This is a genomic window from Streptomyces sp. Y1 (assembly GCF_041053115.1).
GTDB lineage: Bacteria > Actinomycetota > Actinomycetes > Streptomycetales > Streptomycetaceae > Kitasatospora > Kitasatospora rubellomurina.
Genome location: NZ_CP163445.1, coordinates 1,648,278 through 1,763,620 on the forward strand (window position 1 = coordinate 1,648,278; position 115,343 = coordinate 1,763,620).

A 115,343-nucleotide genomic window follows, 5' to 3' on the forward strand; every position below is an offset into this window, starting at 1 on the left:
CAGACCGTCCTCGACTTCGCCACCGCGCACGGCCTGGCCCGCTACACCTACTGGTCCGTCAACCGCGACCGGCAGTGCCCGGGCCCGGTGGACCCGGGGCTGTCCGGCTCCTGTTCCTCCGTGGCGCAGAGCGACTGGGACTTCACCAAGTTCACCGTGAGGTTCGCCGGTGCGACCCCGCCCACCACGCCCCCGACCACGCCGCCCACCACTCCCCCGACCAGCCCGGCCCCGGGCACCTGCACCGCCCCGGCGTGGAGCGCGAGCACCACGTACACCGGGGGCGCCAAGGTCTCGTACAACGGGCACAACTACCACGCCAAGTGGTGGACCCTGAACGAAGTGCCCAGCGCCAGCGGCCAGTGGGGTGTCTGGGCCGACGACGGACCCTGCTGAGGGCAGCGGGCTGAGGCTACGACGCGAACGGCTGCCGGTCCGGCGCGCACACCGCCCCGCGCTCCGGCAGCCGGCCGCCGATCAGGTACCGCTCCTCGTACCCCGCCGCGCAGGCGCTCGGGTTGCCGAGCACGGTGTGCCCGTAGCCGTCGACGGTCAGCAGCCGCCCGCGCGCCAGGGTGTCGGCCAGCGCCCGGGAGCCCTCGTACGGCCAGACCGGGTCCCCGGTGAGGGCGACGACCAGGATCGGCGCGGAGGTCGGGCGGTCCCACGGGCCGGTGTAGCGGTCCGGGGAGGCCGGCCAGGTGGCGCAGCGCTGGGTCTGCCAGAGCCAGTACGGGCCGGTGGCGCCGGCGCGGGCCTCGGCGAGGGCGGCCAGGGCCGGGTAGTCGGCGCCGGCCGGCGGGTTGTCGGTGTCCGCGCACAGTACGCCCAGGGTCTGCGCCTGGCGGAGGTCCCCGCCGGTCGGCGCCGCCGAGGGTGCGTCGGGGGCGGTCCACAGCTGCTGGAGGTAAGCGCCGAGGCCCGGCCAGCCGGTGCCGTCCACGCCCGGGACGGGCGCCACCGCGTACAGCAGTCGCTGCGCGGCCGTCAGCGCGGCGGCGCGGCCGACCGCCGCGTCTCCCAGGGCGACCGGCCCGTGCCCCAGCCGGTCGAGCAACCGGGTGAACTTGGCGCGGGTCGCGGGCCCGTCGCCCGCCGCGAAGGCGCAGGCCTGCGGGCCGGCCCCGCCGCACCGGTCGAGGAAGGCGTCCAGCGTACGGGCGGCGGCGCGGTCGCTGCCGGTGCGCAGGAACGGCGCGAGGTCGCGGTCCTGCGGGGTGCGGCCGGTGGACCAGGCCGCCGGGTCGACGGCGCTGTCCAGCACCATCGCCCGGACGCGTTGCGGGAACAGGTTGGCGTACGTGGCGCCCAGGTAGCTCCCGTACGAGGTGCCCAGGTAGCTGAGTCTGCGGTCGCCCACCGCCTGGCGGAGCAGGTCGAGGTCGCGGGCGACGTCGGCGGTCGACAGGTGCGCCCGCAGCCCGTCCCGGTCGTTCGCGGCGCACTGCCGGGCGAAGTCCGCGTACGCGCTCGCCCAGGCCGACTGCTGCTCGGCACCTTCCGGGAAGCCCTGCGGGAGCCGGTCGAGCAGTCTCTGCTCGGCGGCCTGGTCCGGGAAGCAGGGCAGGGTGGTGGAGCGGCCGACGCCGCGCGGGTCGAAGCTGACGACGTCGAAGCGGGCGCGGACCTGTTCGGGCAGGGCCGGGTAGACGGCGGGCAGCGCCATGGTGCCGGGGATGCCGGGGCCGCCCGGGTTGTAGAACAGCGTGCCGATCCGGTGGGCCCGGTCGGTGGCGGGGCGGCGGATGACGGCCAGGTCGACGGTGCGGCCGCGCGGGTCGCGGTGGTCGAGGGGCACGGCCGCGGTCGCGCACTCGAAGCCGGGGGCGCAGGACTGCCAGGCCAGCCGGGGTACGGGCGCGGACGGCGCGGCAGCGGCAGCGGACGGGTTCAGACCGGGCAGTAGCAGCGCGGCAGCCGCGACGGCAGCGGTACGGAACCTGGCGGCGGTACGGAACCTGGTAGCGGTACGGAACCTGGTGGCGAGACGGGCTCGGGGCACGGGCAGCTCTTTCGTTCGGGTCCTGATCGGACACCGCCGAGCCTGCCGTGACCCGCTGTCAGCACACTGTCGACCGCTGACAGATCACTGACACGTGGGCGTACGGGACGGGCGGGCGCCGTGCGAAGCGCCCGCCCGTCCGGTACGTCACTCCGCGAACCGCCCGCGCAGGTCGGTGAGGATCCGCACCGCGTCCGGGAGGCCGGCGGCCTCGCAGCGGGCGATGGCGGCGGTGAGCCGGGCGACCGCCGCCTTGGTGCGTCCGAGGTCGCCGCCCTCGATCACGGCGGCCAGCCGGACGGCCTCCGCGCGCGGAGCCTCGGCCTGGTCGCCGCCCTTCTCGTACGCCGGGATGGCCAGTTCGAGCTCGGCCAGCGCCTCCTCGTGCCGGTCGACGATGGCCAGGCAGCGGCCGCGCTCGTAGTGCGAGGCGCCGCGCAGGTACCAGTCGGTGTGCTCCTGGCCGAGCCGGGCGGCGGTTTCGGCGACGGCGTCGGCCTCGGCGATCCGGGCGAGCGCCGCGTCCAGCCCGTCCGGGCCCTGCTCGCGGACCGTCAGCTTGGCCAACTCGCGCAGGGTGCCCGCCAGTTGGTCGACCTGCGGGGAGCACTCGTGGGCCTGCCTGGCGCGGGCGAGGGCCGCCTCGGCGGCGTCCCAGCGGCCCGCGTGGGCGAGGGTGACGGTGGCCTCGCAGGCGACCATGGTGTGGGTCTCCTGGTCCTCCCAGCCGGCCACCACGTCGGCCAGCCGCAGGTACTCCTCCGCCGCGTCCCGGTACTCCTCGAGGTCGGCCAGGCCCCGGGCGAGGTCCAGCCGGGCCTGGGCGAGCAGCCGCACGTCCAGGCCGGCCGCGCCCGCGTCGAGCAGCACCGACTCGAGGACGGCCACCGCGTCGCCGGTGCGGTCGGTGGCGCGCAGCACGTCGGCGAGCTGCAGCCGCACCTGGGCGGCCTCCTCGACGGCCCCGCCGCGCTGGCGGTCGAAGCGGGCCGCCGCCTCGGACAGCGCCCGGACGGCGCCGCCCGCGTCGCCGGTCTGCATGCACGCGTGGCCGAGCATCATGTACGTCGGCGCGTACGGGTAGGAGTCGTCGCCCCAGCGGGAGACCTCGGCCAGCGCCCGGTGGAACACCTCGGCGGCCTGCGCCCACTCACCGGACTGCAGCAGCACCTGGCCGAGCAGGCCGAGCACCCGCGGGGTGTGCCAGGGCAGTTCGGCGTCGTCCAACCGGGCCAGCACGTCGCGCAGTTCGGCCACCGCCTCGGCCAGCCGGCCCTGCCGGGCGGCCGCGTCGGCGGTGTACTGGCGGGAGGTGGCGGACCGGCGGGCGGAGCCGAGCTCGGCGGCCGTCTCGCGGTAGCGGCCGACCGCCTCCTCGAAGCGCGCGGTCGTCTCGGCGGAGGGCTCGGGCAGCGCCTCGACCAGGTCGTGGTGGGCGGCGTAGGCGCGGGACTGCAGCACGATCAGGTAGTCGTCGTCGGTCATGCCGCCCTCGACGGCGTTCCCGGCGGCGGCGCGCAGTTCCTCGGCCCGGCGCAGCGCGTCGTCGAGGGCCGGCCAGTCGGGGCCGGGCTTGTCCCCGGCCGAAGCCTCGCCCTCACCCGAAGCCTCGCCCGCAGCCTCATCCGAAGCCTCGCCCCCACCCGAAGCCCCATCCGAAGCCCCACCCGAAGCCTCGTCCTCGTCGAGGCCGACGACCAGGACGCGGGCGCGGATCATCAGCGCCCGGCCGGGCAGCCCGGCCTGCTCGAAGAGTTCGGCGGCGGCCAGCATGCCGGTGCGGGCCTCGGCGTACTCGTCCCGCTCCAGCGCCAGGTGGGCCTGCTGCTCGACGAGTTCGGCGTGCAGCCGGGCCCGGCTGCCGAGCCGGGGGTCCTCGGGGTGGGTGAAGCCCTCCGCCGCGACCCGTTCGGCGATCCGCTGCCAGAGCCGGTCGCCGTCCGGGTGGCCGAGCAGGTCCAGCTCGCGGGCGCGCAGCACCAGGTCGGTGAAGTCCTCGGGCTCGGGCTCGGCCTCGCGGCGCGGGGCGGGTGCGACGGCCGGGGCGGCGGCCACCTCGGGCGCGGCGGTGGCGCGCACGCCGAGCGCCAGCGGCTCGGCGAGCAGCGGCTCGGCGGCCAGCCGGGCGCGCCGGGCGTCGCCGACCGCGTCGGTGCCGTTGCGGGCGTCGAAGCGGGCGGCCAGGGCCTCGGCCTCGGTGCGCACGTGGGCCAGCAGGGTGTCGACCGTCCAGGCGCTGCCGGCCGGCCCGCTGACCGCGAGCTCGCCGTGGCCGGCCCCGGCCAGGGCGGCGACCAGGACCTCGACGCCGACCAGGAAGGCCAGCCGGGACTCGGGCTCGCCGGTGTACGCGAACAGGTCGCGGTTCTCGGCGAGCAGTTCCAGGCCGCGCGGCTCGTTGCCGGTCAGCGCGCAGAACTCGAGGTGCCGGCCGATCGCCGCCTGCATCGCGACCTTGCCGCGGGCGTAGCGGTAGCCGGACAGGTGGCAGGAGCGGGCCTCGTCGAGGCGGCCCTGGCGCACCAGCGGCAGCAGGGCGACGGCCTGGCTGAGGTACGGCTCCTGCTCGCAGCCGCTGCGGCCGTCCAGCACCGGGACCAGCACGTCCAGCGCACGGGCGTCGTCGCCGGCGGCGATGAAGTGCAGGGCGGCGGCGCGGGTCTCGCAGGCGTGGCAGTCGCTCATCTCGGAGCGCGGGCGGGCCGCCCACAGCTCGTACGCGTCCTGGACGCCGACGCCGGTCTGCGCGGCCAGGTGGTAGCGCTGGGCGTAGTAGGGCTGGAGGTCGAAGTCGGCGCCGCGGTAGCGGTCGCGCAGCTCGGTGTGCCAGCGCTCGATCGCGGCCAGCGGGACGTCCGGGTTCTCCTTGAGCGCGTCGGCGACCCACTTGAAGCGCCAGAACACCTGGTGCCGGGCCCACTCGCTGAAGCCGTCCGGATCCTGGTCCCAGAGCTTGAGCACCCGGGCGAAGACCACCGGGGTCTTGGTGCGCTCGCCGTCGAACTCGTAGGCCTCCATCAGCTCCAGCAGGGCCATCGAGCGGATCTCGGTGTCCTCGAACTGGTCGGCGGCCTCGGCGAGTTCCTCGGCGGTGACGGTCCGGGTGCGGCCGTACGGGCGGGCGTCGTTCTCGCGCAGCGCGGCCATCACCGCGTCGGGGGTGTCCAGCATCACGCCTCCTTCGAACCGTCGTTGCCGCCGTTGCCGCGGTTGTCGTCGTTGCCGCCGTTGCCGCCGCCCGCCCGGTGGGCCTCGTGGCCGAGCATGGCGTGGTCGAGCAGGCTGATGAACGAGCGGTTGAGCAGCGCGGACTCGCTGGCCTTGAGCGGGCGGCGGGTCATCAGCACGGCCTGCGCGTACAGCGCCTCGACGGCGGTGACGGCCAGTTCGCGGTCGGTGACGGTGGCGGCGCGGCGCACCAGCGGGTTGAGGTGGTTGAGCACCAGCTGGGCGCGCGGCACCTCGGCGCGCAGCGAGCCGAGGATGTCCGCCCACAGGCCGTCCGCCTCGTCGGCGAGTTGGGCGCGGGTGCGCTCGTGCCGGGCCTCGCGGTTGTCGAGCAGCAGGGCGGGCGCGTTGGTCGGGTGGAAGCTGCGCAGGGCGACGTCGCAGTCGAAGCGGCCGACGACCTCGCGGGCGATCGCCAGGAAGGCGTTCGCGGCCAGTTCGGCGGCGGGGTCGACGGTGTCCAGGTGCGCGGTGACGGTGCCCGGGTCGAGGTCGGCGACGGAGACGCCGGGGCGGATCTCGGGCAGCCGGTGCACGAGGTCGCGGTCGTAGGTGTAGCCGCCGTTGACCACGCCGAGGCCGGCCGCGCCGGCGATCGGGGCGACCTGGCGGAACTCCTCGACGGTGCGGGTGACCAGGACGACCCGGTGGGCGCGGGCGAACTCGTCCAGGGTGACGTTGCCGTCGGTGGTCTCGAACGGCAGCCAGGGCAGCATCATCCGCAGCAACTCGTCGTCGTAGCGGGCGAGTTCCTTGACGGCCAGGTGGTGCACGGAGAGGAAGCGGTGCAGCAGCGCCGGGTCGCTCGCGGACAGGCCGGTGAGCCAGTCGCGGATCCGGGCGCCGAGCGCGTCGCGGACGGCGGCCAGCGTCTCGTCGGCGTACAGGCCCTCGCGGGAGGCGGTCGGGCGCAGCCCGTCGGTGTCCACCACGCAGCGGACGAAGAACGCCCAGTCCGGGAGCAGTTCGGGCGCCTGGTCGGAGAGCAGCATGCCCTTGAGGTGCACCCGGTGGCCGTTGCGGCGCGAGGGCGGGGCGGCGTCGGGCAGGACGTAGGCGACGCCGCGCAGGCCGACCAGCGGCAGGTCGAGGTCGATGGTGTCCAGCGGGGTGAAGTCGAAGGTGCCGCGGCAGTACTCGGTGAGGGCGTCGCGCCGGGCGAGCGGGGAGCCGTGGCGCTCGGCCCACGGCGGCGTCCGGTTGATCCGGTGCTCGGTGCCGGCCGCGTCGAGGACGGTGACGTCGTGGCGCAGCAGGCTGCCGAAGTCGCGGGCGAGCGAGACGACCCGGGCGGGGGCGGTCCACTCGGCGGCGTCGGCGCGCGGGGCGAGGGTGACGGTGGTGCCCGGCTCCGGCTTGGCGGAGGAGGGCAGGGTGCGGATGGTGTAGCTGCCGTCCGAGAGGCCGCGCCACTCGATGACGGGGGCGTCGGGGCGGCCGGCGTGCCGGGTGACGACGGTGATCTCGTCGGCGACCACGAAGCAGGCGAGCAGGCCGATGCCGAACTGGCCGATGAAGTCGCCACGTGCCTGGGCCAGGCCGTCGCCGTCGAGGCGGCCCTCGGCGTCGCGCTTGGAGCTGCGGCCGATGGTGGCGAGGAAGGTGTGGACGTCCTGCTCGGTCAGGCCGATGCCGGTGTCGGTGACGGACAGCTCGTCGTCGGCGCGGACGGTGATGGCCGCGGGCGCCTGCGGGTCGAGGGCGCGGCGGGCGGAGATCGCGTCCACCGCGTTCTGCAGCAGCTCGCGCAGGTAGACGCGGGGGCTGGAGTAGAGGTGGTGGGAGAGCAGGTCCACCAGGCCGCGCAGGTCCACCTGGAAGGTGTGCGCACTCGTCGGGTTGTCGGTTGGGGACACCGGAGGCTCTTTCGGTCGCGGGAAGGGGTGTCGGAGTTCGGGGGCGCCTTGACGTGGCGGCGCCGGATGGGCGCGCGGCCGGCGTCAGTACGCGGCGGCGCAGCGGTCGCGGTGCCGGGTGAAGGCCTTCACCGGGTCCCCCGACAGGTAGTGCCAGGGCGCCTCGGTGACCATGCCGTCCAGTGCGTCGAACAGCAGGCGGGCGGTCTTGGGCTGGTCGGCCATCGAGAAGGCCATCGCGAAGGTGTTGAAGCTGCCCTGCCAGCCGCGGGCCGGGACGAAGTCCGGGTGCAGCACCGAGCGGAACGCGGCCTCCTGGAGCGAGGCCACCACGGCCGGGCTGGACAGGTAGTCCTGGTCCTCCCCGTCCGACAGGCTCAGCCAGTGCTCCAGGTGTGCCAGCGCGACCAGCTCGCCGAGCGGGCTGCCCTCGGGGGCGGCCAGCATCGCGGTGCGGGCGAAGGCGTGCATCTCCTCGTGCGAGCCGCCCCACTTCTGGCACAGCTGCTGCAGCCGCTGGCGGTGCGAGGCCGGGTGGCCCGGGGAGCGCCGCACGGCGGCCTCGAAGCGGCAGGTGGCGACGTCCGGGCCGAGGGAGATGCCGCGGGCGCTGATCTGCAGGAAGTACCAGGGGGCGAGCCAGGTCGGCTCCCGCTCGGCGACCTCCAGCAGCTGCGCCTCGGCGACGTCCAGCCGCTGGTGGAAGGTCTTCCACTGCTCCTCGGAGACGTACTTGGCCTGCGCCTTGGAGCGGGCCTCCCAGCCCCAGTTGACGTGCCGTGCGCCGGAGAGCAGCAGCGCCAGCGTGTCGTCGGGGGCGTCGGCGAGCGCCCGGACCGTCCACTCCTCGACCCCGGACTGCTCGGCGACCATCGCGGTGAGCCGCGTCAGCTCGGTGCCGTCCGCATCGCCGGTGTGGTCGGCCAGCGCGGGGCGCAGGGCGGCCCAGTCGCCGGCGGCGGCCTGCCGCACCAGCAGGCGCGCGTGCTCGTCCCCGAGCACCGGGTCGAGCCGCGGCCGTCCGGCGGCCGCGGGCCCCTCGACGGCCCGCCGGCCGAACAACCCGCGCCACCCCGCCCGGTCCTGCGCTCCGTCCTCGCCGGAACGGCGTCGGAACAGCGCCATGTGCGGCCCCCCTCGAACTTGATCGGCCTTCATCGGCATCGTCGGCATCTTGCGCATGTCTCGCATGGCCGCACGGCGGCCACTCCAGACTGAGTACATATCACGGGCGGCTGACAACCGTTTGCCCAGCCCAGGGCCGTCGCCCGGGGTCCCGTGCCGGAACGGGCGGCACCGCCGGACGGCCGGCCCATCGGCCCACTCCAGGGGCCCGTCCGAGCCCGCCCGGGCCCGTCCGGCCGTGGCATCTTGCTGCCTGACAGATTTCTGCCACCGGGCCGCGTCGCCACCGCCCGCGAGGATCCGTCACTCTTGGGGGCGCACACGCCGTCCGCGTCCGGACGAACGCCCGGCGGGGCGTCCGGTGGACCCGGTGGACGGAGCCCCCGCCCGCCCCGGAAGCAGTGCGGGGCGGGTCCGTACAACGGGCCCCGCCATCGACCCGGACCGACCGCACCCGGATCGACCACACCCGGGTGCCGAACGCCCGTCCGTCCGGGGCTCCGGACGGACGGGCATCGGGTTCACGCGCAACGGCCGCGCGTCGGGACTGCGGGTCGGGACTACGGGTCTGGACTGCGCCTCAGGGCTGCGTCTCAGGACTGCGGGTCCGGACTGCGTCTCAGGACTGCGGGTCCGGACTGCGCCTCAGGACTGCCCGCCGAGCCCCGCGTCCGGCGCCTTGCCCGCCTGCGCCTGCTCGATCCGCTGCACCAGCATCACCGCGAACCGCCGCGTCGCCGCGGCGTCCACCGGGCCGCCCTCGGTGGTCACGCTGGCCACCACGGTGCCCGAGCGCACCACGATGCCGACGCCCTCGCCGTCGGCCAGCTGCCCCTGGAAGGCCTGGCCCTCGCTGCCGACCGCCGGGGCGTCGATCTTCTTGAACGGCCCGGCGGTGTACGAGGCGTAGGACTCCTGCAGCCGCGCCTTGGCCGCGTCCCGGCTGGGCAGGGTGTCCACGAAGAAGCGGGCGACGACGTCGCCCTTGGAGAACCGGACCGACCCGCTGAGCGGCTTGCCCGTGCAGGGCGCCGCGGCGGTGCAGGTGGTCGCGTGGTCGGCGGTGTCGATCTTCCGCTTCTCCTCCTCCCACCCGGCCATCGTCCTGGCGTCCGGCAGCACCTGCCCGACGACCTTGTCGTCCAGCAGCACCGCCTCCAGGTCCGCGCTGGGGGTCGCCAGCGGGGCGGCGGCGGCCCCGCCGTTCGCGCCGCCCGTCGCCGCGGGCGCCGACGCCGTCCCCGGCGCGGCCGGGGCGGAGCTCGCACCGGCGGGGGCGGAGGCGGACGCGGCGGCAGGAGCGGTTCCGGCCGCGGGCGCACCCGAGGCCCCGCTCGAGGAGCCCTTCGACCCTCCCGACGAACAGCCGGCCAGCACCGCCGTCAACACCCCGGCCGCCGCCACCGCGGCGGCCGCCCGCCGTGCACCCATCCCCATCGCCCGCTCCCTCCGGCTGTCAGTGAGCCATCAAGATAGCGACCGCTCCGGGCGCGAACGACGGCGGGGCGGCGACCGCTTCCGGTCGCCGCCCCGCCGTACGGGATCGTCCGGGGTTCACCCGGGATCGATCGGGTCCGATCAGACCGCCGGGTGCGGGAAGGTCGGGTACTCGACGCCCGAGATGTACCGGACGACCCGGACGACCTGGCAGGAGTAGCCGAACTCGTTGTCGTACCACAGGTACAGGATCGCGTTGTCGCCGTCGACCTTGGTGGCGCCGGCGTCGACGATCGAGGCGTGGCGCGAGCCGATGAAGTCGCTGGAGACGGCGTCGGGCGAGTCGATGAAGTCGATCTGGCGCTTCAGCGGGGAGGTCAGCGAGACGTCCCGCAGGTAGTCCAGCACCTCCTCGCGGTTGGTCTCGCGCTTCAGCTGCAGGTTGAGGATGGCGATCGAGACGTCCGGCACGGGGACGCGGATCGAGCTGCCGCTGATCTTCGCCTTCAGGTCCGGCAGGGCCTTGGCGACGGCCGAGGCGGCGCCGGTCTCGGTGATCACCATGTTGAGCGGTGCCGAGCGGCCGCGGCGGTCGGCCTTGTGGTAGTTGTCCAGCAGGTTCTGGTCGTTGGTGAACGAGTGGACGGTCTCCACGTGGCCGCGCAGCACGCCGTACTCGTCCTCCATCGCCTTCAGCGGCGGGACGATCGCGTTGGTGGTGCAGGAGGCGCAGGAGATGATCTGCTCGTCCGGCTTGATGGTGTCGTGGTTGACGCCGTGGACGATGTTCGGGACGTCGCCCTTGCCCGGGGCGGTCAGCACGACCTTGGCGATGCCGGGGCGCAGGTGCTTCGACAGGCCCTCGCGGTCGCGCCAGCGGCCGGTGTTGTCGATCAGGATCGCGTCCTTGATCCCGTACTCCGTGTAGTCGACCTCGCTGGGGTCGTTGGAGTAGATCACCGTGATCTCGTTGCCGTTGGCGATGATCTTGTTGTTCGCCTCGTCGACGACGATGGTGCCCTGGAACTGGCCGTGGATGGAGTCGCGGCGCAGCAGCGAGGCGCGCTTCACCAGGTCGTCGCCGCCGCCGTTGCGGACCACGATCGCCTTCAGGCGCAGGCCGTTGCCGGAGGCCTTCTCGATCAGCAGGCGGGCGACCAGGCGGCCGATCCGGCCGAAGCCGTAGAGGACGACGTCCTGGCCGTCCCGGCGCTCCAGCTTGTTCTCGCCGGTCGCGCCGATCACGGCCTTGGCGGTGAACTCCTCGACCGACAGGCCGCGGGAGTCGGCCCGGTAGGTCGCGGCCAGCATGCCGATGTCGATCTGCGAGGGGCCGAGGTCCAGGGCGGTCAGCGCCTGCAGGAACGGGAACGTCTCGGTGACCGAGAGCTCCTCACCGGCGATCTGGCGGGCGAAGCGGTGCGTCTTCAGGATGCTGACCACCGACTTGTTCACCAGCGACCGGCTGTGCAGCAGGACGGTGACGTCCTTCTCGCGGTGCAGGCGCCCGATGATCGGGATCATCGACTCCGCGATCTCCTCGCGGTTCTTCCAGTCCGTGAACACGTCGTCGTTGACAGTCACAAGTCCATCTTTCGAGCTGAGGGTGTTGCCCACATGGTAGCTTCGCCCGCCTCCGGCACTTCCGCCGGTCCCGGCCCACCCCGCTCCCCGACCTGCCCGGACCCCCTCCGAGGTACGATGCGCGGGCAACCTGACGGGGTCGCCGGGAGACCGGGCGACGGGGACGGGAGTCGAGCACATGGCGGACGCGGAGGGCCACCCGAGCCCCGAGGAAATGGACCTGCGGGCCGTGCTGACCGCCCTGTCCGACCCGCTGCGCTACCAGATCGTCCAGGAGTTCCTGGAGCTCCCCGACGCCACCGAGCGGGCCTGCGTCTCCTTCGGTTTCAGCGTGTCGAAGTCCACACTCAGCCACCACTTCCGGGTCCTGCGCGAGGCCGGCCTGGTCCAGCAGATCAACCGCGGCAACAGCCGCAAGGCCCACCTGCGCCGCGCCGACCTCGACGCCCGCTTCCCCGGCCTCCTCGACCTCGTCCGCCACAACCCCGCCCCCTTCGCCCCGGGCTCCGCCGCCGCCCTCGCGACCGCCGCCGAGTAGCCGTCCGTCACGGCCGTACCGGCGGGGGGCGGGTGGTGAACGGTGGCTCCGCGGTGAGGAGTTGCCGCCGGTACCGCGCGGTGGGGTAATGGAGGCGGACCGTCCGCGAGTGATCCGGGAGTTGGAAATGAGCGGTGGCCCCGAACCGATCAGTGCCGAGGGCCTGCGGGTGGCGCAGGAGGAGCTGGCGCGGTTGCGCGCCGAGCGGGAGAAGGCGGCCGGGACGCTGCGCGGCGAGGACGACGCGGTGGGCGACCGGGCGGACGAGGCGGACGAGTTGCGGCGGGCCGCCGAGGTGGCCCGGCTGGACGCCCGGATCGCCGAGGTGGAGGGCCGGCTGGAGGAGGCCGCGGTGGCCGGGGCGCCGGCCACCGACGTGGTGGGCGTGGGCTCGACGGTGTCGCTGCGGTTCGCGGACGGCGAGGAGGAGGTCGTCGAGGTCTCCGAGCTGGCCGAGGTCGGCGAGCGGACCCTGGTGACCTGGGACAGCCCGCTCGGCAAGGCGCTGATCGGCTGCCACACGGGCGAGACGGTGGCCTACGACACCCCGGTCGGCGCGGCCAGCGCGACGGTGCTGTCGATCGGCGGCAGCTCCACGCGTTAGAGCGCCAGCTTGAAGCCCTCGTGGCTGCGCGCGTAGCCGAGCGAGGCGTAGAAGCGGTGCGCGGCCTCGCGCTGCTTGTTGCTGGTGAGTTGGACGAGGGCGCAGCCGCGGACACGGGCCCGGGCGGCGGCGGACTCCATCAGGATGCGGCCCAGGCCTCCGCCGCGGCGGTCGGCGCGGATCCGGACGGCCTCGACGAGGGCGCGTTCGGCGCCGCCCTTGCCGAGGCCGGGAACGTACGTCGCCTGCAGGCAGCCGATGACGGTGCCGTCCTCCTCGACCAGGACGAGCATCTCGTTGCGCGGATCGGCCTCGATGGACGCGAAGGCGCGCTCGTGCGCCTCGCCGACCACGATGCCCGCCGGGTCCACCACCCGGTCCTCGTCGGCGAGCAGGGCGAGCACCGCGGGCAGCTCGGCGCGGGTCGCGGGTCGCAGGGTCACGGCGGTCATGGCGGTCACGTCGGTCACGTCGGTCACGTCGGTCACGGCCCGCACCCTAGCCGACGCCCGGGAGCCGGCCCCCGGCACCGCCCGCCGGACCCACCGGGCGCCCCGACGCGGGAGGATGCCTCCGTACAGACCTCACCGACGAGCAGGAGCCGAGGACGATGGGCCGAGTGACCGTACCGCGCAGGGTGCTGCGCCTGCGCCAGGGCGTGCCCTCGCACCGCCCCGACACGCTGGCCGCCGAGGAGCCGATGGAGATCCGGGTCGGCGGCCGCCCGCTGACGGTGACCATGCGCACGCCCGGCAGCGACTTCGACCTGGCGGCCGGGTTCCTGGTCAGCGAGGGCGTGCTGCACGCCGCCCACCAGCTGGCCGGCATCCGCTACTGCGCGGGCGCCACCGCGGACGGCGGCAACACCTACAACGTGGTGGACGTGGTGCTGGCCGCCGGCGTGCCCGCCCCGGACGCCTCGCTGGAGCGCAACTTCTACACCACCTCCTCCTGCGGCCTGTGCGGCAAGGCCAGCCTGGACGCGGTGCGCACCACCGCGCCGTGGAGCGTCGCCGAGGACGGGCTGCGCGTCACCCCCGCCCTGCTCGCCGCCCTGCCGGAGCGGCTGCGCGCCGCCCAGAAGGTGTTCGACAGCACCGGCGGACTGCACGCGGCCGGCCTGTTCGACGCGGACGGGCGGCTGCTGTGCCTGCGCGAGGACGTGGGCCGGCACAACGCGGTGGACAAGGTGATCGGCCACGCCCTGCGCGAGGGCCTGCTGCCGGCCCGCGGCACGGTGCTGATGGTCAGCGGCCGGGCCTCCTTCGAGCTGGTCCAGAAGGCCGTGATGGCGGGGATCCCGCTGCTCGCCGCCGTCTCCGCGCCGTCCTCGCTGGCCGTGGACCTGGCCGAGGAGAGCGGGCTGACCCTGGTCGGCTTCCTGCGCGGCGAGTCGATGAACGTCTACACCCGGACGGACCGGATCGACACACGGGCGACCGACGCGGAAGGCTAGTCGCTCGGCTGCGGGGTCCAGCGGTGCAGGCCCTTGCGGTCGTAGTAGCGGGTCATCGCGAAGCCGAAGGCGAGGGCGAGCACGATGCCGACCGCGATCATGATCCAGCCCCGGGCCAGCCCGGCGTCGGCCCGGGCGTCGAAGAACAGGATCGCCCGGATGCCGTCGCTGAGCTGGCGCATCGGCTCGAACAGTCCGAGGAAGCGGTAGAAGCCGGGCACCGCCTGGAGCGGCACGGTCGCGCCCGAGGACGGCAGGGCGAGCGCGATGAAGACGAACATCGACACCAGCTGGCCGATGCCGCCGAAGGCCGCGTTGATCGCCTGCACGCCCAGGCCCACGGCGAGGCTGGCGCAGTAGGCGAAGAGCCAGAGCATCGCCGGGTGCGGGGCGTCCATGCCGAGGATGCCGACCGTGCAGAGCATCACCAGGCTCGTGGTGACCAGCATGATCCCGGCCGTCATGATCATCTTGAGCAGCAGGGTCTGGGTGCGGCTGATCGGGACGGTCGGGCGGCGGGTGTGCCAGGGGCCGATCTCGCTGTCGGCGTAGCCGAGCGCGCCGTCGACTCCGCTGTGGATCATGTTGCCGCCGATGAAGGCGGTCAGCACGGCCAGCAGCGCGTAGTAGAAGGCGCTCAGGCCGAGGCCGCTGTGGCTGCCGATCGGGTGGCCGATCCGGGTGGTGACGGCGAACGGGTCGGCGAGCAGCAGCCGGGCGGTGGCGCCGGTGTCCGGGCCGGTGGCGGTGGCGGATGCGGGCGGGAGCGCGGCGAGCAGTTCCTTGCCGGTGACCTGCGAGGCCTGGTGGGCGGCGTTCTGGGCGATCTGGGCGGCGATCGAGGACCCGAGGCTGCCGAGGCCGGGGTTGGTGAGGACGGTCAGGGTGGGCCGGTCGGTGGCCTGACCGGTCGCCAGCCTGGTGACGGCGGCGGTGAAGTCCTTCGGGACGACCAGGGCGCTGTAGACCTTGCCGGAGGCCAGCTGGTCGTCGAGTCCGGCGGCGTCGACCTGCTTCCAGTCGACGGTCCCGCCGGGGCTGCCGGCCAGCACGGCGCCGGTCAGCAGGGCGCCGACGCTCTGGGTGCGGCCGGGCGGCGGCGGGCCCTGGTCCTCGTTCACCAGGGCGATCGGGAGCCGGTGCAGGTGCCCGGTCGGGTTGACGATGCCGCCCATGTAGAGCAGCGAGAGGAGGGCGGCCAGCAGGCCGCACAGGACGGTCGGGAGGAGCCACAGCTTGGGCCGGCGGGCGAGCTGGAAGGCCCGTGCCTGCCGGGCGGGCCCCTGGGAGTCTGCGGTCGCCATGCCACCCCTCGGGTTCGGGCACGCCTGGGCGCCGTGCCGCTGCGGTACGGCGGGAAGTCGTTCCGTGGCGGCCCGGCGGCCAAACTCCCCGTCACCCGGGCGGCGGTCGGCGGTCGGCGGTCGGGAGCGGCGGGGTTCAGGCGTCGGCGGGGTTCAGGCGTCGGCGGGGTTCAGGAGTCGACGGGGGTCGGGGCCCAGCCCTTGCCGTCGTAGAAGTAGCCCGGCGCGCCCGTCTTCGCGACCGTGCGGAACACCTGCCCGTCGTCGGGGACCCGCAGCGTGCCCTGGCGGCCGTCGCTGTTCCACTCCACTTCCAGGTACCAGGAGACGTCCTGGGAGCGGGTCCCGGCGTCGATCCTCAGCACCTGCAGGTCGGTGTCGGACACGTGGAAGGGGAAGTCGGACGGCCCCACCTTGCCGTTGTCCTTCTCGCCGGCCACCGCCACCGTCCGGGGCGCCGAGGCGTCCAGGTCGACGGTGAAGAACGCCGGGTCGAGGCCGCCGCCGCAGCCCGAGGCGGGGGTGTAGACGTTCCCCTTCGGCGCCGGCTGGCTGCTCACCACGTGCACGTACACGGCCTGCAGCGCGACGGCCTTGGCGCTCGTGCCCTGCGCGGTCAGCTGGAGCCGCAGGTGCCCGGCGGGGACGCCGCCCTGGGAGGCCGCCCACGCCTCCGTCGCGGCCTGGCTCCTCGGCGGCTGGGCCACCTTGCCGGGCGCGCGCGGGGAGAGGAACCACTGGCCGCAGGGGGTGCCCCAGTTGTTGCTCAGGACGTTGACGTGGAAGGGCGGCGGCGGTGCGGCCAGGGTGGGGGTGGGGGTCGGCGCGGGGGTCGGCGTGGACGCGGAGGCGGGGGCCGAGGCGGTGACCGGCGCCGCGGCCGGCGTGCTCGTGGGCGCGGGCGCGTCGGCGGACGCGCTCGCCGTGACGGCGGCCGTCGCGGCCGCCGGCCGGCCGCTGCCGCGCATCAGGAACGGCACGGCGGCGGCCAGCACCACCACGGCGGTCGCACCGGCCAGCACCCGGGCCCGCGACCAGCGGGGGCGGTGCGGCTCGGTGACCGTCCCGCCGTCTCCCCCGGCCGCCGCCTCCGGAACGGGCGCCGCCTCCACAGCAGGCGCCGCCTCCGGAGCGGGCACGGGCTCGGGAACGGGCACAGGCTCGGGAACGGGCTCCGGAGCGGGCACGGGAGCCGCCACCGCCCCCGGCTCCCGGCGCCGCGCCGCGTCGGCCAGGATCCAGCGCCGGTGCAGCTCGACGAGCTCGCGCCGGTCCGCCCCGCACGCCCGGGCGAACCGCTCCACCGGCGCGTACTCGGTCGGCACGGCGGCGCCGTTGCAGTAGCGGTGCAGGGTGGAGGTGCTGACGTGCAGCCGGGTCGCCAGGGCGCCGTAACTGCGCCCCGAACGGTCCTTCAGTTCGCGCAGCATCGCCGCGAACGCGTCGGTCTCCACGCCCATCCCCTGCCTCCCCCGCAGCCCGGGCGGCCGTCCGGCCCGCCGGCCGAACCCGCAGCTCACGGTACCGGTTGCCGCTCCGTCGCCGCGGCGACGGAGCAGGGCCCGGAGGGTTCTACGGGCGGAGGCGGCCGCGGGGTTCACCCCGGCTCCTCCGGAGGGGGTCAGGAGGCCGGCACGTCGGCGCGGGCCGCCGAGTCCGCCGCGTCCGCGACGCTGCCGCGGTAGAGGCCGAGCTTGACCTTGCCGACCTTCGCGGCGGGGCTGAGCGGGAAGTTCAGCGTCTGGGCGTTGGCCATGTGGTCGCCGTCCGGCAGCACGTTCAGCTGGTCGACGGCGACCGGCCCGGGGACGAGATCGAGCACCGCGTACGCCGTCTGCCCGGCGCCGAGCGCGTAGGCGGGCGGGCCGCCGAGGCCGCCGGGCACCAGCGGCTTGACGTTCCCGCTGCGGTCGGCCGCGTGCGAGTCGCCGAGGTCGACCCGCGGGTAGTAGCTCAGGCCACAGGCCTTCGGGCCCTGGTTGCGCACCTCGATCACCCGCTGGCCGGCCGCCTCGGGCCGGGCGGTCACCCTGACCGTCAGCTTCGCGCTCTCGCAGGGGTGGCTGTAGGCGTACGGGTCGTCCGTTCCGCCGCCACCGGCGGGGGCGGCGGTCGGCTGCTTGGGCTTGCCGGTCGGCACCGGCGCGGGGGCGGCGCCGTTCGCGCCCGCACCGGACACCGCCCCGGGCGTGGACGCCACCGCCGGCGCCACCGGGGCCGCCGCGGCACCGGTGGCGGGCGCGGTGGCGGACCTGGTCGGCCGTGCGTCGGCCGTCCCCTGGTCTCCCCCGGGCCCGCAGGCCGTCAGCCCGAGGACGGCGCCGAGGGCGAGGGCGGCGGGCAGGACGAAAGTACGACGAGAAGACATGGCGGATCCCCCGTGGGACAGAGAAAGGAGAGGTGACCGCCGGGCGGGGCGGCGACGCCATCTCGGCCCGGCTGTCAGCACTCTGACGCGCCGCCCGTCCCGCCCGCCAGAGCCACCGGCCCAGCCGGGACGCTGGAACGGTTCCACCCCCTCCGACCTGCGGTTTCCCGCCGCCCTGGAACGCCGCGCCGGGACGCCTCGCCCGCCCGCGACGGCTCCGCCGAGAGGAGCGGACGCCTCCGTTCGACCCCTCCGGCACCACCCGGACCACCGGACGCGCGACCACCCCGCAGCCACATCTGCGCAGCTGCGCAGGCTTGTGGAGGGTGGTGCGGAACCCCTACGGTGTTCCCCGCCGTGGTGCTCGGGAAGTCCGGTGGCCGCCTCTCAGGGGGCCGAATCCGGCGCGGCCCTCGCCACTGTGAACGGGAAGTGCCTCCGACGTGCCCGCAGCGATGCGCGCAGTCACCGGCGCCGTAGAGGCGCACGGGAAGACGAGCCGGAGGCACGCTCCGCCCTGCCCGCACGCGGGTCGGGTGGTCCACCCGCAGCCAGGAGACCGGCCACGGCGCGCACGACCCCCGGGGACCCGGGGGCGCCCCCACGAGGAGCTGGAGAGGCCTGCCCGTCATGACCATCACCGATGAGTCACCGTCGTCAACCCTGTCCCTGCCGCCGCGCTGGTCGCGCGGGGACACCGTCCGGACGGCGAGCCTGCTCGGCGTCATCATCGCGATGCACGCGGTCGCCTTCGGCATGCTGTTCCTGCTGATCGCGCCGGCCCACTACAGCATCGGCACCCAGACCTTCGGCGTCGGCCTCGGCATCACCGCCTACACGCTCGGCATGCGGCACGCCTTCGACGCCGACCACATCGCCGCGATCGACAACACCACCCGCAAGCTGATGGCGGACGGCCAGCGGCCGGTCTCGGTCGGCTTCTGGTTCGCCCTCGGCCACTCCAGCATGGTCATGCTGATGGCCGCGATGGTCGCCTGCGGCGCCCAGGTCGTCGGCACCCTGATGGACGACCAGTCCGCGACGCACCAGTGGCTGGGCCTGATCGGCACCAGCGTCTCCGGCACCTTCCTCTACCTGATCGCCGCGCTCAACCTGGTCGCCCTCGTCGGCATCCGCAAGGTCTACAAGTCGATGCGCGCCGGGGAGTACGACGAGAAGAAGCTGGAGAAGCACCTCGACGAGCGCGGCTTCATGAACCGCATCCTCGGCCGCCTCACCAAGTCCATCCGCCGCCCCGGCCAGATGTTCCCGATCGGCGCGCTGTTCGGCCTCGGCTTCGACACCGCCTCCGAGGTCACCCTGATGGCCATGGCCGGCTCCGGCGCCGCCTCCGGCCTGCCCTGGTACGCGATCATCTGCCTGCCGCTGCTGTTCGCCTGCGGCATGAGCCTGTTCGACACCCTCGACGGCACGTTCATGAACTTCGCGTACCACTGGGCGTTCTCCAACCCGGTCCGCAAGGTCTACTACAACCTCACCATCACCGGGCTGTCCATCGCGGTGGCGTTCATCATCGGCACCATCGAGCTGGTGAGCGTGCTGCACGAGAAGCTCGACCTCACCGACCCGGTCACCGGCTGGATCTCCGACATCAGCCTGGACAACGTCGGCTACGTCCTGGTCGGCCTGTTCGTGGTCGTCTGGGCCTGTGCCCTCGCCTACTGGCGCTTCGGCAACGTCGAACAGCGCTGGGCCGCCCGGGTCGAGAAGGCCGGGGCCTGAGCCGGTAGCCGCAGCGGTGCCGCCGGGGGGCGGCACCGCTGCCACCCGGAACGCCGGGGCCCCGGCCCGGGCGGCTGACTGCCGCCCGGGCCGGGGCCTGCGTGTGTCCGAGCCTCGTGTCTCCGCCGAGGGCTACGGTGTGCGCTCGGGCTGGAGGTTCCAGGTGACGTTGCCCTGGGCGTTGGGGCAGTCCCAGACGTCGAGCCAGGTGCCCTGCTCGGTGTGCCAGGCGTTCAGCTCGATGCAGCGGCCGGTGTCGAGGTTGCCCCCGGTGACGGTCGCGTTGTTGACGATGCGGCCGTCCGTGCGGACGGTCCACTTCTGGGTGGGCGAGCCGTCGCAACGGGCGAGCCGGACGAGGGCGCCGTTGCCGGTGGCCCCGTCCGCGGTGGTGGCGCAGAAGGCGCCGGACCGGATGGTGCCGTCGGCGCCGATGTTGTACCGCTGGTTGGGCGTGTTCCAGCAGCTGCCGAGGGCCAGCTGGGCGCCGTCCCGGGCGCCGCCCCAGGCGTCCATGCACATCGACGGGGCCAGGTTGGAGTGGACGGAGGTGCTGGCGTCGGCGTAACCGATCATGCTGGGGGTGCCGAAGCCGTCGACCTTGCCCTTGGTGCCGGTGCTGCTCCGGCCCGGGTAGACGGTGATCGCGTTGTTGTTGTCGACCGTCCAGATGTCCGGGTAGCCGTCCGCGCTGATGTCCCCGGCGCCGATGCGCGGGTAGTTCGCGGCGTTCACGCCCCAACCGATCTTCACGCCCGCGTCGGGCTTGGTGAGGGCGGTGAAGTCGACGGTGCCGTCCGCCTTCCAGCCGAGCGGGTAGGCGAAGACGTCACCGGTGGTGCGGTTGCGGGCCCACAGCGTGGTCTGGTTGACCTGGCCCGGGTTGGCCTTGTCGGTGCTGGTGGTGAGGCCGTTGGCCGCACCGGGGTCGAGCAGTTCCAGGTCGGCCCAGCTGCCGGAGGCGGTGGGGATCAGCGTGGCGCTGTTGATGTTGTCCGCCAGGCCGTCCGGCGTGTAGAGGAACAGGTTGTCGTTCTCCAGGGTCAGCAGCGAGGTCTGGGTGGAGATGATCTGCTGGCCGGTGGTGGTGCCGGGTTTGGCGGCGGTGGCCTCGCCCTCGGGGGTGCCGAAGGCGATCACCTGGGAGACGCCGCTCCAGTCGGCCGCGCGGTAGCCGGCGCAGGCCGCGCCGGTGCCGTAGGTCTTGCAGGACGCCGGGCGGTTGAGCGCGATCGGCGTGAGGGTGTCCAGGCGCCCGGTCCCGTCGTTCGGGATCAGGAACATGTTGTTCTTCAGGATCGCCGACTTGTCCGAGGCCTTGGCCGGGTTGTCGAAGTGCGCGACGATCTCGTCCACGGGCTGGCCGGGGGCGAAGGTGCCGTGGTGGCTGATCTGGAAGTCGGCCCAGGTGGTGCCGTAGTCCCGGGCGCCGGGCGCGGCCGCACCGGGCGCCGCCAGCGAGGTCGACGGGTCGGCGGTGCCGCCGATGACCCGCAGGTCGCCGTTCTTGTCGGTGACGACGATGTCCGGCTTCTGGTCGTTGTCCACGTCGCCGAACACCGGCTGGGTGCCGGGCTTCCACGGCGCGTAGAAGTTGTAGACGGCGGCCTGGCTGTAGTTGCCCGCGACGTCCATCGCCCAGGCGTACAGCGAGTTGGTGCCCCAGTTGCGCGGCTGGAAGCCGTACGGCTGACCGGGCTTGACGGTGTCGGAGCGGTTGCAGCCCCAGCCGACGACCGGCGTCGGGTCGGTGGAGACGCGGATGCAGGCGATGCCGGAGGCCCACAGGTTCGGGCCGGGCACCGGGTCGTCGGCGTTGAGGGTGAAGGTGCCCCAGTCGCCCGCGTACTTGGCCGGGTTCGGGTTGGGGGTGCCGGACGGCGGGAAGTCGGTCGAGCTGATGCTGATGCGCGGGTTGGTCTTGTCGACGCGGAAGTAGCACCAGGCGCTGTTCGGCGAGGTGAGCAGGTTGTCGGTCGAGCGGGCCACCCAGCCGTACTGGTGGCCGTCGGTCAGCGAGCCGACCGAGATCGACGGGCCCGGGTTGTTGTACGACCCGCCCCAGGCACCCTGTTCCAGGGCGAAGTTGGGGTCCTGGTCGTCCCACATCTTGTAGCCGGTGTAGAGCGGCTGACCGGCCGGGGAGTAGCTGCTGGCGGTCAGGTAGATGTTCTGGTTGTTGCCGACCCAGCCGGGGTTGTCCCAGGGGTGGGCGCCGCCGCTGTTGCACTCGGCCGTGGCACCGGTGTCGGCCCAGCCGGGGCCGGGGCTGGTGTGCGCGTACCAGACCGTGGGCGTGATGTCGTAGTTGGTGGTGATGTTGGGGTTGCTCGAAATCCGGTGGCGGAAGGTCATGTTCCACTCGGAGTCGCTCGGGGCGATGCCGAGGGTCCACCAGGGCCAGTGGCCGGCGGCCGCCTGGTTGACCGTGCCGCTGACGTCGACGGCCAGCGGGCCGGTGCCGGTGATCGGCTGGCCGCCGACGTAGCTGCAGCCGTCCATCACCACGTTGCCGTTGTCACCGCACGGCTGCTGGTACCAGTTGGTGTTGCCGTCGATCGGCTTCGGGACGGAGTAGACGCCGAGGTTGGTCGGCGTGCCCGGGCTGGACGCGCTGGAGACCTGGAAGTTGAGGGTGGAGGTGTACAGCGTCGGCGGGGACTCGGCGCCGCTCGGGACGGTGTAGATCGCCGGGTTGATGGTGAACTGGAAGTAGGCGCGCTGACGGCCCAGGCTGCCGCAGTCCTGGCTCGGGTCCGAGCTGTGGAAGCCGCAGTAGCCCGTCGCCAGGTCGGACTTGAGGTTGAGGTTCTTCGCGTCCTTGTGGTTCTCCTGGACCTCGACCGAGCTCTGGACGGAGTTGCTGACCGCGATCAGGGTCGGGTCCAGGAACCACGGGCCGGTGCCGGAGCCCAGAGCGGCGGGGTCCGGAGTCAGCTCGATGGCCTCGCTGGTCGCCTTGGTGCCGATCGGCGCGACCTTGGCGCCGTCGCCCGGCGCCTCGGCCGTCGACGGGGCTCCCTGGGCGGCGGCCTCCTCGGCGGCGGGGGCCGAGACCGCCTTGCCCGCCTTGGGCGGGGTGGCGGAGGCCGGCTTCGAGGAGTCCCACTGCATCGGGGCGGGCGACTGGAAGCGGACCTTGGCCTTGTCGTCCTTGACGCTGATCGCGCCCTTGTCGTCGGAGGCGACGGTGAGCCCGTTCGCCGTGACGGGGAAGCGCAGCGTCTTCAGCGCCGGGTTGGCCGCCGCCTCGGGCGTGCGGACCACGACCACGTCGCGCCAGCCGCCGGCCGTCAGCGCGGTCAGCTGCAGGTCGACGCCGGGCAGCACGTCGGAGTAGGTGGCGGTGGCGCCGTTGAGCACCGGCTTCGGCAGCGCGAACGGGGCGCCGACCGCGAGCTTCTTGCCGTCCTCGGTGACGACGGTGGCCATCGGGCCGGTGCCCCCGCCGGAGAAGGACACGTTGGTGCCGAGCACCGCGGGGGTGACCGTGCCGTCCGCGCCCGCCTTCAGGGTCGGGTCGAGGTCGGCCCACTTGCCGTCGCGCTTGGTGCGCACCGGCTGGGCGTTGTCGGTGGTGCTCAGCGTGCCGTTCGGATTCGCGACGGTCTTCGAGGCCTCGGCGGTCATCGCGTCGACGACGACCGGCTTGCCCGTCGACTTCGCCTTGGCGATCGCGTCGAGCATGGCCTGCTGCTGGTCCGTCAGCTTCGGCCCCGGCTTGGGCGGGGTGAGCGGCGGCAGCGACGCCGGCCCGTGCTGCGCCGGCCCTGACGGAGAGTCAGCGGCCATGGCGGCCGGGGCGGACAGCAGAGCGAGACCGAGCACACCGGTCACACCGAACGAAGTCAGTCGAATCAGTCGTTTGGGTGCCGATCGCACCGATCGTGACGGTCTCGCCGAATGAGGCGTCATTGGCTTGTCGGACATGTCAGTTCGCTTTTCCCTCCCTGACACCGCGCCACGGTCGACACGGTGTTTCGGAGGGGAACGATGGGGCCCGAAAGGGGAGTTGGTCAAACGCGAAGGCGTCTTGACGGGACATGTCCGGAATGGTTCCCACCCGATCGGTCAAGACTTCGCAAACAAGCGCGGTGCGTGGCGGAACTGCCTGTTCCGCCGCTCTCGGGCTCGCCTATGTTCTGCCTCAACCTTGGGAAAACTGTGCCCATTTGAAGGTTACTCACTTTCACCACTCGTCACGGAGAGGAACCACCGTGGGTGTTCGGCATGCCCGGAACGGGACATCGGACCATCCTCTTCCCGGACGACAAGGTCTGCGGATAAGGACCCCGCGCACGAGGAGCCCGGAAGGCGTACGCGCCTCCAGGCTCCTCGGCCGTTCACAGCACGGGCGATCCCCATGATCGCTAAGCTTCCGAGGATGGCGACGGCCGGGGAGGGTGGCGTGCGGGACGGGTGGATCAGGGTGCCGGTCGGGGACGACGCCGAGCGGTGGGCGACGCGCGGCGGGTGCCGGCGGGTGCTGCTGATCGTGCACAACGTGACCTCGGCGACCCGGCTGCTCGACGTGGTCGGGCTGTTCCGGGACGACCTGCGGGTGCAGCTGCTCGCCACCTGCCCGGGGACCTCGCCGTTCCGCTCCGGGACGGCCGAGCTGCTGGCGGCGCTCGGGGTGCCCGTCCTGCCCTGGGAGCAGGCGCTGGAGCTCGGGGCGGAGCTGGTGGTCTCGGCCAGCTTCGGGGGCCAACTCGAAGCGGTGAAAGGCAAGTTGGCCGTACTGTCGCACGGCGTTGGCTACAATAAGAGGCTGGCCACACCGGACACCGGACACCGGACACCGGACACCGGACACCGGACACCGGACACCGGACACCGGACACCGGACACCGGACCGGGCCGCTCCGCTGTTCGGCCTCTCCCCCGAGTGGGCGCTCGCCCCGGACGGCTCCCCCGTCGCCGACGCGCTGGTGCTCTCCCACCCCGTCCAGCTGGACCGGTTCCGCGCCTCCTGCCCCGAGGCGGCCGGGACGGCGGTGCTCGGCGGTGATCCGTGCTTCGACCGGATCCTGGCCGCCCGCCCGCGCCGGAAGGCGTTCCGCCGGGCGCTGGGGGTGCGCCCGGGCCAGCGCCTGGTGCTGCTGAACTCGACCTGGAACCCCACCTCCCTGTTCGGCGGCGGCGGAGGCGACGGCGGCGGCGACAGCGAGCAGGACGACGTCCTGGCGCTGCTGCTGCGCGCCCTGCCCGAGCTGCCGGTGGACGAGTACCGGGTCGCCGCCGTCCTGCACCCCAACGTCTGGCACGGCCACGGCCCCGGGCAGGTCCGGCTCTGGCTGGACGGCGCCGCCCGGGCGGGCCTGACCCTGGTCGATCCGGTGGCGGACTGGCGGCAGGCCCTGATCGCCGCCGACGCCGTGGTGGGCGACTTCGGCTCGGTCAGCTACTACGCCGCCGCGCTCGGCACCCCGGTGCTGGTCGCCGCGCCCGGCCCGACCGTCATCGAACCGTCCTCGCAGGTCGCCGAGTTCGTCCGCGAGGCGCCGCGCCTGGACCCGTACGGGCCGCTGCGGCCGCAGCTGGACGCCGCCCTGCGCGGCGGCCGAGTGCCGCCCGGCCCGGCGCAGTTGACCAGTTCCTGCCCCGGCGGGTCGGCCGCGCGCCTGCGGGCCCTGTTCTACGGGCTGATCGGCATCCCGGAGCCGGCCGCGCCCGCGCTGCTGGACCCGCTGCCGCTGCCCGCCCACCGGCCGGGTCTCGTCACCGCGCCGCTGCGGGTGCTCACCGAGGTGGGCGGCGGCGCGGTGACGCTGCGCCGGTTCGCCGCCGCCCGGTACGAGCCGGACGGCCCCGGCGACGGGCACCTGGCCGTGCACGAGGACACCCTGGACCCCGGCGCACTGGCCCTGGCCGACCTGATCGTCCAGCACACGCCGCCGGGCCTGGCCGAGGACCCGCGCCTGGGCACGCCCCGCCAGTGGGCGGCCGAGGCTCTGTCCCGGCACCGCTCCTGCGCGCTGGCCGTCCTGGTGACCGGGCCGGAGACCGGCACGGTGGTCGACCGGGCGGGCGGCGCCTGGGAGTTGAGCACCGCCGGTCTCGACCCGGCCGCGGCCGCCTCGGCCTGGCTGGCCCGGCGGGCGGCCCACGGCGAGCCGCCCGCCGAGCTGGCGGTCCGCGTCGGCGGCGCCGTCCACCGGGTGGTGGTCAGGCGGTCTTGATCGTGCCGCCGTCGATGACGTGGTCGGCGCCGTGGATGTTGGCGGCGCGCTCGGACAGCAGGAAGGCGACCAGGTCGGCGACCTCCTCGGGTTCGGTGAAGCGCCCCGAGGCGACGCCGAACTGCCCGGGCAGGGCCTCCAGCAGGTCGCCGTGGCCCACCCCGGACGCGGCGGCCACCTTGCCGCCGAGGCGGTCCGGGTCGGTCCACTGCGGACTGACCGTCAGGCCCGGGGAGACGGTGTTCACCCGGACCCCGCGCGGCGCCAGCTCCTCGCTGAGCCGCTTGCCGAACTGGGTCAGCGCGGCCTTGGCCTCCGCGTAGCCGACCGGCGCGCCGGCGGGCATGCGGGCGTTGATCGAGGAGATGTTCACGATCGCGCCCCGGCGCTCCAGGAGGCTCGGCAGCGCCGCCTTGGTGGTCCACATCGCGCTGAACAGGTTGAGGTCGAAGATCGTCTGCCACTGCTCGTCGTCGCCGTCCAGGAACCCGCCGATGGACATGCTGTCCGGGTCGCCCGCGCCGACGTTGTTGACGAGGAAGTCGATCCCGCCGACCGCGGCGCTCGCCTGCTCGACGACCGACCGCGCCCCGTCGCGGGTGCTCAGGTCGACGGACACCGCCGCGGCGGCGACCTCCGCCAGCTCGGGGGTGACGGTACGGGCCGCTCCCACCACCCGGACGCCCTCCGCGGCGAGGGTCCGCGCGATCGCGAGGCCGATGCCGCGACTCGCGCCGGTGACCAGCGCGGCCCTTCCGTTGATGCCGAGGTCCATGAGCTGCCCTTCTCGAATGACGGATTCTTGAACTTGAGGTCTAAAATTCGGGCGCGAAAAAGGGCCGCCGCAGCGGCCCGCGCGCCTCAGAGGCCGGCCAGGGCCGTGTCGATGATCCGGTACAGGACCGGCCGCTCGAAGGTCTTGGCCATCACGCGCAGCCCCGCGGAGGTGTTCTGGAGGAACTGCGCCTGCGCCCGGGCGTCGACGCTCCGGTCGACGTCACCGTCCAGCTTCCCCCGTTCGATGCGGGCGGCGAGCAGCTCGATCATGCGCTCCTCGATGCGGTGCGCCGCACGCGTGGCCTCCTCGTCCCGCCCGCCGAGTTCCTCGACGGTGTTCTGGGCCAGGCACCCGCGACGGACGGGCCCGTCCAGGTCCACGTCCACGAGCAGGACGAGGAACGCGCGGATGCGCTCCCTGGCGGTGCCCGGCCGCGAGAGCACCTCCTCGGTCAGCTCCGCGCCCATCCGGCCGTAGAGGTCCAGCGCCCTGCCGAACAGCTCCCGCTTGGAACCGAAGGAGTGGTACAGGCTGCCCTTGGCCACCCCGGTCGCCTCGGCGAGGTCGGCCGGGGACGTGCCGGCGTAGCCCTTGGTCCAGAACGTCTCCATCGCCCGTGCGACGACCACGTCCGGTTCGAAGTTCTTCGGCCTGCCCATGCCGTGACCGTAGCGAGTAGTTGACCTTGAGGTCAACTACTCGATCCGCGCGCGCGGTCCCTGCCGCCGGTCGGCTCGGTCCGCCCCGCCGGCGGGCTCAGTCCGTCCCGTCCGCCGCCAGGGTGCGCAGCACCGCCAGCGGCGCGAGGTGGAAGGTGGCGCCCTGGCGCTCCAGCAGGGTGCCGGCCTCGTCGAGCAGCGGCCGGGCGAGGGTGCCGTGGCCCTGCTCGATCAGCGCCTGGGCGAGGTCGGTGAGCGCCCGGGCAGTGTTGTAGCCCTCGCCGGTGCCCCGGAAGTACGCCACCGCCTCCTCCAGCGCGGCCCGCGCCCGGTCGAAGCGGCCGAGGCCGCGCAGTGCCCGTCCCCGGTGACGGCCGAGCAGGGCGCGGGCGCGCGGCAGGTCGGCGTGGCCGGTGTCCTCGGCGCCGATGCCGGCGAGCAGGGCGAGCGCGCGGTCGAAGCAGTCCAGGGCCTCGGCGTGGCGCCACTGCCGCAGCCGCAGCAGGCCGAGCGATTCGACGGCGGTGGCCCGGCCGCGCAGGTGTCCGTCCTTCTCCTCCGCGTCCGCGGCCAGTTGCAGGTGCCGCTCGGCCTCCTGGTACTCCTGCAACTCGACGAGGGCGAGCGCGAGTTGGCCGTGCATCCGGCCGGCCGTGCGGGGCGGTGTGCCGGGCGCGGCGGCGGCCCGGGCGCCGGCGCGCAGGGCGGGCAGCAGTTCGTCGTGCCGGCCGGCCTTGAGCTGGACGGCCCACAGCGCCTCGACGAGCTGGCAGACCAGCTCGGGCGCGGCGAACTCCTCGGCGGCGCGGACGGCTTCGACCAGGTTGGGCAGCTCGGCGCCGAGCGCCGCGAGCGCCCGCGCCTCGTCCGGGTAGCCGTCCGGGCCGAGCTCCGCGTACAGCGGGCCGAGGTGCCAGCGCTGGGGCAGGGCAGCGTAGTCGGCGGCGACGGCGAGGCGCAGCAGGGTGTCGACGGCGCGGGTGACGGCGGCGGCGCAGGCGGCGAGCCCGTCCTCGCGGACGGCCAGGGCCTCGGCGTGGCGGCGGACGACGGGGCGGTAGTGGTGCCGGCCGTCGACGGTGGTCTCCAGCAGCCCGGCGTCGGCGAGTTCGGCGAGGGCGGCGGCCGCGTCCGGCTCGGCGAGGCCGGTGGCGGCCGCGGCGGTGCGCGCGGTCAGGCCGGGCCAGGGGCGCAGGGCGCAGCGGCGGTAGGCGAGGGCGGCGTCGGGCGACAGCTGCCGGTAGCGGTCCTCGGCGGCGGCCTCGGCCGGGTCGGCGGGCCGTGCGCCCGGCGTGGGCCCGGCCGCGGGGGCTTCGGCCAGGCTCGGCGCGGCGGCCCGCAAGGCGAACGGGTAGCCGGCGCAGCGTTCCAGGACGCCGGGCAGGGCGGCCTTGGCGGCGGTGACGGCGGGCTTGCCCGCGAGCTCGGTGAGCAGGCGGCGGGCGTCCTTGTCGGCGAGTGGGCCGACCGGGACGGTCACGGCGTCGAGCCCGGCGAGCGGGCGGCGGGCGGTGATCACGGTGAAGACGCCGGCGGCGGCGGTGAGCAACGGCCGTACCTGGGCGGCGGAGTGGGCGTGGTCGAGGACGACCAGGAGGCGGCGGGTGGCGAGCAGGGCGCTGAACAGGTCGGCGCGGTCCTCGACGGTGGCGGGCACGTGCTCGGCGGGCACGCCGAGGCGGTGCAGGAAGCGGCGCAGCACGGTCGCCGGGTCGGCGGCGCCCTGCGGGCCGGCGGCGCGCAGGTCGGCGTACAGCTGGCCGTCCGGGAAGCGGGCGGCCTCCCGGCTGCCCCAGTGGATGGCGACGGCGCTGGTGCCGATGCCGTCCGGTCCGTGCAGCAGGGCCTGCCGGGGGCGGCCGTCCGGCTTGCGGCCGCCCTCCTTGTCGAGGGCGGCGAGCGGGCCCTTGCGGTCGGTGAAGTAGCGGGTGGAGGCGGGCAGCAGGCGCGGGACGGCGTCCGCGCGCCCGGGGTCGTCGGACGGCACACCGCTCATCCAGGCGGCGAGGGCCCGGGCCTGCGCCGGGTCGTTGCGGGCGCCCTCGACGAGCAGCCGGGCGACGGCCTCGCGCTCGCCGGCCCCGCTCGGCGCGACGATCTGGCGCCCGGTCGCCCGCTGCACCAGCCCGCCGAACGCCTCCCAGGCCCACTTCCCGGCCTCTCCCGCCATCGACGAACTGACCGCCCCCAACACCCCCGAGACCGCCGAGATCGACAGCGGATCGACCATGCCCCAACCCCCAGCACCACGCGCGGCAGGCCCCGGCCCTCCGCCTACGTCTCCTGACCCCGCCAACGGTAGCGTCTACGCTCAGCTGCGCGTTCGGCTTCGCCGGGAACGGCCGCCCGGGTGTGGGATGCTCTGCCGCGATCCGGACGCGTGCCGGTCATGTGGCCGGTGAGGTGGCCGGTCATACGGTCTGTCATTCGGTCTGTCAACGGGGGACGATCTTGCGAAGTGGGCTGCAACTGGCCGGGCGGTACCTGCTCCAGGACCAGCTGGGACGCGGCGGCATGGGCGAGGTGTGGCTGGGCCGGGACGAGCGGCTGCGCCGGCCGGTGGCGGTGAAGATCCTGCCGCTGGCCGCCGAGGCCGAGCGCGACGCCGTCGCCCGGTTCCGCCGGGAGGCGGAGATCGCCGCGAACCTCAACCACCCGGGCATCACCACGGTGTTCGACATCGACGAGCACGTCGAGGAGACCGGCCGCGCGCTGCTCTTCCTGGTCATGGAACTCATGCAGGGCCGCGACCTGCACGCGGAGATCGCCCGGCACCCGGGCGGCCTCCCGATCGAGCGGGTGACGGAGCTCGGCCGGCAGGTCCTGGAGGCCCTGGGCGCCGCCCACGAGCAGGGCGTGACGCACCGGGACATCAAGCCCGCCAACCTCTTCCTGCTGGCCGACGGCCGGGTCAAGGTCTGCGACTTCGGCATCGCCCGCCTCGCCGACGCCACCCGGATCTCCTCCACCGGCAGCATCGCCGGGACACCGCTCTACATGGCCCCGGAGCAGATCCAGGGCGGGCGCACCGACCAGCGCACCGACCTGTACGCCTTCGGCTGCGTGCTGTACGAACTGCTCACCGGCACGGCCTGGGTGGACACCGGCTCCGGGGTCGCCGCGCTGCTGTACCAGCACCTCAGCCGGCTGCCCGTGCCACCGAGCAGCAGACGCCCGGAGGTTCCGGAGCACCTCGACCGGCTGGTGCTGGGCCTGCTCGCCAAGGATCCGGCCGACCGGCCGGCGACCGCGGCGGCGGCCCTGGCGCTGCTGGGCGGGCCGGACACGTCGGGCGCGCCGAACGCCGAGCAGCCGCCCGTCGACGCCCCGCCCGTGGACCCCACTCCCCCGCCCGTCGACCCGACGCCGCCCGTCGACCCGACGCCGCCGGTCGACCCGACGCCACCCCCCACCGCGCCGGCCACGGCGGCGGACCCCGCCCCGCCGCGCCGCAGCGGCTGGCGGAGCACCGCGCTCATCGCTGCCGTGATGGTGCTGGCCACGGGCGCCACGATCGCCTACGAGGTCAGCCAGGGCTCCGGCTACCCCGACGTCAACTCGCCGCACAAGGACGAGACCCCGTCCGGGGCCCTCTTGACGCCGGGCGGGACGGCCAGGATCCCCTTCATCTACGACACCTCCGTGACGTCGGGCCGCGCCACCTGGGAGCGCGTCACCCTGGGTGTCGCCGTCACGTCCGTCACCCGCGACTCGGCGCCGAACACCCCGGCCGGCTTCGACGCCTACTGCGTCCGCTTCCGGCTGACCAACCTCGGCGGCAAGGACATGCCCGCCCAACTGCCGGTCGACGGCTGGGACCACGGCGCCGGCCCCGCCAACCAGTTCACCGGCGGCGTGCTGAGCCTCGTGTCCGACCAGATCGTCCGGGGCAGACCGGCCCTCCTGCTGGAGGGGGTGCTCGCGGACGGCAGCCTCACCAGCGAGGAGCACGCCACCGGCCCGCACCCGCCGACCTCCGCCGTCGAGTCCCCCGGCTGCCGGCCCCACGCCCCGGGAAAGCTCGCCCCCGGCCAGTCCGGCGACCAGGGCACGATCGTCCACGTCCCCACCGGGAGCACCCTGGTCGGCGCCCGCTGGACCGAGCCGACCACCGTGGTCGACAAGGACAGGGGCACATACACCGTCCAGTGGAACGCCTCGCCGACGTAGCGGCTCGGCGGGGCTGGACGGGACGGATGGCGAGGTTCCGGCCAAGGTTGCGCGCCATTCACCCCAGCTGACGGATTCACGGGATCGTCAGCTGGGCTTCGTGCTACAACCTTCGACGGGCCGCAACTCCCGTTGCCCGCCCGCCTGGTACCGCATGTCCGGTAGTCCCCGCGCCACACCTCACCTTGGGAGAGCCATGTCTTCCGCACGCATCCGCCCCGTCCGCCTGTTACTCGCCGCCCTGGCCGCCGCCGCCCTGCTGTTCTCGGGCGCGGTCACCGCGACCCCCGCGAGCGCCACCGCCAGCAGCCTCGACGGCGCCTGGGCCTGCAGCGTCCCGACCGGGTACGTCTACGACCAGGTGCAGATGAACCGCAACTGCAGCGGCGGCGGCAGCTGGGGCTCGCCGCAGTTCCACCTGCGGACCCCCGTCGACGGCCTGACGGCCTGCGTGAGTTCGCCCGGCTTCACCTACGACTACATCAGCTGGGGCTCCGCCTGCAGCCAGATCGCCGGGGTCCAGTCCAACCAGTACCACCTGCGCACGCCGTACAGCGGCCTCTGGTCCTGTGACGTCCCCGCCAAGTTCACGTACAGCGCGACCACCCAGAACCTCGACTGCGCCATCGTCCAGGGCGTCCCGACCACCAAGTTCCAGCTGCTCGGCTGAGCCCTCCGCGTCGAAGGAAGGGAGCAGGAAGTCGGCCCGGCCGACTTCCTGCTCCACCCGGGGGCGCGCACGCCGCGTCGAAGCTCGCCCCCTTCGCACTCCAGACGAGCAGCGCGTCGTCGAGCCCACCGCTGTTGAACAGTTGCACGCAGCAGAGCCTCATCAACTCGGTGTCTCCCTCACCCTGCGCCCGCCGCTCACGCTCGGTGTGCTCCGCGAGCAACGCGCGAACCTCGTCGAGCCGCGCACCACCGGGACGCAGCCCGAACCGCCGCAGGCTCTCGTCCTCGTCCATCCGTGGCCTCCCTCGATCGTCCGGCACCGACCTATCGTCCCGGAAGCCTCCCCACCTCGGAGGGGCGGTTGCGGTTGAGTCTCCGTTCGCCGTTTCCCTCCCAGGCGCGACCGGCAGCTGTCACATTGGACCGTGACTCGCTGGTCGGACTTGGGAGTTGGGATGAGCTCGGGGGACGGCACCGACCTGGTCGGAGCGGTGGTCGCGGCGTTGGCGCAGGCGGCGTCGAGCGCCGCAGGTGCGGCGGGGACCGCGCTCGGCACGGAGGCGACGAGCTGGGTGCTGCAGGGGCTCGGGCGGTTGCCGCGGTGGGCCCAGGCGGCGCAGCGGGTGGAGTCGGCGCCGGAGGACGATGCGGCGAGGCAGCAACTGGCGGATGCCGTGGGTGAGTTGCTCAGCCTGCAGCCGGAGTTGGCGGAGCGCCTGGCGGAGCGGCTCGCGGCGGGATTGCTGCCGACCGCATCGCCGCTGCCGCCCGCGCCACCGGCCGTCACGGTCGGCGAGGGTGCGCACATCGGCGGTGCGGGGCAGACTGCGGTGGGAGGTTCGGGGCACACCCTCGTCGGCGGGGACGTGCACAACAACGTGGTCAACAAGCGGGGCAGCACCGGCGTCGTCGTCGCGACGCTGATCGTGGTGGCAGCCCTGATCGCGCTCGGCATCCACTTCCTCGGCGGGTCCGGGTCCGACGCGTTCGCCGCACGTCTGCCCGACTCGGTGGAAGGTGACGCGCTCAGGGCTAGTTCCGCGAGCGATTGGGAGGCGACTCGGGCCGACCTCGTCAAGGGCGGCCTGGAGAACCCGCAGACAGCGGCCTACGGCATCGTTCCGGAGGTCTCCACCAGCATGGCGCTGGGCGGCGACGACCACGCGCCTCGCTGGGTCGTCTACCTCGGGGACGCGACGTCGACCTTCCAGCGGACGTTCGCCGAGTCGCAGAAGGAGCTGAGGAAGTTCGCCGCACACCCGGAGCAGGTCCCGACGTCACTCCCCGGAACGATGTACTGCTACACCCCCGAAACGAAGAACCCCAACGACGCGAGCGACCTCCGCATGCGGAGTTGCTCGTGGCTCGACGACAAGCACGCGATCATCGTCTACGGCCGGGGGAATGACACGAATCTCATGGCCGGCGTCATCGAGCGGATCTACCACGGCACCGAGCACTGAGGGGCTAGGCCCGCCACGACGAGTAGTCAACCGCCGGACGGAATGACGGATCCCATCCATTGCGTGCGGTAAATCAGCCTGATAGCTTCGAATGTGCTCGGCGGGGGGGTGCTTTCCCCTGCCGGGGACTGCACGACTTCTCGCGCCACTCCACCTGAGCAAGGGGAAGCATGCGTAAGTCAACAAGAGCCTTCGGCATCACCGCGATGGCGATCTGCGCCGGAATCATGGCCGCCTCCCCGGCGGCCGCGGACTGCGTCTCCATTTCGGGCACCTGCCCGAACAACGGCGGTTGGTACACCTCGTCCAACGTCCGGTACGTCTCCGGGTTCCTGAACTACATCGGGGCCTCCTTCAACTCGTTCCCGGACGGAATGCAGTTCTACATCATCGACTCCCACGGCACCTCACACGGCGTCATCAACGCCTCCAGCAGCTTCCAGTACCTGTCCTGGGGCGACGTGTGGGTCGGCGAGTCCTTCCAGAACCGGTACGGCAACGCCGGCTACGACTGGGCGGGCTACTCCTTCTCCGGGCAGGAAACGTACTGAGCCGCGGATGAAGAACCGTTCCTGCAGGCAGGCGGCGGCCCTCGCGGTTGCCGCCCTGTCCCTCGCCGCCTGCGGCACCGGCCCTGACCACGCCCGGGGGCCGAACCAGCCGGCCGTCGACGCCGCCGGTGCCGCCAGGGAGTTCACGGCCGAGGAGAAGAACCTCGCCCTCGCGCCGGGGCACTCCTGGCCCGCCGATCCCACGCCGAAATCCGTCGCCGACGACGGGCACGGCATCGTCTACCAGCCCGGGTACGGAACCACCCGCGCGGACCTCTTCTGGTTCTGCACCTGGGAACGGCGTTTCGTCGATCCCGGCACCTCCGACGCCGACCGGCAGGCGACGCTGAACACGATGCTGACCGTCCGCTCGACGTATTTCTACAAGAACTCGCTCGAACCGGCCGACAAGAAGTTCTTCGACGGAATCCTCGACAGCGCCGGCCTGGGCGACAATTCGAAAGTGCAGAACGACATTCGGAACTGCCCGGCGGACAGTCAATGATCCGTCGCCGTGCGCGAATTATCGCCGCGGTCTCGGTGGCCGCCCTCGTCGCCGTCGCATTCTCCGCCTGGCAGTTCCTCGGCCCCGCCGGCGATCCGCGGCCGTCGAGGGCGGCCGGCGGCTCCGGGCCGGCCGCGGCTCCCCCGCGGACGGTCGCGGTGACCAGGGGCGACCTGACCGAGGTCGTCACCCTGCACGCGGTCGTCAACGCGCTGCCCCAGTTCTCCGTCCTCGCGGCGGCACCCGGGCCGCTCGCGCGGACGGACGTCGGCCCGGGCCAGGCGGTCGCCGCGGGCCGGCCGTTGTTCACCAGCGGGGGCGTCGGCGTGGCCGCGCCGGCGGCCGGGACGTTCGTCAAGTGGCTGGTGGCCGAAGGGGCTCCGGTGAGTGCCGGGGTGCCGGTGGCCGTCGTGGCGTACCCGGGCTTCGCCGAGACGGCGTCGGTGCCGCCCGATGCCGCGTACCGGTTGCTGGACGGCCGGATCTCGGCGCGCGCCATGATCACCGGCGGGCCCGGGCCGTTCGACTGCGCGCTGGTCCAGGCGTACGCGGACGCCCCCGGCAACAGCAACGCCACCGGGGCCGGCCCGGCCGGCGTGCCGGTCGTCTGCGCGATCCCGCCCGAAGTCCCGGCGCTGGCAGGCCTGTCCGGGACGGTCGCGGTCAAGAGCGCGACGGCGAAGGACGTGCTCCTGCTGCCGGTGGAGGCCGTGGCCGGGGCCGCCGCCCACGGGGAGGTCAGCCGGGTCGACCCGCGCTCGGGCAGGGCGGAGGTCGTCAAGGTCGGCCTCGGGATCAGCAACGGGACCCTGATCCAGATCACCGAGGGCCTGGCCCAGGGCGACGTGGTGCTGGGCACGGCCCCGCCGCTGGATGCGCGGCTGCCGTGAGCGCACTGGTCGCCGAGGGCATCACGAAGACCGTCCGGCTGCCGTCCGGGGAGGAACTGGCGCTGCTGCGGGGCGTCGAGCTGAGCGTCGAAGCCGGGGAGTCGGTGGCCGTCCTCGGGCGCTCCGGCAGCGGCAAGAGCACGCTGCTCGCCGTCCTGGGCCTGCTCACCACGGCCGACCGGGGCAGGCTGTCGATCAACGGCCGGGACGCCTCGCGGCTCGGCGACCGGCAGCGCGCGGCGTTCCGCAACCGCGAGTTGGGGTTCGTCTTCCAGAACTACTCGCTGCTCGGCCACCTGTCGGCCGCGGAGAACGTCGCGCTTCCGCTGCGGCAGGGCGGCCCGTCCCTCTCCGGGCGCGAGGTCCGGGCCCGGACGGCGCACGCCCTGGAGGCGGTCGGCCTGGCCCACCGGGCCGCGAGCCGGCCGCGGCAGCTGTCCGGGGGCGAGCAGCAGCGGGTCGCGCTGGCCCGGGCCATGGTCCGCGGGCCCGGCATCATCCTGGCGGACGAGCCGACCGGGGCCCTGGACGCGGACACCGCCGACGAGGTGTTCCGGATGCTGGTCGAGACGTCCGAGCAGCGGGGCGGCGCGCTGGTCGTCGTCACCCACGACACCGCGGTCGCGCGCCGGCTCTCGCGCTCCGTGCGCCTGGTGGAGGGAAGGCTGGTTCCCGATGTGGCGCGCACGCCTGCTGGCTGACGCCGGCCGCGACCTGCGGGCCCACAGGCTCCGCACCTTCCTCAGCGCCCTCGGCCTGTTCGTCGGGGTGCTCGCCGTCGTCGCCGTCACGGCGATCGGCGCCGTCGTCGAGGACGTGTTCGTCGCCAACGCCGAGCAGCACGACGGCCGCCGGGCCACGGTGGGCGTGAGCCTGCCGCTGTCGGCCGTGAACGCGACGGTGCCCGGGATCGTCGACGTGCTGGAGCACCGGGTCCGCGCGGCCGGGGGCGACTACGCCCTCGTCGCGGCGGTGCAGGCCCAGGTGTCCGCCGACGCCGCCGCGACCCGCGCGACGGCGGCCGACGGGTTCCGGCCGCAGCGGATCTCGCTCGTGGCCGGCGACCTGGCCGCGATCAGGCGGCTGCCGGTGCTGGACGGCCGCTGGGCCGACTGGCGCCGGCCCTCCCTGCCGGGCGGGATCGTGGTGAACCAGGCGGGCCGCGACGCCTACGGAGGGGTGGGAACGGAGCTCTCGGTCCAGCCGAGCCCGCTCTTCGCGCCCTATCCGCAGCGGATCGTCGCGGTGATCGCCGACGGGCTGTCCGCGCCCGAGCTGTACCTGCCGCTCGCCACGGCCGCGTACCTGCAGCCCGGGGTCCTCCCGGCGGACACCACGGTCACCGTGCAGGTCCACGCCGCCCGCACCGGTGAGGCGGTGCTGCGGCAGGACCTGGGCGACGTCCTCGCCGACCTCGGGGTCGACGGCTCCGGGATCGAGATCCGCCGCCTGGACACCGTCGACGGCCTGCTGTCCTCCGTGCGGCGGACCCGGACCATGTTCGGGCTGGTGGCGGCCGTCCTGCTGGCGATCGCGGCGCTCGGGCTGCTGAACATCGGCCTGGCCACCGTCCGGGAACGGCACCGGGAACTCACGATCAGGCGCGCCCTCGGCTCCACCCGGGCGCGCATGTTCGCCCTGGTGCTGCTCTCGTCGCTGGCCGCGGGCCTGCTGGCCGCGCTCGCCGCGATCGGCGTCGGCGCCGCGACCGTGGCCGTCGTGATCCCGCGCTTCCTCGACCCCGCCGAGGCGATCAGCCCGCCGGGTTTCCCGGTCGGATCCGCGCTCCTCGGCCTGGCCGCCGCCCTGGCCGCGAGCCTGGCCGGCGGCCTCGCCCCGGCGATCGCCGCGGCCCGCGTCGACATGGCGCACGTCCTGCGCGAGTAGTCCCGGCCCCGCTGCTCCCCGCCCGGCCCGGCCGGGCGAACGGCCACCGGGACGTTACGGCGCCGGCTGCTCGCTGAGGGTGAACGTCCACAGCTGGGCGATCGCGTGACTCTCGGGCGCCACCGTGACCGGGCCCTTGCCGCCCTCCGGCGCCGTCCAGCACCAGTCCTGACCGTCCATTCGGATGCGGAACCGATCACCGGATGCCGGCTGGATCGTCCACGCGCCCTCGGGCCGCGCGATCGACGCCATCACCTCGCCGTCCCGGACGCGGACGTACGGGTACACGTCCTGGATCGACAGCCGGACACGACCGTCACCGTCCTCCGGCGACACCTCCCACTCCGCTCCGGTCAGGTTGCCGCGCGGCGTCACTTCGACCCGCTGGAACGCGATGCGGATCAGGCCGTTCACCCCCGCGGCCTCGCCGTTCACGGCACTGCGGATGACGTACACACCCGGGTCGAGAGCCATCAGGACAGTCTCCGTTCGTCGACAGGATTGTCGGGCCAACGAGTACCACCAACCTCCGCGGGCAGCCTCGCGAAGCGCCCGGCATTCGCCCCGAACGGGGAATATGACGCATCGTCACATGATCGCGCAGGGCGAAGCCGCGACGGGCCCGGCCAACGCGATGTCGGGTTTCCGCCAGCGCCGCTCCCGCCGCTCGGGGAGGGTCGAGTCGTTCGTCCGACACCCGCGAAAGGCACCGCTCATGCACGTCGTCCCCGGCCTCAAGGTCCTCTACTTCGGAACCCCGGTGGTGCTGATCAGCTCACGCAACGAGGACGGCACCGCGAACCTCGCGCCGATGTCCTCGGCCTGGTGGCTGGGCCAGTCCTGCATGCTGGGCCTCGGCAACAACGCCCAGACCACCGCGAACCTGCGACGGGAGGGCGAGTGCGTGCTCAACCTGCCGTCGTCGGCGATGGTCGACGCCGTCGACCGGATCGCGCTCACCACCGGGAAGCCGGCCATCGTGGACTACAAGGTGAAGCAGGGCTACCGCTACGAGCCGGACAAGTTCGCGGCGGCCCAACTGACCGAGCAGCCCTCGGACTTGGTCCGGGCACCCCGGGTCGCGGAGTGCCCGGTCCAGCTGGAGTGCCGGGTCGTCTCGGAGCATCCCTTCGGCGTCCCCGAGCCGCACGCCACCGCCTTCCAGGTCGAGGTCCTTCGCGCCCACGTGGAGGAGAAGCTGATCATCCCCGGCACGCACTACGTGGACCCGCTCGGCTGGGACCCGCTGATCATGAAGTTCTGCGAGTTCTTCGGCGGCGGCGCCAACGTCCACCCGTCCCGCCTCGCCGAGGGCTGGAACATGCCCCACCAACTCCCCTCGGCCACCGCCTGAGCAGGCACCCGGCGCAGATCCGCCGCGGCGGGGACTACACGGAACGGCCGTGGTCCGAGGCGGGTTCCGCGAGCGCCGTGGCGGGGACGGGATCGCCCGTCGAGCCGTGATCGGCGAACGGCGACGGCTGACGGGCCGGCGTCGGGCCGGCCCCGCCGCCGCGTGGTTCAGGGGTCAGGACGTGCCGGTGGTCGAGAGGGCGCCCAGGACGAATTTGTGCGTCCGTGCGGCTGCTTCGTCGATCGGGACGTGCTTGCCGTCCGGCGGGAAGAAGTCGACGACGCCGATCGCTCCGTAGTTGGCCCAGAAGCAGGTCGTCATGGGGAAGGTGTCGCTGACGTTCTGCTGGCACTTCACCACCGAGTCCTTGGTGGTGAAGGACTTGGGCTCGCCGACCGGCTTCCGGCCGTAGCCCTGGGCCAGGTGCATGGTGTGGGCGAAGACCTTGTCCAGCGAGGCGGCGGGGTCCGCGACCTTCTCGTACAGAGTCGTCCGGGTGGTGAGGTTCGGCACGGTCGCCCGCATCCCGCCCTTGCTGAGGGTGATGCGCGTCGCGCCGAAGCAGGAGACCATGCCGGACTCGGAGTCCATCTTGATTTCCGGCAGGTCGTCGTCGCCGGCGACCAGCATGTCCAGGTCGTTGCCGAAGTGGAATCCCCCGTTGCCCCTGTCGCAGGTCATACCGTCCAGCGCGGGCACCCTGATCGACTCGTACCGCGCTCCGGTGTCGGCAGCGAGCTTCTCCGCCTGCGGTGGAGCATCCTTCTTGTCCCCACCGCCCGACCCGCAGCCCGCGGCGAGCACGCCGACGGTTGTGACGGCGGCGAGAATCCCCCAGGTGTTCTTCATGGCCGATCTCCCCCGGTAAATGATCATGAAGGCATCCTAGGGGACTCCCGGGATGCCCCTGGGCGGTCGCTCGCAGACGGCCGTCAACGCCGGGCCTCGTCGGCGTCGTGGGCGGCGGCGTCGTGGGCGGCGGCGTCGTGGGCGCCCTGGGCGTCGCGTTCGGCGAACACTTCCCGGGCGGTGGCCAGGGCGTTGAGCGCGGCAGGGAACCCGGCGTAGGCGACGATCTGGATGATCGTCTCCACGGCCTCGGCGCGGGTGCCGCCGACGTTGAGCAGCCCGTGCAGGTGGACGCGCAGCTGGGGTGCGGCGCTGCCCAGGGCGGCCAGCGCCGCGACCGTGGCCACCTCGCGCAGCTTGAGGTCCAGCCCGGTGCGCGGGTAGACGTCGCCGAAGGAGAACTCCACCAGCAGCCGGCCGAAGTCCGGGGCGATCCCCGCCAGGGAGTCGACGACCTGCTGTCCGGCGTGCCCGTCGATCCGCTCCAGGGCCTCCAGCCCCGCGGCGTACCGCTGGTCCGAGGTGCGCTGCGGGTCGACCTGCGACGGCGCGGGGGTCGTGTCCAGGTCGGGGCGGGCGGCGAAGGCGGCCCTGGCGACGGCCAGGGCGTTGAGCGCGGCCGGGAACCCGGCGTAGATCGCGGTGTGCGTGATGGTCTCGACGATCTCGGTCGTGGTCACGCCGACGTGGAGGGCGGCGTCGATGTGGAACCGCAGCTGCGGCGCGGCGGTGCCCTTGGCCGTCAGCGCGGCGATGTTGGCGATCTGCCGCTGCGTCAGGGTCAGCCCGGGCCGGGTGTAGATGTCGCCGTACCCGAACTCGGCGGTCAGCCGGGCGAAGTCCGGGGCGATGTCGGCCAGGGAGTCCAGCACCCGCTCCCCGGCCGGTCCGGCCACGGTGCGCAGCACGGCGAGGCCCTTGGCCAAGCGGTTCTCGTCGGCGGACGAGGCAGTGGACGGGGCGGTGGACGGGGCGGTGGTGTCGGTGAGGGTCACGGTGGTCGTTCCTGTCGGGTCGGGGCGACGAGCTTCACATTACGAAACGTTCCGTAACGTGAGCCGAAGCTATGTCACCCGCATCGGACTGTCAAAACGGAACGTTCCGTCACGTCTGGGCTACGATGAAGCCATGACCGCCGAGCCCAACCCCGACCGCCGCAGCCAACGCGCCCGCCGCGCCATCCTGGACGCCACCTTCGAGCTCGCGGTGGCCAACGGCTACGCCAAGCTCACGATCGAAGCCATCGCCGCCCGGGCGAAGGTCGGCAAGCCCACCATCTACCGCTGGTGGCCCTCGAAGGGCGCGGTCGCCCTGGACGCGCTCAACGAACGGATCGGCCACACCACCGACTTCCCCGACACCGGCGACATCGCCGCCGACCTCGCCCACCAGATCACCGCCGTGGCCGCGATGTTCCTCGGCGACGTCGGGGCGGTCTACCGCGGCATCATCGGCGAAGCCCAGCACGACCCCGCCCTGAACGCCGCCGTGCGCGCCACCATCATCGAACCCCGCGCCCAGCAGTGCGCCGCCCGCCTGGACGCCGCCGTCGCCGCCGGCCAGCTCCGCGCCGACCTCCCGACCCGCAGCATGGTCGACCTGTTCTACGGCCCGCTCTACTACCGCTTCCTCCTCGGCGACCCGGCCGGCGTGCCCCGGACCCCGGACCTCGTCCCCAAGATCATCAACGGCCTCCGGCCCGCCTGACCGGCAGGGAGACGAAAACGTGAGGGCGCCATCGCCGCACGGCCTCTAAACTCCGGCCGTGAGTCCCCTACTTCTGGTGTTCGGATCCGCCACCGGCACGCTCGCGGGCTGCCTTGCGCGGGAGACCCACCGGGTGCACGTGATACGCAACCGCGGCGTCCGGACCGCCGGTTGGGTCGACCGCATCCGCACCGACACGGACGGGGACGGCGATCTCCAGCACTTCCCCGTGGTCCGCTTCGAACTCCCGGACGGCACGGAGATCGAGGCGGGAAGCGCCACCGGGATGCCGCGCTCCTGCTCGCTCGCCCCGGGCGACCCGGTGGAAATCGCCTACCACCCCCGCCGGCCCGAGAACATCGTCATCATCGGCTTCGACTGGCCCGCCAACCCCTGGGTCTTCGGCCTGTGCACCCTGCTGTTGGGCGGCTTCTCGGCAACCATGCTCTGGGACGGCTTCCACATGCCCTGACCCCGGTGGCCCTTCGCTCGGTGGAGCGAAGGGCCACCGGGGTCAGGGCATGTGGTGGTCGAACTCGCCGGCTTCGATCGTGTCAGCACGCGACCATGAACACCTGCGGTCAGAGCACCAGCTCAGACCGAGACCTCCTTCGGCGCATAGCGCAGCAGCACCACATCGCCCACTGTCCGGGCGTCGAGCAGCTTCATCCGGTGGGTGCTGCCACCAGGAAACTCGGCCGGGTGGACGAAGCGCGGTGCGCCGGCCTCACCGACCAGCAGCGGGGCCACGGCCAAGTGGATCTCGTCGGCCAGGCCGAGGCTCAGGAACTGGGTGTGGATCTGGCCGCCGCCCTCGACCATCAGGCGCTCCACACCACGGGCCGCCAGGTCTTCGAGCATGAGTCCGAAGTCCACCGTGTCGCCGGTGGAGACCACGTCGGCCAGGCCATCAAGGGTGTCGCACAGCTTCAGCGCCCCGGCGTCGGTCGTGTAGACGACTTTCTTGTCGCCGAAATGCCAGAACTTGAGGTCGCGGTCGAGGTCGCCGCTGGCTGTGACGGTGACCTTGAGCGGGTACTCCGGCTTCCCGGCCGCGATCCGAGCAGCCCGGCGCTCGTCACTGTTGACCAGCAGGCGCGGGTTGTCGATGCGCAGGGTGTTGCCGCCGATCAGGATGGCGTCCGACTCGGCCCGCACCTGGTCCACCCGGTCGAAGTCGTCCGCGTTCGACAGCAGCAGGCGCTGCTGCGAGGTGTCATCGATGTAGCCGTCGATCGAGGTGGCAACGCTCAGCAGGACGAAAGGGCGCTCGGCCATCATGGCTCCATTTCTCGCAGAGGGGACGGGCGATGCCGCCGGGACGATCACACTTCATGCAGGAGGACGCTGTCGAGGGCCTCGCGGAACCGGGTCACCGCCGCCACCGCTGACCACCGCTGCAACTGGCTGTCGAGCGAGGCCAGTTCCGCGAAAATCCGGGCAGATCCTGTGCTGATCCCAATGGACAGGGCCTCGACTGCGGTCAAGGCCGCCTGCTCGGGACCGATGGCGTGGAGCTGGGCTCCCGCCGACCGAGCCAAGTACACGCCACGGTCGCGGCGGAACGAGGCCGACAGCGCCCGAATCGCCCGATCGAACCCGGTGGCAGCGGCCTTGTACTGGCCCATGACGAGCAGGGACCTCGCCCGCTGGGCTTCGACGTAGCCCACGTCGAGCCAGTGCCCACGGCGGACTTCGGTGTCACTGGGCCGGGTCACCAGCTCCAGGGCCAGATCGTAGCCCCGCTGGCTGGCCAACCCGTCGCCCAGCAGGGCGTGCCCGTGCGCTCCGAAGACCGCGCCGAGGGCACCGAGCCTGCTGCCGGGCGTTGCCAGGCGCTGAGCCGACTCCGCCAGATCCACGGCCTCCTGGGGGTCCTTCATGTCACCGGCCAGCTGGGCCTTGCGGGCCGTGATGTAGACGGTCAGGTCGTGATCTGCAGCCGCCCCCGACCAGTCAACGGCTCGGTCAGCCCAATACTGAGCGGCCCGGTGGTCGCCGCTGTCCTGGTACAGCCAGCTGCAGAACTCGGCGTACTCGGCCTGGAGCTGCATCAAATCCTGGCGGTCGCGGCCGGAAGCGTCCCGGCGCAGCTGCTGGATCAGACGGACATGGTCCTGGGCTGTGGCGACGACGTTCCAGGGGCCGAGCACATTGTCGCAACCGACCAGCGACTTACGCAGTTGGCGCATGTTCTGCACCGGATTGACGTCAGGCGAGAGCACGACTGGCTTCGGCGGGGCAGTGGGGCCGGCGAAGGCGGACACCATCGCGGTACCAGCGGTTGCCGTAGCGGTGCGCAGTATGGCGCGGCGTGGCATGGTCACGAAGATGATCCTTCCGTCCGAGGTGCGGCAGCCCACTCTGACCTCGTCGCCCATCATGGCCATGGACGAGCCAACAGCAGCAGCCCCCTGCCCAGCATCGCCGGAGCCGAGACGTGCGGCGCCGGCATCCCCGAAGCCAGGCAGCTGCGTCAGTGGATTCCGGCCTTCGACTCGCGGGCGTGGCATCGGGCGCGCGGCAGGAAGCAGTTGATCCGACGTGGCAAAGAGTTTCCTCAACTCGACGGTGCTGATCTTCAGCAGCCGGGCCAGCTTCACCCACATCCACGGTTGCGGCTCGCCCCGGCCGCGCTCCCACCTCACCACCGTCGAACGGTGTACTCCCAGCTCATCAGCCAGGGTCTCCTGGGTGTAGCCGGCATCCTTTCGCCGCTGAGCGAGCTGTTCCCGCTTGACCGCCATCGGCTCCCGCCCTGTGCTTCGCCAAATCGCCTGCCCTGGCAACGCGCCAGGTCACGCCCAGGCATGCGCCTTGGATGCGACATCAATGCGCCAATTCTGCTCTGGCTCGCGCCGCTTGGACGCGGTTCTGTAGAGACCTACCGGATGAGGTCGGCCGAAGCATCCGGACTCCGCAATGACACGGGCCAGCGTCTGGGTCGACATCTTGGTTTCCGTCAACTGTCACCCCCAAGTCGCGATCTCGAACAGGTTGAACAGGATCGGGAGCCCACGCGGTACCCCCAGAGCGTAACCGAAGATTCACCGAGTGCACCGACGCGCTCGGGGCTCCCACCCATAGGTTCCTCCCCGGACTTCGGGGAGGTGCACCATCCGCAGCAGCACCATTGGAAGGAGCAGGAGTATGCCCGACACCATTCAGGTCGACCACCTGACGCGGCGCCTGGACCACTCGGTCCCGGACGGTGACTTCGTGCCGGAGGTGGGTGTCGAGTGCCTGACGCGGCGCCTGGACCACTCGGTTCCGGACGACGACTTCGCGCCGAAGGGAACCGAGATCTGATCTCGGTCCTGAACTAATGCCGCCTGGTTGGCGGTATGGCGGGTCGGCTCGACCGAACGGCCGAGCCGACCCGCCGCAGTCTCCGCCATCTGCACATCACAGCCAAGGAGAGTCCACCGTGCAGACCACCATTGCCACCCGCGTAGAGTCCGGCTCCTTCTTCGATCTCGGCCGGAAGGACCCGGCGCTGACCCGCCTGCGGGATGACGGCGCCGAGTGGGCCCTGCCGTTCGTCCTGATGGAACGCCTCGTGAATTCCGACACCCCCTACGCCGATTACGCCCGTGCCCTACGCGCCGACAGTGTGCAGGTGTTCGGGGCCGGCTTCGACTGGTTCGACGCCGAGTTGCCCGGACGGATCGCCGACGAGATCAACCTGGCGGACTACGAGATCGTCGAGCACACCGCCGAGCGCCGCGCGGCACTGACCCAGGCGTTGGAGCGGTTGGCCTCGGTCCACCCCGAAGGATTCGACCGCGTGCGGGAGTTCGTTCGGGGACTCCTGTGGGTGGGCCTCAAGTCCGGTGTCCGCGCCTCCTCGCTGACCAGTTCCAGTGACCCGGCGCTGCCCTACGTCATCGTGTTCTCCGAGAAGGCCAGGCACCACATTCCACCGAACACCGTCAGTCCGGAGCCGTCTCACCTCTTCCTGGCAGAGAACATCCTGCACGAGGGAGTCCACCAGTCGGTCAGCTTCCACGTCCTCCAGAACCAGGTCTTCGCCGCCGGGTACTCCTCCAAGACCTCCCCCAAGATCGAGATCGCGTGGCGTGCCGCACAGGGGGTGGCCCGCAACCAGTTCTGGGAGATCGACCGGGCGTTCCACGCAACCTGCGTGTACAACCAGCTGCTGCGGTTCCGCCGGACCGAACTGGGCCGGGACGACCTGACGTCCAACGAGCGTGCGAGCTTCGAGAGTGCCTACGCCGAGGGCGTCCCGGCCGTGCGCTACCTCATGGACCAGCTCGAACTCCAGCGTGAACACTTCACCGTGCACGGCCGGGAGTTGCTGGCCGACCTGCGCCACCAGACTGACCGGCTCTGACGCCGACCATGACCGGATCGGGAACCGAACTAGGGAGGGGTGAGTGCTCCAGCACCTCATCACACATGGCGCGGACCTACGCATGGTCCCCACCGACCAAGACCAGCTGGCCGCGGAAGTCAGGAAGATCCGAGAGGAGCTGCAGACGCTGCCCGCAGGCACGGACGCCGCCCGGACGCGGATCCTGGCGCGGTGGGCCGGCATCGGCCTGCTGAGCCTCGGCAACTACCACGACGCGCGCACGTTCCTACGGCAGGCGCTCGACCTGGCCGCAGCCAGTGGCAATACCCGGGCCGTCATCGCCACCGAACTCAACCTCGGCGACGCGCATCGCTACGCCGGTGACGCGGAGATCGCTGACGTGCACTACCGCAAGGCCCTGGACGCCGCCAAGATCCGACACCCGGAACTCGTCGACTTCGCCCTCCAGCACTTCGGCAAGCACCTCATGGAACAAGGCGACCTTGCGTCTGCACGCGCTCACCTGCGGGAGGCGCGGCGCCTGCGGATCGTCAAGGGTGACACCGAGCTGATCGAGTCCACCCAGGCCGCACTCGACCACGTCGAGCTGCTGATCGGACAGGCAACCGCCGGCGCGAACTTGCCGGCGGCCAGTGACGCAGAAGTGACACAGTGGAGCAGACGATGGACCTCGTGGCTCCAATCCCGCACCACAGCCCGAATGCGGGACCGGTGGGCTGAGGAGTTCACCACCGTGCAGGAAGCTGTGCGCTCGCTCGGCGCACACGAGCGTGTTCGGCCGCGCCACCTCCGTGATCAGGCGTTTCCCGTCAAGCTGATCGCCGCCATGACGCAGGAGGCCGAGAAGGCGCTGGCTGCAGACGGGTACCTTCACAACGGCAAGTGGAACGCGGCAGTCGGCGACGCAGCGAACCGCTTCGCCGGGCACGTCGATCTCGCCGAGGTCGTGGCGCGATCCACCGGCCTGGAGGTCGAACAACCGCACAACGGCGTGTACATCGGCTACCTGGAGGAGGGGCAGTTCCTCGACTTCCACGTTGACGAGTACGGCTTCGGTGAGGCCAACCTGGTCCTGTGCCTCAAGCACGAGCGCCTGCCGGCGACTCCCGCCGTGAGCACCACAGTCTTCATCGGTGCGGACGGCTATCTTGAATGCGATCTCGCAGCAGGAGACTGCGTCGTATTCGATGGCGCGATCACGCCGCACGGCAGGACGCCCCTCAACGCCGGAGAGCGTGTCATCCTGATCAGCTTCGGCTTCCGTGCGCGTGATCCGGCTACGCGTTCAGCCACGTTGCTCCCGCCGGCCCCACGCTGAGGGCGGCGAGCGCTGATCAACCACCTCGGTGGCCCTTCGCTCGTGGAGCGAAGGGCCACCGAGGTCAGGGGGTGTGGTGGTCGAACTCGCCGGCCTTGGTGGCGAGGAGGAAGGTGGCGAGGGCGGTGGGGGTGGTGCGGACCACGGCCTCGCGTGCGTCGGACTCGCGGAGTTCGACGTGTGGGCGGGCGGCGCGTACCTCGACGCAGTTGTCAGTTGCGCCGGAGTAGGTGGACTTCTGCCATGCGGAGTCAGTCATGGTCGGGCCCGATGTAGTCGGCGAGGTAGCCGAGGATCGGGTTCCACTGGGCGATGCGGACCTCGCCGAGGACGCCCGCCGCGCTGTACGGATCGCCGGCGACGAGTTGCTGCACCTCGGGTTCGTCGGCCGCGCGGAAGATGAGCAGGCCGCCGGTGTCGCTGGTCAGCGGGCCGGAGAGGACGAGCTTGCCGTTCTTCTGGAGTTCCGTCAGGTACGCGCGGTGCCTGGGACGGATCTCGAGGTGGCGCTTGTCGGTGGTGAAGACGTACTCGACTGCGTAGTAGGCCATGGCGTCCGCCGCGCTCCTCGTTCGATGGGTGTGGAACGGAACACCAACTGTGCCAGGACACCCCGCCCAAGGCGAGAGCGGTCAGTTGACCTGACCGGCGGGCCGCACGACGAGGTGGTTGACGTCGACGCCCTCGGGCTGGTTGACGGCGAACAGGATCGTGTCGGCGACCTGCTCGGCGGTCAGCGTCGGCGCCTCCGCGGGCGATCCACCGCGCTCGTCCCAGAACGGGGTGTCGACAACTCCCGGGGCGACGACGGTGACGCCGATGCGGTCCTTGGCCACCAGGAGTCGGACGTTCTCGGCCAGCGCGTGCGCGGCCCACTTGGTCACGGAGTACAGGTTGCCGGGCGTGTTCCTGGTGCCCGCGACCGAACCGACGATCACGATCCGCCCCTTGGACTCCCTCAGGTGCGGCAGCGTCTCGCGCACCAGCAGAGCCGGGCCGAGGACGTTGGTGAGGACCATGGCACGCATGGCGGTCGGGTCGTGGTCCTCCAGCGTGCCCGGCAGGGAGTACCCGGCGTTCGCGATCACCGTGTCCAAACGGCCCCACTGGTCAGTGACTTGGCGTACGGCAGTGGCGACGTGGTTCTCGTCGGCGGCGTCACCGGCGATGGTCAGGAGGCGGTCGCCCGCTCCGGTGGAGGTGGCGAACACGGCGAGGCGATCGGCGTCGCGACCGGTGATCGCCACCCGGTGGCCCTGCTTGAGCAGTGCACGGGCAGTGGCCGCACCGATCCCGCTCGAACCGCCGGTGATCAACGTGACGGGTTCCATGGCACGGCCTCCTGGGTGACGGCGGAAATTGGCGGACGCAGGCTACCCGATCATGATGGCCCTTCGCTCTGGAGCGAAGGGCCACCGGAATTAGCTGGCGTGGTGGTCGAACTCGCCCGCCTTGGCGCCGAGGAGGAACCCGGCGAACTTGGCGGGCGCGATCCGGACTATGACCTCGCCGTCGTCGGACTCGCGCAGTTCAACCAGCTCGTTGACAGATCGGGCTTCGACGCACTCGTTGTTCGCAGCGCTGAAGCTGGACTTCTGCCAGTCTGTCTCAGGCATAGCTGGCTTTCACTACTTTCATGATGGATCGAATGAAGTCTCGCGATTCCTCTTCGGAGAGTGCCGTCGAGTCCAGGCGCGAGAAGATGGCTCGGTGCTTGGCGAGGTCTGCCGGGGAGTCGAAGAACAGCGCACCCTGGGACACGTCCATCTGAATGGTGTCCAACTCGGGGACGGCTCCTTCGGCAAAGGTCAGGTTCTCACCGGCGCCCGGAAACGTATCGACGGCGAACGGGACAGCTCGGACTGAGATGCCGGTCCGTTCAGAGTCTTCGAGGAGTGCTCCAAGCTGATCCGCAAGTACCTTGGGGCCTCCGAACTGCATCCGCAATGCGGCCTCGTGAATGAACGCTCGCAGCGGCGTCTCGCCGGAGCGAACGATCTCTTGCCTTCGGATGCGGAAGGATGTTCTGACCCCGAGCTCATCTGCGGACAGCGGCGGAAAGACCCGCGCGAACACAGCAGACGCATAGGCGTCGGTTTGGAGCAGACCCGGCATGTAGGTGGTCGTGCAGATGCTCAGTCGAACCGCGTGGCCTTCGAGCTCCGCGACCTCAAGGAAGTCCGTTGTCAGCGTTCCGCGATACTCCTCCCACCAGCCCTTCCGGCGATCCGACGCCATGTTGGCGAGTGCGTCGATCAACGGCTGGTTGAGGCTGTTGCAGGCCGAGGCGACCATTCGGAGACGTTCAGGACTCACGCCGATCTTCGCGGTCTCCATCTGAGTCATCTGGCCAGGACTGATCCCGAGCCTCTGGGCGAGCTGGCTGCCGCCAAGGCCGGCCTGCTCTCGCAATCTCCGCAACTCGGAACCCAGCCGACGTTGGCGGAGAGTCGGGTTGGCTCGAACAGCCATGGTGTCCTCTCTGCTGGCGATGGGGCCAGTCTGCCGCGCTGGCGGGACGCGGGTCCAACCACGGTAGAGGGAACTTTTCCGTCCGCGCCTAAAATTTCGAGCCCTGTGCGCTATGGTCGATCTCACGTCGATCCGATGGATCGTCAGCAACGGCTGCCTATCCGCCGGTTCGTCTCATCCCCCTCACATCACCGCCTCACGGAGGCTTCCATGTGCAACCGCAACACGCCCTCGCTCGCCATCTCCCGGCAGGCCCTCCGCCACGCCCTGACCCGCTTCGGCTGGGACTCCGAGGTCATCTTCAACGCCGAACTCGCCCTGGTCGAGCTGATCGTGAACGCGTGGCGCCACGGCGACACCCCCGCGCCCGTCGTCCACTTCTCCCTCGTCACCCGCACCCTCCGGGTCTGCGTCTCCGACGAGAGCGACGCCCTCCCCACCCCCCGCACCCCCGGTGACCTCGCCGAGGCCGGGCGGGGCCTCCAGCTGATCGAGGGCCTCACCCACCGCTGGGGCGTCGAGCCCCAGAAGCGCGGCAAGATCGTTTGGTACGAGCTGGACTTCGTCGCGTGAGCCCCGGCACTGTAACTTTCCTCATCGGCGCCGCCTTCGCCGTCCTCCTCACCCTGGCCTTCGCCACCGTCGCCCTCGGCGTCATCACGGCCCTCCGGATGCCGAAGCCCGACGACGAGCAGGACCGCCACATCCGCGTCTGACCACGCTGCCAACGCCGAGCCGGGTGCCCAACTCGGCTCGGCGGCACGGCAATCCGACCTCCGGTCCGGACTCCGACGAGCAGTCACGTTGATATCCGTCGGATTGCGTTGACTCTTGACGGCATCTGTTTGATTTGGTTCGCTTTCCACCGCCCTGCGCAGGGGAGCCAGTTCCTGAACCACCGTCCGTCCCTCCGGACCCAGGAGACACGATGCGCAAGTCGTGGGCCGCGTTACTCGCGGCTTCACTGGCGGCAGCACCCCTCGCCGCCGCCCCGCTCACCAGCACCCCCGCCGCCGCGGCAGACTCCCCCGGCGCCGCAGCCGCACCCGCCCCCACCCCGCCCATGGGCTGGAACGACTGGAACGCCTTCGGCTGCGACGTCGACGAGCAGTTGGTCGAGCAGACCGCCGACAAACTGGTCTCGACCGGCCTCGCCGCCGCCGGCTACCAGTACGTCAACATCGACGACTGCTGGATGGCCAAGTCCCGCGACGCCCAGGGCCGGCTCGTCCCCGACCCGGTCAAGTTCCCGCACGGCATCACGGGCGTCGCCGACTACATCCACGCCAAGGGCCTCAAGCTCGGCATCTACGAGAGCGCCGGCACCCTGACCTGTGCCGGCTACCCCGGCAGCCTCGACCACGAGCAGCAGGACGCGGCCTCCTTCGCCTCCTGGGGTGTCGACTACCTCAAGTACGACAACTGCTACAACCAGGGCATACCGTCCCAGCAGCGCTACCGCGCGATGGGCGACGCGCTCGCCAAGGCCGGCCGCCCGATCGTCTACAGCCTCTGCAACTGGGGCCTGGAAAGCGTGTGGACCTGGGGCCGTACGGTCGGCCAACTCTGGCGCACCACGGGCGACATCGACCCCTCCTTCGGCCGGATGCTGGAGATCTTCCACGCGAACGCCAAGCTCGCCGACGCCGCCGGCCCGGGCGGCTGGAACGACCCGGACATGCTGGAAGTCGGCAACGGCATGACGGCCACCGAGAACCGCGCCCACTTCTCGCTCTGGGCGGAGATGGCGGCCCCGCTCATCGCCGGCACCGATCTGCGCAAGGCGAGCGCGGACACCCTCGCCGTCTACGGCAACACCGAGGTCATCGCCGTCGACCAGGACCGGCTCGGCAAGCAGGGCCGCCCGGTGAGCATGGCCGGGGGCCTGGACGTCCTGGCCAAGCCGCTCGCCGACGGCAGCGTCGCCGTCACGCTGTTCAACGAGAACCCGCAGCCCGCCGCGATCTCGACCACCGCCGCCGCGGTCGGCCTGCCGAGCGCCAAGGGGTACCTGCTGCGGGACCTCTGGCAGCACAGCACCGGGGAGACCGCCGGCACGATCAGCGCCACCGTGCCCGGCCACGGCGCCGTGATGTACAAGGTCACCCCGACCGACCACCCGGGCGGGCAGCACCCGGACCTCGCCCTCGACACCAAGGTGCCCGACCTCGCCCCCGGCGGCTCGGCCACCGTCACCACGACCCTCGTCAACAACGGCGCCCAGTCCGCGAACGACGTCCAGCTCGGGCTGGACGCCCCGGCCGGCTGGACGGTCGAGCCGCTGTCCCCGACCCGGATCGGGCACGTGCCGCCCGGGGGCCGGGCGCAGGCCACCTTCCGCGTGACCGTCCCGGCGAAGCTGCCGACGCCGATCACCCGGGCCACCCTCACCGGCACGGTCAGCGCGAAGGGGCCGGGCGGCCCGCAGAGCGTGACCGCGCCCACGCCGGTCGTGCTGGCCGCGCCCGTGCAGGCGCCGTACCGGACCTTCTCCGACACCACCGCCGTCTTCGGCGCGCAGGACGGGACCTTCGCCATCGACGGCGCGGGCGCCGACCTCTACTACGACGTCGACGAGTACAGCGCCGTCTACCGGCCGGGCGCCGAGCACGACGGCTCCACCACGGTCGTGAAGCTCACCTCGCAGGCGCCGACCAGCGAGTGGGCCAAGGCCGGGATCATGGTCCGCAACGACATCACCAAGCCCGCCCAGTCCCCCGGGTACCTCATCCTGGCCGAGGCCCCCGGCAAGGGCTACGTGCTGCAGTGGGACAGCGACGGCGACGGCAAGCTGGACTCCAACAGCGCGCCGGCGAACCAGGGTTCGGGTTCGGCGACGTACCCGAGCTGGCTGAAGCTGGTCCGCGAGGGCTCGACGTACACCGGCTACTCCTCCACCGACGGGACCACCTGGACGCAGGTCGGCCGGGCCACCCTCCCGGGCGCGGCGGCGAGCCAGGACGTCGGGGTGTTCACCAGCTCGCACAGCGCGGGCACCAGCGGCGAGGCCGACTTCACGGGCTTCACCCAGAGCTGAGCAGGCCGCACGCGGGGCCCCGGCCGGTCGGGAGTCGACCGGCCGGGGCCCCGCGCCGGGCCTACCGCAGGTGCCGGGCGTTCAGGTGCCGGGCGTTCAGGTGTCGGACGAAGAACCCGGCCGCGTCCTCGCCCGCGAACCGCGGAACGCCGGTGTGGCCGCCCATGTTGGCGTGCAGGGTCTTCTCCTTGCTGCCGAAGGCGTCGAACAGCTCCAGGGACGCCTGCCGGTCGTTCCCCTCGTCGTCCCACTGCAGCAGCACGTGCAGCGGAATGCTGACCTGCCGCGCCTCCTCGACGATGGCGCGCGGGACCAGGCTCCCGGCGAAGAGGCCGGCGGCCACGATGCGCGGTTCGACCACCGCCAGGCGGACCCCGATGGAGATCACTCCCCCCGAGTACCCGACCGGCCCGCCGATCTCCGGCAGCGCCAGCACGGCGTCCAGGGTGGCCCGCGCCTCCGGGACGGCCAGCTCGACCAGCGGGAGGACGAGGGCGTCGACGATCTCGGCGCCGACCGGCTCGCCGGCCTGCATCGCCCGCCGCAGGTCGGCGCGGCCCTGTTCGAGGACGGCCAGTCGGGGCCGGTCACCACCGCCCGGGAGCTCGACGGTGACCGCGGCGAAGCCGTCCGCCGCCGCCCGCCGGGCCCGCTCCACGAGCCGGGGGTACATCGCGCGCAGGCCGAGCGGGGGGAGGCCGAGCAGGATCAGCGGCACCGGCTGGGACGCGGAGGCGGATGCGGGCGTCCACAGGATGCCGGGGATCTCGCCGAGGGTGAATTCGCGTTCGAGGACGCCGTCGTCGAGGCGTCGCTCAGAAGTGATGTGCATGGTCGTGCCTTTCGGGAGTGCTCTGAAAGCGGCGCTCCCGGACGACGACCTATCGCCCGACCGTGACCCCGGAGGGGAGCACCCATGTCGATACTGCGTTCACGGGTACCACCTCCTCGTTCTCTCCCACGGTCACCGGCACCGTAGCAGCGGTCGCCGTGCTCCGCCAAGCCCGGCGCCGCCCGGAGCGTTCTCCGGACGGCGCGCGGACGTGCCCCGCCGCGGCGCTAGTTGGCGAGGCTGAAGTCCCCGCCGACCGGGGCGGCGAGCTTGTCGACACCGGTCAGCGCGGTGAGCGAGGTGACCGGGGTGGTGCTGTTGTCGGTGGTGCCGTTGCCGAGCTGCCCGGAGCCGTTGTTGCCCCAGGAGCGGACGGTGTTGTCGCCGAGCAGCGCGACGGTGTGCTCGCGGCCGCCCGCGACCAGCTGGACGCCGGTGATGCCGGGCACCGGGACGGGGGTGATGCGGTAGTCCGTCGTCCCGTCGCCGATCTGGCCGGAGGTGTTCTGGCCCCAGGCCTTCAGCTTGTTGTCGCTGTCGGTGACGGCCATGCTGTGGTTGCAGCCCGCCGCGATCTGGGAGACGCCGCCGAGCCAGATGCCCTGGGTGTCGACCGGGGTGTAGCGGCTGATGGTGCTGTTGTCGCCGAGCTGCCCGGTGGCGTTGTAGCCCCAGGCCTTCACCGCGTTGCCGCTGGTCGGCTTGCTCGGCCCGCTCGGCGGCCCGACCAGGGCGATGTTGTGGTTGCAGCCCGCCGCGATCCGGGTGACACCGGTCAGGTTGCTGACCTGGAAGGCGACGTTGCGGCTGGCCGAAGTGCCGTCGCCCAGCTGGCCGTTGATGTTGTAGCCCCAGGCCCAGACGGTGCCGTCCTCGCGCAGCGCGATGCTGTGGTTGAGCCCGGCGGCGATCGCGATCACCTTGTTGAGGCCTTCGACCCGCACCGGCACGCTGCTGTCCGTGTTGGTGCCGTTGCCGAGCTGCCCGTAGTTGTTGTGGCCCCAGGCGACGACGGTCTGGTCGGCGAGCAGGGCGAGGCTGTGCGCGCCGCCGCCCGCGATGTCGGTGACGTTGCTCAGGTTCACCACCTGGCCGGGCGCGTTGTGGCTGAACACCGAGCCGTCGCCGAGCTGCCCGAAGGTGTTGGCGCCCCAGGACTGGACGGTGCGGTCGGTCAGCAGCGCGAGGCCGTGGCCGTTGGTGGGGCCGGCGCCGCCGGCGGCGACCTTGACCACCTCGGCGCTGGTCAGCCCGAGCACGCTCGTCGAGGTCGTCCGGAAGTCGGTCCAGGTGCCGTCGCCGAGCTGGCCGGAGCGGTTGTTGCCCCAGGCCTTGAGCCGCTTCTCCTGGGCGTGCGCGCTGCCGGCCGGTAGCGCGGCCAGCCCGAGCGCGGTCAGTGCGGCGACGGCGGCGGCGAGCGCCGGGCGCAGCCGACCTCGGTGTGCGGTACGGGAGTTGGTCATGTGCTGCCTTCCTGATCGGCGGGGCGGGGAGGTCACCGCGCCAGGCTGAAGCTGCCGTTGGAGGGGGCGGCCACCATGGAGACGGCGCCGGACTTGGCCAGCACCTGCACCGGGGTGGCCTTGTCCTTGGTGGTGCCGTCGCCGAGCTGGCCCTTGTCGTTCAGGCCCCAGGCCTGGACGGTGCCGTCCGAGAGCACGGCCAGGTTGTGCGAGGCGCCGGAGGCGATGCCGATGGCCCCGGTGACGCCGGGGATCGGCACGCTGGTGTTGCGCTGGGTCTGGGTGCCGTCGCCGACCTGGCCCTTGTCGTTCAGGCCCCAGCCGCGCAGGGTCTTGTCCTGAAGGAGGGCGATGCTGTGCGAGGCGCCGGCGGAGAGCGCGGTGACGTTCTTGAGCTCCAGGACCGGCACCGGGTAAGGCTTGTTGACGATGCTGTCGTCGCCCAACTGCCCCTTGTCGTTGAGGCCCCAGGACATCACCGAGCCGTCCGCGAGCAGCGCGAAGGCGTGCGAGGCACCGGCGGCGATGCCCTTGACGGTGGTCAGCTCGGGGATCTGCATGGCGGTGGTGCGGGTGGTCGGGGTCGGCGTGGGCACGGTGGCGGTCGAGCTCGACGGCTTCGCGGTGACGCCGAGCTGGCCCTTGTCGTTGTTGCCCCAGGTCTTGACGGTGCCGTCCGCGAGCAGGGCCATGCTGAACGCGTCACCGGCCGCGATCGCCTTGACGCTGTCCAGCCCGGCCACCGTTACCGGCAGGTTGGCGTTGGTGTTGGTGCCGTCGCCCAGCTGGCCCTTGTCGTTCAGACCCCAGGCCTGGACGGTGCCGTCCTTCAGCAGGGCGAGCGCGTGCGCGCCGCCGGCCGCGACCGCCTGGACGCCGCCCAGCCCGGCCACCAGCGCCGGCACCGCCCACTCGTCGGTGGTGCTGGTGGTGCCGTTGCCGAGCTGGCCCTTGTCGTTCTTGCCCCAGGCCTCGACGGTGCCGTTGGCCAGCAGGGCGAGGCCGAAGCCGGTCACGGTGGCGCCGGTGCCGCCGGTGCCACCGGCAGCGACCGAGTTGAGCTCGGCGCCGGACAGCCCGACGACCGAGGTCGGGGTGAGCCGCTGGGTCTTGGTGCCGTCGCCCAGCTGGCCGTTGGCGTTCTGCCCCCAGGAGCGCAGCCGCAGGTCGTACGCGGAGGCGGCGGAGGTGGGCAGCGCGACGGAGCCGAGCAGGGCCAGGCTCGCGACCAGGGCGGGTACGGCGGCCGCGGGCAGGCGGCGGAACTTGCGGTGCAGCGGGTGCATCTCTTCCTCACGTTCGAAGGGCGGCGGGGCACGGGGATGCCCGGCGACGGCACGGGATGCCGCCACTCGGGGTGGTGACGGGGTGGGTCGGGTGACGGGTGGGTCAGAGGCAGGGGCGCGCCGGGGCCGCCCGGCGGACGGGCTCGCCGACGATCAGGCCGGGCGGCGGCAGCGGCCGGTGGTGCGGCGCGACGTGGGCGGCGTCGTCGCCGACGCAGGGCGGCACCGGTCGCACGACGGCCGGGGCGGTCGCCGCGGCCGGGGCGGCGCCGAGCAGCGGCAGGGAGCAGGCGAGCAACAGCAGGCCTCGCGCGGCGGAGCGGGAAAGCGGTGACATGACGTCCCTCGGGATCCGGGCACGCGGCATCCTGGCCGCACGGCCGTAGCTGGGAGTGGAGATCGGATCGCCGGAAAGCCTCCCCAAGGAACAGAACGGTCGTGCGGTTCCGAACGGCTTTCCACACAGTCGGCCCAGCCGGATCGTTCGCCTTCGCTCCATCGGACGGTCAGTGGTTGCGGTCCGTGACGGAGGCCCGAAGCATGGAGCGCCGGGGCTGGTTCACCGTCAGCTCACCATGGCGCAAGTGCCCGACGAATCCGCCGACTTCAGTGGGAGAGACCGTGCTGCGAACACAGCTCGCCAGACTTCTAGCCGTCACCCTCGGTGCCGCCCTCGCCGTGGCGGCGCCCGCTCCGGCGGGGGCCGAGGACACCCAGCCGGCCGTCGTGGTGAACGGAACGTTCTCCTCGCCGACCGTGCCGGCCGGCCAGACCTGGGCCTCGGGCGTCGACGGCTGGAGCGGCGCGGCCGGCGTCGCCTCCGCCGCCTACGCCGCCCACCCGCGAGGCTTCCAGGCGGCCACGCTCGGCTGGAACGGCAACGCGGTCTCGCTCAGCACCCGGGTCCGCGGTGTCCGGGCCGGCGCCACGGTGACCCTCAGCTGGGACGACTCCCCCTACGCCTGCGCCGCCCAGGGCGCCGCCAGGCGGACGTACACCGTGACAGTCGCCGGACAGGGCAACAGTCCGGGCAGCTTCGGCTCCAACATCCCCAATGGCAGCACGAATTGGTTCCTCGGCCGCACCTACTCCTTCACCGCCGCCGAGGACGCGCCGCAGATCACCTTCACCCCGACCAACACCGACAACCCCGGCTGCGGCGTGTTCTTCACCAACGTCGACGCCAAGCAGACCGCCCCGCCGCAGCAGCCGCCCGCGCAGGACCCGTGCGCGGGCGACGCGGCGAGCACCCCGCAGTGCAAGGACGTCGCGGACAACAAGGACCAGATCAGCAAGTGCAAGGCCTCCGACCGGGACTGCCTGGCGACCGTCGCCGGTGACGGCAAGGCGGAGAAGGACGGCATCGCCGACGAGAAGCAGACGCTGACGGACTTCAACAAGGTCCCCCGCGACCAGAAGCCGAACGACGCGGCCACCGGGCTGTGCGCCCTGCCGAACGCGCTGACGGACGTCCCGCCCGGCAACGCGGTCGTCCCGCCGAGCGACTGGTGGTACTGCTGATGCGGCGCCGGCTGCTGCGCCGGGTCGGCTGCTCGGTGGCGACGGCCGGACTGGCCCTCGCCGCCGCCCCGCCCGCGCACGCCGCCGACACGGTGGCCGTCCCGGTCCTCAACGGCACCTTCGCGCAGCCCGTCGCCCCCGACAACGGCACGGCCGCCGGGCACGCCGACTGGTCGCCGGAGAACAACGGCGTGGTCTTCGGCAAGGCACTCGCCCAGCACCCGCAGGGCTACCAGGCGGCGTCGCTGAACTGGAACGGCTCCCCGCTGGTCCTGCGCACCCGGCTGTGGGGCGTGAAGGCGGGTTCGCACGTCACCCTCAGCTGGGACGACAGCCCGGGCGTGGACCGGCGCTGCACGGCCGAGCAGCTCAAGGACGGCCAGACGTACAACGTCGCGCTGATCGCCCCCGGGCCGGTGCCGGACCCGCAGATCACCACCAAGGGCACCGACACCGTCGGCACCGCCAACTGGACCACCGGGCGCAGCTTCGGCTTCGACGCCCCCGAGGACAACCCGATGGTCTCGTTCGAGTCCGCCGAGCGGCGCGACTCCCTCTCCTGCGGCCCGCTGATCACCAACGTCACCGCCGCGCAGACGCCCGCGCCCGTCGACCAGAAGGTCCGCAAGGAGCAACTGCCGCCGCCCAAGGGCTACAAGGGCAACGAGCCGCTGGAGCCGGGCGTCGTGGTGGACGACTGCGAGGGCGCGGCCGCCAACTGCACCTTCACCGTGGACAAGGGCTCCTCCTACCAGTACTACGGCCAGACCCGGATCGTCGGCGAGGTGTACCTCAACTGCAGCCGCAACGCGATCGTGGACGACCGGAAGATCACCGTCACCGAGCCGCCGTACGACAGCCTGACGCAGTACTACGCGCTGAAGGGCACCCCGCTGGTGCCCAGCCGCTCCGACATCTCGCAGAGCCGGCCCAACCTGGCCGGCCAGGCCGCCGCCGGGTTCAGCGCGGCGGGCGGCAACCCGGCGGCCGTCTCGACCACCAACCCGCTCACCTGGAGCCGGACGAGCACCAAGGGCCTCAACCCCACCATCCAGCCGGGCGAGGTGAGTTGGATCGAGGTGCAGCCGGCCCGCGAGCGGGTGGCGGGCACCTTCACCAACGCCCGCAACAAGTACCGGCTCGACGCGGTCTTCGACGTCCCGGCGACCTCCCTGCCGGACCGCTACTTCCAGCGCACCGGCCCGTTCACCGACGTCGAGCTGCAGCGCTGCGCCGCCGCCCGGCCGACCGCCGGCACGCCGGACAACGGGGCGAACCCGGGCAACCGGCTGGTCTCCGTCGACGCGCCGCCGGCCGGGGTGCGGGCGCGGTCGGTAGCGCTCAACCCGTAGGCAGCGCGCACGGCGTGGCCGCCTGCCCGAGGATCCGGGCAGGCGGCCTAGGCACGTCCGGCGGCTACCGGTCCAGCGCCGCCCAGCTCCCCTCGGGCGTCAGCCGGTACTGCTCGACGGGCCGGGCGCCGTCCGTGCGCGGGGGCGCCTCGATCGGCTCGCTCGGAAGGGACCGCCCCGGCGGGCGCATCGACAGGCACTTGTCCGTCGCGCTGAAGGTCTGCGCGACGACGGTGCTGACGTTGACGGTCGACGGGCTGTCGACGATCACGTTCTTGATCAGCTTCGCGGCGCCGTCGACGCTCAGCTCGCCCACCGTGCGGGTCATCGCGTTCAGCGTGCCGAACTGCAGCTCGTCGCCGGACTTCACGGTGAACTTGACCTGGGTGGTCTCGGTCACGACCTGCCGCCACTCGTGCGACCAGGTGGCCTTGAAGGCGGACTGGAAGCTGGCCTGGGCGCTGAGCTTGAGCGCCGCGGAGCCCGCCACGTTGCCGCTCACGTTCACGCTCCCGCCGTTGCTGATCTCCGAGTTCGGGCCCTTGTCCTTGGGCGGCGTGTGGTCGGTGTGGTTGACGGTGGTGGTGTTGCTGCCGGCGATGCTGCCGCCGACCGTGGTGGTGTTGTCGATGGTGCCGGTGAGTGTGACGCTCCCGGAGATCTCCCCCGAGATGTTGTCCTTGGTGCTGTTCTCCAGCACCACCGTGCGCTCGACGGTGATCGGCTTGTTGGTGCAGTTGATCGCCGCGTTGCCGACCGAGACCACGCCCGTGGTGAGCTCCCGGGACAGTCCGGGGATGACGCGGAACGAGCAGCCGTAGTCCTGCCCGCAGCCGTGCGCGAGGGCCGGGGCGTCCGGCAGCGGGGTGTCGCCGTCGAAGGCCTGCGCCTGGGGCTGGTCGTCGGGGGCGGGCTCCGCCGCGAAGGCCTGCCCGGTGCACAGGGCCACGGCGATCAGGGCCGCCGGCAGGGCCCGCACCGCCCGCGTCCGGCGCTTCACCGCGGCCTCCAGGTGCCCTCGGCGGTGCGGACGAAGACGGCGTCCGGCACCCGGTCGGACTCCACCGGCGGGAGTTCGATCAGGCCCGCCCCGGCCCGGCCCGGGGGCCGCAGCGAGAGGCACTTGTCCGGGACGGAGAAGGTCTGCGCCACGATCGAGCTGGCGGTGACGATGGACGGGCTGTCCACCGTGACGTTCTTGATCAGCTTGCCGGTGTTGTTCACCGTCAGCTCACCGGCGGCCCGCGACATGGCGCTCACCATCCCGAACTGGATCTCGTCGCCCGGGCTGACGGAGAAGGACACCTTGGTCGTCTCGGTCGCCTGGGCCTGCCACTGCCGCGAGAAGGCGGCCTTGAAGGCGGACTGGAAGGTGGCCGAGACGCCGAGGTGCAGCGCGTTCGAGCCGGTCACCGTCGCCGTGACCCCGGCGGCGTTGGTGGTCTGGTCCTGGGTGGTCGGGCCCTTGTCCTTGCTCGGGCCCCACTGGGTGATGCCGTTGGTCATGGTGGGCGCCACGCTCGCCTGGCCGGAGACCGTGACCGTGACGTCGATCCCGCCCTGGATGCTCGCGCTGCCGGAGATCTCACCGCCGATGTTGTCGGTGCTGGTGCTCACCAGGGTGACGGTGCGGTTGACGTCCATGTCGCCGTTGGTGCAGTTGATCGCCGCGTTGCCCACCGACACCACGCCGCTGGTGAACTCGCGCGGCGCCCGGTCGTACAGCCGGAAGCGGCAGGCCGAGGGCTGGTCGCACTGGCTGGTGACGTCCTTGGTGGAGGCGAGCGGCTTGTCCCCGTCCAGGGCCTGCGCGGCCGGGGGCGGCGGCGCGCCGCTGTCGGCGGCGGCGCTGCTCGGCACGGCGGACGGGACCAGGACGGCTATCGCCACGCCGGGGACCAGCAGGGTGAACCGGGCGGCGCGCCGCCACGGTGGCGGGCAGGCGGAAACGACCACGGATGCTCTCCTCGTTCGTCGGACCGGCGGTACCTCCCATCCTGGGCGAGGGTCGCATCGCAGGCGAACGGTCGGCCGGTTCCCGTCCGCCATTCGATGGCACGTCACGCCCGGGCGCCCGGCGTCAGGGGGTGACGCGCAGCACGAACTTGCCCGTGGAGTCGCGGCGTTCGAGGACCTCACGGCCCTCGGTGTGCGGTGTGCGGTGTGCGGCATGATCGTGACGTCCATGCTTGCTCGTCACATCCTGGCCCACCGACAGAACGAGGACGCCCGATGACCACGACCGCCTTCCCGTCCGGAACCGCCCTGGTGCTGGTGGACCTCCAGCACTGGATCGTCAGCCGCCCGGTCGCCCCGCACTCCGGCGCCGCGGTGGTGCGCGCCGCCGCCCGGCTGAAGGCGGCCTTCGAGGCGGCCGGGCGGCCGGTGGTGCTGGTGCGGCACGCCCGGCTGGACGGCACCGACGGCGGACCGGACTCGCATTTCAACCGCTTCGCCGAGGAGGTGGCGGCCCGGCCCGGCAACGAGGTGGTCACCAAGTACACGATCTCCGCCTTCGCCGGCACCGACCTGGACGCGCTGCTGCGCCGGCTCGGCGCGACCGCCCTGGTGGTCGCGGGCATCGCCACCGAGTACGGCGTCGGGGAGACCGTCCGCGGCGCCGTCGCCCTCGGCCACCCGGTCACCGTCGTCGAGGACGCCGTGTCCGCACTCTCCGCCCCTGCCCACACGGCCGCCCTGGCGGCGCTGCGCGGCCTGGGCGTCACGGTCACCTCCACCGACGAGCTGATCGGCCCCGCGGACTGACCGTCAGCCCCCGCCAACTACGGACCGGATCCCGGCACTTCTGCCGCGTATAGTCGTGCCGAGACGCATCCACCCCCGGGCCGGAGGTTCCCCTTGACCGCTTCGCACTCCGACCAGGTCATCGCCGGCCAGGCCATGTACAACCCGTCTACGCTGCGGCTGTACGACTTCGCGGCCTTCCAGCTCAACTGCCGGTTCCTGTTCCGCGTCCCGGTGTCCGAGGTGGTCGGCCTGTTCGACCGCAACGTGTCCGCGAAGCACCTGGACCTCGGGGTGGGGACGGGCTACTTCCTGGACCACTGCCGGACCCATCCGGGGCAGGCCATCACCCTGGCCGACCTCAACGAGCACTCGCTGAACCACGCGGCGGCCCGGCTGGCCCGCTTCGACGTCACGACCGTCCAGGCCAACGCCCTGGAGCCGCTGCCGCTGCCCGGGCGGGAGTTCGGCTCGGCGTCGATGAACTTCCTGCTGCACTGCGTGCCCGGCGACATGCGCGAGAAGGCCGTGGTGTTCGACAACGTCGCGGCCTGCGTGAAGCCCGGCGGGCGGCTGTTCGGCGCCACCGTGCTGACCGGGGGCGTGCCGGTGAACCCGCTCGCCAAGGTCATGCTGGGGGCGTGGAACAAGCGCGGCATCATGCACAACGCCGCGGACTCGCTCGACGACCTGCGCGACGCGCTGGCCGCCCGCTTCCCGCAGCACAAGCTCACCGTGCGCGGCTGCGCCGCCCTCTTCGAGGCCGAGGTGCCGTAGCCCCGCAGCGAGCACGACGGGCCCGAACTCCTCATTGGCCGGGAGGAGTTCGGGCCCGCTGTCGTACCTCAGGTGCGGCGCGGCACCGGGATGACGTAGCGGCTGAACACCAGGTCGCGCAGGACGTCGTCGCCGCCCTCCACGATGGAGATGTAGCGCATGTCCCGCATCAGCTTGCCGATCGGCGACTCGTCGGTGTAGCCGAGCCCGCCGAACATCTCCGAGCCGACGCTCGCCACGTCCCAACCCGCCTGCCCGCAGAACATCTTGGCCGTCAGCGCGGACTTGAGGGTGCCCTGCCGGTGCCACAGGTCGGCGGCGTTCGGGTTCGCCATGACGGCGTCGTAGTCCCGGGCGGCGCGCAGCAGATGGCTCTTCATGACGTCGATCTGCATCTCCATCTGCCCGAGCTTGGCCGCGAACACCGGGTTCTCCAGCAGCGTGCCGTCGCGCAGCGGCTTGGTCTTGGCGTAGGTCATGCAGAGGTCGCGGATGCGACGGGCGATGCCGAGCCCGGTGGTGGCGATCAGGATCCGGCTGGCGTTCAGGCCGATCTCCAGCAGCCGCAGGCCGGAGCCCTCCAGGCGGTTGGCCACGGGCACCCGGCAGCCCTTCAGGCTGACCTGGTAGCTGTACGAGGCGCGCACGCCGATGACGTTCCAGCGCTTCACGACCTCGATGCCGGGCGTGTCGCGCGGCACGAGCACGGCGTGGTGCACCTCCGGGTCCTCCGCCGAGCGGCCGACGACCACCAGGAAGTCGGCGAAGTCGGAGTTGGTGGAGATGAACTTCTCGCCGGTGATGACGAGTTCGTCCCCGTCCACGGCCACCAGGGTGTCGATCTTGCCGAGCTCGCTGCCCGCAACCCGCTCGCTTCCCGGCGTCGCGCAGAACGAGCCCCGCTCGACCATCGGCGCCAGGTACCGCTTCTTCAGCTCCTCGGAGCCGTACAGCTGCACCATGCTGGTGCCCAGCACCGAGATGAACAGCGTGAACGCCACCCCGGCGTCCCCGTAGGCGAGTTCGTTGACGATCTCGACGCCGTCCGCCAGGCTCAGGCCCCGGCCGCCCAGCTCCTCGGGCAGCCACCAGTTCGCCAGCCCGGTCTCCCGGAACTTCTCGTACACGTCCGCGGGCTTGTCCTGGAACGTGTCGAACTCGGCGTGCCGGCCGTCCAGGTGCTCCTTGACGAACGCGCGGACGGCCTTCAGGTCTTCGGGCTTCATGCTCTCACTTTCGGGTCGGTCGGCCTGCGGGGCCGTCATTCGGAGATCGCGCGCTGCACGAGCGCCTCGATGTCGAGGTCGTCGATCTCGTCGAAGTCGTCCCCGTCGTCGAACGCGTCGTCCGGCAGGTCGGCGGTGTCCTCGTCCGCCTCCGGCTCGGGGAACAGCAGCTCCCGCACGCGCTCCGCCAGCGCGGCGGGCGTCGGGTAGTTGTAGATCACCGTGGCCGGCACGTGCACGCCGGTGTCCGCCTTGACCTGGTTGCGGAACTCGACACCGCTGAGCGAGTCGAACCCGATCTCCTGGAAGGACATGTCGGCGTCGATGTCGTCGACGGACGCGTAGCCGAGGACGGCCACCGCCGTCTCCAGCAGCAGCGCCACCAGCTCCTCGCGCTGTGCCTCGGGCGCGAGGCCGGCCAGCCGGCGCGCCATCGGGGACAGGCCGTCCTCCTCCTCGACGGGCTCGTCCGCGGGCCGCTCCGCCGCGACCTGCTCCGCGCCGGCGCCGGGCCGCAGCACGGTGCGCAGCAGCTCGGGCACGGTGTCCTGGCGCAGCGCGGTGCGGTCGACCTGCACCGGTAGCTGCAGCGCGTCCTCGGAGGCGAGCGCGGCGTCGAACAGGGCGGCGCCCCGGTCGGCCGTCAGCGGCGTCATGCCGTGGCGGCGGAAGCGGGCCAGGTCGGCCTCGCCGAGGGTGCCGGCCATGCCGATCTCCCACGGGCCCCAGGCGAGGGCGAGCGCGGGCAGGCCGGCGGCCGTGCGGTGTTCGGCGAGGGCGTCGAGGAAGGCGTTGGCGGCCGCGTAGTTGGCCTGGCCGGCGTTGCCGACCACGCCGACGACGGAGGAGAACAGCACGAAGGCCGACAGGCCGAGGTCCTTGGTCAGCTCGTGCAGGTGCCAGGCGGCGTCGACCTTGGGCGCGAACACCCGGTCGATCCGGTCCGGCGTCATGGTCTCCACGGCGCCGTCCGCGAGCACGCCCGCCATGTGCACCACGGCGGTGAGCGGCGCCTCGGCCGGGATCAGCGCCAGCTGCCCGGCCAGCGCCGCCCGGTCCGCGACGTCGCACGCGGCCTGGCTGACCTCGGCGCCCAACGCGGTGAGCTCGGCGGCGAGTTCGGCGGCGCCGGAGCGGCTGAGCAGCAGCAGCCTGCGCACGCCGTGCTCGGTGACCAGGTGCCGGGCGAACAGCGCGCCGAGGCCGCCGGTGGCGCCGGTGAGCAGCACCGTGCCGTTCGGGTCCCAGGCCGGCCGGGCGCCGGTCGCGGCGACCGCCGGGACGAGGCGCGGGGCGTAGACCCGGCCCTGGCGGACCACCAGCTGCGGTGCGCTCGGGTCCAGGGTCTCCAGCGCGCGCCGCGACTCCTCGCTGTCGTCGGTGTCGACCAGGACGAAGCCCTCGCCGTACTCGACCTGGGCGGCGCGCACCAAACCCCGGACGGCCGCGAGGGCCAGGTCCGGCGTCTCGCCGGGCAGCGCGGCCACGGCGCCCCGGGTCACCACGGCCAGCGGGCGCTCCTGCGGCTCGGCGAGCCGGCGCTGCACCAGCTCCAGCGCCGCGTGGGCGCTCGCCCGCACGGACGCGGGGACGTCGCCGCCGGTGCTCGCCTCGACGTGCACCAGGTCGACCGGGCCGGGGGTGCCCGGCTCGACGGGCGCCCAGCGCACCGCGAACAGCGAGTCGGCGACGGCGCCCCGGGCCAGCTGCGCCGCCGAGGCGGGCATCAGGGCCAGCGAGTCGACGGTCAGCACCGGCGTGCCGTCCGCCGCGGTGATCGTGACCGACACCTCGGTGGCGCCGAGCCGGGCGACCCGCACCCGCAGCCGGCCGGTGCCGCGCGCGTGCGGGGTGACGCCGGACCAGGCGTACGGGAGGAAGGTGCGCTGCGCGTCGTCCGAGGGGTCGTCCGATCCGAGCAGTGCCAGCAGCGGGTGCAGGGCGGCGTCGAACAGGGCCGGGTGCACGGCGAAGCCCCCGGCGGCGTGCGGCACCTGCTCGGGCAGCTCGACCTCGCCGTAGGCCTCGTCCCCGTCCCGCCACAGGGCGCGCAGGCCCTGGAAGGCGGGGCCGTAGCCGAAGCCCCGGCCGGCCAGCTCCGGGTAGAAGCCGGCCAGGTCCACCGCGGCGGCGCCCTGCGGCGGCCGGACGTCCGGCGCGGCCGCCCGAGAAACCGCCTGCGGGACGGCGAAGCCGGCCGCGTGCCTGGTCCAGGAGCCGGCGCCGGCCGAGGCCGGGCGGGAGTAGACGGCCACCGGGCGGCGGCCGGACGGCTCCGCCTCGCCGACCAGCACCTGCACCCGGACGGCGCCGGCGGCGAAGGTCAGCGGGGCGTGCAGGGTCAGTTCCTCGACGGACCGGCAGCCGGTGCCCTCCAGGGCGCGCAGCACCAGGTCCACCACGGCCGCGCCGGGGAACACGGCGCTGCCGAAGATCGCGTGGTCGGCCAGCCAGGCGTCGGCGGCGAGGTCGATCCGGCCGTTGTAGGCGACCTGCTCGCCGGTGGCGAGCTCGGTGGCGGCGGCGAGGAAGGGGTGCGCGACGGCCGCCAGGCCGGCGCTCTCGACGTCGCCCCGCGGCCGTTCGGGCTGCGCCCAGTAGCGCTGGCGGTCGAAGGCGTAGCCGGGCAGGTCGACGGGCCGGCCGGGGCGGCCGAGGGCGGCCAGGTGGGCCGGCCAGTCGACGGGCACCCCGGCGACGTGCAGCCGGGCCAGGGCCTCGGCGGCCGAGCGGGTCTCGGAGCGGCCCTTGCGGGCGAGCGGCACGGCCGTCAGGCCGGCGTCGGCGAGCTGTTCGGCGGCCATGGCGGCGAGCACGCCGTCCGGGCCGACCTCGACCAGTGCCCCGGCCCCGGCCTTCACGGCGGCGGCCACGCCGTCCGCGAAGCGCACGGCCTCGCGCACGTGGCGCACCCAGTACTCGGGCTGCTCCAGCTCGCCGGGCTCGGCGACGGCGCCGGTCACGTTGGACACCACCGCGAGGCGCGGCGGCGCGTAGGCGACGGACTCGGCGACGCGCCGGAACCCGTCCAGCATCGGGTCCATCAGCGGGGAGTGGAAGGCGTGCGAGACGCGCAGCCGGGTGGTCTTGCGGCCGTCCGCGGCCAGCTCGGCGGCGATGGCGGTGACGACCTCCTCGACGCCGGAGATCACCACGGCGGCCGGGCCGTTGACGGCGGCGACGGAGGCGTCCCGCTCGTGCCCGGCGAGCGCGGCGCGGACCTCGTCCTCGTCGGCCTGGACGGCCACCATGGCGCCGCCGCGCGGCAGTTCGCCCATCAGGCGGGCCCGGGCGGCGACCAGGCGGGCGGCGTCGGCGAGCGAGAACACGCCGGCCACGTGGGCGGCGGCGAGCTCGCCGATGGAGTGGCCGACGACGATCGCGGGCTGGACGCCGAGCGAGGTGAGCAGCCGGTAGGCGGCGACCTCGAAGGCGAACAGCGCGGGCTGGGTCATCGCGGTCTCGTCGAGCAGCGCGGCCGTCGCGCTGCCGGGCTCGGCTCCGACGACCTCGTCGATCGGGTGCTCCAGCAGCGGGTCCAGCGCGGCGCAGACCTCGCGCCAGGCGGCGGCGAACTCCGGGAACGCGGCGACGAGTTCGCGGCTCATGCCGAGGCGCTGGCTGCCCTGCCCGGAGAACAGGACGCCGACGACGGGCGGGGCCGAGGTGTGGCCGGTGGTCACCGCGGGGTCGCGCCGGCCGTCCGCCAACGCCCGGAGCCCGGCGAGGAGTTCGGCCCGGTCGGCGCCGACGATCGCGGCCCGGTGGTCGAGCGCGGTGCGCCGGGTGGCCAGCGAGAGCGCGACGTCGGCCGGGTCGGCGTCGGCGGCCGGGTCGGCGTCGGAGACGGCCCCGGCGACGGCCTCGGCGAGCTTGCGGGCCTGGCCGGCGAGGGCCTTGGCGCTGTGCGCGGAGACCGTCCAGACGAGTTCGCCCTTGGCGGGCTCGGCGGGCTCGGCGGACGGGGCGGCCGCCTCGACCGGGTCGCCCTGCTCGATGATGACGTGCGCGTTGGTGCCGCTGATCCCGAAGGAGGAGACGGCGGCGCGGCGCGGACGCTCGGCCGCGGGCCAGTCGCGCTGCTCGGCGAGCAGACGCACCTGCCCGGCCGTCCAGTCCACCTTGCTGGTGGGCTGCTCGGCGTGCAGGGTCCGGGGCAGCACCCCGTGCCGCATGGCCTGCACCATCTTGATCACGCCCGCGACGCCGGCGGCGGCCTGGGTGTGCCCGATGTTGGACTTCAACGAGCCCAGCCACAGCGGCTGTTCGCGCTCCTGCCCGTACGTCGCCAGCAGGGCCTGGGCCTCGATCGGGTCGCCGAGGCCGGTGCCGGTGCCGTGCGCCTCGACGGCGTCGACCTCGGCCGGGGTCAGGCCGGCCGAGGCCAGCGCCTGGCGGATGACCCGCTCCTGGGAGGGGCCGTTGGGGGCGGTGAGCCCGTTGCTGGCGCCGTCCTGGTTGACGGCGCTGCCGCGCAGCACGGCCAGCACCCGGCGGCCGTTGCGGCGGGCGTCCGAGAGGCGTTCGAGGACCAGCACGCCGACGCCCTCGGACCAGCCGGTTCCGTCCGCGTCCTCGGCGAAGGCCTTGCAGCGGCCGTCGCCGGCCAGGCCGCCCTGGCGGGCGAACTCGACGAACATGCCGGGGGTGGACATCACGGTGACGCCGCCCGCGAGGGCCAGCGAGCAGTCGCCGGAGCGCAGCGCCTGGGCGGCCAGGTGCAGGGCGACCAGGGAGGAGGAGCAGGCGGTGTCGACGGTGACGGCCGGGCCCTCCAGGCCGAGGGTGTAGGCGACCCGGCCGGAGACGACGCTGCCGGAGCCGCCGGTCAGCGCGTAGCCGGCGAGGTTGCCGGAGACGTCCTGCAGGCGCGGCAGGTAGTCCTGGGCCATCGCGCCGAGGAAGACGGCGGTGTCGGTGCGGCGCAGCCGGGCCGGGTCCTGGCCGGCGCTCTCCAGCGCCTCCCAGACGGTCTCCAGGGCGAGCCGCTGCTGCGGGTCCATGGCGAGGGCCTCGCGCGGGCTGATCCGGAAGAAGCCGGCGTCGAAGTGGGCGGCGCCGTCCAGGAATCCGCCGGCGGCGGCGAAGTCGGCATCCGCGTCGACCTGCCAGCCACGGTCCTCGGGGAAGCCGGTGATGGCGTCGGCGCCGTCCGCGACGAGGCGCCACAGGTCCTCGGGGGTGGCGACGCCGCCGGGCAGGCGGCAGCTCATGCCGACGATCGCGATCGGCTCGTCGAGCGCGACGGCGGGCGCGACGGCGGGCGCGACGGGCAGCGCCGGGGCCTCGTCCGGTCCGGCGACCAGCTGGCGGATGCGGCGGACCACGGCGGCCGGGGTCGGGTGGTCGTAGGCGAGCGAGACGGGCAGCTGGAGGCCGGTCGCGGCGTTGAGCCGGTCGCGCAGCTGCACGGCCGTCACCGAGTCGAAGCCGAGCTCCTTGAAGGTGTCGTCGGCGCCGATCCGCGCGGTGTCGGCGTGGCCGAGCAGGACGGCGGCCTCACCGCGCACCAGGGTCCACAGCTCGGCCTCGGAGGGGCCGGTGGGGTCAGGAGTCTCGACCATCGCGGCGGGAGCGGTCGAAGGCGATTCGGAAGCCGCCACCGTGACGGCGCCGTCGACCCAGTAGGTCTCCCGCTGGAAGGCGTACGTCGGCAGCGGCACCCGGCGGGCGCCGGTGAACACGTCGTCCCAGGCCAGGTCGAGGCCGCGGGTGTACAGCTCGGCCATGGACAGCCGCAGCCGGTGCACCTCCTCCTCGTTCCGGCGCAGCGTGGGCTGCACGACGGCGCTGCCGGCGGTGGCGGCGATGTGCATGGCCAGCACCGGGTGCGGGCTGACCTCGACGAACACGCCGTAGCCGTCCGCGGTGAGGGCCTGGACGGTGTCGGCGAAGCGCACCGGCTCGCGCAGGTTGCGGTACCAGTACTCGGCGTCCAGGGTGGCCGGGTCGACCCGGCCGGCGGTGACGGTGGAGTAGAAGGCGACGCCGCTGTCGGTGGTGGCGGCGCCGGCCACGCCGGCCAGCACCTCGTCGCGGATCGTCTCGACGTGCGCGGAGTGCGAGGCGTAGTCGACCGGGACGATCCGCGCCCGCCGGCCCTGCGCCTCGCAGGCGGCGACGGCCGCGCGCACGCCGTCCGGGTCGCCCGAAATGACGGCCGTGCCCGGGGAGTTGACGGCCGCGACGGAGACGCCGGGCTGGTCGACCTCCTCGGCGGGGACGTCCAGGATGGCCATCAGGCCGTGCCCGGACAGCTTCTCGGTGATGACCTTGGCGCGGGCGACGATCAGCCGCACGCCGTCCTCCAGGCTGAGGATGCCGGCCGCGGTGGCGGCGGCGATCTCGCCCTGGGAGTGGCCGATGACGGCGTCCGGCTCGACGCCCGCGGCGCGCCACACCTCGGCGAGCGAGACCATGACGGCGAACAGCGCGGGCTGCACGACGTCCATCCGCTGGAGGGCGTCCTCGTCGCCGAGCACCTCGCGCAGCGACCAGCCGCCGTAGTGGCGCAGCAGGCGCTCGCACTCGTCCATCCGGGCGGCGAAGACCGGGTGTGCCGCCCACAGGCCCTCGGCCATGCCGATCCAGTGGGCGCCCTGGCCGGAGAACACCCAGACCAGGCCGCCGCCCCCGGCGGCGGTGCCGGTGACGACGCGGGCGGAGGGGCGGCCCTCGGCGAGCGCGGCCAGGCCGTCGAGCAGTTCCGCGCGATCGGCGGCGAGGACGACGCCGCGGCTCTTCAGCGCGGAGCGGGTGGTGGCCGTGGAGTGGCCGACGTCCAGCGGGCGCAGGTCGGCGTCCTCGCGGACCCGGTCGAGCAGGCGCCGGGCCTGGGCGCGCAGCGCCTGCGGGGTGTGCGCGGACAGCATCACGGGGACGGCCGCGCCGGGCTCGGGGGCTTCCCGTTCCGGGGTGGGCTGTGGCTCGGGGGCCGCGACGACGAGGTGGCAGTTGGTGCCGCCGATGCCGAAGGAGCTGACACCGGCCAGGCGCGGGCCCTCGGGCCACGGCCGGGCCTCGGCGTTCACCCGCAGCTTCCACTGCTCCAGCGGGATGCCCGGGTTGGGGCTCTCGTAGTTGAGGCTGGCGGGCAGCACGCCGTGCCGCACCGACAGGGCGACCTTGATCAGGCCGAGCACGCCGGCGGCCGGTTCGAGGTGGCCGATGTTGGTCTTCACCGAGCCGACCAGCAGCGGCCGTTCGGCGTCGCGGCCGTCCCCGTACACGGCGGCCAGGGCGCTCGCCTCGACCGGGTCGCCGGCCCGGGTGCCGGTGCCGTGCAGCTCGACGTAGCCCACCTCGGCGGGGGCGACGCCGGCGGCGCGGCAGGCCGCGCGCAGCAGGGCGCTCTGGGCCTCGGCGCTGGGTACGGTCAGGTCGCCGGCGCCGTCGTGGTTGACGGCTCCGCCGAGCAGCACGCAGTACACGTCGTCACCGTCGGCGACGGCGTCGGCGAGGCGCTTGAGGACGACCACGCCGGCGCCCTCGCCGCGGACGAAGCCGTTGGCGCGGGCGTCGAAGGTGTAGCTGCGGCAGTCCGGCGACAGCGCCCCGGCGCGGGCGAACGCGATCGTGGTCTCCGGCGCCAGGTTGAGGTGCACGCCGCCCGCCAGGGCGAGCCGGGCGGCGCCCGAGCGCAGGCTCTCGCAGGCCATCTGGACGGCGACCAGCGAGGAGGACTGGACGGTGTCGACCGTCAGGCTCGGCCCGTGCAGGCCGAGTTGGTGCGAGACCCGGTTGGCGATCAGGCCCCGGCTCAGGCCGGCGACGGAGTGGTGGGACAGCGCGTCGGCGCCGCGGCGGTGCACCAGCGAGGCGTAGTCGTCGCCGGTGGCGCCGAGGAAGACGGCGGTGGCGCTGCCGTGCAGGCTGTCCGGCGGGAGGTAGGCGTCCTCCAGGGCGTCCCAGCTCAGTTCGAGCACCATGCGCTGGCGCGGGTCCATCGCCGCGGCCTCGCGCGGGGAGATCCCGAAGAACCCGGCGTCGAAGTCGCCGGCACCCGCCACGAACCCGGCCCGGGGGTGGCGCGCCAGCTCGGCGACGCCCTCCGGCCAGCGGCCGGCGGGCGGTTCCGCGATGGCATCCTCCCCCTCGGCCAGCATCCGCCAGAAGGACCGCAGGTCCCCGGCGCCGGGCACCCGGCACGACATCCCGATGACGGCGATCGCCTCGCGGCCCGCCCCCGTGAGCCCGTCCCCGAACTCGTTTTCGCCCATTAGAGCTCCCGACCCTCGCTACCCCTGTTGACAACTCGATCGGGTGACGGGCCCCTCAGATACGTTTTCGGGGCGCCAATTCGGACGAGTTTCCGGCCGAACCCGCCCCGGAAGGTTTCGGACGTGCCCACGACACGCCCGTGGGCGGCTTCGGCCCGGTCCAGCGCAGTGGCACCCGGCCGCGAGCCGGACCACCCCCGCTCGGCCCGCCACCAGGTGAACACCCGCGCATCATCTGCTCCGTTGAGCAGTTCCACCACCGTTCCCCACCATCCACCCCCCACCCGCCTGCGGCGGGTTCCCGCCCCCGGCCTCGCCGTGTGCCGCCCCGCCGGGCGGCACACGGCACTGATCGGGCCCTCCACCTCCGCTCGTACCTCGAATCCGGCAGGGCCAGACAGCCGCACCATGGAGCACGTGGCGGAGCTCGCCGACAGCCGAAGAGAAGGACAAGTCTGATCATGCCCAGCGCACCCGTGATCCTGAGCGGCACTCCCGGTTCGTTCGCCCGGGACGTCTTCCACGAGCGGCACCCGAAGCTCGTCCAGCAGGTGCTCGACGCACTGCCGTACGGGCCGAGCGTGCAGGCCGCGATGGCGGACCTCCTCGCCGAGAGCACCGACGGTGTGCTGCAGCCGCCCAGCACCAGCGCCCACGACCACCAGCAGTGGCTGGAGTGGGGTGAGGGCCTGTTCGGGCGACCGTGGGGCGAGGCACCGTTCCTGTGGGCCGAGAGCTACTTCTACCGCAGGCTGCTCGAAGCCACCGGCTACTTCCGGCCCGGGACTTGGCAGGGCATCGACCCGTTCGCCCCGTTCAAGACCGCCGAACTGGCCGGCTCTGCCGTCGACGCCGAACTGGCGGCCCTCGGCGAGTTGCCCGCCCTGTCGGCCGAGAAGCGAGCCGACGCGCTGCTCTCGTCAGCGCTCTGGGGCAACCGGGCAGACCTCAGCTTCCAGATCACTGCTTCGGCAACGGACACCCAGCCCTCGGCCCTGATCACGGACGACAGCCCTCTGCTGTGGTCCACCCTGGCGGCTGCGACCGAGCCGAAGGTCTGCGTCATCGCGGACAACGCCGGGCGAGAACTGCTGCCGGACCTCGTCCTGGTCGACCACCTCCTCACGAACGGGTTGGCCGCCGAGGCCGCCCTGTACGTCAAGCCCTCCCCCTACTACGTGTCGGACGCAACCACCGCGGACGTCCTCGCCACCACCGAGCGCCTTCGCACCGCGCCCGAGCAAGAGGCCGCAGGGATCGGACTCCGGCTCTGGGACGCGATGAACAACGGCACACTCGCGATCCGCACGCACCCGTTCTTCTGCGCGCCGCTTCCGTTCCACGACATGCCCGCCGACCTCAGGGCCGAACTCTCCGACGCCACGATGACGATCCTCAAAGGCGACCTCAACTACCGCCGCCTCGTCGGGGACCAACTCTGGGACGCCACGACCCCCTTCGCCGAGCGAGCCGACCACTTCCCGTCCCCGATAGCGGCCCTCCGCACGTTGAAGTCGGACGTCATCGTCGGCCTCGACGGACCGGCAGTCGCCGAACTGGACGCCACAGGGGAGCCATGGCGCACCAGCGGCAAGTACGGCCTCATCCAGGTCCACACGCAGGCGTAGTCCTTGCGCTATCGGGCGAAGAGCAACCGTGACGATCTCAAGGACGAGCGACCAAAGCCCCACTTCACTCTTATGAGGCATCGCCCGCGGCGGATCGCCCCGGCGAAGCTCCGCCCGTGTCGTGGGGCGCAGCAACACCCCGGGCTACGGGCTGAGCCGGTTCGGCCCACGGAACAGGAAGGTCGCCTCGCGGATCGAGGCCAGGCCGAGCATGACCATCAGTACGCGGCCGAGGCCCATGCCGAGGCCCCCGTGCGGCGGGCACCCGTACCGGAAGGCGTTCAGGTAGTCCCGCATCGGCTCCGGGCTCATGCCCTTCTCGGCGGCCTGCTCCACCAGCACGTCGTAGCGGTGCTCGCGCTGCGCGCCGGTGGTGATCTCCAGGCCCTTCCACAGCAGGTCGAAGCTCAGGGTCACGCTCGGGTCCTCGGCGGGCCGCATGTGGTAGAAGGGCCGGATGCCGACCGGGTAGTGCGTGATGAACACGAAGTCGTGCCCGGTGGCCTCCTTGATGTGGGCCGAGATCCGCCGCTCACCCTCCGGGTCCAGGTCGTCCTTGACGCCTTCGGGGTCCCAGCCGCCCCTGCGCAGGACCTCCTGCGCCTCGGCCATGGTGATGCGGGGAAAGGGCGTCGTGGGCACCCTGACCTCGACGCCGAAGTGCTCGGCGATCGCCTCGCCGTGCAGGTCGGCGACCTTGCCGATGGCGTGGGCGAGCATCCGTTCCTCGAACGCCATGACATCCTCGACCCCGTCGATCCAGGCCAGTTCCACGTCGACGCCGGTGAACTCGGTGGCGTGCCGGGAGGTGAACGACGGTTCGGCGCGGAAGACCGGCCCGATCTCGAAGACCTTCTCGATGCCGGCGGCGATCGCCATCTGCTTGAAGAACTGCGGCGACTGTGCCAGGTAGGCGCTACGGCCGAAGTAGCCGAGCTCGAAGACCTCCGCGCCGGACTCCGAGGCCGTGCCCATGAGCTTGGGGGTGTGCATCTCGGTGGCACCCTGCGCGTAGGCGTACTCGCGCATGCCCTGTTCCAGGGTGGTCTGTACGGCGAACACCAGCTGGGCGGCGGGGCGGCGGCGCACGTCCAGGAAGCGCCAGTCCAACCGCTGCTCCGGGCCCGTGCGGTCGTCGATCGGCAGCGGCGTGGCCGCCGGGTTCAGGACCTCGACCACCTCGGGAACGATCTCCAGGCCGCCGAGCTTGACCTGGGCCGCGTCGACGACGCGGCCGGTGATCCTCACGGCGGACTCGGGCGTGAGGGCTTCGAGCTGGGCCTCCAGTGGCCCGCCGTCTCGCTTGTGGGTCACCTGCACCATGCCGATGCTGTCCCGCACGATGACGAACTGCATCGCGCGCTGGAGGCGGAGGGTGTTCACCCATCCGCAGACGGAAACGGTACGGCCGACGTGTTCTCGCAGGTCGGAGACACGTACGCGGCTGTGGATCATTGCGGTCCTCCGAAGGACATCGTCATGATCCCTTGGGAGTGCGGGCGAGAAGGGCAACTCGCGGTACCACCGCATTTTCGCCACCACCGAAATGGCGGCCTCGTTCAGGCCCGGTGACGGGGGCCGGCCGGCGGGGCATTGGACCACCAGGCGGGGGCCGTTCCTCCCCGCGCTCAGGAGGGTCTTCACCTCGGGGCGCGGGACCGCCTTCCCAGCTTCCGGCGGCTCTCTCTGCTCGCGTGATCCCTGGCTACTCGTCTCCGTCGACGCGTTGCCCAGCAGGATACGGAGCGTGAGGCGGCGGTGGCAACCGGAAACTCCACCAGGCTGTGAGTCCGGCCAGAGGAAGGTCGCCTCGATCCGCAGGAGCCGGCGGCGCGGAAGCGGCGCCTCGGGCGGGGTGGCCGTCCGCCGAGTGCGCCGACCTCACCGGCCCGAGCACCGTCGCCGCCCTGGCCAGTCAGGTCGAGTCCGAACTCGGGCCGGTCGACATCCTCGTCAACAACGCCGGCGCCTACCCCCGTATCCCGGGGGACCAGCTCAGCGAGGACGAGTGGGCGCGTGCCATCGAGTCCAACCTGACGATCCACTACCGCGCTTGCCGGGCCGTCACCTCTGGCATGGCCGATCGCCGATGGGGCCGGATCGTCAACATCGGCAGCATCAATGCCCGCGCCGGCCGGCCCGGACTCACCGCCCACAGCACCGCCAAGGCCGGACTCCTCGGCCTCACCAGGTCGCTGGCCAGGGAACTTGGACCGGCCGGGATCTGCGTGAACACTGTCGTACCGGGGCCATCCAGGTCGAGGCGGAGAACGATCTGCCCGCCCACCACCGAGCCCGACCCGAGGACCAGATCCGCCGCCAGTGCGTCCAGCCCCGAGGCCGCCCCGAGGACGTCGCCGCTGCCGTCGCCTTCCTCGCCGGCCCCAGCGCGTCCTTCACCACCGGCCAGTCGTTGCACGTCGACGGCGGCTGGATCCTCCACTGACCCTGCGCACAGCCGAGACCACCAAGAAGGAAGAGACCACCATGCAGCACCGCGTCCGCGCCGTCCTCCTCACCCCGGACGGCACCATGCTGCTGATCAAGCGCATCCGCCCCGGCATCGACCCGTACTGGGTGATCGTCGGCGGCAAGATCGAGCCCACCGACGCCGGCCCGGAGGAGGCTCTGCTGCGCGAGGTCCGCGAGGAGATCGCGGGCGAGGCCGAGATCGTCGGCCTCCTCCACACCATCGAGGGCGACGACGAGCGCCAGGACTTCTATCTCGCCACCATCGAGGAGTGGAGCTTCGAGGACCGCACCGGCCCCGAGTTCAGCCAGGAAGGCCGGGGCGAGTACCTCCTCGAAGAGATCCCCCTCACCACCGACGCCCTCGACGCGGTCAACCTCCTACCCAAGGACTTCGCGGCCGTCCTGCGCGAGGCCGTCGAGCGCGGGAAACTCCTCGCCGCCAGGTAGTCACAGAGGCTGGATGCCCACAAAAGCCTCACACGGCGTCAAGTGCCGTGTTACGTTCCGTACTCCAACAGAAAAAGGTGACCCCGGCGGTGCTGGAACACCCCCGGGGTCCGGCACCAGGAGCTGAACCTCCGATGCGCGTACATCGTACCGAACACGTACGGAACTTCACCGTGCTACCCAACGCCATGTTGCAGTACCGACAGCTGTCCTACACCGCCCGCGGCCTGCTCGCGGACCTCCTCTCCCGCCCCGATGGCTGGCGGGAGGACGGCCGGCACATGGCCGACTCCAGCCCGCAGGGGCGCGGCGCGATCCGCAAGGCGCTGAGGGAGCTGACCGACGCGGGTTTCTACCGCGTCGAGAAGATCCGCCTGCCGGACGGCACTATCCGCACCGAGACCCACGTGTACGACACACCATGGTTCGCACCGGCTGCCACCCGTCCGGCGCCCGGTGCAGCGGCAACCGGCCGCGCTGACAGCCCTGTTGTAAAGAACCGGCACCAAGAAACCACCCTCCCCGCCAGTCCGGCCGATGACGCCGAGCCCGAGCAACGGGAGGAGGTCCGAGAAGCAGTGGCCACTCTGCTCCGCGTGATCCGCCCCGAACCCCGCCTGCGCCTGGGCCAGGCCGAAGCGCGCGAACTCGCGCCCCTGGTCGCCCAATGGCTCGCCCGCGGCAGTTCTCCGGCCGACCTGGCCCACGCCCTGCTGCCCGGCCTGCCCACCCCGATGCACTCGGCGACCGCCGTGCTCCGCCACCGCCTGGAGCACAAGATGCCGCCAGCCCGGCCCGCCGCACAGCCACCGGCCCGGTACGCCGAGTGCGCCAAGTGCCACGACCCCGTGCCCCGACCGGGCATCTGCCGCCCATGCGCGGGCGTGACACCCCGAACCCTCGCGGTCGGCACGGGGGCGGATGTGGCAGCCGCAGGTGCCGCCCGAGTCCGAACCGCCCTGCGCTCCGCCATCACCGGCACTCGGCCCGCACACGTCGCCGCCTGAAACACGCAGCCCCGGCGGCACGCGGCCAGGCCCGGGGCGGGCACCCGCCGGCAGGCGAGTGGGGGGTGGACGGTGGGGAACGGCGGTGGACCTACCCAACAGAGCAGCTGATGCGCGGGTGTTCACCCCGCAAAAGGCGGCTGCCGCGCAAACCATGCGGTTTGTGCGGCAGCGGTGGACGGTCGTCAGCCCCGAGCATGCCCGCTTGTCAGGCGGGCACACCGGGAAAGCTCCAAGATCCCCGACAGAGTCAAGCTGATGCGATGCGCTGACGGGCCTCGGCCGCATGCCCCCTTCTCACATGCATGCTGCTGCCCGTCTCGTAGCGCCAGTCCACGCACCGGCGAGCTGGGCGCGGAGGTGGGCCTGGCGGGCCTGGTGGTGCTGCCGCTCCAGCCGCCAGGCGCAGAGGTGGCAGGCCGCGAGTGTGACGGTCTCGCCTTCGACGGTGAGTGTGCCCAACTCGGCGACTTGGGTGACTTCCTCGCACTTGAAGCAGAACCCGGTCGTCCAGGCGAAGCGGAGTCGGAACTCGGCGGGCGGGTTCCGGTCACGTCGGAGTCTCATGTCCTGTCGCTCCAGCTCGACCGAGGTACGGGGAGAGGGCTGGAAGAGGTGACGTCGCGGCGGTGGATCTCGCGCTCGATGACGAAGGCGACCTCGGGCCACGGCAGGGCCATCGGTGAGGTGAGGCTCCAGAATCCGTGGCTCGCCCGGACCAGGGCGCTGACCCCGAGCGGTGCGGCGTCGGCGGGAACGCCGGCAAGGATACGACGGAGTATCCCGCCGGCCCCTCGTGCCGCAGGGGCGATGCCGTTACCGACGAGCAGCGTCGCGGTTCGAACGGCATCGAGCACGTTGGCGTCCATACCGGCTGTCCCGAAGCGGCCGAAGGCCAGCTCCCGCCACGGGCGACGGGTACGAGCCCAGGCCAGGCGCTCAAGGCCGGAGCCCAGGTCCACCGCCATGCAGCTGGGATCCGCAGCATTCCAGAGCAGGACGATGTCACCGATGGGAAGGTCCAGGTGCCGGAAGTGCACTGTGAGGCCGCGGACTTCGCGGCGTTGCCAGATGGCGTTGCGGCCATGGATGGTGAGGTGTCTGGCGTGGAGCCCGATGCCGGACAGCACTGTGAGCCAGTGATCGAGGATTTCGGTGAACTCGGCTATCCGAGTGACGGGTTCGATGCGCGATATGTTGACGAACGAGGTGAGGAACCCCTCCCTCAGAGCGCCGACATGGTCCCGCTCACCGGTCAGTCGGACAACCGGCTGGGGAAGGTAGCCACGGCGGAAGACGTACGGCTTGCCGTCTTTGAGGAGGGGGTCGAGCGCCTGGACGGCGGAGATCGTCAGCTCGGTGTCCCAGCCCCACCGCATGGGCAGCGGCCTCGCACGGGCGACGCCCGCCGCACGGAAGCCACTCTCCAACTGCTGTAGCAGACCAGCCCACTGGAGCGGTTGACTGGCCGGACGGTACGGCGTACCCCGGTCGCGGTGGCGGATCTCGAAGCGGCCATCGGCACCGTGCTCGAGGTCCCACTGCGTGCCGAGCCCGAGGCGCTCGTTCAAGAGATCGAGTGGCCTCGGCGGTGAGTCCGCGGTCAGCACGGCCTGGTCGCCAGAGCGCGGAAGTGCCGCTCGGGGTCGAACCGGCTCAGGCCTATGTCCTGTACGGTCGGCGCGTCCAGTTCCAGGCACCGCTCGATCGCTGTCGTAAGCGCCAAGGCCACGTCCTCGTCGTCGTGGTCAGGAACGACCCTGGCAACGGCTCCGGTGCTCTCACACAGAGCTGCCTCCGCACAGGTGCCGTCTCGCCAGCAGAGCGCGGCGACGGGCGTACCGGCACGCAGGGACTCCCCGAAAACGGCCGCGCCGGCCTCCACGTAGCTTCGTGAGCAGGTGTAGACGTAGACCGAGGCATCGGAAAACGCAGCCGTCTTGGCCGCCCCTCCGACTTCACCGACCCAGCTGACGTGATCAGCCGCGAAGAGTGCCTGGTGACGTCGCACGTAGTCGTTGTCGAAGACCGGTCCGACGATGCGTATCCGCCGACCAAGCAGTTGGGCCGCGCGCACCGCGAGGTGCGGCGACTTCTCCTCGTCGATCCGGCCGAGCCAGACGAGGTCGCGGCCGTGCCGGGCGGGAGGTTCGGCTTCACCGAGCCCGAGGTGGACCGCGTGCTCCAGCGCTGGTGCGTGGGTGGCGTACAGCCCCGCCATCTCGGGCGAGTAGCAGTAAAGCCGCGAGCGGTTCGCGTCGAAGGCGTCGGCGGCGTGCCGGAAGACCGGCGAGTGCTGGAAGGTCGCGACGTCGCAGTCGAGATCGGCCCAGACCCGGCGCCACCCGGGGAGCGACGGGTACTCGTGTCCGACCACGAGCAGGTCGTAGCCGGTGGAACGCAGGTCACGAGTCTGCCGGGTACCCGGCTGGAGGTCCTCCAGGCGGACCGGGCGCAACGCCCAGTTGTCTGCGAGGTCGGTCCTCCAGCCGGGGCCGAGGAGGTGTACGTCGGCACCTGCGGCTCGGGCGCCTTCCGCCACTGCCCAGAGCCAGCGTTCGATCCCGCCGTAGCCGACGGGCGGGAAGGTGTAGCTGCTGGGGAAGTCGCAGATGCCGACTAACACTTATGCCTCCGTTGTTCCGTCCGCCGAGATCCGGCGGAATCCGAGGTAGGGCACCAGGGCCTCGGGCAGGACGATGGAGCCGTCCTGCTGCTGGCACTGTTCGAGAAGGGCGGCCAGGGTGCGGCCGATGGGCAGTCCGGAGCCGTTGAGGGTGGCTACGGGCTTGGTCTTGCCGTGCTCGTCCCGGGTGCGGATGCCTGCGCGGCGAGCCTGGAAGGCGCCGCAGTCCGAGACGGAGGAGATCTCGCGGTAGGTCTGCTGGCTGGGCAGCCAGACCTCGATGTCGTAGGTGATCTGGGCGGAGAAGCCGAGGTCGCCGGCGGCGAGCTGGACGACCCGGTAGGCCAGTCCCAGCTCCTTGAGGCAGGCTTCGGCATGGCTGAGCATCTTCTCCAGCTCGGCCTGGGAGTCCTCGGGGTCGCAGATGCGGACCATCTCGACCTTGGAGAACTGGTGCTGGCGCAGAATGCCGCGGGTGTCGCGGCCATAGGAGCCAGCCTCCGAGCGGAAGCACGGGGTGTGCGCGGTGAGGGCCAGGGGGAGTTCGGCAGGCGGGATGATCTCGTCCGCGTAGAGGTTGGTAAGCGGGACCTCGGCTGTCGGGATCAGGAAGAGCTCGCGTTCCCCCATACCCGTGGCGAAGAGGTCCTCCTCGAACTTCGGGAGCTGGCCGGTGCCGGTCATGGTCTGCCGGGTGACGAGGTACGGGACGGCGTGCTCGACGTAGCCGTGCCGCTTGGTGTGCAGGTCCAGGAAGAGCGTCGCCAGGGCACGCTCGATGGCGGCGCCGGCACCGCGCGAGACGCTGAACCGGGAGCCGGAGAGCTTGCTGGCACGGGCGAAATCGAGGATGCCAAGGGCCTCGCCGAGGTCCACATGGTCCTTCGGCTCGAAGGAGAAGGACGGCGGCGTGCCGAAGCGACGGATCTCGACGGCGTGCTCGTCCGAGTCGCCCTCGGGGGTGCTGTCGAGCGGCAGGTTGGGAATGGTCAGTAGGAAGTCGCGCAACTCCTGCTGCACCTGCTCCTGCTCCACCTCGGCCGACCGGATCTCTTCCTTGAGCTCGCGGGCTCGGTCCTTCAGCATCTCGGTGTCACCGCCCTGGCGGGCCGCCTGCTGGACCTCCTGGGCGACCCGCTTCGACTCGGCCCGCAGCTCGTCCACGCGAGTGATGAGCTGGGATCGGCTGGACTGAAGAGACTCCAACGCAGAGAGATCCAGGGTGTAGCCGCGGCGGACGAGGCGGCGGACCGCCTCGGAGCCCATCTCGATGAGGGCGCGGGGATCATGCATGGGAGTTCGTCTCCTCCAGCTGGACAGATGGTCCATCGAAGGTAGCAAGCGTGCACTGGTCTTCTGGCCGCGATGACCATCCGCCCGCTGCGGCGGTCTCCTGTTCCTCCGCATCCAGGATTTCGAGCAGGGCCTTGATCAGGTTTTCGAGTTCGCCGTCCTCGATCCTGACCAGGTACAGGCAGGGCACCTCGTCGAAGAAGATCGGCATGGCCCGCCCGGGGGCGTCGCGCGAGGTCCGTCTGTGCCACCGCAACAGGGAGGCCAGCAGGCCGTGCGCGACGACAGTCCGAGGCGACGGCAGTTGGAGTGCGCTCCGGAGGCCGGCAAGCATTCTGCGGATGGCTTCGCGTTGGGACTCGGCGGCCCCGGGCGGGTTCTCCCATGGTCCGGCGGCGACGAGCCAGCGTGCGTACTCCGTGAAGAGGCCGCCTTCGAAGTGCCCGTAGTCGACTTCGTTGAGGGCGGGCTCGACCCTGACGGGCTGATCGGCATCGCCCATCAGCAGCCGGGCCGTCTCACCCGTCCGGGCGAACCCTGAGGCGAGCCAGATCTTCGGTTGAACGCCAGCGAGCACGCTGCTACCGGTCCGGCAGGCGACGCGTCCCGCCGGATCCAGTGAAAGATCGACAGTCGGGTCGCCGTTGACCCGGTGAGCCGCGCTGTAGTGGGTACTGGAATGGCGCAGGAGGTAGGTGGTCACGTCCGGCCGTCCTTCTCCGGCACCGTAGTGAGATCGAGGTCGCCCGCCAGCCCTGCGATCACCCGCTCCATCACGGAGGCGCGACGGTCCCCCACCTCGCGGTAGTAGAGGAGTCCGTCCACGCAAAGTGCGAGGCTCCAGTGCCGTAGCCGCCGCGGATCGAGGCCGGCGGTGGTGACGGCGATCTCGAAGCGGTCCCGGGTGTCGGCGCCCAGGTTGTAGTAGACGGTCCAGAACGCCCAGTCGAAGACCTCGTCGCCGACCATCGGCAGGGGGTCCGCCAGGACCGGCGCCCGTCGGTCGTCGAAGAGGACGTTCTCGCGGTAGACGTCCGCGTGCAGGACCGATGCCCGTGCCGCCTCTGGGTGCAGTCCGGTGACCAAGCGCTCGCCGAGCCTCGCCCAGTCGACCTCCCACTGGGGGCGTTGCGCCGCCAGGCGTCGGTGCACTCGCGGGACCAACTCGCATTCGAGGAAGTCGTGGAGGCTGGGAAGTGCTGCGGCGGCAGTGTTCGTGCCCCGGCCGAGGCGATGTAGTTGCCGCAGAGCGGCGGCCACCGCCTCGTACTCGTGCGTTTCCGGCCTGACGGATCCGCCGGGTACGGCTGCCACCATCTCGAGGGCGGCGACGCCGAGGTCGTCCGCGTGCTCGAGCACCCTGACGGCCGGCCCGGCAGACCAGATCCCCAGTGCGATCATCTCGTTGCGGTAGCGGTTGTGGTCGGGCCATGCCTTCAACAGGACCTCGCGCCCGCTGGTTCGCTCGCGCGCCACCATCAACAGGGAGGCGTGGCCAGCGTCGTGGTAGCTGTCGAGGGTCAACTGCCAGCGGCGTGCGGCTTCGTTGAAGACCTCAGGGGCGCGGGCCAACCACCCGTGCACCCCCGGACCGTAGTGCTCCCGGAGCCGCTGCCAAGCGCTGCGCGGGGGCAGGAGAGTGGGCGATCCGGTGTGCATCAGCTGAGCCGGACGCCGTGGTGGACCAGCTCGGCGGTGAGCTCCGGGAAGCCCCCGAGGGCCAGGGCGACCTGGGCCTGCACCTTCTCGATCTCCGGGTCCTCGGCCGCGAGCCGGACCAGGACCTTCCAGGGCTGGTCGAGCCGCTGGCCGGTCGCACTGACCAGGTGCACCTCAGCGTAGCTGCCGGTCTCGTCGTACAGGCGCTGGGCGAGCCGGGTGGCCGCGAGGTTGTAGAGCTTCCCGACGTGGTAGACGGGGTTTTTGCCGCTGGCCCCTTCCAGGTTCATCGGGCGGAGCGGGGTGATGAGGCCGTTTACCCGGTTTCCGCGGCCGACGACGCCTTCGTCACCCGACTCGATGGAGCTGCCGGTGTAGGTCAGGTAGAGCTCGTCCTTCTCGGGGACATCGCGGGCGTTGAGGAGGAAGGTGATCTCGACGCCGGGGAGGTGCTGCTTGGCGAACCGGGCGCACTCGGCCAGGATCTCCTCCTTGTTGGCGAGGTACGCGGCCCGGTCGGGCACGTGCTCGGACTTCTGCGGGACGCACAGGATGGCCTCGGCCTTGGCACCGTCGAAGTGCCCCATCAGCTTCACGTCGGAGCCGCACCAGGGGTTCGCCAGGGTGAACTCGCCTTCGCCGGAAAGGTGGTTGACGAGCGCGTGGGCGAACTGCTCGAACGGGGCCATCGGGGCCCAGCCGGTGCCGAGCGAGGTGTCGTTGGCGATCAGGGTGTGGCGCTCGCGCAGGTCGTCCACCGATCGGGGGGCGAACCAGCGCGAACGGTCGGTGCCGCTGTCGTCGGTGACCACTGCGCCGGGGCTGGGGTTGCTGGTGATGTTGAAGACCAGGTCGAGGTGGCCGGCGAGCTCGGGCAGCCGGTCGTGGAAGAAGGCCATGACGGCCTGCTCGACCAACTCCCGCACCGGGATGTCCTCGCCGCCGCAGGCGTACGCGGCCCGACCGTTGACCAGTACCTTCACCGGAGCCGTCATCCGGCCGGCGCCGTAGCGGACCTCGCAGGAGCCGCCGAGCAGGGCGAGCTTGTCGAAGTTGTGGTGGAGCACGGCGCCGAAGCGGTCGAGCGTGTAGCGGCTGTACGCGCGGGAGAGCTCCTCGGCCAGGTGGTCGGCGAGGGTGTCGGGGTGACCGAGTCCCTTGCGCTCCAGCAGGACGAGGTCGCTGGGGAGTGGACGCCCGGTCTCGATGGTGATGCTGCTGTTCTGCACGGTCGTGCTGACTCGCGGCATTGCGATCTCCTCTTCCGTCTGTCCGACTACGGTGGGGCAGGCACGCGCCTTCGTCGCGCGCTGATGTGCCGAACACCTGCACCCCAGACCCGTAGCGGTGTGTAATGGGCGCTGAGCGCTCGGAGACATTCAGCCCTGCCGGTGAGCCGCCCGACCAGTACCGGCAATCCGACAGCGACCGCTGTCCACAAGAGACGCCCTGGGGGATCACATGCCGCGACCACTCAAGCCTCTGGACCCCACTCGCTCCGCGGCCCACTGGTTCGGCGCAGAACTTCAGTACTGGCGGAAGCTCAGGGGGCTGAGCCAGGACAGGCTTGGGCAGTTGGTCCACTTGAGTGGGGACCTGATCAGCAAGATCGAGCGGGCGGAACGGCCCTGCAAGCTTCACCACGCCCAGGCGTTAGACGCGGTCCTGGAAACCGGCGGAGTGCTCGCGCGAAGCGTCGTGCTGGCCGAGGCTGAATTGGACAACCGCTCAGGGGTAATGGACAAACAGCGCAATGGGGCCGTCAAGCCTCCCCGAGGGAAGGTGCGCGGGGGCACGCTGGAAATGCCACCGCCAGCCTTCGAGTGGAATGAGTCCGACCCCGTGGAACGACGCAACTTCCTTGCCGTGACGAGTGCAGCTATTGCCGGCAGCCCTCTGGCCCAGCTCCTGACCTCCACCTCGGCCACCGCAGTACCCGCAGTGGTTCGGCCCGCCGACGTCGAGCAGATCCGCACCGCAGCGACCACACTGCGCAGCTGGGACAACCTCTACGGCGGCGCCGGCGTCGTCCGTGACACGGCGCTCGCCCAACTGCGCTGGGCCGCCGGTCTCCTGAACAGTCGCTGCCCCACTCCGCTGCGCGCTGAACTGTTCGGAGCCGTCAGCCGTCTGGCGACTGTGGTCGGCGCATCGGCCTTCGATGCCTTCGCCCACGAAGACGCCCACCGGCTCTTTGCCTTCGCCACGTCGTGCGCCGAGGAAGTGGACAATTGGCCTCTACGCGCCATCTCGTACAATCTCCGCTCCCGCCAGGCCATCTGGCGTGGAGACCCCGACGCCGGTCTCACCTTCGCCGAGCTCGGCCTGGCCCGCGCCGACCGGCTCTCCCCCGCGGAGCAGTCCATGCTCCACAACGCCCGCGCGCGGGCCCTGGCAAAAATGGGCCGAGCCCAGCAGACCCTGGCCGCGATCGGGGCGTCCGACGACTCGTTCACCTCGATCACCCCGGCCGCCGAGGGGCCGTGGATGGCGTACTACGACGGCGCCCAACACCACGGCGACACCGGCCACGCCCTGTTCGACCTCGCCCTCGCCGGCCATCCGCCGCAGGAAGCCCTCCGGCGACTCCAGGCAGCGGTCGACGGCCACGACGACGGATTCGCCAGATCTCGCGCGTTCTCCCGAACCAAGCTCGCCACGCTCCAGATGGCTGCCGGTGACCCTGAGCAGGCGTTGGCCGAGGGCCGGAGCGCCCTCGCGGAGGTCAGCGACCTCCGCTCGCTGCGTGCCAACCACGAGCTGGCTGAACTCGGTCGGGTCGCCCATCGCCACCGCAGCCTCGGCGACATTCGGGACCTGCGGGAACAGATCACCGCTACGGTGGCAGCGTGAGCAACATCGAGGACTCCCATTCCCTACTGCTCAAGGCGTGTGCGACGGTCGGACTGTCCGCAGCGGGAGCCGAACCGATCAGGATCGGGGAGAACGCGCTGTGGCGATTGCCGCTGGGGGTCGTGGCTCGCATCAGCCGCCCCGGGCAGTCGGCTGCCGCCGGGCGCGAACTGGCGGTCGCACGTTGGCTGCGCGACTGCGGGGTTCCTGCGGTTCGCCCTCTCGAGCACCTGCGGGAGCCGGTGGATGTCGACAATAGCCCCGTGACCTTCTGGCACGAGCTGCCCCCGCACCGGCCAGGAACCGCTGCCGACATCGCGCCGCTCCTGCGGCGTGTCCACGAACTTGCCGTTCCAGAATTCCCGTTGGGCCAGCTTGACCCGTTCGTTCGGCTGGCCGTCAGGATCGACGGCGCCGCCACCCTCGACGACACGCAGCGGCAGTGGTTGCGCGACCGCTTGGCAGAGCTCCAGGCAGCGTGGCTGAGCCTCCCGCCGGGCCTGCCTGCGAGCGTCATTCACGGTGATGCGTGGGGCGGCAACGTGGCAGTCACACCGACCACCACCTACCTGCTCGACTTCGAACGAACCTCCCTGGGACCTCCCGAGTGGGACCTCACTGCTACCGCCGTCGGCTACCGCACCTTCGGAACCGTTTCGGACAGCGACTACACCGCCTTCTGCCGGGCATACGGTGCCGACGTGACGACCTGGGCCGGCTACCCGGTCCTGCGGAGCATTCGCGAGCTCCGGGTCACCTGCTTCACTCTCCAGCACGCGGCGGCCGATCCGGCTCGACACCGGGCGGAAGCCCACTACCGTCTCTCCTGCTTGCAGGGGCAGAACGGTCCACGCCCGTGGGGCTGGACAGCTGTCAGCTGAAATGTCGTTCAGAAGCAATTCCCAAACCGGGAGATACAGCTACTGATCGAACAGCCGCAGGTGCCGCCCGAGTCCGAACCGCCCTGCGCTCCGCCATCACCCGCAGCCGGCCTGCACACGTCGCAGCCTGAAACACCCAGCCCCGGCGGCACGCGGCCAGGCCCGGGGCGGGCACCCGCCGGCAGGCGGGTGGGGGGTGGACGGTGGGGAACGGCGGTGGACCTACCCAACGGAGCAGCTGATGCGCGGGTGTTCACCCCCGCACAGCACCGCTGCCGCGCGAACCGTGCGGTTCGCGCGGCAGCGGTGCCGGTGTCAGGCGGCCTTGCCCGCGTGCCAGGTGCGGCCGATGGTCTTCACCAGGTTCGGCGTCACGAAGACCCGGCGGATCGGCAGGATCGCCGGCATGTAGACCTTGCCGAGCGTGCCGTTCGGCTTGGCGAGGACGGCCATCTGGGCGTGGTGGCGGCCGTTGCCGTCGTCGACCCAGCCGATGTGCATCACGGCGTGCACGGTCTGGTTGACGACCTCGGTGACCCACTCGTCCTTCGTCTGGTACACCGACTTCATCGGCACCGTCCTCAGGTCCGGCCCGCGGGTGCCGTTCAGCAGGTCCTCCGCCAGCCGCGCGCGCAGCGAGGGCTTGCGCGAGCTGACGCCCTGCTCCGCGGTGTCCCAGCCCATGACCTTGCCGAGCTTCCAGCGGATCGCGAACAGCAGCCGGTAGGCCGCCGACGGGTGGAAGTCGGTCCCGTCGCCGCTGAACTGCCGGACGAGGCGGTCCAGGTCGTCCGGGCCACCGGGGGTGTCCAGGTCCCAGACGTCCTCGATGTCGAAATCCGCGATGTACTCGTGGATCCGCCAGGGCCGATCCGTGAACGCGGTGTTCGGGATCCTCATTCCTGCCTCATCTCTCGTGGAACGCAACCGCGTTGTGCGCGATTGTCCTGCTTCGTCAACCTACCCGCGGCTCATCGGGCGGCGGCCGCGGCCTTCGCCCGGCGGGGGTGGAAGACCATGCGGGCGCCGTCCTTGGGGATGTTGACGACGGTACGGCTGTGCGCGGGCACCGCCTCGGCGCCGACGCGCCGGACGTCGGTGGTGGTCAGGATCTCGGTGAGGGTGGCCTTCAGCTCCATCAGGGCGATCCGGTCGCCGAGGCAGCGGGTGTGGCCGCCGCCGAACGGGATCCAGGTGTGCGAGGCGGGCTTGACGCCGAGGAAGCGCTCGGGCTTGAACGCGTCCGGGTCCGGGTAGTTGTGCTCGTCCCGGTTGAGCAGGTAGGCGCTGGCCCACAGCCGGTCGCCGGGCGCGTAGCGCACGCCGCCGAGCTCGACGGGCTTGACCACCTCGCGGGGCACGATCTGCTGGATCGGCGGGCCGAGCCGCAGCACCTCGTGCACGACGGCGGTCAGGTACTCGTCGCCGTCGCCGTCCGCCATCTCGGCGCGCAGCTTCTCGACCACCTGGGGGTGGCGGGTGAGGAACTCCAGCGCCCAGCAGATCGCCGAGGCGGTGGTCTCGGTGCCGGCCAGGAACTGGGTCATGATCTCGTCGCGCATCTCGGTGACGCTCGGCGGGTTGCCGTCCTCGTCGCGGATGCCGAGCATCACGCCGAGCAGGTCGTCGCCCTCGGCGCCGGAGCGCCGGCGCTCCTCGATCGCCGCGTTCACCATCGCGTGCACCCGGTCGCGGCGGACCAGGAACTCGTTGACGCCGTTGGGCCGGAACAGCCGCATCCGGCGCAGCTTCGCCGGCGGCAGCAGGTGGAACGGCTTCATGGTGGACGGCTTGGAGTTGAAGGTCAGCATCTTCATGACCTCCGCGTACATCGCCGCCTCGTTGGAGGGGCGGTGCTCACCGAAGAGGACCTCCATGATGACCTTGACGGTGTAGGCGTGCGCGAAGGGGTGCGTCGCCACGGCCTTGTCGCGCGGCCAGGACGCCACGTGCTCCTTCGCCAGCCGGTACACGGCCTGCTCGACGCGCTTCATCGCGTCGCCGCGGAAGGCCGGCATGACGGCGCGGCGGCGGCTGGTGTGCTCCGCCTCGTCCAGCCAGGCCAGGCCGTTGCGGCCGGTCCACTTCTCGATCGGGGTGTTGCTGGAGCCGGTGTGCAGGACGTCCCGGGGGGCCAGGAACATCTGCTTGACGTCCTCCGGCGCCGATATCACGTACAGCGGCACGCCGGGGATGATGGTGACCCGGAAGCGGCTGCCGTACTTGGCGCGGCAGCTCTTCAGGTACGGCTCGGGGCGGGCCCAGATGCTCAGCACCTGCCGCATCCGGTGCATCTCCACCGCGGGCAGCGCGGAGGAGGGGACGACGGCCTGGGCGGCCGGCGCGGAGTGGTCGACGGGGCACTTGCCCCCGGAGGCGGCCGCCGCGTCGTGCGTGTTGCTCGAGTGGTCCATGGTCCTCGGTTTCCTTAGCTCGTTAGCTCGTTGCCGCTCGGGACAGCTGCTCTGGCTGGTGCTCCCCGCCCGGGGCGGCCGGGGCGGGTGGGGTGGTCGGGGTGGTCGGGCCGATCGCGAACAGGGCGAGCCCGCTGACGAGGCTGGCGCCGGCCATGATCAGGAACGCGGTGCGGTAGGTGGCGACGCCCGGGTGGCCGGTCAGCACGGCCGAGACCACGGCGACGCCGAGCGCCATGCCGATCTGCCGGGACATCGACGCCATGCCGGTGCCGGTGGCGACCCGCTCGGGCGGCAGCGCCAGGGTGGACGCGGCGGCCAGCGCCGGCAGGATCACGCCGAAGCCGATGCCGCCGACGATCCCGCCGGGCAGGAAGGTGCCGGTGAAGTCCGGCGTGCCGTCCACGGCGAACGCCCACCACAGGCCGCCCGCCGCGAACAGGCCGGCGCCGACCGCGCCGACCAGGTGCGCGCCGTACCGGACGGCCAGGATGCCGCTGGGCACCGCGAACAGGGTGGCGGCGATCGGGCCCGGCGCGATCTCCAGGGCGCCGCGCAGGGTGGTGTGCCGCCAGATCTGGGTCAGGAACAGGATGGTGGACAGCGCCATCGCGCCGACGCCCATGAAGAAGAATCCGGTGGCGACGTTGCCGAGGGCGACCTTGCGGATCCGCAGCAGGGCCGGCTCGATGACCGGCGCCGGGTGGCGGCGGGCCCGGTGCACGGTCAGCACCAGGCCGAGCACGCCGACCGCCGACAGGCCGATCACCTGCGCGCTGGTCCACCCCCAGGCCTGGCCCTGGGAGATGGTGCCGACGATCGCGCCGACCGACACCGCGAGCAGGCCGATGCCGAGCAGGTCCGGGCGGGGCCCGTCCTCGGTGCCGGAGCGGGTCAGCGACCAGCCGCCGAGCAGCAGCGCCACCGCCCCGAGGGGCAGGTTGACGACGAACACCCAGCGCCAGTCGACCTCGGCCAGCAGGCCGCCCAGCGGCAGCGCGGCGGCGGAGCCGACCCCGCCGACCGCCGTCCACAGCCCGACCGCGACGCCCCGCTTCCGCGGCGGGAACAGCCCGAGCAGCAGGCTCATCGAGCTGGGCGCCATCAGCGCCGCGCCGACGCCCTGCAGGGCCCGGGTGGCGATCAGCACCCCGAGGTCCGGCGCCGCCGCGCAGCCGGCGGACGCGGCGGTGAACACCCCGAGGCCGAGCAGGAAGACCTGCTTGGTCCCGGAGCGGTCCGCCCAGCGCCCGCTCGGCAGCAGCAGCGCGGCGTAGGTGATCGCGTAGGCGCTCATCACCCAGGACAGCCCGGTCAGGCTGGCCGAGGGGAAGGACTCCTCCAGCCGGGGGAAGGCGATGTTGACGATCAGCATGTCCACCGCGGAGACGAACACCCCGACCAGGATCACCGCGATGGCCAGGCCGCGGCGCAGGCCCGCACTACTTCTCATGCCTCGATCCACTTCTCGATCGCCTCGGCGGTGGCGGCGGCCTCGGCCTCGATGAGGGCGAGGTGGTCGGCGGCGACCTCGACGAGGTCGTCGGCGTCCTCCCAGCGCGGGGCGTCCGCCGCCGTCGCGCCGCCGAGCGGCCGGGCCGCCCGGACGAGCAGGGTGCGGGCGGCCGGTGCCGGCCGCGGGCCGGCGAACAGCGGCAGGTAGCCGCCCATGGCCAGCCAGTTGGCGTCGTCGACGAGGACGTCGCGCCGCTCCCGCAGGAGGATCCCGGCGAGCATGGCGGCGAACGCGCGCTCCGCCCGCTCCGGGTCGTCGTCCGGTGCCGGGGTGTCGATCATGGCGACCCCGGCGAGCGCGGCGCCGCCGGCCTCCAGCCGGCCGGCCAGCGACCGGGCGACGGCGCCGCCCATCGAGTAGCCGACCAGGACGAACGGGTCGTCGCCGACGGCCGCGCGGACCGCGCCCGCCATGGCCTCCTCGACGGCCTCCCGGGAGCCCGGGTTGAGCTCCGTCCCGAAGCCCGGCAGGGCGCACACCAGTACGTCCCGCACGCCCTCGAACCGCTCGGCCAGGCGCACGAACTGCTCCTGGCCGGAGCCGACCACGTACACGTAGGACGGCACGCAGACCACCTTCACCCGGCCGGGGCCGGCCGCCAGGCGCACCAACGCGCCGCCCCGGTCGGGCAGTTCGGCGGCCGAGCCGAAGACCGGACGGGCCGCGGCGGCGTCCAGCAGCCGGCGTAGCGACGCCGGCAGCTCCCCCGCCTCGGCGGCCCGCCGCAGCCGGGCGCCGATCGTGTCCCCTGCCGCTGACTGCGGCTGCTCCGCCCCTTCGGAGCCGGCCAGCTTGAGCAGCTGGCGGGCGATCTCCGCCGGGGTGGGGTGCTCGAAGACGAACGAGACGGGCAGGCTCAGGCCGGTGGCCTGGGAGAGCCGGTTGCGCAGCCCGACCGCGCTCATCGAGTCCAGGCCGAGCTCCTTGAGCTTGCGCTCGACGTCGATGCTGTCGTCGGCGCCGTGCCCGAGCACCGCCACGACCTGCGCGGTGACCAGCTCCAGCACGACCTGCTCGCGGTCCGCGTCCGGCACCTCGGCCAGCCGCTGGGCCAGCGACCCGCCGGCCGCCTCACGCTTGGCCGGGAGCCGGACCAGGCCGCGCAGCAGCGCCGGCAGGGTCCGCTCGCGGGCCCGCGCCCGCAGTTCGGCCGGGTCCAGCTGGACGGGCGCCAGCAGGGCGGCGTCCGCGGCGAGGGCCTGGTCGAACAGCTCCCCCGCGCGCTCGGCCGTCAGCCCGGTGGTGCCGGCCGGCACCGCCTCGCCGGGCCGGGGGCCCCAGGCCAGCACGGTGCCGGGCAGCCCGGCCGCGCGGCGGGTGCGCACCAGCGCCTCCAGGGCGGCGGGGTGCGCCTGCGGCCGCTCGCCCAGCAGGGCGGCGAAGGAGGAGGACACCACGAAGGCGGCCAGGTCGGCGTCGGCGGTCAGCTCGTGCAGCCGCCAGGCCGACTCCAGCGGCTCCTCGCCGGCCTGGACGACCGCGCGCAGCGGCCGCTTCAGGGACTCCAGCACGGCGGGCAACCGCTCGGGCGCCGGCGCCTCGACCCGCACCCGCGCGCCCAGCTGCGCCAGCTCCTCGACCAGCCCGTCCGCCGCACCGCTGCCGTCGATCAGCAGCAGGTCCCGGACGCCGTGCCGGGCGGCCAGGTGCCGGGCCAGCGTCGCGGCCGTGCCCTCGCCGCCGCCGGTGACCAGCACGGTGCCGTCCAGGTCGGTCAGCGCCGTCCGCCCGGCCGGCCCGGCCGGGGCCGCGGTCAGCCGGGGCGCCAGGGCCTGCCCGCCGCGCACGGCGAGCTGCGGCTCGTCGGCCCCGAGCAGCGCGCCCCACTCGGGCTCGACGCCGCCGTCCAGGTCGACCAGCAGGAAGCGGCCCGGGTGCGCGGACTGCGCGGCGCGCAGCGCGCCCCACGCGGCGGCCCGCGCGGGCTCGGGGGCCTCCGCCCCGACGACCGCGACCGCGCGGCGGGCCGTCACCACCAGCACGGCCTCGCCGAGGCGCTCCTGCGCCAGCCAGTGCCGGACCAGCTCCTCGGCCTGCCCGGCGGCGTCGCGCACGGCGGCCGGGCCGTCCCCGGCGGGGGTGTCGAGCACGGTCAGCACGGCCTGCGGCACGGCGGCCCCGCCGTCCACGGCCTGGGCGAGCCCGGCCAGGTCGGCGTAGCGGTCGAGCACGCCCGGGGCGGCCTGGCCGAGTGCGGCCAGCCGGACGGGCTTGGCGGCGGCGAGCGCCACCGGGGCCCAGTCGACCCGGTACAGCGAGCTCTGGCCGCGCCGCAGTTCCTCCAGGTGGGCCGGGTCGGCGTCGTGCAGGACGACGCGGCCCGCGGAGAGCACGGGCATGCCGTCCTCGCCGAAGACGTCCAGCCGCAGGGTGTCGCCGTCCGCGATGACCCGCACCAGGCCGCGGGCGGCGCCGGTCTGGACCAGGCGCACGCCGTTCCAGGCGACCGGCAGCTTCGGGGCGCCCTGGGCGGCGAAGGCCGACTGGCCGACGTGCAGGGCGGCCTCGAACAGCGCCGGGTGGATGCCGAAGCCCTCGGCGCCGACCTCCTCGGGCAGCGCCAGGTCGGCGTACAGCTCGGCGCCGGAGCGCCAGGCCGCCCGTACTCCGTGCAGCGCCGGGCCGCAGTCCAGGCCGAGCTCGGCCAGGGCCGCGTACAGCCCGTCCACCGGCAGCGACTCGGCGCCGGCGGGCGGCCAGGTGCCGACCAGGACGGCGGCGGGCTCGGTGTCCTCGGGCGCGAGCCAGCCCGTGCAGTGCCGGGTCGACTCGGCGCGCTGGTCGCCGTCCGGGCGGGTGTGGACGGTCACCGGCCGGCGGCCGTCCGCCGCCGGGGCGCCCACGATGGCCTGCACCTGGAGCGCGGCGCCGTCCGGCACCAGCAGCGGCGCCTCGAACACCAGCTCGTCGAGCAGCGGCGCGCCGACGCTGCGGCCGGCGGCCAGCGCCAGCTCGACCAGCGTGGTGCTGGGCGCGACCGGCAGGTCGAAGGCGACGTGGTCGCGCAGCCACGGCTGCGTCTCCTGCGACAGGCGGCCGGTGAGCACCCACTGCTCCCGGTCGGCGAGTTGCAGGGCCACCGCCAGGACGGGGTGCCCGACTCGGCCGAGGCCGGAGGCGGACGGGTCGCCGGCGGCCGGGCGCGGGTTCGGCCAGTAGCGCTTGTGCTGGAAGGCGTAGGTCGGCAGTTCGACCCGGCGGGCGCCGGACTCGGCGAAGCAGACGGCCCAGTCGACCTTCACCCCGGCGGTGTGCGCCTCGGCGAGGGAGAACAGGAACCGCTTCAGGCCGCCCTCGTCCCGGCGCAGCGATCCGACCACCTTGACCCGGCGGGCGGCGCCGCAGGCCTCGGCGGTGTCCTCGACGGCCATGGTCAGCACGGGGTGCGGGGACATCTCCAGGAAGCAGCCGGTGCCGCCGTCGATCAGCGCGCGGACGGCCGGCTCGAAGCCGACCTGGCCGCGCAGGTTGGCGTACCAGTACGCGGCGTCCATCGTCGCCGTGTCGAGGTAGCCGCCGACCGCCGTCGAGTAGAACGGCACCCGGCCGCTGGTCGGCTCGACCGGCGCGAGGGCGGTGAGCAGCTCGGCCTCGATCGCCTCCACCTGGGCGGAGTGCGAGGCGTAGTCCACCTTGACCTTGCGGGCCCGGATGCCGTCGCGCTCGCAGGCCTCGAACACCTCGTCCAGCGCGGCGACTTCACCCGCGACGACCACGGCGGCCGGGCCGTTGACGGCGGCGACGGAGAGCCGGCCCGCGTACGGCGCCAGCAGTTCCTCGACGCGCTCCACCGGCAGCGCCACCGACATCATGCCGCCCAGGCCCGCGAGCTTGTCGCGCACCAACTGGCTGCGCACCGCCACGATCCGGGCCGCGTCGCGCAGCGACAGGCCACCCGCGACGTACGCCGCCGCGATCTCACCCTGCGAGTGCCCGACGACCGCCGCGGGCTCGACGCCGTAGGAGCGCCACAGCGCCGCGAGCGACACCATGACGGAGAACAGGGCCGGCTGGACCACGTCCACCCGCTCGAACGACGGCGCACCCTCCTTGCCGCGCAGCACGTCCTCCAAGTTCCAGTCCACGAACTCGGCCAACGCCTCGCCACAGGCCGCGATCTCCGCCGCGAACACCGGCGCCGTGTCCAGCAGTTCGACGGCCATGCCGACCCACTGCGCGCCCTGGCCGGGGAACACGAACACCGGCTTGACGGCCGAGGAGGCCGCCCGTCCGGTGGCCGTGCGCTCGGTCACCTCGCCGACCGCGAAGGCGGCGAGCTCGGCGGCCAGGTCGTCCCGCTCGGCGGCGACCAGCACCGCCTGGTACTCCAGCCGGGCCCGGGTGGTCAGTTGGGAGTACCCGAGGTCGAGGACGGAGAGCCCGGGGTTCTCCAGCAGGTGCCGGCGCAGCCGCTCGGCCTGGGCGCGCAGCGCCGCCCCGGTCCGGGCGGAGAGCAGCACCGGCACGGCCGGGGCGGTCCGCGCCGCGGGCTCGACGGCCCGCAGGTCGGCGGGGGCCTCCTCGACGATGATGTGCGCGTTGGTGCCGCTGACGCCGAAGGACGACACGCCCGCCCGGCGCGGGCGCTCGCCCGCGGGCCACGGCCGGGCCTCGGTCAGCAGCTCGACCTCGCCGGTCTGCCACTCGATGTGCGGGGACGGCGCGTCGACGTGCAGCGTCTGCGGCAGCACCTCGTGGCGCATCGCCATGACCATCTTGATCAGGCCGGCGACGCCGGAGGCACCCGAGGTGTGCCCGATGTTGGACTTGATCGAGCCGAGCCACAGCGGCTCGCCGTCGCGCTCCTGGCCGTAGGTGGCCAGCAGGGCGTGCGCCTCGATCGGGTCGCCGAGCACGGTGCCGGTGCCGTGGCCCTCGACGGCGTCCACCTCGCCCGCCGACAGCCCGGCGTTGGCGAGCGCCTGCCGGATCACCCGCTCCTGCGAGGGGCCGTTGGGCGCGGTGAGGCCGTTGCTGGCGCCGTCCTGGTTGATCGCGGTGCCCCGGATCAGGCCGAGGATGCGGCGGCCGTTGCGGCGCGCGTCCGACAGCCGCTCCAGCACGACCAGGCCGAGGCCGTCCGAGAAGCCGGTGCCGCTGGCGGAGGCCGCGTAGGCGCGGCAGCGGCCGTCGCCCGAGACGGCCTGCTGGCGGCTGAACTCGGTCATGATGACCGGCGTGGTCATGAAGGTCACGCCGCCGGCGAGGGCCAGCGAGCACTCGCCGCCCCGCAGCGCCTGCGCGGCGAGGTGCAGGGCGACGCCGGAGGAGGAGCAGGCCGTCTCCACCGAGAGGGCCGGGCCCTCCAGGCCGAGGGTGTAGGCGATCCGGCCGGAGGCGACGCTGGTCATGGTGCCGGTCAGCCGGTAGCCCTCGTACTCCTCGGGCACGTTGACCGAGTAGTCGGCGCCGGTGATGCCGACGAACACACCGGTGTCGCTGCCGCGCAGCGAGGTCGGGTCGATGCCCGCGTGCTCCAGGGTCTCCCAGGAGGTCTCCAGCAGCAGGCGCTGCTGGGGGTCCATGGCGACGGCCTCGCGCGGGCTGATGCCGAAGAAGTCGGCGTCGAAGTCGCCGATGCCGTTGACGAAGCCGCCGGCGCGGGAGGTGCTGGTGCCGAGCTCGGCCGCATCGCCGTAGAGCTTCGTCAGGTCCCAGCCGCGGTCGGTCGGGAACGGGCCGACCACGTCGCGGCCCTCGGCGACGACCCGCCACAGGTCCTCGGCGGAGGCGATGCCGCCGGGGTAGCGGCAGCCGATGCCGACGATGGCCAGCGGCTCGTCGACCGAGCCCTGCCGCTTCTGCGCGACCGGGGCGGCGGTGTCCGTGGTGCCGTCCGCCTGCGCGAGCAGCAGCCGGGCGACGGCCTGCGGCGTCGGGTGGTCGAACACGACGGTCGCGGGCAGCGGCACGCCGGTGCTCTGCGCCAGCCGGTTGCGCAGCTCGACGGCCATCACCGAGTCGAAGCCGAGCTCCTTGAACGCCCGGTCGCCGTCCACCTCGTCGGCGGAGTCGTGGCCGAGCACGGACGCGACCTGCGCCCGCACCAGGTCGAGCACCGCGCCCAGCCGCTCGGCCTCCGGCACCTCGGCCAGCCGCAGCGCCAGCGTGCGGCCGGAGGCCGAGCGCCGGGCCGGCACCCGGACGAGGCCGCGCAGCAGGGCGGGCAGCAGCCCGGCCCGGGCCTGCTCGCGCAGGACGGCCGGGTCCAGCTCGACCGGGGCCAGCAGCGGCTCGGCGGCGGCCAGGGCGCGGTCGAACAGGTCCAGGGCCGTCGCGGCGGTCAGCGGCCGGATACCGGCCTGGGCGACCAGCGCCGCGTCGGCCGAGCCGGCGTCGGCGGCGCCCCGGCCGTCCGCCCAGAAGCCCCAGGCGAGCGCGGTGCCGGGCAGGCCGGCCGCGCGGCGGGCGGCGGCGAGAGCGGTCAACGCCGCATCCGCGGCGGAGCGGGCGGCCTGGCCGGGGATGCCGGCCAGGCCCTCGAAGGCGGAGCAGAGCACGAACGCGGCCAGGTCCGCGCCGGCGGTCAGCTCGTGCAGGTGCCGGGCCGGCTCGACGGTGGCGCGCAGCACCGCCGCCAGGCGGTCGGGGCTCAGCGTCTCGACCAGGCCCGCCTCGGGCGCGCCGGCGGCGTGCACGACGGCGGTCAGCGGATGCTCCAACCCGGCGACGACGGTGGCCAGTTGGTCCCGGTCGGCGAGGTCGCAGGGCGCGACGCGCAGCCGGTCGCCGAGCGGCGCCAGCTCGGCGGCCAGCGCGTCGGCGTGCTCCGGGGCGACGGCCAGCACCAGGTGCCGGGCGTCGTGGCGGGCGATCAGGTGCTCGGCGAAGCGGGCCCCGAAGTCGCCGGTGACCAGGACGGTGCCGTCCGGGTCGAGCTCCCGCGCGCCGTCCGCCGCGGCGGAGGCGGAGAGCCGGGCGAGGCGGGGAGCGAGCGCCTTGCCGGCGCGGACGGCCAGCTGCGGCTCGTCCGGGCCGAGCAGCGCGGCCCACTCCGGTTCGGCGCCGCCGTCCAGGTCCACCAGCAGGAAGCGGCCCGGGTGCTCGGACTGCGCGGCGCGCACCAGGCCCCACACCGCGGCCTGCGCGGCGTCGGGGGCCTCGCCGCCGACAGCGGCGGCCGCGCGGGTGGCCACGACCAGCGTCGCCGCGTCCAGCGGCCCCGCGGCCGTCCAGTCCCGCACCAGCGCCAGTGCCTCGGCCGGGGTGTCGAGCGCGGCCAGCACGGCCTGCGGGGCGGGCGCGCCCGCCGCGACGGCCTGCCGCAGCGCCGTCAGGTCGGCGTGCCGGTCGGACAGGCCCGGGGCGGCGTCGCCCAGCGCGGCCAGCCGGGCCGGCTTGGCCGCGGGGACCTGCACGGGCACCCAGTCCAGCCGGAACAGCGGGGCCGGGCCCCGGCGCGAACGCCCGAAGCGGGCCGGGTCGGCCGCCCGCACGGCGATCCGGTCCACGTGCACGACCGAGACGCCGTCCGCGTCGAACAGGTCCAGCCGCAGCAGGCCCTCGCCCACCGGGGCGAGCCGCGCCCGCACCCGGGAGAAGCCCTCACCGGCCAGCCGCACGCCCGACCAGGACACCGCCGAGGACAGCGCCTCGGCGCCCGGCCGGTGGGTGACGTGCAGCGCCGACTCCAGCAGGGTCGGGTGAACGGCGAAGCTTCCGGGCTCGGCGCCGTCCGGCAGGCCGAGCTCGGCGAACACCTCGCCGCCGCTGCGCCACGCCGACTGCGCGCACTGCATCAACGGGCCGCAGTCCAGGCCGAGTTCGGCCAGCGACGCGTACAGCTCGTCGACCGACACCTGCTCGGCGCCGGCCGGCGGCCACTCGCCGCCCAGCCGGGCCGCCCGGCGGTCGGAGTCGACCGCCAGGCGGCCGCGGGCGTGGCAGACCGCCTCGGCGGCCTGGTCCTCGCCGGAGTCCGGCCGCGAGTAGACCGCCACCTCGCGGCGGCCCTCGGCGTCGGCCTGGCCGAGCGTCACCTGCACGCGGGCGGCGGCGTCTTCGCCGAACACCAGCGGGGCGTCCAGGCTCAGCTCCTCGACCACGGCGCAGCCGACGTGGCGGCCGGCCGACAGCACCAGCTCCACCAGCGCCGCGCCCGGCAGGGCGACCGTGCCGAACAGTGCGTGGTCGTTGGCCCACGGCTGCCCCTGCGCGGAGACCCGGCCGGTGAACACCCACTCGTCGCGGTCGCCGACCTGCACGGCCGCCGCCAGCACCGGGTGCTCCACCCGGCCGAGGCCGACCGCCGAGGCGTCGGCGAGGCCGGTGGCGTCCAGCCAGTAGTGCTTGCGCTGGAAGGCGTAGGTGGGCAGGTCGACGGCCCGGGCGCCGGTGAACGCCGCCTGCCAGTCGACCTTCACGCCGGCGGCGTGGGCCCGGCCCAGGGACAGCAGGAAGCGCGGCAGGCCGCCCTCGTCCCGCTTCAGCGAACCCACCACCGAGACCAGGCCGTTGGCCTCGGCCGCCTCGACGGCGTCCTCCACGGCCATGGTCAGCACCGGGTGCGGGGACATCTCCAGGAAGCAGCCGGTGCCTTCGGCGATCAGCGCGCGGATGGCGGGCTCGAAGCCGACCTGGCCGCGCAGGTTCCGGTACCAGTAGTCGGCGTCCATCGTGGTGGTGTCGATGAACTCGCCGACGACGGTGGAGTAGAACGGCACCCGGCCGGCGAGCGGGGCCACCGGGGCGAGGACCTTGCGGAGGTCGGCCTCGATGATCTCGACCTGCTGCGAGTGCGAGGCGTAGTCGACCTTGACCTTGCGGGCGCGGACGCCGTCGCGCTCGCAGGCCTCGAACACCTCGTCCAGCGCGGTGACTTCACCGGCGACGACGACGGCGGCGGGGCCGTTGACGGCGGCGACGGAGAGCCGGCCCGCGTACGGCGCCAGCAGTTCCTCGACGCGGTCGACGGGCAGGGCGACGGACATCATGCCGCCCAGGCCCGCGAGCTTGTCGCGCACCAACTGGCTTCGTACCGCGACGATCCGGGCCGCGTCGCGCAGCGACAGGCCGCCCGCGACGTACGCCGCCGCGATCTCGCCCTGCGAGTGCCCGACGACCGCCGCGGGCTCGACCCCGTAGGAGCGCCACAGCGCCGCCAGCGACACCATCACCGCGAACAGCGCCGGCTGGACGACGTCCACCCGCTCGAACGACGGGGCGCCCTCCCTGCTGCGGAGGACGTCTTCGAGGTTCCAGTCCACGAACTCGGCCAGCGCCTCGCCGCACGCGGCGATCTCCGCCGCGAACACCGGCGCCGAGTCCAGCAGTTCGACGGCCATGCCGACCCACTGCGCGCCCTGGCCCGGGAACACGAACACCGGCTTCACCGTGCCACCGGCCGAACGCCCCTCCACCACCAGCGGCGAGGGCTCGCCCAGCGACAGAGCCGCCAGACCCGCCAGCAACTGCTCACGATCAGCGGCCGCCACCACACCCCGGTGCTCCAACTGCGCCCGCGTCGTCGCCGCCGAGAACCCCACATCGGCGAGCGACAGCTCCGGCCGCGCCAGCAGATGCGCCCGCAGCCGCTCCGCCTGCGCCCGCACCGCCGCCGCACTGCGACCCGACACCGGCACCGCCACCGCCGGAGCGACCGGAGCCGGCTCGGCCACCGGGGCTTCCTCCGCCGCCGGCGCCTCCTCCAGGATCACGTGCGTGTTCGTCCCGCTGACGCCGAACGAGGACACCGCCGCACGCCGCGGCCGCCCGTCCACGACCGGCCACTCCCGCGCCTCGGTCAGCAGCTCCACCCGGCCCGAGGTCCAGTCGATGTGCGGCGAGGGCTCGTCGACGTGCAGCGTTGCGGGCAGCACGCCGTTGCGCATCGCCATCACCATCTTGATGACGCCCGCCACACCGGCGGCCATGGAGGTGTGGCCGATGTTGGACTTGATCGAGCCGAGCCACAGCGGCTCGCCCTCGCGCTCGCGCCCGTACGTCGCCAGCAGCGCGTGCGCCTCGATCGGGTCGCCGAGCACCGTGCCGGTGCCGTGGCCCTCAACGGCGTCCACGTCGTCCGCCGACAGCCCCGCGTTGGCGAGCGCCGCCCGGATCACCCGCTCCTGCGAGGGGCCGTTGGGCGCCGTGAGGCCGTTGCTCGCGCCGTCCTGGTTGACGGCCGTGCCGCGGATCAGGCCGAGGATGCGGCGGCCGTTGCGCTTGGCGTCGGACAGCCGCTCCAGCACGACCAGGCCGAGGCCGTCCGCGAAGCCGGTGCCGTCCGCCGAGGACGCGTACGCCTTGCAGCGCCCGTCCGGCGACACGGCCTGCTGCTTGCTGAACTCGGCCAGCATGAACGGGCCGGACATCACGGTGACGCCGCCGACCAGGGCCATCGAGCACTCGTTGGCGCGCAGCGCCTGCACGGCCATGTGCAGGGCGACCGAGGAGGAGGAGCAGGCGGTGTCGACGGACACCGCCGGGCCCTCCAGGCCGAACACGTACGAGATGCGGCCCGAGGACACGCTCGCCGCGCCGCCGGTCAGCTGCAGGCCCTCGATCTGCGGCAGGCTGCCGGCGGGCATCGCGCAGTAGTCGCTGGTGCCGACGCCGCAGAAGACGCCGGTGTTGCTGCCGCGCAGCGAGGTCGGGTCGATGCCGGCGTGCTCGAACGCCTCCCAGGAGGCTTCGAGCAGCAGGCGCTGCTGCGGGTCCATGGCCAGCGCCTCGCGGGGCGAGATCCCGAAGAAGTCGGCGTCGAACTCGCCGACGTCCTCCAGGAAGCCGCCGCCGCTGGTGGACACGGTGCCGGGGCGGCTCATGGTCGGGTCGTAGATCCGCTCGACGTCCCAACCGCGGTCGGTGGGCAGGCCGGTGACGGCGTCACGGCCGGCGGCCACGAGCTCCCACAGCTGCTCGGGGGTGGTGACCCCGCCCGGGTAGCGGCAGCTCATGCCGACGATCGCCAGCGGTTCGCTGGCCTGGGCGAGGATCTGCTTGTTCAGCTGGCGGAGCCGGTCGGTCTCCTTGAGGGACTTCCTCAGCGCTTCTATGAGCTGGTTCTGATCGGTGGCCATTCTCTATTCCTTCGTCTCCGAGCTCATTGCGGCGAGGGCGTGGTCGGCCGGGTTCACCCGAGGTCCTCCTGCGCCATCCGGATCAGGGCTTCCGCATCCATCTCGTCGATCGACGCGCCGCCGACCTCCTCGGTTGCCGTTTCGGGCGTCCCACTGTCCGCCAGTTCCCGCAGGGTGCCCAGGAGTCCGGCCATCCGCAGTCGGTCGATCGGGATCGACGCTAGCAGCGCTCGGATCTCCTCCTCCTCGGACTTCGGGCGGGCCGCCGCGTCGGGGACGATCTCCGGCAGGAGGTGGCGGGCGATGGCCGCCGGCGACGGGTGGTCGAACACGACGGTGGCGGCCAGTCGGACGCCGGTGGCCTGGGTGAGCCGGTTGCGCAGTTCGACGGCGCTCAGCGAGTCGAAGCCGAGGTCCTTGAACGCGCGCTCCGGGTCGATCGAGGCGGCCGAGGCGTGGCCGAGGACGGCCGCGACCTGCGCCTGGACGACCTCCAGGACGATCCGCTCGCGCTCCGCCTCCGGCACCGCCCCGAGCCGCTGGGCGAGCACGCCCGCCCCGGCGTCGGCCGCCCGGGCCGGCAGCCGGACCAGGCCGCGCAGCAGCGGCGGCAGCAGGCCCGCCCGGGCCTGGGCGCGCAGCACGGCGGCGTCCAGCAGGACGGGCGCCACCACGGCGGCGTCCACCTCCAGCGACCGGTCGAACAGGGCCGGGCCGGTCTCCGGGGTCAGCGCGCTGACGCCCATCCGGCCGAGCCGGGCCAGCTCCGCCTCGCCCAACTGGGCGGCCATGCCGGCCGTTTCGGACCACAGGCCCCAGGCGAGCGAGGTCGCGGGCAGGCCGGCGGCCCGGCGGGACGCGGCCAGCGCGTCCAGGGCCGCGTTCGCCGCCGCGTAGTTGCCCTGGCCGGGGCTGCCCATCAGGGCGGCGACGGAGGAGAACAGCACGAACGCCGACAGGTCCGTCCCGGCGGTCAACTCGTGCAGGTGCCAGGCCGCTTCGAGCTTCGGGCGCAGCACGCGCGCGACCTGCTCGGGCGACAGCGACTCGACCGTGCCGTCGTCCAGCACGCCGGCCGCGTGCACCACGGCGGTCAGCGGCTTCGCCGACCCGCCGATCGCGGCCGCCAGTTGCGCGCGGTCCGCGACGTCGCAGGCGACGACCTGCGCGGTGGCGCCCAACTCGGCCAGCTCGGCGACCAGTTCGGCGGCACCCGGGGCCTGCGGGCCGCTGCGGCTGAGCAGCAGCAGGTCGCGCACGCCGTGCGCGGCCGCCAGGTGCCGGGCGAAGACCGCGCCGAGGCCGCCCGTACCGCCGGTGACCAGGACGGTCCCGTCCGCGCCCAGCGGGGCCGGGACGGTCAGCACGACCTTGCCGACGTTGCGGCCCTCGCGCAGGTGGCGCAGCGCCTCGCGGCCCTGCCGGACGTCCCAGGTGCGGACGGGCGCGAACCGCAGGACGCCCTGCTCGAACAGGGCGACGATCTCGGCCAGCAGCTCGGCCAGGCGCCGCGGCCCGGCCTCCCACAGGTCGAACGCGCGGTAGGCGACGCCCGGCCGGGCGGCCGCGACGGCGTCCGCGTCGCGGATGTCGGCCTTGCCCATCTCCACGAACCGGCCGCCGCGCGGCAGCAGGTCCAGCGAGGCGTCGACGAACTCGCCGGTGAGCGAGTTCAGCACCACGTCCACCCCGGCGGCGCCGGTGGCCGCCAGCAGGGCGTCCCGGAAGCCCGGGTCGCGGGAGTCGGCGATGCGGTCGGCCGCGATGCCCTCGGCCCGCAGCCCGTCCCACTTGGCGCGGCTCGCCGTGGCGAACACCTCCGCGCCGAGGTGCCGGGCGAGCTGCACGGCGGCCGTGCCGACCCCGCCGGCGGCGGCGTGCACCAGCACCCGCTCGCCCGCGCGCAGCCCGGCCAGGTCCACCAGGCCGTAGTAGGCGGTCGCGTACGCCACCGGGACGGAGGCCGCCTCGGTGAACGACCAGCCGTCCGGGATCCGGGCGAGCAGCGCCCGGTCGGCGACGGCCACCGGGCCGAAGGAGCCGCCCACGATCCCGAACACCCGGTCGCCGGGGGCCAGGTCGGTGACGTCGGCGCCGACCTCCAGCACCGTGCCCGCCGCCTCGGCGCCCAGCGGGACGTCGTCGGGGTACACGCCGAGGGCGATCAGCACGTCGCGGAAGTTCACCCCGGCGGCGCGGACGGCGATCCGCACCTCGCCGGCCGCGAGCGGACGGCGGGCGGTCGACGGGGTGACCTCGACGCCGTCCAGGGAGCCCTTGCGGGTGACGGACAGGTGCCACGGCTCGTCGGCGGCCGGGGCGGGCGCGGCGGTCAGGCGCGGGGCGAGCACGCGCTCGCCGCGCACGGCGACCTGCGGCTCGTCGGCGTCGAGCAGCGCGCCCCAGTCGGGCGCCTCGCCGTCCGTCTCGCCGCCCGTCTCGCCGTCCGTCTCGCCGTCCGTCTCGTCCAGGTCGACCAGCAGGAACCGGCCCGGGTGCTCGGACTGCGCGCTGCGCAGCAGGCCCCACAGCGCGGCCTGGGCGACGTCCGCCGCCCCGCCGTCGACGGCCACCGCGTTCCGGGTCACCAGGGCCAGCCGGACCTCGGCCGTCCAGTCGGCGGCCAGCCACCGCTGCACCAGGGCCAGCGCCCCGACGACGGCCTCGTGGGCCGCCTCCGCACCTCGGGCGGCGACGGACGCGACGACCAGCTGCGGCTTCGGGGCGCCCTCGGCGAGCGCCTGCTCCAGCGCGGCCAGGTCGGCGAACGGCTCGCCGTCGACGCCCGCGCCGCCCAGCACCGCCGGGCGGACGGGCTGCTGCGCCGCGCCGAGCGCCACCGGGGACCAGTCCAGCCGGTAGACGGACTGCCCGCCGCCGTTGCGCAGCCGCTCCAGCTGGGCCGCGTCGACCGGGCGCATGTCCAGCCGCTCCAGGCTCAGCACCGGCTCGCCCTGCTCGGACACCACGTCCAGCCCGAAGGCGGCCTCGTCCACCCGGCGCATCCGGATCCGCACCCGGGACAGGCCGCGCGGCGCGATCCGCACCCCGGACCAGGAGAACGGCAGGAACGCCTGGTCGTTGGGCCCGTCCGAGAGCAGGCCGGCGTGCAGGGAGGCGTCGAACAGCGCGGGGTGGATGCCGAAGCCGTCGCCGCCGGTGTCGCCCGGCAGGGCCACCTCGGCGTACACCGCCTCGCCGACGCGCCAGGCCGTCCGGACGCCCTGGAACACCGGGCCGTAGTCGAAGCCGAGCTCGGCCATGCCCGCGTACAGCGCGGCGCCGGTCAGCTCCGTGCCGCCGGCGGGCGGCCACTCGGTCGGCAGCCACACCACCGGGGCGGCGCTCTCGGCGGCCAGCCAGCCGCGCGCGTGGCACACCGACTCGACGGCCTCCTCGGCCGCCGCCTCCGGGCGGGCGAACACCGCCACCTCGCGGCGGCCGTCCTCGCCCACCGTGCCCACGGTGACCCGCAGTTGGGCGGCGGCGCCCTCCTCCAGCAGCAGCGGCGACTCCATCACCAGCTCGTCCACCACCGGCACACCCACCCGGCGACCGGCCGCCGCGACCAGCTCCACCCACGCCGTACCGGGGACGATCACGTGGCCGAGCACGACGTGGTCGGCCACCCACGGCTGGGCGCCTGCGGTGAGGCGGCCGGTGAACAGCCACTCGTCGCGGTCGCCGACCTGGGCGGCGGCGGCGAGCACCGGGTGCTCGATCCGGTCCAGGCCGGCGGCCGTGACGTCCCCGGCGCCCGCACCCGGGGTCAGCCAGAAGCGCTCGCGCTGGAAGGCGTAGGTGGGCAGGTCGACGAGCTGGGCGCCGGTGCCCGCGTAGAAGGCGGTCCAGTCGACGGCGGTGCCGGTGGTGTGGGCCTGGCCCACGAAGGCGGCGAAGGTCTCGCGGTCGTCCTGCTTGGCGCGCAGGGCGGCGGTGAACGCCGCCTCGGTGTCCTCGTCGACGCACTGGCGGGCCATGGCGGTGAGCACGGCGTCGGGGCCGAGCTCCAGGAAGCGGCGAACTCCCAGGCCCCACAGGGTGGTCACGCCATCGGCGAAGCGCACGGCCTGGCGCACGTGGCGGACCCAGTACTCGGCGTCGAAGGTCTCGACCAGGGCGCCGGTGACGTTGGAGACCACCGGGATCTGCGGCTTCGCATAGGTCAACTTCTGCGCGACCGCGCGGAATTCGTCCAGCATGGGCTCCATGCGGGGCGAGTGGAACGCGTGCGAGACCCGCAGGCGCGTGGTCTTGCGGCCCTCGACCCTCGGCAGCCACTCCTCGGCGGCGTCCGCGTCGCCCGAGACGACGATCGCGGTGGGCGCGTTGATCGCGGCGATCTCCAGCCGGCCCTCGAAGCCGGCCAGCGACTCGGCGACCTCGGCCTCGGTGGCCTGGACGGCGACCATCGCGCCGCCGGCGGGCAGCGCGCCCATCAACCGGCCACGGGCCACCACGAGTTCGGCGGCATCCGCGAGCGACAGCACGCCCGCGACATGCGCGGCGGCGATCTCGCCCACCGAGTGGCCGACCAGGTAGTCCGCCCGCAGGCCCAGCGAGTCGGCCAGGCGGAACAGCGCCACCTCGACGGCGAACAGCGCGGCCTGGGTGAACTCGGTCGCGTTCAGCTCCTCGCCGCCGGCCGCGATCAACTCCCGCACCGAGCGGCCCAGTCGGGCATCGAGCTCGGCGCAGACCTCGCTCAGCGCCCGCTCGAACACCGGGAAGGCGCCCGCGAGTTCCAGGCCCATGCCGGCCCGCTGCGAGCCCTGCCCGGTGAACAGGAACGCCGACTTGCCGCCGACCGCACCCGCCCCCGCCGTGACGGCCGACAGCCGCTCCAGCAGTTCCTCGCGCCCCGAGGCCACCACGACCGCGCGCCGCTCCAGCAACGCCCGGCTGGTCGTCGCCGAGAACGCCACGTCCGCGACCGAGAGTTCGGGCTTCGCCAGCAGGTGCGACCGCAGCCGCTCCGCCTGCGCCCGCAGCGCCGCGTCCGTCCGGGCGGACACCACGACCGGCAGCGGCGCAGCCGGCCCGGCCGGCTCGACCGCCACCGGCTCGGACGCCGGCGGCTCGGACGCCGGCGGCTCCTCCACGATGATGTGGGTGTTGGTGCCGCTCACGCCGAAGGAGGACACGCCCGCCCGGCGCGGCCGCTCGCCGGCCGGCCACTTCCGGGCCTCGGTCAGCAGCTCGACCCGGCCGGACTCCCAGTCCACGTGCGAGGACGGCTCGTCCACGTGCAGGGTCTGCGGCAGCAGCCCGTGCCGCATCGCCATGACCATCTTGATCACGCCCGCCACGCCGGCGCCCGCCGAGGTGTGTCCGATGTTCGACTTGATCGAGCCCAGCCACAGCGGCTCGTCCCCGGCCCGCTCCCGGCCGTAGGTCGCCAGCAGGGCCTGCGCCTCGATCGGGTCACCCAGCTTGGTGCCCGTCCCGTGGCCCTCGACCGCGTCCACGTCGGCGAGCGACAGGCCGGCGCTGGCCAGCGCCGCCCGGATCACCCGCTCCTGCGAGGGGCCGTTGGGCGCGGTGAGGCCGTTGCTGGCGCCGTCCTGGTTGATCGCGGTGCCCCGGATCAGGCCGTGGATGCGGCGCCCGTTGCGGCGCGCGTCGGACAGCCGCTCCAGCACGAGCAGCCCGAGGCCGTCCGAGAAGCCGGTGCCGTCCGCCGCCGACGCGTACGCCTTGCAGCGCCCGTCCTCGGCCAGGCCGCGCTGGCGGCTGAACTCGCGCAGCATGAACGGGCTGGGCATCAGCGTCACCCCGCCCGCCAGGGCGAGCGAGCACTCGCCGTTGCGCAGCGCCTGCACGGCCATGTGCATGGCCACCGAGGAGGACGAGCAGGCGGTGTCGACGGACACCGCCGGGCCCTCCAGCCCGAGCAGGTAGGAGATCCGGCCCGAGGACACGCTCGCCGCGCCGCCGGTGAGCTGGAAGCCCTCGATCTCCGGCAGGGCGCGCTCCTGCCCCATGCCGTAGTCGGTGACGCTCAGGCCGCAGTAGACGCCGGTGTCGCTGCCGCGCAGCGCGCCGACGTCGATCCGCGCGTCCTCGAAGGCCTCCCAGGAGGCTTCCAGCAGCAGGCGCTGCTGGGGGTCCATCGCGGTCGCCTCGCGCGGGCTGATGCCGAAGAACTCGGCGTCGAACTCGCCGATGCGGTCGACGAATCCGCCGCCCCGGGCGTAGACCGTGCCGGGCTGCTCGGGGTCCGGGCTGTACAGCCGCTCCAGGTCCCAGCCGCGGTCGTCCGGCAGCGGCGCGATGGCGTCGCGCCCCTCGGCGACCAGCTCCCACAGCTCGTCCGGCGAGGACACCCCGCCGGGGTAGCGGCAGCTCATGCCGATGATCGCCAGCGGCTCGGTCGCCCGGGACTCGGCCTCCTCCAACTGCGCCCTGGTCTCGTTGAGTTCGAGCGCGACCTTCTTGAGGTAGCGGACCAGCTTCTCCTGCTGGTCGACGTTCTCCGTCATCTCCGTGTCCCCCGTCACTCGTCCCCCAGCTGAACATCGATCATTCGGAACAGGTCCTCGGCGGTGGTCGCCGCCTCGAGCTGCTCCCGCTCGCTCTGCGCCCGGCTCACCGGCTCGCCCTCGGCCGTGCCGCCGGCCGCTGCCGCGGCTCCGGCGCTGATGGCCGACAGCAGGGTGCGCAGGCGCTTGGCCACCCGCTGCTGCTCCTCCGCCGAGCTGGCGGCGAGCATCTCCTCCAGCCGGCGGACCTCCTGGTCGATCGGAGGCTCGGCCGGCGTGCCGCCGCCCAGCTCCGACAGCAGCAGCTCCGCCACCGCCGCCGGCGTCGGGTGGTCGAACACCAGGGTGGCCGGCAGCCGCACGCCCGTGGACTGGGCGAGGCGGTTGCGCAGTTCGACGGCGCCGAGCGAGTCGAAGCCGAGGTCCTTGAAGGCCCGGTCCGGCTCGATCGCGGCCGCCGAGGCGTGCCCGAGGACGGCCGCGACCTGCGCCTGGACGGCCTCCAGCACGATCCCCGCGCGCTCTGCCTCCGGCACCGCCGCCAGCCGCTGCACCAGCATGCTCGCCCCGGTGTCGGCCGCCCTGGCGGGCAGCCGGACCAGGCCGCGCAGCAGCGGCGGCAGCATCCCGGCCCGGGCCTGGGCGCGCAGCACGGTGGTGTCCAGCAGCACCGGGGCCACCACGGCCGCGTCCACGTCCAGCGACCGGTCGAACAGGGCCGGGCCGGTCTCCGGGGTCAGCGCGCTGACGCCCATCCGCTCCAGTCGGGCGAACTCGGCCTCGCCCAACTGGGCCGCCATACCGGCGGTTTCGGACCACAGGCCCCAGGCCAGCGAGACCGCCGGCAGGCCGGCGGCCCGGCGGGACGCGGCCAGCGCGTCCAGCGCCGCGTTCGCCGCCGCGTAGTTCGCCTGGCCCGGGCTGCCGATGAGCGCGGACACCGAGGAGAACAGCACGAACGCCCTGAGCTCGGATGCGGCGGTCAGCTCGTGCAGGTGCCAGGCGGCGTCGAGCTTCGGGCGCATCACCCGCTCGACCTGTGCGGGCGACAGCGAGGCGATCACGCCGTCGTCGAGCACACCGGCGGCGTGCACGACGGCGGTCACCGGGTACTCCAACGCGCCGAGCGCGGCGGCCAGTTGCTCGCGGTCGGCGACGTCGCAGGCGACGACCTGCGCGGTCGCGCCCAACTCCGCCAGCTCGGCGACCAGTTCGGCCGCGCCGGCGGCCCGCGGGCCGCTGCGGCTCAGCAGCAGCAGGTGGCGCACGCCGCGGGCGGCGGCGAGGTGGCGGGCGAAGACCGCGCCCAGGCCACCCGTACCACCGGTGATCACCACCGTGCCCTCGGCGTCGAACGCCACCGTCTCCGGCTCGCCGGCCGAGGCCTTCACCAGGCGCGGCGCCAGCGGCTTGCCGGCGCGCACCGCCAGCTGCGGCTCGTCGGCGTCCAGCAGCGCGCCCCAGTCCGGCTCGGAGCCGTCCAGGTCCAGCAGCAGGAACCGGTCCGGGTTCTCGGACTGCGCGCTGCGCAGCAGGCCCCACAGCGCGGCCTGGGCGGCGTCCGCCGCCCCGCCGTCCACGGCCACCGCGTTGCGGGTGACCAGGGCCAGCCGGACCTCGGCCGTCCAGTCGGCGGCCAGCCACCGCTGCACCAGGGCCAGCGCCCCGGCCACGGCCTCGCGGGCCGCCTCGGCCCGGTTGCCGCCCTCCGGGGTGGCCACGGACGCGAGGACCAGCCGCGGCTTCGGGGCACCCTCGGCGAGCGCCTTCTCCAGCGCCGCCAGGTCGGCGAACGCCTCGCCCTCGACACCGGCTCCGCCCAGCACCGCCGGGCGGACGGGCTGCGCCGCGCCGAGCGCCACCGGGGACCAGTCCAGCCGGTACACCGACTGGGCGCCACCGCGCCGCAGCCGCTCCAGCTGGGAGAGGTCGACCGGGCGCATGTCCAGCCGCTCCAGGCTCAGCACCGGCTCGCCCTGCTCGGACACCACGTCCACCCGCAGGGCGGACTCACCGGCGGGCGAGATCCGGACCCGGACCCGGGACAGGCCCTGACGTCCGCCCGTCACCTTCGACCATGAGAACGGCAGCAGGGTCGCGCCGCCGTCCGCGCCCTTCTCCGCGAACGCGCCGTGCAGCGTCGCGTCGAACAGCGCCGGGTGGAGAGCGAAGCCCTCGCCGCCGGTGTCGCCCGGCAGGGCCACCTCGGCGAAGACCTCGGAGCCCACGCGCCAGGCCGTCCGCACGCCCTGGAACACCGGGCCGTAGTCGAAGCCGAGCTCGGTCATGCCCGCGTACAGCGCGGCGCCGGTCATCTCGGTGCCCCCGGCGGGCGGCCACTCGGTCGGCAGCCAGGCCGCCGGAGCGGCGCCCTCGGCCGCCAGCCAGCCACGGGCGTGGCAGACCGCCTCCGTCACCTCGTCGGCCGCCGACTCCGGACGGGCGAACACCGCCACCTCGCGGCGGCCGTCCGCACCCGCGACGCCCACCGTGACGCGCAACTGCGCGGCGGCGCCCTCGTCCAGCAGCAGCGGCGACTCCATCACCAGCTCGTCCACCACCGGCGCACCCACCCGGCGCCCGGCGGCCGCGACCAGCTCCACCCAGGCCGTGCCCGGGACGATCACCATGCCCAGGACGACGTGGTCGCGCACCCACGGCTGCGACTCGGCGGAGAACCTGCCGGTGAACACCCACTCGTCGCGGTCGCCGACCTGCACGGCCGCCGCCAGCACCGGGTGCTCCATCCGGTCCAGCCCGGCCGCGACGACGTCGCCGCCCTGCGCGGACGGGGTGAGCCAGTAGGTCTCCCGCTGGAAGGCGTAGGTCGGCAGGTCGACGACCTTGGCGCCGGTGGCGGCGAACGCGGAGTCCCAGTCGACCTTCACGCCGGCGGCGTGGGCCTGGCCCAGGGACAGCAGGAAGCGCGGCAGGCCGCCCTCGTCCCGCTTCAGCGAACCCACCACCGAGACCCGGCCGTTGGCGTCCGCAGCCTCGACGGCATCCTCGACCGCCATGGTGAGGACGGGGTGCGGGGAGGCCTCGACGAAGCAGCCCATGCCCTGGTCGATCAGCGCGCGGATGGCAGGCTCGAAGCCGACCTGGCCGCGCAGGTTGGCGTACCAGTAGGCGGCGTCCACGCCCGCCGTGTCGATGAACTCGCCGACGACGGTGGAGTAGAACGGGATCCGGCCGCTGGTCGGCTCGACCGGCGCGAGGGCGGCGAGCAGCTCGGCCTCGATCGTCTCGACCTGCTGCGAGTGCGAGGCGTAGTCCACCTTGACCTTGCGGGCACGGACGCCGTCGCGCTCGCAGGCCTCGAACACCTCGTCCAGCGCGGCGACTTCACCCGCCACGACCACGGCGGCCGGGCCGTTCACGGCGGCGACCGAGAGCCGGCCCGCGTACGGCGCCAGCAGTTCCTCGACCTGGTCGACGGGCAGGGCCACCGACATCATGCCGCCCAGGCCCGCGAGCTTGTCGCGCACCAACTGGCTTCGTACCGCGACGATCCGGGCCGCGTCGCGCAGCGACAGGCCGCCCGCGACGTACGCCGCCGCGATCTCGCCCTGCGAGTGGCCGACCACGGCCGCGGGCTCCACGCCGTAGGAGCGCCACAGCGCCGCGAGCGACACCATGACGGAGAACAGGGCCGGCTGGACGACGTCCACCCGCTCGAACGACGGGGCGCCCTCCCTGCCGCGGAGGACGTCTTCGAGGTTCCAGTCCACGAACTCGGCCAGCGCTTCGCCGCACGCGGCGATCTCCGCCGCGAACACCGGCGCCGAGTCCAGCAGTTCGACGGCCATGCCGACCCACTGCGCGCCCTGGCCCGGGAACACGAACACCGGCTTCACCGTGCCACCGGCCGAACGCCCCTCCACCACCAGCGGCGAGGGCTCGCCCAGCGACAACGCCGCCAGACCCGCCAGCAACTGCTCACGATCAGCGGCCGCCACCACACCCCGGTGCTCCAACTGCGCCCGCGTCGTCGCCGCCGAGAACCCCACATCGGCGAGCGACAGCTCCGGCCGCGCCACCAGATGCGCCCGCAGCCGCTCCGCCTGCGCCCGCACCGCCGCCGCACTGCGACCCGACACCGGCACCGCCACCGCTGCCGCCGGGACCGGCTGGGCCTCGACCTGCTCGGACGGCTCCGCCGCCGGCGCCTCCTCCAGGATCACGTGCGTGTTCGTCCCGCTCACGCCGAACGAGGACACCGCCGCACGCCGCGGCCGCCCGTCCACGACCGGCCACTCCCGCGCCTCGGTCAGCAGCTCCACCCGGCCCGCGTCCCACTCCACGTGCGGCGAGGGCTCGTCGACGTGCAGGGTCTGCGGCAGCACCCCGTTGCGCATCGCCATCACCATCTTGATGACGCCCGCCACACCGGCCGCCGCCGAGGTGTGACCGATGTTCGACTTGATCGAGCCCAGCCACAGCGGCTCCCCGGCGCGGTCCCGGCCGTAGGTGGCCAGCAGCGCCTGGGCCTCGATCGGGTCGCCCAGCTTGGTGCCGGTGCCGTGGCCCTCGACGGCGTCCACGTCGTCCGCCGACAGCCCCGCGTTGGCGAGCGCCGCGCGGATCACCCGCTCCTGCGACGGGCCGTTCGGGGCCGTGAGGCCGTTGCTCGCGCCGTCCTGGTTGACGGCGCTGCCCCGGACCAGGCCCAGGATCCGGCGGCCGTTGCGCTGCGCGTCCGACAGACGCTCCAGCACGAGCAGGCCCATGCCGTCCGAGAAGCCGGTGCCGTCCGCGGAGGACGCGTACGCCTTGCAGCGCCCGTCCTCGGAGAGGCCGCGCTGGCGGCTGAACCCGACGAGCAGGTCCGGCGTGGCCATCAGCGAGATACCGCCGACCAGGGCCAGCTCGCACTCGCCCGCGTGCAGGGACTGCGAGGCGAAGTGCAGGGCGACCGACGAGGAGGAGCACGCGGTGTCGACGGACACCGCCGGGCCCTCCAGGCCGAGCGTGTAGGCGATCCGGCCGGACACCACGCTGGTCGTGGTCCCGGTGAGGTGGTAGCCCTCCAACTCCGGTGCCATCGTGGAGTGGTAGCCCGAGGGGACGGTGCCGCAGAAGACGCCGGTGTTGCTGCCGCGCAGCGAGGTCGGGTCGATACCGGCGTGCTCGAACGCCTCCCAGGAGGCTTCGAGCAGCAGGCGCTGCTGCGGGTCGGTGGCCGTCGCCTCGCGCGGGCTGATGCCGAAGAACTCGGCGTCGAACTCCCCGATGCCGTGGACGAATCCGCCGGCCCGGGTGTACGCGGTGCCCGCGTGGTCGGGGTCCGGGTCGTACAGGTTGGCCAGGTCCCAGCCGCGGTCGGACGGGAACGGGCCCATCGCGTCCCGGCCCTCGGCGACCAGCTGCCACAGCTCGTCCGGCGAGGACACCCCGCCCGGGAACCGGCAGCTCATGCCGACGATCGCCAGCGGCTCGGCGGAGTCGACTCGCCGCGCCCGGGCGGCCTTGGTCCGGCCGCTCACGGGCTCCACCGCGATCTGCGCGACCAGCAGGCGCGCCACCGCCGCCGGGGACGGGTGGTCGAACACCAGGGTGGCCGGCAGGCGCACGCCCGTGGACTGGGTGAGCCGGTTGCGCAGCTCGACTGCGCTCAGCGAGTCGAAGCCGATCTCCTGGAAGGCGCGCTCCGGGTCGATCGCGGTGGCCGAGGCGTGCCCGAGCACGCCCGCGACCTGCGCCAGCACCAGGTCCAGCGCCACCCGCTCGCGGTCCGCCTCCGGCACGCCCGCGAGACGGCGGGCCAGCGACCCGCCGGTCTCCGCGCGCCGGGCCGGAGCGGGCGCGAGCCCGCGCAGCAGCGGCGGCAGCAGGCCCGCTCGGGCCTGGGCGCGCAGCACGGCCAGGTCGAGCTGGACGGGCGCGAGCAGGGCCTCGTCCGAGGTCAGGGCGCGGTCGAACAGGCTCAGGCCGAGCTCGGCCGTCAGCGGCTTCGCGCCCATCCGCTCCAGCCGGGCCAGCTCCGCCCCGCCCAACTGGGCCGCCATGCCGGCGGCTTCGGACCACAGGCCCCAGGCCAGCGAGGTCGCGGGCAGGCCGGCGGCCCGGCGGGACGCGGCCAGCGCGTCCAGGGCCGCGTTCGCGGCCGCGTAGTTGCCCTGGCCCGGGCTGCCGATCAGGGCGGCCACCGAGGAGAACAGCACGAACGCCTTGAGATCGGAGCCCGCGGTCAACTCGTGAAGGTGCCAGGCCGCTTCGACCTTCGGCCGCAGCACCCGCTCGACCTGCTCGGCCGACAGCGACCCGATCACACCGTCGTCCAGCACACCGGCCGCGTGCACCACGCCCGTCAGCGGACGCTCCAACCCGCCCAGCACCGCCGCCAGTTGCGCACGGTCCGCGACGTCGCACGCGACGACCCGCGCCGACGCGCCCAACTCCGCCAACTCCGCCACCAGTTCGGCCGCACCCTCGGCCGCCGGACCACGCCGGCTCACCAACACCAGGTGCCGCACACCATAGGCGCTCGCCAGGTGCCGCGCGAACACCGCACCCAGACCACCCGTACCACCGGTGACCAGCACCGTGCCCTCGGCATCGAACTCCACCGCCGCCGGCTCACCGGCCGCAGCCTTCACCAGCCGCGGCGCGAACAGCTTGCCGTCCCGCAGCGCCAGCTGCGGCTCGTCGGTGTCGAGCAGCGCGGCCCAGTCCGGCTCGGAGCCGTCCAGGTCCACCAGCAGGAACCGGCCCGGGTGCTCCGACTGCGCGCTGCGCAGCAGACCCCACACCGCCGCCTGGGCGACGTCCGCCGCCCCACCGTCCACCGCCACCGCGCCCCGGGTGACCAGCGCCAGCCGGGCCTCGCCCGACCAGTCGTCCGCCAGCCACCGCTGCACCAGGGCCAGCGCCTCGGCCACGGCCTCGCGGGCCGCCTCGGCCCGGTTACCGTCCGCCGGGCCGGCGACCGAGGCCACCACCAGCCGGGGAACCTCGCCGCCCTCGGCCAGCGCCTTGCCCAGCGCCGCCAGGTCCGCGAACCGCTCGCCCGCGAGGCCCGCGTCGCCCGTGTCGCCCAGCACCGCCACCCGGACGGCCTCACCGGCGGCGGACGCCACCGGCGCCCAGCCGAGCCGGTACAACGGGCTCTGCGTCGCGCCGGCCCGCGTCAGCTGCGCCCGGTCGACCGGACGGAACACGAGTTGGTCCATGCTGAGCACCGGCTCGTCGTGCTCGTCGACGATCTCGATGCGGAACGCGGCCTCACCGGCCGGGGTGAGCCGGGCGCGGGCGTGCGAGACGCCGCTGCGGTGGAGCCGGACGCCGTTCCAGGAGAACGGCATGACGAGGGTGTCGTCGGGCTTCTCGCCGAAGAGCGAGCTCTGCACCGCCGAGTCGAAGAGCCCGGGGTGGATGCCGAAGGCCGTCCGGGTGTCGGCGTCGTCCGGCAGGGCCAGTTCGACGTAGACGGCGTCCTCGTCCTGCCACGCCTCGACGACGCCCTGGAACAGCGGGCCGTAGTCGTAGCCGATGTCGGTCATGCGGGTGTAGAGCGCCTCCGGGGACAGCGCCTCGGCGCCCGGCGGC

At 73.2% G+C, this 115,343-nt stretch carries 78 protein-coding genes and 1 pseudogene (2 of these 79 cut by a window edge); 33 read left to right on the top strand and 46 right to left on the bottom strand.

The genetic code is table 11. From position 1 onward, the window contains the following. On the top strand, positions 1–396 hold the final stretch of the coding sequence (locus tag AB2U05_RS07005; protein WP_369185917.1) for a carbohydrate-binding protein. 801 nt of this gene lie to the left of the window's left edge; the window shows 396 of its 1,197 coding nt (coding positions 802–1,197); its start codon lies off the left edge, out of view; it ends in the stop codon at positions 394–396. A gap of 16 nt (positions 397–412) precedes the next feature. Here AB2U05_RS07005 and AB2U05_RS07010 read toward each other — a convergent pair whose 3' ends face one another. The 6 genes from AB2U05_RS07010 to AB2U05_RS07035 form a co-directional block, all read right to left on the bottom strand. Then, a complete protein-coding gene (locus AB2U05_RS07010; protein WP_369182753.1) occupies positions 413–2,002 on the bottom strand; it encodes an alpha/beta fold hydrolase in 1,590 nt (529 codons plus the stop codon). 147 nt (positions 2,003–2,149) lie between these two features. Next, a complete protein-coding gene (locus AB2U05_RS07015) occupies positions 2,150–5,173 on the bottom strand; it encodes a hypothetical protein (protein ID WP_369182754.1) in 3,024 nt (1,007 codons plus the stop codon). Beyond that, on the bottom strand, positions 5,173–7,086 hold the full coding sequence (locus tag AB2U05_RS07020) for an HSP90 family protein (RefSeq protein WP_369182755.1): 1,914 nt from the start codon (positions 7,084–7,086) through the stop codon (positions 5,173–5,175). Before AB2U05_RS07020 ends, AB2U05_RS07015 begins: the two co-directional genes overlap by 1 nt. Positions 7,087–7,170: 84 nt before the next feature. Next, positions 7,171–8,211 carry a hypothetical protein gene (locus AB2U05_RS07025; protein ID WP_369182756.1) on the bottom strand — a complete coding sequence of 347 codons (1,041 nt, stop codon included), beginning with the start codon at positions 8,209–8,211 and terminating at the stop codon, positions 7,171–7,173. 645 nt (positions 8,212–8,856) lie between these two features. Then, positions 8,857–9,648 (bottom strand): hypothetical protein, encoded by a 792-nt coding sequence (locus AB2U05_RS07030; protein WP_369182757.1) that lies wholly within the window; start codon positions 9,646–9,648, stop codon positions 8,857–8,859. A gap of 141 nt (positions 9,649–9,789) precedes the next feature. After that, on the bottom strand, positions 9,790–11,232 hold the full coding sequence (locus tag AB2U05_RS07035; protein WP_045703431.1) for a glyceraldehyde-3-phosphate dehydrogenase: 1,443 nt from the start codon (positions 11,230–11,232) through the stop codon (positions 9,790–9,792). Between the two features lie 178 nt (positions 11,233–11,410). Between AB2U05_RS07035 and AB2U05_RS07040 the strand changes: the two genes are divergently transcribed. After that, positions 11,411–11,770: a helix-turn-helix transcriptional regulator gene (locus tag AB2U05_RS07040; protein WP_045711186.1), complete on the top strand. Its 360-nt coding sequence runs from the start codon at positions 11,411–11,413 to the stop codon at positions 11,768–11,770. A gap of 127 nt (positions 11,771–11,897) precedes the next feature. After that, entirely contained in the window at positions 11,898–12,374 is a 477-nt protein-coding gene (locus tag AB2U05_RS07045; RefSeq protein WP_045711185.1) for a GreA/GreB family elongation factor, read from the top strand. Here AB2U05_RS07045 and AB2U05_RS07050 read toward each other — a convergent pair. Next, positions 12,371–12,826 (bottom strand): N-acetyltransferase family protein, encoded by a 456-nt coding sequence (locus AB2U05_RS07050; protein WP_369185918.1) that lies wholly within the window; start codon positions 12,824–12,826, stop codon positions 12,371–12,373. The two genes, AB2U05_RS07045 and AB2U05_RS07050, sit on opposite strands and share 4 nt — an antisense overlap. 158 nt (positions 12,827–12,984) lie before the next feature. Here AB2U05_RS07050 and fdhD point away from each other — a divergent pair, with 158 nt between their 5' ends. Then, positions 12,985–13,830 carry a formate dehydrogenase accessory sulfurtransferase FdhD gene (gene fdhD / locus AB2U05_RS07055; RefSeq protein ID WP_369182758.1) on the top strand — a complete coding sequence of 282 codons (846 nt, stop codon included), beginning with the start codon at positions 12,985–12,987 and terminating at the stop codon, positions 13,828–13,830. Here the strand turns inward: fdhD and AB2U05_RS07060 are convergent. The 3 genes from AB2U05_RS07060 to AB2U05_RS07070 form a co-directional block, all read right to left on the bottom strand. Then, the gene (locus tag AB2U05_RS07060; protein WP_045703422.1) at positions 13,827–15,134 is read right to left on the bottom strand and encodes a YhgE/Pip domain-containing protein; all 1,308 of its coding nucleotides are present in this window, start codon (positions 15,132–15,134) and stop codon (positions 13,827–13,829) included. The genes fdhD and AB2U05_RS07060 overlap by 4 nt on opposite strands. A gap of 170 nt (positions 15,135–15,304) precedes the next feature. Then, the gene (locus AB2U05_RS07065) at positions 15,305–16,594 is read right to left on the bottom strand and encodes a helix-turn-helix domain-containing protein (RefSeq protein ID WP_369182759.1); all 1,290 of its coding nucleotides are present in this window, start codon (positions 16,592–16,594) and stop codon (positions 15,305–15,307) included. A gap of 161 nt (positions 16,595–16,755) precedes the next feature. Next, positions 16,756–17,502 (bottom strand): DUF4232 domain-containing protein, encoded by a 747-nt coding sequence (locus AB2U05_RS07070; RefSeq protein ID WP_369182760.1) that lies wholly within the window; start codon positions 17,500–17,502, stop codon positions 16,756–16,758. Positions 17,503–18,132: 630 nt separating this feature from the next. Here AB2U05_RS07070 and AB2U05_RS07075 point away from each other — a divergent pair. Further along, positions 18,133–19,245 carry a HoxN/HupN/NixA family nickel/cobalt transporter gene (locus AB2U05_RS07075; protein ID WP_045703413.1) on the top strand — a complete coding sequence of 371 codons (1,113 nt, stop codon included), beginning with the start codon at positions 18,133–18,135 and terminating at the stop codon, positions 19,243–19,245. Between the two features lie 132 nt (positions 19,246–19,377). Here the strand turns inward: AB2U05_RS07075 and AB2U05_RS07080 are convergent, their stop codons facing one another. Continuing rightward, on the bottom strand, positions 19,378–23,073 hold the full coding sequence (locus AB2U05_RS07080; RefSeq protein WP_369182761.1) for a ricin-type beta-trefoil lectin domain protein: 3,696 nt from the start codon (positions 23,071–23,073) through the stop codon (positions 19,378–19,380). A 926-nt stretch (positions 23,074–23,999) separates the two neighbouring features. On the opposite strand from AB2U05_RS07080, the gene AB2U05_RS07085 reads away from it, so the two are divergent. Continuing rightward, positions 24,000–25,427 (top strand): hypothetical protein, encoded by a 1,428-nt coding sequence (locus AB2U05_RS07085; RefSeq protein ID WP_369182762.1) that lies wholly within the window; start codon positions 24,000–24,002, stop codon positions 25,425–25,427. On the opposite strand, the gene AB2U05_RS07090 is transcribed toward AB2U05_RS07085, so the two are convergent. The 3 genes from AB2U05_RS07090 to AB2U05_RS07100 all read right to left on the bottom strand — a co-directional run bounded on the left by AB2U05_RS07090 (position 25,414) and on the right by AB2U05_RS07100 (position 29,094). Continuing rightward, positions 25,414–26,202, bottom strand: a complete 789-nt coding sequence (locus AB2U05_RS07090; RefSeq protein WP_369182763.1) for an SDR family oxidoreductase — start codon at positions 26,200–26,202, stop codon at positions 25,414–25,416. The two genes, AB2U05_RS07085 and AB2U05_RS07090, sit on opposite strands and share 14 nt — an antisense overlap. An 86-nt stretch (positions 26,203–26,288) precedes the next feature. Then, positions 26,289–26,864 (bottom strand): TetR/AcrR family transcriptional regulator, encoded by a 576-nt coding sequence (locus AB2U05_RS07095; RefSeq protein WP_045711629.1) that lies wholly within the window; start codon positions 26,862–26,864, stop codon positions 26,289–26,291. 97 nt (positions 26,865–26,961) lie between these two features. Then, on the bottom strand, positions 26,962–29,094 hold the full coding sequence (locus AB2U05_RS07100; RefSeq protein WP_369182764.1) for a tetratricopeptide repeat protein: 2,133 nt from the start codon (positions 29,092–29,094) through the stop codon (positions 26,962–26,964). Positions 29,095–29,315: 221 nt separating this feature from the next. Here AB2U05_RS07100 and AB2U05_RS07105 point away from each other — a divergent pair, with 221 nt between their 5' ends. The 8 genes from AB2U05_RS07105 to AB2U05_RS07140 all read left to right on the top strand — a co-directional run bounded on the left by AB2U05_RS07105 (position 29,316) and on the right by AB2U05_RS07140 (position 37,002). Next, positions 29,316–31,034, top strand: a complete 1,719-nt coding sequence (locus tag AB2U05_RS07105; RefSeq protein WP_369182765.1) for a serine/threonine-protein kinase — start codon at positions 29,316–29,318, stop codon at positions 31,032–31,034. 196 nt (positions 31,035–31,230) lie between these two features. After that, the gene (locus tag AB2U05_RS07110; RefSeq protein ID WP_052706967.1) at positions 31,231–31,704 is read left to right on the top strand and encodes a hypothetical protein; all 474 of its coding nucleotides are present in this window, start codon (positions 31,231–31,233) and stop codon (positions 31,702–31,704) included. 457 nt (positions 31,705–32,161) lie between these two features. Next, positions 32,162–33,169, top strand: a complete 1,008-nt coding sequence (locus tag AB2U05_RS07115) for a hypothetical protein (RefSeq protein WP_369182766.1) — start codon at positions 32,162–32,164, stop codon at positions 33,167–33,169. Positions 33,170–33,339: 170 nt separating this feature from the next. Continuing rightward, entirely contained in the window at positions 33,340–33,720 is a 381-nt protein-coding gene (locus AB2U05_RS07120) for a hypothetical protein (RefSeq protein ID WP_157882198.1), read from the top strand. Between the two features lie 7 nt (positions 33,721–33,727). Continuing rightward, positions 33,728–34,225 (top strand): hypothetical protein, encoded by a 498-nt coding sequence (locus AB2U05_RS07125; RefSeq protein ID WP_045700610.1) that lies wholly within the window; start codon positions 33,728–33,730, stop codon positions 34,223–34,225. Further along, positions 34,222–35,115: a hypothetical protein gene (locus AB2U05_RS07130; RefSeq protein WP_369182767.1), complete on the top strand. Its 894-nt coding sequence runs from the start codon at positions 34,222–34,224 to the stop codon at positions 35,113–35,115. The genes AB2U05_RS07125 and AB2U05_RS07130 overlap by 4 nt, the downstream gene beginning before the upstream one ends. After that, a complete protein-coding gene (locus tag AB2U05_RS07135; protein ID WP_369182768.1) occupies positions 35,112–35,816 on the top strand; it encodes an ABC transporter ATP-binding protein in 705 nt (234 codons plus the stop codon). Before AB2U05_RS07130 ends, AB2U05_RS07135 begins: the two co-directional genes overlap by 4 nt. Then, positions 35,791–37,002, top strand: a complete 1,212-nt coding sequence (locus tag AB2U05_RS07140) for an ABC transporter permease (RefSeq protein WP_369182769.1) — start codon at positions 35,791–35,793, stop codon at positions 37,000–37,002. Before AB2U05_RS07135 ends, AB2U05_RS07140 begins: the two co-directional genes overlap by 26 nt. 54 nt (positions 37,003–37,056) lie before the next feature. On the opposite strand, the gene AB2U05_RS07145 is transcribed toward AB2U05_RS07140, so the two are convergent. Further along, positions 37,057–37,476, bottom strand: a complete 420-nt coding sequence (locus AB2U05_RS07145; RefSeq protein WP_369182770.1) for a hypothetical protein — start codon at positions 37,474–37,476, stop codon at positions 37,057–37,059. Positions 37,477–37,717: 241 nt separating this feature from the next. Between AB2U05_RS07145 and AB2U05_RS07150 the strand changes: the two genes are divergently transcribed. Continuing rightward, positions 37,718–38,356, top strand: a complete 639-nt coding sequence (locus tag AB2U05_RS07150; protein WP_369182771.1) for a flavin reductase family protein — start codon at positions 37,718–37,720, stop codon at positions 38,354–38,356. 174 nt (positions 38,357–38,530) lie between these two features. On the opposite strand, the gene AB2U05_RS07155 is transcribed toward AB2U05_RS07150, so the two are convergent. Both AB2U05_RS07155 and AB2U05_RS07160 read right to left on the bottom strand, forming a co-directional pair. Next, positions 38,531–39,205 (bottom strand): hypothetical protein, encoded by a 675-nt coding sequence (locus AB2U05_RS07155; RefSeq protein WP_045700623.1) that lies wholly within the window; start codon positions 39,203–39,205, stop codon positions 38,531–38,533. Positions 39,206–39,288: 83 nt separating this feature from the next. Continuing rightward, positions 39,289–40,200 (bottom strand): carboxymuconolactone decarboxylase family protein, encoded by a 912-nt coding sequence (locus tag AB2U05_RS07160; RefSeq protein ID WP_369182772.1) that lies wholly within the window; start codon positions 40,198–40,200, stop codon positions 39,289–39,291. Positions 40,201–40,333: 133 nt separating this feature from the next. On the opposite strand from AB2U05_RS07160, the gene AB2U05_RS07165 reads away from it, so the two are divergent. Continuing rightward, a complete protein-coding gene (locus tag AB2U05_RS07165; protein WP_369182773.1) occupies positions 40,334–40,912 on the top strand; it encodes a TetR/AcrR family transcriptional regulator in 579 nt (192 codons plus the stop codon). Between the two features lie 58 nt (positions 40,913–40,970). Continuing rightward, entirely contained in the window at positions 40,971–41,384 is a 414-nt protein-coding gene (locus AB2U05_RS07170; RefSeq protein WP_369182774.1) for a DUF3592 domain-containing protein, read from the top strand. Positions 41,385–41,506: 122 nt separating this feature from the next. On the opposite strand, the gene AB2U05_RS07175 is transcribed toward AB2U05_RS07170, so the two are convergent. Both AB2U05_RS07175 and AB2U05_RS07180 read right to left on the bottom strand, forming a co-directional pair. Further along, positions 41,507–42,193, bottom strand: a complete 687-nt coding sequence (locus AB2U05_RS07175) for a RibD family protein (protein ID WP_369182775.1) — start codon at positions 42,191–42,193, stop codon at positions 41,507–41,509. A gap of 44 nt (positions 42,194–42,237) precedes the next feature. Next, on the bottom strand, positions 42,238–43,659 hold the full coding sequence (locus AB2U05_RS07180; RefSeq protein ID WP_369182776.1) for a helix-turn-helix transcriptional regulator: 1,422 nt from the start codon (positions 43,657–43,659) through the stop codon (positions 42,238–42,240). A 403-nt stretch (positions 43,660–44,062) separates the two neighbouring features. On the opposite strand from AB2U05_RS07180, the gene AB2U05_RS07185 reads away from it, so the two are divergent. The 3 genes from AB2U05_RS07185 to AB2U05_RS07195 all read left to right on the top strand — a co-directional run bounded on the left by AB2U05_RS07185 (position 44,063) and on the right by AB2U05_RS07195 (position 46,566). After that, positions 44,063–44,221, top strand: a complete 159-nt coding sequence (locus tag AB2U05_RS07185) for a hypothetical protein (RefSeq protein ID WP_157882201.1) — start codon at positions 44,063–44,065, stop codon at positions 44,219–44,221. A gap of 118 nt (positions 44,222–44,339) precedes the next feature. Next, positions 44,340–45,266, top strand: coding sequence for a hypothetical protein (locus AB2U05_RS07190; protein WP_045710923.1), 927 nt, complete (start codon positions 44,340–44,342; stop codon positions 45,264–45,266). A 43-nt stretch (positions 45,267–45,309) separates the two neighbouring features. Next, entirely contained in the window at positions 45,310–46,566 is a 1,257-nt protein-coding gene (locus tag AB2U05_RS07195; RefSeq protein ID WP_045700633.1) for a tetratricopeptide repeat protein, read from the top strand. 64 nt (positions 46,567–46,630) lie between these two features. On the opposite strand, the gene AB2U05_RS07200 is transcribed toward AB2U05_RS07195, so the two are convergent. The 5 genes from AB2U05_RS07200 to AB2U05_RS07220 all read right to left on the bottom strand — a co-directional run bounded on the left by AB2U05_RS07200 (position 46,631) and on the right by AB2U05_RS07220 (position 49,038). Next, complete coding sequence (locus AB2U05_RS07200) at positions 46,631–46,825, bottom strand: DUF397 domain-containing protein (protein ID WP_369182777.1); 195 nt, start codon at positions 46,823–46,825, stop codon at positions 46,631–46,633. Beyond that, complete coding sequence (locus tag AB2U05_RS07205) at positions 46,818–47,117, bottom strand: YciI family protein (protein WP_369182778.1); 300 nt, start codon at positions 47,115–47,117, stop codon at positions 46,818–46,820. The genes AB2U05_RS07200 and AB2U05_RS07205 overlap by 8 nt, the downstream gene beginning before the upstream one ends. An 81-nt stretch (positions 47,118–47,198) precedes the next feature. Continuing rightward, positions 47,199–47,897, bottom strand: coding sequence for an SDR family oxidoreductase (locus AB2U05_RS07210; protein ID WP_369182779.1), 699 nt, complete (start codon positions 47,895–47,897; stop codon positions 47,199–47,201). A gap of 90 nt (positions 47,898–47,987) precedes the next feature. Beyond that, positions 47,988–48,182: a DUF397 domain-containing protein gene (locus AB2U05_RS07215; protein ID WP_045710919.1), complete on the bottom strand. Its 195-nt coding sequence runs from the start codon at positions 48,180–48,182 to the stop codon at positions 47,988–47,990. After that, a complete protein-coding gene (locus tag AB2U05_RS07220) occupies positions 48,175–49,038 on the bottom strand; it encodes a helix-turn-helix transcriptional regulator (protein WP_045710918.1) in 864 nt (287 codons plus the stop codon). Before AB2U05_RS07220 ends, AB2U05_RS07215 begins: the two co-directional genes overlap by 8 nt. Before the next feature lie 210 nt (positions 49,039–49,248). Here AB2U05_RS07220 and AB2U05_RS07225 point away from each other — a divergent pair, with 210 nt between their 5' ends. The 3 genes from AB2U05_RS07225 (at position 49,249) to AB2U05_RS07235 (ending at position 52,075) form a co-directional block, all read left to right on the top strand. Continuing rightward, a complete protein-coding gene (locus AB2U05_RS07225) occupies positions 49,249–49,611 on the top strand; it encodes an ATP-binding protein (RefSeq protein WP_052707562.1) in 363 nt (120 codons plus the stop codon). Beyond that, positions 49,608–49,754: a hypothetical protein gene (locus AB2U05_RS07230; protein WP_157882202.1), complete on the top strand. Its 147-nt coding sequence runs from the start codon at positions 49,608–49,610 to the stop codon at positions 49,752–49,754. The genes AB2U05_RS07225 and AB2U05_RS07230 overlap by 4 nt, the downstream gene beginning before the upstream one ends. A gap of 212 nt (positions 49,755–49,966) precedes the next feature. Continuing rightward, on the top strand, positions 49,967–52,075 hold the full coding sequence (locus AB2U05_RS07235; RefSeq protein ID WP_167352956.1) for an NEW3 domain-containing protein: 2,109 nt from the start codon (positions 49,967–49,969) through the stop codon (positions 52,073–52,075). Positions 52,076–52,136: 61 nt separating this feature from the next. Here the strand turns inward: AB2U05_RS07235 and AB2U05_RS07240 are convergent, their stop codons facing one another. From AB2U05_RS07240 to AB2U05_RS07255, 4 genes are all read right to left on the bottom strand, one after another. Then, the gene (locus tag AB2U05_RS07240) at positions 52,137–52,907 is read right to left on the bottom strand and encodes an alpha/beta hydrolase (protein WP_369182780.1); all 771 of its coding nucleotides are present in this window, start codon (positions 52,905–52,907) and stop codon (positions 52,137–52,139) included. Positions 52,908–53,134: 227 nt separating this feature from the next. Further along, positions 53,135–54,370, bottom strand: coding sequence for an RCC1 domain-containing protein (locus AB2U05_RS07245; protein WP_369182781.1), 1,236 nt, complete (start codon positions 54,368–54,370; stop codon positions 53,135–53,137). A gap of 32 nt (positions 54,371–54,402) precedes the next feature. After that, positions 54,403–55,656: an RCC1 domain-containing protein gene (locus AB2U05_RS07250; RefSeq protein ID WP_369182782.1), complete on the bottom strand. Its 1,254-nt coding sequence runs from the start codon at positions 55,654–55,656 to the stop codon at positions 54,403–54,405. Positions 55,657–55,759: 103 nt separating this feature from the next. Then, positions 55,760–55,993: a hypothetical protein gene (locus tag AB2U05_RS07255; protein WP_045700647.1), complete on the bottom strand. Its 234-nt coding sequence runs from the start codon at positions 55,991–55,993 to the stop codon at positions 55,760–55,762. A 284-nt stretch (positions 55,994–56,277) separates the two neighbouring features. On the opposite strand from AB2U05_RS07255, the gene AB2U05_RS07260 reads away from it, so the two are divergent. Further along, a complete protein-coding gene (locus tag AB2U05_RS07260; RefSeq protein ID WP_369182783.1) occupies positions 56,278–57,177 on the top strand; it encodes a hypothetical protein in 900 nt (299 codons plus the stop codon). Beyond that, positions 57,165–58,529, top strand: a complete 1,365-nt coding sequence (locus tag AB2U05_RS07265; RefSeq protein WP_369182784.1) for a hypothetical protein — start codon at positions 57,165–57,167, stop codon at positions 58,527–58,529. Before AB2U05_RS07260 ends, AB2U05_RS07265 begins: the two co-directional genes overlap by 13 nt. 64 nt (positions 58,530–58,593) lie before the next feature. Here AB2U05_RS07265 and AB2U05_RS07270 read toward each other — a convergent pair whose 3' ends face one another. Beyond that, complete coding sequence (locus AB2U05_RS07270) at positions 58,594–59,529, bottom strand: hypothetical protein (protein ID WP_369182785.1); 936 nt, start codon at positions 59,527–59,529, stop codon at positions 58,594–58,596. Beyond that, entirely contained in the window at positions 59,526–60,485 is a 960-nt protein-coding gene (locus tag AB2U05_RS07275) for a hypothetical protein (RefSeq protein WP_052707565.1), read from the bottom strand. Before AB2U05_RS07275 ends, AB2U05_RS07270 begins: the two co-directional genes overlap by 4 nt. 276 nt (positions 60,486–60,761) lie before the next feature. Here AB2U05_RS07275 and AB2U05_RS07280 point away from each other — a divergent pair, with 276 nt between their 5' ends. Together AB2U05_RS07280 and AB2U05_RS07285 are read left to right on the top strand one after the other, a co-directional pair. Then, positions 60,762–61,295, top strand: coding sequence for a cysteine hydrolase family protein (locus tag AB2U05_RS07280; RefSeq protein ID WP_369182786.1), 534 nt, complete (start codon positions 60,762–60,764; stop codon positions 61,293–61,295). Between the two features lie 93 nt (positions 61,296–61,388). Then, positions 61,389–62,051: a class I SAM-dependent methyltransferase gene (locus AB2U05_RS07285; RefSeq protein WP_369182787.1), complete on the top strand. Its 663-nt coding sequence runs from the start codon at positions 61,389–61,391 to the stop codon at positions 62,049–62,051. A 68-nt stretch (positions 62,052–62,119) separates the two neighbouring features. Here AB2U05_RS07285 and AB2U05_RS07290 read toward each other — a convergent pair whose 3' ends face one another. Then, positions 62,120–63,277 carry an acyl-CoA dehydrogenase family protein gene (locus tag AB2U05_RS07290; protein ID WP_369182788.1) on the bottom strand — a complete coding sequence of 386 codons (1,158 nt, stop codon included), beginning with the start codon at positions 63,275–63,277 and terminating at the stop codon, positions 62,120–62,122. 35 nt (positions 63,278–63,312) lie between these two features. Beyond that, positions 63,313–71,496 (bottom strand): type I polyketide synthase, encoded by an 8,184-nt coding sequence (locus AB2U05_RS07295; protein ID WP_369182789.1) that lies wholly within the window; start codon positions 71,494–71,496, stop codon positions 63,313–63,315. Between the two features lie 461 nt (positions 71,497–71,957). Between AB2U05_RS07295 and AB2U05_RS07300 the strand changes: the two genes are divergently transcribed. After that, the gene (locus tag AB2U05_RS07300; protein WP_369182790.1) at positions 71,958–73,124 is read left to right on the top strand and encodes a damage-control phosphatase ARMT1 family protein; all 1,167 of its coding nucleotides are present in this window, start codon (positions 71,958–71,960) and stop codon (positions 73,122–73,124) included. A gap of 144 nt (positions 73,125–73,268) precedes the next feature. Here the strand turns inward: AB2U05_RS07300 and aspS are convergent, their stop codons facing one another. Then, a complete protein-coding gene (gene aspS / locus AB2U05_RS07305) occupies positions 73,269–74,579 on the bottom strand; it encodes an aspartate--tRNA(Asn) ligase (RefSeq protein ID WP_369182791.1) in 1,311 nt (436 codons plus the stop codon). Positions 74,580–74,908: 329 nt separating this feature from the next. Here aspS and AB2U05_RS07310 point away from each other — a divergent pair. The 3 genes and pseudogenes from AB2U05_RS07310 to AB2U05_RS07320 all read left to right on the top strand — a co-directional run bounded on the left by AB2U05_RS07310 (position 74,909) and on the right by AB2U05_RS07320 (position 77,050). Then, positions 74,909–75,570: pseudogene (locus AB2U05_RS07310) on the top strand (SDR family NAD(P)-dependent oxidoreductase). Positions 75,571–75,611: 41 nt separating this feature from the next. After that, on the top strand, positions 75,612–76,043 hold the full coding sequence (locus AB2U05_RS07315; RefSeq protein ID WP_369182792.1) for an NUDIX domain-containing protein: 432 nt from the start codon (positions 75,612–75,614) through the stop codon (positions 76,041–76,043). Between the two features lie 188 nt (positions 76,044–76,231). Beyond that, entirely contained in the window at positions 76,232–77,050 is an 819-nt protein-coding gene (locus AB2U05_RS07320; protein WP_369182793.1) for a hypothetical protein, read from the top strand. A 297-nt stretch (positions 77,051–77,347) separates the two neighbouring features. Here the strand turns inward: AB2U05_RS07320 and AB2U05_RS07325 are convergent, their stop codons facing one another. The 7 genes from AB2U05_RS07325 to AB2U05_RS07355 form a co-directional block, all read right to left on the bottom strand. After that, positions 77,348–77,617, bottom strand: coding sequence for a hypothetical protein (locus AB2U05_RS07325; RefSeq protein ID WP_369182794.1), 270 nt, complete (start codon positions 77,615–77,617; stop codon positions 77,348–77,350). Further along, positions 77,614–78,621: a hypothetical protein gene (locus AB2U05_RS07330; protein ID WP_369182795.1), complete on the bottom strand. Its 1,008-nt coding sequence runs from the start codon at positions 78,619–78,621 to the stop codon at positions 77,614–77,616. Before AB2U05_RS07330 ends, AB2U05_RS07325 begins: the two co-directional genes overlap by 4 nt. 32 nt (positions 78,622–78,653) lie before the next feature. Beyond that, a complete protein-coding gene (locus tag AB2U05_RS07335; RefSeq protein ID WP_369182796.1) occupies positions 78,654–79,676 on the bottom strand; it encodes a glycosyltransferase in 1,023 nt (340 codons plus the stop codon). Further along, positions 79,677–80,969 carry a serine--tRNA ligase gene (gene serS, locus AB2U05_RS07340; protein ID WP_369182797.1) on the bottom strand — a complete coding sequence of 431 codons (1,293 nt, stop codon included), beginning with the start codon at positions 80,967–80,969 and terminating at the stop codon, positions 79,677–79,679. Further along, positions 80,962–81,672 carry a histidine phosphatase family protein gene (locus AB2U05_RS07345; RefSeq protein ID WP_369182798.1) on the bottom strand — a complete coding sequence of 237 codons (711 nt, stop codon included), beginning with the start codon at positions 81,670–81,672 and terminating at the stop codon, positions 80,962–80,964. The genes serS and AB2U05_RS07345 overlap by 8 nt, the downstream gene beginning before the upstream one ends. Next, positions 81,669–82,553 carry an aminoglycoside phosphotransferase family protein gene (locus AB2U05_RS07350; protein ID WP_369182799.1) on the bottom strand — a complete coding sequence of 295 codons (885 nt, stop codon included), beginning with the start codon at positions 82,551–82,553 and terminating at the stop codon, positions 81,669–81,671. Before AB2U05_RS07350 ends, AB2U05_RS07345 begins: the two co-directional genes overlap by 4 nt. 74 nt (positions 82,554–82,627) lie before the next feature. Beyond that, on the bottom strand, positions 82,628–83,878 hold the full coding sequence (locus AB2U05_RS07355) for a methionine adenosyltransferase (RefSeq protein ID WP_369182800.1): 1,251 nt from the start codon (positions 83,876–83,878) through the stop codon (positions 82,628–82,630). Positions 83,879–84,089: 211 nt separating this feature from the next. Here AB2U05_RS07355 and AB2U05_RS07360 point away from each other — a divergent pair, with 211 nt between their 5' ends. Beyond that, the gene (locus AB2U05_RS07360) at positions 84,090–85,481 is read left to right on the top strand and encodes a helix-turn-helix domain-containing protein (protein ID WP_369182801.1); all 1,392 of its coding nucleotides are present in this window, start codon (positions 84,090–84,092) and stop codon (positions 85,479–85,481) included. Continuing rightward, on the top strand, positions 85,478–86,362 hold the full coding sequence (locus tag AB2U05_RS07365; protein ID WP_369182802.1) for a phosphotransferase family protein: 885 nt from the start codon (positions 85,478–85,480) through the stop codon (positions 86,360–86,362). Before AB2U05_RS07360 ends, AB2U05_RS07365 begins: the two co-directional genes overlap by 4 nt. Before the next feature lie 315 nt (positions 86,363–86,677). On the opposite strand, the gene AB2U05_RS07370 is transcribed toward AB2U05_RS07365, so the two are convergent. The 6 genes from AB2U05_RS07370 to AB2U05_RS07395 form a co-directional block, all read right to left on the bottom strand. Then, on the bottom strand, positions 86,678–87,262 hold the full coding sequence (locus tag AB2U05_RS07370) for a DUF2867 domain-containing protein (RefSeq protein WP_045704048.1): 585 nt from the start codon (positions 87,260–87,262) through the stop codon (positions 86,678–86,680). A gap of 71 nt (positions 87,263–87,333) precedes the next feature. Then, positions 87,334–88,776 (bottom strand): cytochrome P450, encoded by a 1,443-nt coding sequence (locus tag AB2U05_RS07375; protein ID WP_369182803.1) that lies wholly within the window; start codon positions 88,774–88,776, stop codon positions 87,334–87,336. A 22-nt stretch (positions 88,777–88,798) separates the two neighbouring features. Further along, positions 88,799–90,229, bottom strand: coding sequence for an MFS transporter (locus tag AB2U05_RS07380; RefSeq protein ID WP_369182804.1), 1,431 nt, complete (start codon positions 90,227–90,229; stop codon positions 88,799–88,801). Further along, complete coding sequence (locus tag AB2U05_RS07385; RefSeq protein ID WP_369182805.1) at positions 90,226–101,313, bottom strand: alpha/beta fold hydrolase; 11,088 nt, start codon at positions 101,311–101,313, stop codon at positions 90,226–90,228. Before AB2U05_RS07385 ends, AB2U05_RS07380 begins: the two co-directional genes overlap by 4 nt. A 53-nt stretch (positions 101,314–101,366) precedes the next feature. After that, positions 101,367–107,795: a type I polyketide synthase gene (locus tag AB2U05_RS07390; RefSeq protein ID WP_369182806.1), complete on the bottom strand. Its 6,429-nt coding sequence runs from the start codon at positions 107,793–107,795 to the stop codon at positions 101,367–101,369. A gap of 14 nt (positions 107,796–107,809) precedes the next feature. After that, positions 107,810–115,343, bottom strand: the 3' portion of a protein-coding gene (locus AB2U05_RS07395; RefSeq protein WP_369182807.1) for an SDR family NAD(P)-dependent oxidoreductase. It continues 3,158 nt past the right edge of the window; the window shows 7,534 of its 10,692 coding nt (coding positions 3,159–10,692); its start codon lies beyond the right edge, outside the window — the gene reads right to left on this strand; the stop codon is at positions 107,810–107,812.

What these genes read in the sequence shown, in the direction of transcription:
- AB2U05_RS07100 (WP_369182764.1), bottom strand. Translation starts at nt 29,094, where the DNA reads ATGGTCGATCCGCTGTCGATCTCGGCGGTCTCGGGGGTGTTGGGGGCG.
- AB2U05_RS07065 (WP_369182759.1), bottom strand. Translation starts at nt 16,594, where the DNA reads ATGGGCGTGGAGACCGACGCGTTCGCGGCGATGCTGCGCGAACTGAAG.
- AB2U05_RS07185 (WP_157882201.1), top strand. Translation starts at nt 44,063, where the DNA reads ATGCCCGACACCATTCAGGTCGACCACCTGACGCGGCGCCTGGACCAC.
- AB2U05_RS07015 (WP_369182754.1), bottom strand. Translation starts at nt 5,173, where the DNA reads ATGCTGGACACCCCCGACGCGGTGATGGCCGCGCTGCGCGAGAACGAC.
- AB2U05_RS07205 (WP_369182778.1), bottom strand. Translation starts at nt 47,117, where the DNA reads ATGGCCTACTACGCAGTCGAGTACGTCTTCACCACCGACAAGCGCCAC.
- AB2U05_RS07155 (WP_045700623.1), bottom strand. Translation starts at nt 39,205, where the DNA reads ATGAAGAACACCTGGGGGATTCTCGCCGCCGTCACAACCGTCGGCGTG.
- AB2U05_RS07075 (WP_045703413.1), top strand. Translation starts at nt 18,133, where the DNA reads ATGACCATCACCGATGAGTCACCGTCGTCAACCCTGTCCCTGCCGCCG.
- AB2U05_RS07370 (WP_045704048.1), bottom strand. Translation starts at nt 87,262, where the DNA reads ATGAGGATCCCGAACACCGCGTTCACGGATCGGCCCTGGCGGATCCAC.
- AB2U05_RS07040 (WP_045711186.1), top strand. Translation starts at nt 11,411, where the DNA reads ATGGCGGACGCGGAGGGCCACCCGAGCCCCGAGGAAATGGACCTGCGG.
- AB2U05_RS07095 (WP_045711629.1), bottom strand. Translation starts at nt 26,864, where the DNA reads ATGGGCAGGCCGAAGAACTTCGAACCGGACGTGGTCGTCGCACGGGCG.
- AB2U05_RS07375 (WP_369182803.1), bottom strand. Translation starts at nt 88,776, where the DNA reads ATGGACCACTCGAGCAACACGCACGACGCGGCGGCCGCCTCCGGGGGC.
- AB2U05_RS07380 (WP_369182804.1), bottom strand. Translation starts at nt 90,229, where the DNA reads ATGAGAAGTAGTGCGGGCCTGCGCCGCGGCCTGGCCATCGCGGTGATC.
- AB2U05_RS07255 (WP_045700647.1), bottom strand. Translation starts at nt 55,993, where the DNA reads ATGTCACCGCTTTCCCGCTCCGCCGCGCGAGGCCTGCTGTTGCTCGCC.
- AB2U05_RS07355 (WP_369182800.1), bottom strand. Translation starts at nt 83,878, where the DNA reads ATGCCGCGAGTCAGCACGACCGTGCAGAACAGCAGCATCACCATCGAG.
- AB2U05_RS07280 (WP_369182786.1), top strand. Translation starts at nt 60,762, where the DNA reads ATGACCACGACCGCCTTCCCGTCCGGAACCGCCCTGGTGCTGGTGGAC.
- AB2U05_RS07290 (WP_369182788.1), bottom strand. Translation starts at nt 63,277, where the DNA reads ATGAAGCCCGAAGACCTGAAGGCCGTCCGCGCGTTCGTCAAGGAGCAC.
- AB2U05_RS07115 (WP_369182766.1), top strand. Translation starts at nt 32,162, where the DNA reads ATGAGCTCGGGGGACGGCACCGACCTGGTCGGAGCGGTGGTCGCGGCG.
- AB2U05_RS07060 (WP_045703422.1), bottom strand. Translation starts at nt 15,134, where the DNA reads ATGGCGACCGCAGACTCCCAGGGGCCCGCCCGGCAGGCACGGGCCTTC.
- AB2U05_RS07180 (WP_369182776.1), bottom strand. Translation starts at nt 43,659, where the DNA reads ATGGCGGTCAAGCGGGAACAGCTCGCTCAGCGGCGAAAGGATGCCGGC.
- AB2U05_RS07030 (WP_369182757.1), bottom strand. Translation starts at nt 9,648, where the DNA reads ATGGGGATGGGTGCACGGCGGGCGGCCGCCGCGGTGGCGGCGGCCGGG.
- AB2U05_RS07140 (WP_369182769.1), top strand. Translation starts at nt 35,791, where the DNA reads ATGTGGCGCGCACGCCTGCTGGCTGACGCCGGCCGCGACCTGCGGGCC.
- AB2U05_RS07300 (WP_369182790.1), top strand. Translation starts at nt 71,958, where the DNA reads ATGCCCAGCGCACCCGTGATCCTGAGCGGCACTCCCGGTTCGTTCGCC.
- AB2U05_RS07090 (WP_369182763.1), bottom strand. Translation starts at nt 26,202, where the DNA reads ATGGACCTCGGCATCAACGGAAGGGCCGCGCTGGTCACCGGCGCGAGT.
- AB2U05_RS07220 (WP_045710918.1), bottom strand. Translation starts at nt 49,038, where the DNA reads ATGGCTGTTCGAGCCAACCCGACTCTCCGCCAACGTCGGCTGGGTTCC.
- AB2U05_RS07360 (WP_369182801.1), top strand. Translation starts at nt 84,090, where the DNA reads ATGCCGCGACCACTCAAGCCTCTGGACCCCACTCGCTCCGCGGCCCAC.
- AB2U05_RS07325 (WP_369182794.1), bottom strand. Translation starts at nt 77,617, where the DNA reads ATGAGACTCCGACGTGACCGGAACCCGCCCGCCGAGTTCCGACTCCGC.
- aspS (WP_369182791.1), bottom strand. Translation starts at nt 74,579, where the DNA reads ATGATCCACAGCCGCGTACGTGTCTCCGACCTGCGAGAACACGTCGGC.
- AB2U05_RS07295 (WP_369182789.1), bottom strand. Translation starts at nt 71,496, where the DNA reads ATGGGCGAAAACGAGTTCGGGGACGGGCTCACGGGGGCGGGCCGCGAG.
- AB2U05_RS07245 (WP_369182781.1), bottom strand. Translation starts at nt 54,370, where the DNA reads ATGACCAACTCCCGTACCGCACACCGAGGTCGGCTGCGCCCGGCGCTC.
- AB2U05_RS07130 (WP_369182767.1), top strand. Translation starts at nt 34,222, where the DNA reads ATGATCCGTCGCCGTGCGCGAATTATCGCCGCGGTCTCGGTGGCCGCC.
- AB2U05_RS07110 (WP_052706967.1), top strand. Translation starts at nt 31,231, where the DNA reads ATGTCTTCCGCACGCATCCGCCCCGTCCGCCTGTTACTCGCCGCCCTG.
- AB2U05_RS07070 (WP_369182760.1), bottom strand. Translation starts at nt 17,502, where the DNA reads ATGTCTTCTCGTCGTACTTTCGTCCTGCCCGCCGCCCTCGCCCTCGGC.
- AB2U05_RS07320 (WP_369182793.1), top strand. Translation starts at nt 76,232, where the DNA reads ATGTTGCAGTACCGACAGCTGTCCTACACCGCCCGCGGCCTGCTCGCG.
- AB2U05_RS07240 (WP_369182780.1), bottom strand. Translation starts at nt 52,907, where the DNA reads ATGCACATCACTTCTGAGCGACGCCTCGACGACGGCGTCCTCGAACGC.
- AB2U05_RS07215 (WP_045710919.1), bottom strand. Translation starts at nt 48,182, where the DNA reads ATGCCTGAGACAGACTGGCAGAAGTCCAGCTTCAGCGCTGCGAACAAC.
- AB2U05_RS07050 (WP_369185918.1), bottom strand. Translation starts at nt 12,826, where the DNA reads ATGACCGCCGTGACCCTGCGACCCGCGACCCGCGCCGAGCTGCCCGCG.
- AB2U05_RS07210 (WP_369182779.1), bottom strand. Translation starts at nt 47,897, where the DNA reads ATGGAACCCGTCACGTTGATCACCGGCGGTTCGAGCGGGATCGGTGCG.
- AB2U05_RS07250 (WP_369182782.1), bottom strand. Translation starts at nt 55,656, where the DNA reads ATGCACCCGCTGCACCGCAAGTTCCGCCGCCTGCCCGCGGCCGCCGTA.
- AB2U05_RS07150 (WP_369182771.1), top strand. Translation starts at nt 37,718, where the DNA reads ATGCACGTCGTCCCCGGCCTCAAGGTCCTCTACTTCGGAACCCCGGTG.
- AB2U05_RS07225 (WP_052707562.1), top strand. Translation starts at nt 49,249, where the DNA reads ATGTGCAACCGCAACACGCCCTCGCTCGCCATCTCCCGGCAGGCCCTC.
- AB2U05_RS07165 (WP_369182773.1), top strand. Translation starts at nt 40,334, where the DNA reads ATGACCGCCGAGCCCAACCCCGACCGCCGCAGCCAACGCGCCCGCCGC.
- AB2U05_RS07120 (WP_157882198.1), top strand. Translation starts at nt 33,340, where the DNA reads ATGCGTAAGTCAACAAGAGCCTTCGGCATCACCGCGATGGCGATCTGC.
- AB2U05_RS07315 (WP_369182792.1), top strand. Translation starts at nt 75,612, where the DNA reads ATGCAGCACCGCGTCCGCGCCGTCCTCCTCACCCCGGACGGCACCATG.
- AB2U05_RS07125 (WP_045700610.1), top strand. Translation starts at nt 33,728, where the DNA reads ATGAAGAACCGTTCCTGCAGGCAGGCGGCGGCCCTCGCGGTTGCCGCC.
- serS (WP_369182797.1), bottom strand. Translation starts at nt 80,969, where the DNA reads ATGCATGATCCCCGCGCCCTCATCGAGATGGGCTCCGAGGCGGTCCGC.
- AB2U05_RS07200 (WP_369182777.1), bottom strand. Translation starts at nt 46,825, where the DNA reads ATGACTGACTCCGCATGGCAGAAGTCCACCTACTCCGGCGCAACTGAC.
- fdhD (WP_369182758.1), top strand. Translation starts at nt 12,985, where the DNA reads ATGGGCCGAGTGACCGTACCGCGCAGGGTGCTGCGCCTGCGCCAGGGC.
- AB2U05_RS07145 (WP_369182770.1), bottom strand. Translation starts at nt 37,476, where the DNA reads ATGGCTCTCGACCCGGGTGTGTACGTCATCCGCAGTGCCGTGAACGGC.
- AB2U05_RS07175 (WP_369182775.1), bottom strand. Translation starts at nt 42,193, where the DNA reads ATGATGGCCGAGCGCCCTTTCGTCCTGCTGAGCGTTGCCACCTCGATC.
- AB2U05_RS07390 (WP_369182806.1), bottom strand. Translation starts at nt 107,795, where the DNA reads ATGACGGAGAACGTCGACCAGCAGGAGAAGCTGGTCCGCTACCTCAAG.
- AB2U05_RS07385 (WP_369182805.1), bottom strand. Translation starts at nt 101,313, where the DNA reads ATGGCCACCGATCAGAACCAGCTCATAGAAGCGCTGAGGAAGTCCCTC.
- AB2U05_RS07045 (WP_045711185.1), top strand. Translation starts at nt 11,898, where the DNA reads ATGAGCGGTGGCCCCGAACCGATCAGTGCCGAGGGCCTGCGGGTGGCG.
- AB2U05_RS07235 (WP_167352956.1), top strand. Translation starts at nt 49,967, where the DNA reads ATGCGCAAGTCGTGGGCCGCGTTACTCGCGGCTTCACTGGCGGCAGCA.
- AB2U05_RS07025 (WP_369182756.1), bottom strand. Translation starts at nt 8,211, where the DNA reads ATGGCGCTGTTCCGACGCCGTTCCGGCGAGGACGGAGCGCAGGACCGG.